The following is a 115,343-nucleotide window of genomic DNA, read 5'->3' on the forward strand; positions in this document are numbered from 1 at the left end:
TCTACACCCTGATTTAATTTTCTACGCATTGGGAACGATTGCCGTTGGTAACGGCCTGTTCAAAGCTAACCCAGCCAGCCTGCTGTCTAAATGCTATCCACCCAAAGATCCTCGTCTGGATGGAGCTTTTACGCTGTTTTACATGTCAATCAACCTCGGCTCGCTGTTCTCACTCGCTCTCGCTCCTGTTATTGCGGAAAAATTTAGTTATGCCGTTACCTACAATATTTGTGGTATTGGTCTGATTATTGCTTTGTTAGTCTATATTTTCTGTCGCAATACGGTACGTAATATTGGTTCTGAACCCGACCATCAACGAATCAACTATAAAAACCTATTCATGGTATTAGCAGGAAGTGTTGCGATGGTTTACGTCTGTGCATGGCTGATGCACAACGTGAAAATAGCCAATATTGTGCTGATTACCCTATCTGCTATCGTGGTATTTATCTTCTTCCGTGAAGCATTAAAGCAGGATAAAGCTGGCCGTAACAAAATGTTTGTTGCTTTCATTTTGATGCTTCAAGCTATTGTGTTCTTCATTCTGTATGCTCAGATGCCAACTTCTCTCAATTTCTTTGCCATCCATAACGTTCACCATCAGTTGCTTGGTTTTGACATTAATCCGGTCAGTTTCCAGGCGCTTAACCCATTCTGGATCGTTGTTGCCAGCCCGATACTCGCCGCCTTATACACTCACTGGGGCGCTAAAGGTAAAGACCTCACAATGCCAGCTAAGTTTGCAGTTGGTATGTTCCTGTGCTCTTTAGGTTTTCTCACTGCCGCCGCTGCCGGTTTGTGGTTTGCAGATGAACAAGGTTTGACCTCCCCTTGGTTTATTGTTCTGGTTTATTTTTTCCAAAGCATCGGTGAATTGATGATCAGCGCATTGGGCCTGGCAATGATTGCGGCCCTTGTTCCTCAGTACCTGATGGGTTTTATTCTGGGAATGTGGTATTTAACTCAAGCAACTTCCTCCTTACTCGGCGGCCATGTCGCAGCCCTTACGGCCGCACCGAAAGGTATTACGGACCCATTGCAAACATTACCAATCTATACCAGCGTATTCGGCAAAATTGGTATTGCTACCTTCATTGTCGCTATCATCATGTCGGTCACCGTGCCGTGGCTGAACCGTATGATGAATGAAAAACAAAAAATATGATTTGATCCAAAATAAAAAACCTCGCCAAAGGAGAAAATACCGATCGTGTGACTTGCTCCCACCACTCAATCACCCGTGATAGTGGGGGCTTCTTCATGACCCCAATTAACCGTCGCTAATCGTTTTCGTTGTAATTCCCCGCACTACAAATGTTATTATTCAATCATTTATTAAATATTAATTTCAGCTTCCAACATGATAATTTACCGCAATCCAGTAATCCATTTGCCCGGCCTTACTTCGATGGTTCTGTGCATCCTGATAATTTGAAAATGTTTATTTAAGTGAGATTTACGGGCGATAAACTAGCCGAAGATCAAGAAATAGATTACATCCAGATTGCGACCGAAGACTACTTTGGTGTAATGCGTATCATTGGCGAGTGTGACATTCGCCACCGCCTCATAATTCATGGAGAAAATGATGAAAACTTTAGATTACTTTGCCCGGTTAAGATCACAACTGGCCGCGTTTACCTTCCTCAATGGCGATGGGCTGACTGTTTCCCGTCTGGGTCTCTCGATTACTCTGTTTTTTAAACAAGGCTACACCCAGGAAAAAACAATATTAAATTACCTTCGAAACCAGTCATGTGGAATCCCTCACCGGCATTTTTGTAATAAGCAAGGAATTCCATCGGTCAGATATATACCCGTTATCTTTCAAGTTGCCTCTTAGTTGGCGGCACTCGCTCACCCCGGTCACAAAGTTAGTTATGTTCCCGGGGATTCTCTCCCTTACCGTCGCGATGCATCTTGAAATCCATAGGGTATAGAGCATCTAGAATTTAGTAGCTTTGAACATGGCAAAAGGGGGGTAACATCGTAAATCTCCAGTATCCTTTAAAGCATCCGCGTCATTGTGTTCAAAAAGCTCAATAGTTTTGAACCCGGCCTTATTCAAGATTTCATAATATGTATCTTTATGCCAATGCGTATCTGAAACCTTAAATATACTTCCATTTGGCAGATCTAAATACACTGGCTTGATTTCTCCATCATTGTATTTTTTATTTAGATCGCCGCTCATAAAAGAGCTGAACTTAATCCCACAAGAATCCGGATTAGTATCCAATACGTAAAAAATACCACCAGGTTTTAATGTTCTATGAACTTCCTTGGCGATTTTTAAAAGATCAGACTTTTTATTGCTACCGATGAACACGTAACAGCATATAGCTGCGTCGAAAGTATTATCATTGAAGTTAAGGACACCAGTTTTGATTTGATGATAAGAGCTATTGCCACGATTGATATTGCTGGCGGCTTTGTCCACCATAGTTTGTGAGATATCTACTCCCGTTACCGTCTTTATGCCTCCAGCAATTAGCCGACGTGACACTTTCCCACCACCACAACCGTAATCAAGAACCGATATGTTTTGCCCCAAGCTCTCCTTAAGGTTCTCAATCAACGGTGTGTACCCAAGTCTCTCTTCCAAATAATCATCATATTGATCGAATAAGTTTGAAACCTCTTCATTCATCCAGTCAGTATTCATTTGTCATCTCATATTCATATATGTGTAGTAATAACCAAAAATTGCTCTTTAAAGCCCTTCGGACTTTTCGCCTGATATCCCCGCCCGCACGGGGCAAGGGTTTGCGGCGGTTTTTGCTAAGAAAAAACATAACTGAGTTAAATAAAAGGTCTAACAGAACCTAAAATAATAAATTGGTTTTTGCAATATCTAAGTCATATTTAACAATATTGCTTTTTCTTTAAATTGATCACTCTCCTCCAGACCCCCATTGTGAAAAAAATTCAATATCAAAATGACACAAATACAACTATGTGTATATGAGTATTATCTATATATTGAGTCCAGTCACAATATTCCTTTTTTTACAGGAGGTTTCTTGTATATATACTCAATCAACTTGAATCCTGCATTTTAAAATTAATTGGGTATATTATCATTCTAAAAATAGTTTTTAAAAATAATAATCATATTCATTGAAAATAACTACTTTATACAGATTAATATACAGTCGCGATAATTACCATAATGATAACCAAAAAGAAAAAAACTCACTGAATGCCATCTGACAATTACCTAAAAACAGCCCAAAAACGAGGCCATAAAACAGTCGAAATAATGTTTTTTATCATTATTCTCTTCGCTCATCACAAAATATTAATCACTTTACTTTCCATAAAACACCATTCAAAACAATTGTAATTATTTCATAACTTTATCATTAACAATGTAATTATTATTTATGTAATTATAATTTTTATTATTGCATTGCCGCAGGAATTTAGAGAAACAATAGATGATAACGTTATGAAATAGTCAACGACCGAATGGTACCGTTTTATCTACCCGTTATTTTCATCCTATTTCAGCACGTTATCAGACACCCTATTTGCTGCCTTCTTTTAATGAACATTAAGAATCTCTTTACGTATTCATGGAGTGCAAGTCAGCATAAATATTTTATTTATTAAATAGTTAAAAGGAATAAACATGAGCACAATCACACCAGAACACCCTGAAATGACACAACAGGCACAAAAAGCTAACCGACTGCATGAAGCGAGTATCCTCAAACGTGCTAATCCTCAATTGCAAAATGCGGTACATCTTGCTTTAACCTCGCCTCACGCCGATCAACAAGGTTATAACAGTAAATTTGGTGGCCGTGCCAGCCAATATGTCGCCCCCGGTGCAGTTGCCTCCATGTTCTCTCCCGCTGCTTATCTGACTGAACTTTACCGTCAGGCACGGGATTTACACGCAGAAAATACCATTTATCATCTGGATAAACGCCGCCCGGATCTAAAATCACTGACGCTCAGCCAGCAAAATATGAATGATGAAGTTTCTACACTTTCTCTATCTAATAAAGTACTGCTGGAAGGGATTAAGACGCTGACTGGGCTAGAAAGCCATACTGATGTGATGAAAGCGCTATCAACCTTTCGCCATTCTGGTTCGACGCCGTATCACGATGCTTATGAAAATATATGCAAAGCTATTCAATTACAGGCTCCGACATTCGACCAATTTAGTCCATCCCCAGAAACAGATATCGCTAAACTGAAATATCAAGCTTCCCTGTTGGGGATGAATATTTCCATCTCGCCAGAACTATTTAATATCCTAACAGAGCAGATTACAGATGACGAAGAAGAGATTAAAAAGTTCTATAAAGAAAACTTTGACAATATTCAGCCCTCTTTAATGGCAACGCTAGAATACCTAAAAAGCTATTATAATTTGACTGATGAGGAAGTTAACCAGTTTATTGACCAACGAAATATTAGGCTAATACATGAGGAAATGAATTCCAAATATGGCAGCCAACAACCCGCTCAATATTATTTGCTCAGACTCAATAAGATTATTCGTTTGTCCCAAGCAACAGGGCTGGCACCAACAACCCTTAAAAATATTATCTCCAGTAGCACCTATCAGGAGATATCTACACCTCCAGAGATAACCCTGGAAGCTGTAATTACCGTATACGATGAACTTAGTGATGGACCGGATATTGACGCAAGAATATTAAAGAAAATCTTTCGCGTTAAATACTATATGCAGCGTTACAATATTGATGCTGAAACTGCATTAATCCTGTGTAATGCACCCATTTCACAAAATTATTATAGCCGTAGTTCCGATCAATTTAGTCGTTTATTTAATACCCCACCATTGAATGGTCAGGATTTTCACGTTTGGGATGAAGAGATTAATTTAAGCCCAAACAATACAAATAGCTGGCAAAAAGAAGTGCTTAAACGGGCTTTTAATGTCGATGATATTTCACTTTATCAATTACTAAAGATGACTCATTGTGATAATGACAATGGAAAAATAATCAATAATTTAACTAATATTTCTTATCTCTATTTAGCCAAATTACTGGCAGATGTTCATCAGTTAACTGTTAATGAACTGAATTTACTGTTGGTTGCCATAGATGAAGGATCAACCAGCTTATCAGGGATAAGTGATGACAATCTGGCTATTCTGATCGATAAACTTTATAGCGTTACCCAATGGTTGCGTACACAGAAATGGAATACGTACCTGCTGTTTATGATGACCACCACCAGCTATAACAAAAACCTGACTCCAGAAATCCAGAACCTGCTAGATGCTGTCTACAATGGTTTGCAAGGCTTTAACAGCGAAAATGAGACAAATCTTCTGTTGAAAATGTCTCCTTATCTCGCCGCCGCTCTGCAATTGCCGTCTGAAAATGCCGCTCACTATGTACTCGCTTGGGCAGATCAACTAAAACCTGGCGCTGGTGTAATGACAGCAACAAAATTCTGGGGATGGTTGCAATCTCAACACAATTCAGAACAATCAACTACTGTAACAGAAGAACAAGCAGTCCAATATTGCCAATGCCTGGCACAACTGGCGCTGATTTATCGCTCCATCGACCTTAGTGAAAACACCTTACGTCTGTTTGTCACACAACCGCAGCTCTTTGACCTTACCGCAGGAACAGCATCGACACACAATGCATTATCACTGGTAAAGCTGACGCATTTTACTAACTGGGTTAACTCTCTAGGTAAAAACGCCTCTTCTGTACTGGCCGAATTTGAAAAGGGAACATTAGAAGCCAAACAGTTGGCTGATGCCATGAGCCTTGATAAAAATCTACTGGAGCAAGCCAGTACCCAAGCACAAGCTAATTTCGCCAACTGGACATCTATCAATACTATCCTGCAATGGGTTAATATCGCGCATCAATTGAACGTTTCTCCGCAGAGCGTTTCAGATCTAGTGAAATTACAGGCTGAAAAATCCACTTATGTTCATTGGGAAAACGTAGCTACGACATTAACCGCAGGACTAGACACCCAAAAGGCCGATGCCCTGCATATTTTTCTGGATGAGTCTCGTAGCGCCGCATTGAGTAAATACTATATCGGTAAAATTGCTAGTCAAAATCCAGCGATTAAAAACCGTGATGATCTATACCAGTATTTATTGATCGATAACCAAGTTTCTGCTGCCATCAAAACCACGCCAATTGCAGAAGCTATCGCCAGCATCCAACTGTATGTCAACCGGGCATTGAAAAAGATGGAAGGTGATGTAGTCACAAGTGTCGTCTGCCATCCGTTCTTTACCGATTGGGATAAATACAATAAACACTACAGCACTTGGGCCAGCATTACTAAGCTCATTTACTACCCTGAGAATTACATCGATCCGACGATACGCATCGGGCGAACAAAAATGATGGATACGTTGCTGCAATCCATCAGCCAGAGTCAATTAAATACCGATACGGTAGAAGATGCCTTTATGTCTTATCTGACATCATTCGAACAGGTGGCTAATCTGGAAATCATTAGCGCCTATCATGACAACATCAATAACAATCAGGGATTAACCTACTTTATCGGACACAGTAAAACAGAAGTGAACCAATATTATTGGCGTAGTGTGGATCACAATAAATTCAGCAATGGTAAGTTTCCTGCTAACGCCTGGAGTGAATGGCACAAAATTGACTGTCCAACAAATCCCTATAAAGACACTATCCGCCCGGTAATTTTCCAATCTCGCCTGTATCTGATCTGGCTAGAGCAGAAGAAAATTGCTAAACAGACAGAAAATAATCATCAAACCGTCGTAAGCCATCACTATGAACTAAAACTGGCGCATATCCGTTATGACAGTACCTGGAATACACCAATAGCCTTAGAAGTACATGACAAAATATCCGCTGTTTTAAAAACATCAGATTTATTAGACCAATTGCAAGAGTACCAAAAGCAATTAGAAGATAAACTGAAAGAACAGCAGGAAGAAGTAGAGCGACTAAAACCAATCCTACCACTGAATCCAGTAAGTCCACCAAAACCTATAGAGCCACTAAAATCATTGCAACTATTGCCACCGCTAATAGAACAACGGAAAAAACAACTGGCGCAATGGGAGAGAGAATTGAATGAACAGGGGCAATCAACGACAGAGATAAGCGTAAGGGAAAAACAACTGGAATTGAACCAGCAGGATATTCAGAAGGAACTGGATCGACTGGAACCAGAGCTAATAAGAAAACAACTAGGGTTCTACTGTGCAAATCACCAAGACAATAAGTTGTTAGTCCTGTTTTATCAAAAACAGGACGCACCGGATAAATACACAACAGATGCGCCAATAAAAGGGCTGCGTATCTCCTCAAACATGTTATTTGAAGATATCAATTCTGACGATGATATAATTCACATTCGTAACCAGTTTGATACCAATATTGAGGGCAATCGCATCATACGGGTTAATAATCGACATGAGATCGCTTCATCAGAGACAACTGATGACGATAATATTTTGGTTATTCACCATGATACAAACGGGGCGCAATATATGCAGTGGGGAGGTTATCGTATTCGCCTTAATACGCTGTTTGCCCGTAAATTAATTAGTCGCGCTACAGCCGGGATCGATACTATCTTAAGTACAGAGACACAGAAATTGCCAGAACCTCAGTTAGGGAAAGGATTTTTTACTCATCTCATTCTTCCTAAATATGATCAAAATGTACATGGCAATGAGCGTTGGTTTAAAATTCATATAAGAAATGATAATGGATTGATGAATTTATACTACAAGGGAGTATTAACTGATACCGAAACTAGCATCACTCTTTTTATCCCTTGGTCTAATACACAATCGCGTGTCGAAATAGCCGTAGAATATAAGAAGAAATTCTATTTGGAACAACAAAGATGGGAAACTGCTTTATTTCATTTTGATGAAATTAATAAGAAATTTGTGTTGATTAATGACGCTGATAATAAGAAAGTCGTGATAAACGATACTGACGCGATCGTCAATAAATATAAAGGCTTTCTTGATGTTTCTATTCTTATCGATCAATACACAGAACCAATGGATTTCAACGGAGCCAATAGCCTCTATTTTTGGGAATTGTTCTACTATGCTCCGATGCTGATTGCTCAACGTTTGTTACACGAGCAAAACTTCGATGAAGCCAACCGTTGGCTGAAATATGTCTGGAACCCAGCCGGCTATATTGAACATGGTCAGATTCAGCACTACCACTGGAATGTTCGCCCGTTGTTGGAAGATACTAGCTGGAACGATGATCCATTAAATTCCGTCGATCCCGATGCTATAGCGCAATATGATCCAATGCACTACAAAGTCGTTACTTTTATGCGCACTCTTGATCTGTTGCTGGACCGTGGAGATTATGCCTATCGTCAGTTAGAACGAGACACACTCAATGAAGCCAAGATGTGGTATATGCAAGCACTGCATCTGTTAGGCGATAAACCTCATCTATCGTTCGGTTCAGAGTGGAGTAAGCCAAGTTTAGGTGACGCGGCCAGAATGGAGAAACAAGAAGAACACGCCCAAGCAATGGTCGCTCTGCGACAAGGTGATGTTAGTCGGCACAACAACCCGACAGATCTTTTCTTGCCACAGGTCAATGAAGTGATGCAAAGCTACTGGCAGAAACTGGAACAACGGCTGTATAACCTGCGCCACAACCTCTCTATTGACGGTCAACCGCTACATCTGCCTATTTACGCTACACCAGCGGATCCAAAAGCGTTACTCAGTGCTGCTATTGCCAACTCACAAGGCGGAAGCAAGTTACCGACGTCATTTATGTCACTGTGGCGTTTCCCACAGATGTTGGAAAACGCACGCGGTATGGTAAGCCAGTTAACACAGTTCGGCTCCACGTTACAAAATATTATCGAACGTCAGGATGCGGAAGCCTTAAACACGCTATTGCAGAATCAAGCGGCAGAATTGATATTGACCAATCTCAGCATACAGGACAAAACCCGAGAAGAACTGGATGCGGAAAAAACCGTACTGGAAAAATCCAAAGCCGGAGCGCAATCACGCTTTGACAGCTACAAAAAGCTATACGATGAAAATATCAATGCGGGTGAAAACCGGGTGATAGCATTGCATGCCTCTGTGGCTGGCCTTAGCACTGCCCTGCAAGCATCGCGTCTGGCAGGCGCTGCCCTTGATCTGGCGCCCAACATTTTCGGCTTCGCTGATGGCGGCAGCCGTTGGGGGGCAATTGCCGAAGCGACAGGTAATGTCATGGAATTTTCCGCGAGTGTTATGAACACCGAAGCGGATAAAATCAGCCAGTCTGAAGCCTATCGCCGTCGCCGTCAGGAGTGGGAAATCCAACGTAACAATGCCGAAGCAGAGATAAAACAAATCGATGCCCAACTTCAATCGTTGGCAGTACGCCGTGAAGCTGCGGTGTTGCAGAAAACCAGCCTGAAAACCCAACAGGAACAGACTCAGGCGCAATTGACTTTCCTACAACGTAAATTCAGTAATCAAGCGTTGTACCACTGGCTACGTGGTCGGCTAGCTGCTATCTACTTCCAATTTTACGATTTGGCCGTAACCCGTTGTCTGATGGCTGAAATGGCTTATCGTTGGGAGACTAATGATACCGCCGCAAGCTTTATCAAACCCGGCGCCTGGCAAGGGACACATGCTGGTCTACTCGCTGGTGAAACCTTGATGTTAAATCTGGCACAAATGGAAGATGCCCATTTGAGATGGGATCAACGCGCTCTGGAAGTAGAACGGACCATTTCACTGGCGCAACTCTATGGAGCACTGCCAGAAAAATCGTTTAATTTGGCAACACGTATTTCTGCCCTGCTAGCAGGTGGTACAACTGAACCCGTTGACGATCATCCCGTTACATTAGAAAACGGCCAACTAGGCGCTAAAATCTCACTGTCTGGTCTGTCACTACATAATGACTACCCAGAAGGCAACGGCGTAGGCAACATTCGACGCATTAAACAGATCAGTGTCACCCTGCCAGCTCTGTTAGGACCGTACCAAGATGTACAAGCCATTCTGTCCTACGGAGGAAGTGAAACCGGATTAGCTGAAGGCTGTAAATCACTGGCGATCTCTCATGGGATCAATGACAGCGGCCAGTTCCAGTTGGATTTTAACAATGGTAAATTTCTGCCGTTTGAAGGGATAGCGATTAACAATACCGGCACATTAACACTCAGTTTCCCGAATGCGACTGGCAAACAGCAGTCCATGTTACAGGCATTGAGCGATATTATTCTGCATATTCGCTACACCATCCGCCAATAACCATCTCAATCAAATAGTAAAAACAGGCTCCTAAACGGGGCCTGAGCCTTTCACGAATATATACCCGTTATCTTTCAAGTTGCCTCTTTGTTGGCTGCACTCGCTCACCCCCTTGCCGTCGCGATGCATCTTGAAATCCATAGGGTATACACCACACTCACAGTCTGCCTTCTTACCTGTCTAACGCTCGTTATAACAGAGATATTTCCTTTTCTCGTGAGTCCGATTGCCTACTATAAAATATCAACCCTCTTCTTTTTCGTAGCATGCAATATGTAACAAATGCAACTATTTCATTTGGTTATTGTTAACCAATTATATTACTTATGATGTAATTATAATTTTTGTTATTGCGTTACAACAGCCATTTAAACAAATAATAACGCTACGAAATAGTTGATAGTTAAATGGTGTTTTTATTTAGCCATTATTTTCAACCTAATTTCAGACTGTTATCAGACGTTACCTGTGTTGACTTTGTTTTGATGAATATAAATAACCTTATTTATATCCACGGTACTCAGGCCAGCATAAATGTTTTATTGACCTAACATTTAAAAGGAATAAACATGAACACACTCAAATCCGAATATCAACAAGCGTTAGGAGCAGGTTTTAATAATCTAACCGATATTTGCCATCTCTCTTTTGACGAACTTCGCAAAAAAGTGAAGGACCAACTCTCATGGTCACAGACCCAGAGCTTATATCTTGAAGCACAGCAGGTGCAAAAGGATAACCTTCTGCATGAAGCCCGTATTCTGAAACGCGCCAATCCTCAATTACAAAGTGCGGTACATCTTGCCCTGACAACACCTCATGCTGACCAACAAGGTTATAATAGCCGATTTGGCAACCGCGCTAGCCAATATGCAGCCCCTGGCGCAATTTCTTCCATGTTTTCTCCCGCGGCTTACCTGGCTGAACTTTATCGTCAGGCACGAAATTTACATGACAAAGATTCTATTTATCATTTGGATAAACGCCGTCCAGATCTAAAATCATTGGTACTCAGCCAGAAAAATATGGATACGGAGATTTCCACACTTTCTCTGTCTAATGACATGTTGCTAGAAGGGATTAAAACTCAGCCTAATTTGGACAGCCACACTAAAGTGATGGAAAAATTATCTACTTTCCGCCTTTCCAGTTCGATGCCATATCACGATGCTTATGAAAGTGTACGTAAGGTTATTCAATTACAAGCTCAGGTATTTGAGCAATTAAGCGTATACCCAGAAACAACACTCTCTCAATTGAAGTATCAAGCTTCCCTGTTAGATATTAATGCTTCCGTTTCACCAAAGTTATTTACTATTCTGACAGAAGAAATTACCGAATCTACTGCTGAAACTCTTTATAAGAATAATTTTGGTGATATTAAACCTTCTCTGATAGAAAAACTGGAATATCTGAAAAGTTATTACAATCTGAGTGATGAAGAGTTTAGCGACTTCCTTAAAATAAGAACTATACTTCTCCCAGAAGAAGAAATAACAATTACTGAGCCTGCATCGCGTACTACTAGTACACAACAAACTATCGAAAAGACTAATTATCGTGCTCTGTTGAAAATTAATAAATTTATTCGTCTATTCAAAGCTATAAACTTATCACCAACGGTATTAAGTGGAATCCTCCACAGTATCAGTCCAGAATTCAACATCAATGAAGAAGTGTTAAAAAAAATCTTCTGTATTAAATACTATATGCAACGTTACGGTATTGATGCTGAAACTGCACTAATACTATGCAAGGCACCAATTTCACAACATAGCAATGACGGCCATCCAAGCCAGTTTGATCGTTTATTTAATTCCCCAAAACTGAATGGTCAGGATTTTTCTACCAATGGCACTCCAGAGATTGATTTAAATCTAAGCAGTACCAACAGCTGGCACAAAACAGTACTTAAACGTGCTTTTAATGTCGATGATATCTCATTAAATCGACTACTAAAGGTTACCTATGGAGACAACACTAAAGAAACAATGGTTAATAATAGAGATAATCTCTCTCATCTCTATCGCACAAAATTACTCGCGGATATCCATCAGCTAACTATTGATGAATTAGGGGTACTACTAGTAGTAGTTGCCATAGATGAAGGAAAAACCGATTTATCTAAGATTACTCATGATAATTTAGCGGTTCTAATTAGCAAACTCTATACTGTAACCAATTGGCTGCGTACACGGAAATGGAGTGTATATCAGTTATTTGTGATGACCACCACCGACTATAACCAAACCCTGACACCAGAAATTCAGAACTTACTGGATACTATATATAACGGCCTGCAAGATTTTGACAAGAAAATACTAAAAGCCAAAGAGGAGCTAAAAAAAGCGGAAGAAAGCCAGCAAAAATCGGAAGAAAATTTAAATAAAGCCAAAAAGAATCTGCAAGAGGCCGAGGAGAATCTGAAAAAAACACTGTCTCATTACATAGCCGCCGCTCTGCAATTGCCATCTGAGAATGTTGCTCTCTCCGTGCTGGCCTGGGCAGATAAGCTAAACTATGGCAAAGCAGACAAAATGACGGCAGACACACTCTGGGACTGGTTGCGGAAAAATCCCTTTGGAACTCAATCATCGGAACCAACAGGAACAACTGCATCAGATAACTCAATTCAACAAGCTGTCCACTATTGCCAATGTCTAGCACAACTAGCACTGATTTACCGTTCTACTGGCCTTAGCGAAAGCACTTTACGTCTGTTTGTGACAAATCCACAACTCTTTGGTCTTACCACAACAGCAACGTCAACACACAATGTATTATCACTGATTATGCTGACGCGTTTTACCGACTGGGTTAACTCACTAGGTGAAAACGCCTCTTCTGTACTGACCGAATTTGAAAAAGGAACATTAACAGCAGAAATATTGGCTAAGGCCATGAATCTTGATGAAAATCTACTGGAGCAAGCCAAGACTCAAGCAAAAGCTGATTTCTCCAACTGGTCATCTATCGACACCATCCGGCAATGGATTAACATCGCACGTCAATTGAATATCTCTCCACAAGGTATTTCTGAACTGGAGCAAGTATTAGACATAGAATCTTCCGCTGACTATACCAAATGGGAAAACGTCGCTTCGATATTAACCTCCGGGCTAGACACCCAAAAAGCCAATGCCCTACATGCATTTCTGGATGAGTCTCGCAGTGCTGCGTTAAGTACATACTATATTTATTCTCATAACCAAAAAGATCGAAAAGAAAGAAAACATACGGTAATTAAAGACCGTGATGATCTATATCAATACCTATTGATCGATAACCAGGTCTCCGCCGCCATCAAAACCACGGAAATTGCGGAAGCTATTGCCAGTATCCAACTGTATATTAACCGCGCATTGAAAAATATGGAGGAAGATACCGACACAAGTGTCACCAGCCGTTCATTCTTTACTAACTGGGATAAATACAACAAACGCTACAGCACCTGGGCCGGCATCGCTAAACTCCTTTACTACCCTGAAAATTACATCGATCCAACACTGCGGATCGGCCAGACAAAAATGATGGATGCGCTACTGCAATCCATCAGCCAGAGTCAATTGAATACCGATACCGTAGAAGATGCCTTTAAATCTTATCTAACGTCATTCGAACAGGTGGCTAATCTGGAAGTAATCAGCGCCTATCATGACAACATTAATAATGACCAAGGATTGACCTATTTTATCGGACGCAGTAAAACAGAAGTGAATCAATATTATTGGCGCAGTGTAGATCACAATAAATTCAGCGAAGGTAAATTCCCCGCTAATGCCTGGAGCGAGTGGCACAAAATTGACTGTCCAATTAACCCCTATGAAGATACTATCCGCCCGGTAATCTACCAATCCCGCCTATATATCACCTGGCTGGAACAGAAGAAGGTAACTAATCGATCAGAAGTAGAAGCTCTATCAAAAGTAGAAGCTCTATCAGAAATAAAAACAGACAAACAAAGAAGCAAAACGACCACAAGCTATTATTATGAACTGAAATTGGCACATATTCGTTATGACGGTACCTGGAATACACCAATTACCTTTGATGTAGATAAAAAAATATCTGATCTAAATCTAGAACCGAATAAAGTGTTAGGACTCTATTGTGCAAGCTATCAAGGCAAAGATAAATTACTGGTCATATTTTATCAAAAACGGCCCGAACAAGCAGATTATAGACAGGCTACCATGCAAGGGTTATATATCTCCTCTAATATGTCACAAGAAGAGATGAAGCCTAATGATTATAAACTTAATATTCATGAACAGCTTGATACCCGTACTGAAACCAATAGTGTTATAAGAGTCAATAACCGCTATGCAGAAAGCTACGAAATCCCTTCATCAGTAAACAGTAATAACGGTTATGATTGGGGTGAAGGCTACCTGAGTATGGTATATGGCGGGAGTATTCTGATTACCCGACCTCAATTAAATGGTTCAAAAATCCAAATCTCACCGAAGTTAAGAATTATTCATAATGGATATGAAGGTCGACAACGTAATCAATGCAATTTGATGAAAAAATACGGTAAGCTTGGTGATAAATTTATTATTTATACCACGCTAGGTATTAACCAAAATAATTTATCAAATAAAAAATTTATCTACCCTGTTTATCAATATGGAGACACCCCCGAAAAAGGGAAACTACTGTTTTATCGGGATAGTGCCACTAACTTTGTAAGAGCCTGGCTCCCTAACCTTCCCTCTGGCTCTCAAGAAATGTCCGTAACCACTGGCGGTAACATTAGTGGTAACTATGGTTATATTGATAATAAACATAGTAACAACAATCCATTCAAAGAATATTTCTATATGGATGACCACGGTGGTATTGACACTGATGTTTCTGGACCAATGTTTATTAATACCGATATTAAGTCTTCAAATGTTAAAGTCATAATAAAGGCTACCGGTATCAAAGAAGAAACGTTTATAGCAAGCAAGGACAACAATGTACCTACTGAGCCACCCCCTAACTTCGAAGAAATGTATTATCAATTTAAAGCTCTCAAAGAAATAGATGTCTCCAAGCTGACATATAATAATAATGAAGCAAGTATTGATGTCACCTTTACAGCATCTGCTGAAGCATTTGAAAGTGGTCAGAAAGAACGTAATCTAGGCGAAGAACATTTCAGTATTCGTATTACCAAAAAGGCAGAAACTGATAATGTCTTATCCCTTCACAGCAATCCAAGCGGGGCACAATATATGCAATGGGGAAACAATAGTACCCGCCTTAATACGCTATTTGCCCGTAAATTAATTAGCCGAGCCAACGCTGGTATTGACACTATTTTAAGCATGGAAACTCAGAATATTCAGGAACCTAAATTAGGAGAAGATTCGCTTGATGCTACAGAACCAATGGATTTCAACGGCGCTAACAGCCTCTATTTCTGGGAACTGTTCTACTATACCCCGATGTTGATTGCTCAGCGTTTGCTGCACGAGCAAAACTTCGATGAGGCTAACCGCTGGCTGAAATATGTCTGGAATCCGGCTGGCTATATTGTCAATGGTCAAATGCAGCATTACCGCTGGAATGTCCGCCCATTACAAGAGGATACTAGTTGGAACGATGATCCACTGGATTCGGTCGATCCTGACGCTGTAGCGCAACACGACCCAATGCACTACAAAGTCGCCACCTTTATGCGCACCCTTGATCTGTTGATCGAACAGGGAGATTACGCCTATCGCCAATTGGAGCGAGACACACTCGCCGAAGCCAAAATGTGGTATATGCAAGCACTGCATCTATTAGGTGATAAACCTCATCTACCACTCAGTTCAACATGGAATGATCCAGAGCTAGAAGAAGCCGCAGATCTTGAAAAACAACAGATACACGCCAAAGCAATAGCAGATTTACGACAAGGCCAGTCTACAGATGGAGGCAACACAGATCTTTTCTTGCCACAAGTCAACGAAGTGATGCTGAGCTATTGGCAGAAACTGGAACAACGGCTGTATAACCTGCGCCATAACCTCTCTATTGATGGTCAACCTTTGCATCTGCCTATTTTCGCAACACCAGCCGATCCAAAAGCGTTACTCAGTGCCGCTGTTGCCAGCTCACAGGGCGGAAGCAATATGCCAACGTCATTTATGTCACTGTGGCGTTTCCCACACATGCTGGAAAACGCCCGCGGCATGGTCAGTCAGCTCACTCAATTCGGCTCCACATTGCAAAATATTATCGAACGTCAGGATGCAGAGGCATTAAACACACTGTTGCAGAATCATGCGGCGGAACTGGTATTGACCAATCTCAGCATACAGGGCAAAACCATTGAAGAGCTGGATGTTGAAAAAACTGTGCTAGAAAAAACACGCGCCGGAGCTCAATCACGTTTTGATAGCTACAGCAAATTCTACAATGAAGACATCAACGCAGGTGAAAAACAGGCAATGGCATTGCGTGCTTCCGTCGCTGGTATCTCTACTGCCCTTCAAGCATCACATCTGGCGGGCGCGGCTCTTGATCTGGCCCCCAACATCTTTGGCTTCGCTGATGGTGGTAGCCATTGGGGTGCGATCGCCCAAGCCACAGGTAATGTCATGGAATTCTCCGCCAGTGTCATGAACACCGAAGCGGATAAAATCAGCCAGTCGGAAGCCTACCGTCGTCGCCGTCAGGAATGGGAAATACAGCGTAATAACGCCGAGACAGAGCTGAAACAAATCGATGCTCAGCTTCAATCACTAGTAGTACGCCGCGAAGCCGCGGTGTTGCAGAAAACCAGCCTGAAAACGCAACAGGAACAAACCCAAGCACAACTGCTGTTCCTACAACATAAGTTCAGCAATCAAGCTTTGTACAACTGGCTGCGTGGTCGGCTGTCCGCCATTTACTTCCAGTTCTATGATTTAACAGTAGCTCGCTGTTTGATGGCTGAAATGGCCTATCGCTGGGAGACTAATGACACCACGGCAAGCTTTATCAAACCCGGTGCCTGGCAAGGAACCCATGCCGGTTTGCTGGCGGGAGAAACCTTAATGCTGAATCTGGCACAAATGGAAGATGCGCATCTGAAACAGGATCAACGCGTACTGGAAGTAGAACGTACCGTTTCACTAGCAAATATCTATAAAGAGAAAAGTCAATTTTCCCTGACTGAGAAAATTGCAGAACTGGTGAAGAATAAATTAGGCACTGCCGGTAGCGGAAATAATGCCCTGAAGTTTGGTACCAAAAGTGCCAAAACTTCTCTGCAAGCGTCTATTTCGTTAGCTGACTTACAAATTTGTCACGATTACCCAGAAGGTAGTGGAGTCGGTAATGTTCGCCGAATTAAACAGATCAGTGTCACCCTGCCAGCACTGTTAGGCCCCTATCAGGATGTGCAAGCGATTCTGTCTTACAGCGGAGATGTCACTGGATTAACTGAAAGTTGCAAATCGTTGGCGGTTTCTCATGGGATGAATGACAGCGGCCAGTTCCAACTGGATTTCAACGATGGAAAATTCCTGCCGTTTGAAGGAATCGACATCGATAAAGGTACGCTGACATTGAGCTTCCCAAATGCAATTGGTGAAGGAAGCAAAGAGGGCAAACAACAAACCATGCTGGAGAGTCTAAGCGACATCATTCTGCATATTCGCTACACCATTCGCCAATAACGATTTCAATTAAGTGCTAAAACAGGCCCCTAAATGGGGCCTGCAAGGAGTCTTTCATGCAAAATTCACAAGATTTTAGTATTACAGAACTATCATTGCCCAAAGGGGGAGGCGCTATCACGGGAATGGGGGAAGCGTTAACCCCCACCGGACCGGATGGTATGGCCGCGCTATCTCTACCATTGCCTATTTCTGCCGGGCGCGGTTATGCCCCGTCACTCGCCTTAAACTACAACAGTGGCGCCGGTAACAGTCCATTTGGTCTGGGTTGGGATTGCAATGTTATGACCATCCGCCGACGCACCCATTTTGGCGTTCCCCATTATAACGAAACCGATACTTTCCTTGGGCCGGAAGGCGAAGTACTGGTAGTAGCGGATCAACTGCGTGATGAATCGACATTACAGGGTATCAACCTAGGCGCTACCTTCACCGTTACCGAATACCGTTCCCGTCTGGAAAGTCATTTCAGCCGATTGGAATATTGGCAGCCCAAGACAACAGACAAAACAGACTTTTGGTTGATATATAGCCCAGATGGACAGATACATCTACTGGGTAAATCATCTCAAGCGCGGATCAGCAACCCGTCAGACATCACACAAACAGCACAATGGTTGCTAGAAGCTTCCGTATCACCACATGGTGAGCAAATTTATTATCAGTACCGAGCCGAAGATAACTTAGATTGTGAAACTAATGAAACTACGCTCCATCCACAGGCCACAGCACAACGTTATTTACACATAGTGTATTACGGCAACCGGACAGCCAGCGAAACGTTACCCGGTCTGGATGGTCGCGGCCCATCACAAACAGACTGGTTGTTCTACCTGGTATTTGATTACGGCGAACGCAGTAACAACCTGAAAATGCCACCAGCATTTACAGCAACGGGTAACTGGCTTTGTCGTCAGGACCGTTTTTCCCGTTATGAATATGGCTTTGGGATTCGTACCCGCCGTTTATGCCGTCAGATACTGATGTATCACTGCCTGCAAGCGCTGGATAATAAGATAAAAGAACACAACGGACCAACGCTGGTTTCACGCCTGATACTCAATTATAACGAAAGCGAAATCGCCAGCACGCTGGCATTTGTTCGTCGAGTGGGACACGAGCAAGACGGTACTGCCGTCACCCTGCCACCATTAGAATTGGCGTATCAGGATTTTTCACCGCAACATAACGCTCACTGGCAGCCGATGGACGTTCTGTCTAATTTCAACTCTATTCAGCGCTGGCAACTAGTTGATCTAAAAGGCGAAGGATTACCGGGCCTGCTATATCAGGATAAAAACGCCTGGTGGTACCGTTCCGCACAGCGCTTGGGTGAAATTGGCTCAGATACCGTCACTTGGGAAAAAATGCAGCCTTTGTCTGTTATCCCTTCCTTGCAAAGTAACGCCTCGCTGGTGGATATCAACGGAGACGGCCAACTTGACTGGGTTATCACCGGACCGGGATTACGGGGATATCATAGTCAACGCCCGGATGGCAGTTGGACACGTTTTACCCCGCTCAACGCTCTGCCGGTGGAATATACTCATCCACGCGCGCAACTCGCCGACTTAATGGGAGCCGGACTCTCTGATTTAGTGCTGATCGGCCCTAACAGTGTGCGTTTATATGCCAATACTCGTGACGGCTTTGCCAAAGGGCAAGATGTGGTGCAATCCGGTGATGTCACGCTGCCAGTACCGGGTGCCGATCCGCGTAAGTTGGTGGCGTTTAGTGATGTATTGGGTTCCGGTCAGACGCATCTGGTTGAAGTGAGCGCAACTAAAGTCACCTGCTGGCCTAATCTGGGGCACGGACGTTTTGGTCAACCCATTACCCTTACCCTACCGGGATTCAGCCAGCCGGAGGCCATATTTAACCCTGCTCAAGTTTATCTGGCCGATCTGGATGGCAGCGGTCCAACTGATCTGATTTATGTTCACACCAACCGTCTGGATATCTTCCTGAATAAAAGCGGCAACGGTTTTGCCGCACCAGTGACATTGCACTTCCCAGAAGGCTTGCGTTTTGATCATACCTGTCAGTTACAAGTGGCCGATGTACAAGGGTTAGGCGTCGCCAGCCTGATACTGAGCGTGCCACATATGGCTCCCCATCACTGGCGTTGTGATCTAACCAGCGCAAAACCGTGGTTACTCAGTGAAATAAATAACAATATGGGGGCCCATCACACCTTGCGTTACCGCAGTTCCACCCAGTTTTGGCTGGATGAAAAATCCGCGGCGTTGGCTGCCGGACAAACACCGGTTTGTTATCTCCCCTTCCCGGTACACACCCTATGGCAAACGGAAACAGAGGATGAAATCAGCGGCAACAAATTAGTCACAACACTACGTTATGCTCGTGGTGCCTGGGATGGGCGTGAGCGGGAATTTCGCGGATTTGGTTATGTAGAGCAGACAGACAGCCATCAACTGGCTCAAGGCAACGCGCCAGAACGCACACCACCCGCACTGACCAAAAACTGGTATGCCACCGGGCTGCCCGTAATAGATAACACATTATCGACAGAGTATTGGCGTGGTGATAATCAGGCTTTTGCCGGTTTTTCACCACGCTTTACGACCTGGCAAGATGGTCAAGATGTTCAGCTAACACCGGAAGATGATAACAGCCAGTATTGGCTAAATCGGGCGTTGAAAGGCCAACTGCTACGTAGTGAACTATACGGGAAGGATGGCAGTACACAGGAGAAAACTCCCTACACGGTCACTGAATTCCGCCCACAAGTACGTCGATTACAGCATACCGATAACCGATATCCGGTGCTGTGGTCATCTGTAGTTGAAAGCCGCAACTATCATTACGAGCGTATCGCCAGCGACCCGCAATGCAGCCAAGATATTACGCTATCCAGTGATCTATTTGGTCAACCGCTAAAACAGGTTTCGGTACAGTATCCACGCCGACAGCAACCGGCAATCAGTCCGTATCCTGATACGCTGCCTGATAAGTTGTTAGCCAACAGCTATGATGACCAGCAACGCCAATTACGGTTCACTTATCAACAGTTCAGTTGGCATCATCTGACTGGTAATGCCGTTCGGGTATTGGGATTACCGGATAGTACCCGCAGTGATATCTTTACTTATGGCGCTGAAAATGTGCCTGCTGATGGTTTAAATCTGGAACTACTGAGCGATAAAAATAGTCTGATTGCGGATAATAAACCGCGTGAATACCTCGGCCAGAAAAAAACCGTTTATACCAATGGGAAAAATGCAACGCCATTGCAAACGCCAACGCGACAAGCGCTGGTTGCCTTTACCGAGACAACGGTATTTAGTCAATCCACACTATCAGCGTTTGATGGGAGTATCCCATCTGCTCAATTATCAACGACGCTGGAACAAGCCGGATACCAACAAACAAATTATCTATTCCCTCGCACTGGAGAAGACAAAATCTGGGTAGCTCATCATGGCTATACCGATTACGGTACAGCTGCACAGTTCTGGCGCCCACAAAAACAGAGCAACACCCAACTCACGGGCAAAATTACACTCACTTGGGATGCAAGCTATTGCGTTGTCACCCAAACCCGAGATGCTGCTGGACTGACAACCTCAACCAGATATGACTGGCGTTTTCTGACTCCTGTACAACTCACGGATATCAATGACAATCAGCACCTTATCACGCTAGATGCACTAGGCCGACCAATCACACTGCGCTTTTGGGGAACTGAAAACGGCAAGATGACCGGTTACTCTTCACCGGAAAAAACATCGTTTTCTCCACCATCCGATGTAGACGCCGCTATTGAGTTAAAAAAACCGCTCCCTGTAGTACAGTGTCAGGTTTACGCACCAGAAAGCTGGATGCCAGTACTAAGTCAGAAAGCCCTCAATAGACTGGCAGAGCAAGACCGGCAAAAGTTATACAACGCCAGAATCATCACCGAAGATGGGCGCATATGTACACTGGCCTATCGCCACTGGGCACAAAGTCAAAAGGCACCCCCTCAACTCATTAGCCTGTTAAACAACGTTCGCCGTTTACCGCCTCACAGCCTCACATTGACTACGGATCGTTATGACCGCGATCCTGAGCAACAGATCCGTCAACAGGTGGTATTTAGCGATGGCTTTGGCCGCTTGCTGCAAGCTGCTGCCCGACATGAGGCAGGCATGGCCTGGCAACGCAATGAAGACGGTTCTCTAATTATAAATGTCCAGCATACTGAGAATCGTTGGGCAGTGACTGGACGAACGGAATATGACAATAAGGGACAACCGATACGCACCTATCAGCCCTATTTCCTCAATGACTGGCGATACATTAGCAATGACAGTGCCCGGCAGGAAAAAGAAGCTTATGCAGATACCCATGTCTATGATCCCGTTGGTCGAGAAATCAAGGTTATCACCGCAAAAGGTTGGTTACGCCGAACCTTGTTCACTCCCTGGTTTACTGTCAATGAGGATGAAAATGACACAGCTGCTGAGGTGAATATGTAACTTGATCAACCCCGCCTGGCTGACAGGCGGGAAACATAGATAGAGGTGAAAGGTGTTGTTCATAATACCGTCAGATACTCAACTTATTATCTGGTTGATCATTGGTTTTATTGCGGCCTGGGGCGGGTTAGTAAGGTACCTCATTGATATGCAAAACAAACAATATAAATGGAGTTGGATCAACGTATTCTGTCAACTCATCATCTCCTGTTTTACCGGTGTACTGGGAGGACTGCTGAGTTTTGAAAGTGGCAGCAGTATCTATATGACTTTTGCGATTGCAGGTTTATTCGGCACAACAGGAAGTACCGGACTGAATTGGCTCTGGCGCCGCCTCGTTATGCATCATCATGATCATGGAAGGAAGCAATAAGGTATGCCCACTGCCACAGCAAACCATCTGTCTCCAGCTAAACTGGGAAATTATCTACTACACTATCGTAAGAAAACTAACATGCAGACAAAAATTGCGATTGCAGAAAGGATTACACACAACAACGAGGTAAATCATGAAAAATATTGATCCCAAACTTTATCAAAAAACCCCTATCGTCAACGTCCAAGACAACCGTGGTTTGACGATCCGTAATATCGATTTTCACCGTACCACCGCAAACGGTGATACCGATACCCGTATTACCCGCCATCAATACAATGCTCACGGGCACCTAAGTCAAAGCATCGATCCGCGCCTATATGAGGTCAGACAAACTAACAGTACGATCAAACCCAATTTTCTTTGGCAGTATGACTTGACCGGTAATCCCCTACGTACAGAGAGCATTGATGCAGGTCGCACTGTCACCTTGAATGATATTGAAGGCCGTCCGCTGCTGACAGTGACTGCAACAGGTGTCATACAAACCCGGCAATATGAAATTTCTTCTCTGCCCGGTCGTCTGTTATCTGTTACCGAACAAATACCAGAGGAAAAAACATCCCGTATCACCGAACGCTTGATTTGGGCTGGCAATAGCGAAGCAGAGAAAAACCATAACCTTGCCGGCCAGTGTGTGCGCCACTATGACACGGCGGGAGTTACCCGGTTGGAGAGTTTATCACTGACCGGTACTGTTTTATCTCAATCCAGCCAACTATTGATCGACACTCAAGAGGCAAACTGGACAGGTGATAACGAAACTGTCTGGCAAAACATGCTGGCTGATGACATCTACACCATCCTGAGCACCTTCGATACCACCGGCGCTTTATTGACTCAGACCGATGCGAAAGGGAACATTCAGAGGCTAGCCTATGATGTGGCCGGGCAGCTAAACGGGAGCGGGTTAACAGTAAAAGGCCAGACGGAACAAGTGATTATTAAATCCCTGACCTATTCCGCTGCCGGACAAAAATTACGCGAGGAACACGGCAATGGTGTTATTACTGAATATAGTTATGAACCGGAAACCCAATGGCTTATCGGTATCAAAACCCGCCGTCCGTCAAACACCAATCCGTTAGACAGCAAAGTGTTGCAAGACCTACGCTATCAATATGACCCGGTCGGCAATGTCATCAGTATCCGTAACGATGCGGAAGCTACCCGCTTTTGGCACAATCAAAAAGTGGTGCCGGAAAACACCTACACTTACGATTCCCTATATCAGCTTACCAGCGCCACCGGGCGCGAGATGGCGAATATAGGTCAACAAAGTCACCAATTTCCCTCCCCCGCTCTACCTTCTGATAACAACACTTATACCAACTATACCCGTACTTATATTTATGACCGTGGCGGCAATCTGACTAAAATCCAGCACAGTTCACCGGCTACGCAAAACAACTACACCACAGATATCACGGTTTCTAACCGGAGCAATCGCTCAGTGCTAAGCACACTGACCGAAGATCCGGCGCAAGTAGATGCTTTGTTTGATGCAGGCGGGCATCAGAACATTTTAACATCAGGACAAAGCCTGAACTGGAATACTCGCGGTGAACTACAACAAGTAACATTGGTGAAACGGGACAAGGGCACCAATGATGATCGGGAGTGGTATCGTTATAGTGGTGATGGGAAAAGGACATTAAAAGTCAACGAACAACGGGCCAGCAACAACGCTCAAATACAGCGAATAACTTATTTGTCGAGCTTAGAACTCCGTTTAACACAAAACAACACGACCACAACCGAAGATTTGCAAATTATCACAGTAGGAGAAGCGGGCCGGGCACAGGTACGAGTATTACATTGGGAGAGTGGCAAGCCTGCGGATATCAGCAATAATCAGCTACGTTATAGCTACGATAATCTTATTGGCTCTAGTCAGCTTGAATTAGACAGCGAAGGACAGATTATCAGTGAGGAAGAGTACTATCCCTATGGTGGCACGGCATTATGGGCAGCAAGGAATCAGACAGAAGCCAGTTATAAAACCATCCGTTATTCAGGCAAAGAGCGGGATGCGACCGGGTTGTATTACTACGGCTATCGGTATTACCAACCGTGGGTAGGACGGTGGTTAAGTGCCGATCCGGCGGGAACAGTAGATGGGCTGAATTTATATCGCATGGTGAGGAATAATCCCATTAAATATCATGATACTGATGGTAGAGCACCTGAAATTAAAGATGTCGAACACACTGTGATATATGGTTTCAGCCATCACCGCGGATCAGAAATGGGGAAGGCATTCGCGGCTAATAAGAATCCTGTTACCATCGATGAGTATAATGCCGGGCTTGGTATCATGGGTGAATTAAGTCTGTCTGATTATTTTAGAATTTCTCAAAATCTTAAAGAAGACAGCCCGCCTAAATTGAATGAGGGAAATATAAGAGCTAACTCACTTAAATATCTGGATGCTATAGGTATAAAGGCGGATTCAGCTACGGATAAAACTAAACAGGAAGCCTATGAACAACAATATGCTTACACTGCGTCATGGAGTTTTCATATGGTAGAAAATAAAGGAAAATTAGATATTCAAAGTAAGATAAAGAGTCTTCTACCCAAAAAGAGTCTCTTTAGCGGATTTTCCGGCAAAGAGCGATACCAGAAATTAGATGCATTTATTTTAAAAAATAGTGATGGTAGCGATTTCACTATTCAAAGGCAGAGAGATATATTAACGAAATTTGCTTCCGCAGGAAATGCAGGAGAACTTGAAAGCACCTTATCAACAGCAGACCAATCATGGCTAAAAAATACTATTGCAACGGCATTCTTTAGACAAACAAGTAAATTAGGTATGGATTGGTTTATAAAACAACTAGCATCACCTGATTTCAGATTTGTTATGGCTGGATATAACGGGGAAAAATTGACTATCGAGCAGCTAAATTCGGATAAACCCTGGAAAACAGGAAAAAGAAGGAAAGAAGGTCCGCATGAATATGCCGAAGCAATAACTTTCTCTGAAATTCGCCACGCCTATAGGAAGGGATACAACAGTAAAATAAACTTTATCCAAAAATAATTAGGGACAAGCCATGAGATAATATTTATCTCATGGCTTGATGACTTTTAACATTCAATATTACATAATTAAAACAATATCTAACCAATTAAAATAACAATACCTTATCTCTCATACTAAAATATCAAATCAGAAATTAATGAATTTAATGGTTCTTTATATTTATTTCTAAGGACATAAGCACAATACCTTACCGATGGTGCTGGACGTGGTTCAAAATTCAGAAATGTTATACCTTTATCAATATGGGCAGAATAGCGCATTTCATTGGGTGTCATTAAACTTATCGCGACACCCGCTTTTACCAGATCCAATCTATTAGTAAAATCAGGGATCGTCAATAACGCTAAATTCTGGTATTCAGGCAGATAATTCAATGGCATAAAATTATCGCATTGTTTTAAAAAGGCACTATTATGCTGAACCAAAGGAAAGCTATATATTATTTCATCAACATGACTCTCTGGTTCTAAAATATCATTGGATACGGCAAGAGACAACTTTTGATAAGCACCATCTATCCTGATGATATCATCATTATCTGGATAACATTCAGTCGTCACATAAACCGTTATATCCCCTTTCATTAAGGAAGAAAATATTGCGTCTTGTCTTGTTAAATCATCAATGAGGAAATTGTTGATTATACAAATATCGCGGTAATGATAACGTTGCACTGCTCTTTTTACGACCGTAGATATCTTATTAACATATTCTCCACTTGTGCCAATAACCAGTTTGTCTCTGTTTGATAATTTATAATTTCTACGACAATTCCAGTTATCCTCAACTTTTTGGATCCTTTCATAACATGGCAACAACTCCTGATATAATGCCTTACCCTCTTCCGTAAGCTTGGTTTTTCCCGGTAATCGCTCAAATAATTGGCAACCTACACGCTGTTCCAGTTGATATACGAGCCTGCTAAGTGGAGAGGGGGTAATGCAAAGCGTATCCGCTGCTAACGTGAATGACTCTTTCTTAGCTGATTCCATAAAATACTTTAGTTGCTTTGAACAAAATATCATCACATACCCTCTTGTTTTCATTCCAGAAATGGAATATTAACCATAGAACATGACAATGATGTTTCTACTTTGCATTATTTTACATTAGGACATGTATTAATTGATATTGGATTTCACTATTTATATTCTTAATGCTTACTAAACACTTAATTAATTATTATAAAATAAAAATAAATTACCAATATATTTAAATAATAATTTTAATGAAACTTTATATTTTGTGATTAAGTGCAAATATATCTCATCATCACTAATATTCTATATTTCAATTAGTTAAATAAACATCGATAATATTTATATTAAATCAATACCAATATACCATTAAATAAAATACACAATTGATATTTACCATAACTTAACTTCTCTGTTTTCTCATTACGCATAAATCATGATGTACACAACAACCGCTTATTCCCTCCAGCTTTGTTCAAAAAACAATTGCAAATTTTGCGGCTGCTTTTTTTGCAACAGCTATTTAAACAAAACAGTGACATAGTGATTATCCTCATCTTTCTATAGAACGGAATCATTCTCTTATTGTATCGATGGTACAGAGAGCACACGGATGTTTCATTTACCTTATGATTTAAAAGGAATAAACATGAACTCATACGTGAAAGAGATACCTGATGCATTGCAAAGCCAGTGTGGTATTCATTGTCTGACCGATATTTGCCTCTATTCTTTTAATGAATTCCGCCAGCAAGTCTCTGATCATCTCTCTTGGTCAGAGACCAACCGCTTATATCGTGATGCACAACAGGAACAAAAAGAGAATCAATTATATGAAGCACGTATTCTCAAACGCGCTAACCCACAGTTACAAAATGCAGTGCACCTCGGTATTACCCTCCCTCATGCTGAATTGCGAAGCTACAATAATGAATTCGGTAGCCGAGCCAGCCAATATGTGGCACCGGGTTCAGTTTCCTCTATGTTCTCCCCCGCGGCTTATTTAACTGAACTCTATCGTGAAGCGCGTAATTTACATGCCAGCGACTCCGTTTATCATCTGGATGAACGCCGCCCAGATCTCCAATCAATGGAGCTCAACCAGAAAAATATGGACACTGAGCTTTCCACGCTTTCTCTGTCCAATGAAATTTTGTTGAAAGGAATTAAAGCTAATAAGTCTAATCTGGACAGCGATACTAAAGTGATGGAAATGTTATCCACTTTCCGTCCTTCCGGTACGATACCTTATCATGACGCTTACGAAAATGTGCGTAAAGCTATCCAATTACAAGATCCTCAACTTGAGCAATTTCAGAAATCACCCGCTGTTACTGAATTAATGCATCAAGCTTCACTATTAGGGATTGATAACTCTATCTCGCCGGAATTGTTTAATATCCTGACGGAAGAGATTACCGAGGCTAATGCAGAGGAAATTTATAAAAAGAATTTTGGCGATATTGACCCTACCTGGTTGGCAATGCCAGAATATCTGAAAAGTTATTATAATTTTAGTGATGAAGAGCTTAGCCAATTCATTCACAAATATCCAGATAATGAACTCAATACTCAGAAAATACATTTACTAAAAATCAATAAAATTATTTTATTATCACGAACCGTAAACCTGCCATTTTTAAAAATAGATGAAATTGTTCCAGAACAGAGTATTAATCCAACGGTATTAGGAAAAATCTTTCTAGTTAAATACTATATGAAGAAATACAACATTGATACTGAAACTGCCTTAATACTATGTAACGCACCTATTTCACAGCATTCCTATCGTAATCAACCTAGCCAATTTGATCTCCTATTTAATACTCCACCACTCAACGGGCAATATTTTGCTGTTGGAAATACCGACATTGACTTAAATCTGAATAGCACCAATAATTGGCACAAAACAGTACTTAAACGTGCTTTTAATGTCGATGATATTTCTCTTTATCGATTGCTCCATATTGCTAATCATGAAAATAAAGATGGAAAAATTGCTAATAATATAAAGAATCTTTCCAATCTTTATATGACTAAACTACTGGCCGATATTCATCAATTAACGATTGATGAACTGTATTTGCTACTGATGACTATCGGTGAAGATAAGAGAGATCTCTATACAATTGATGATGAAAACTTACAGGAACTGATTAACAAACTCGATACACTAAGCAATTGGTTGCATACACAAAAGTGGAGTGTCTATCAGTTATTTTTAATGACCACCACCAACTATGACAAAACGCTAACGCCTGAAATTCGAAACTTACTAAATACGGTCTACAATGGTTTGCAGAATTTTGACAAAGAGAAAACAGATCTTCTGGCTGCCATAGCACCTTATATTGCCGCAACGCTACAATTACCGTCTGAAAATGTCGCACATTCTATTCTTCTCTGGGCTGATAAGATAAAACCAAGCGAAAATAAAATAACGGCAAAAAAATTCTGGAACTGGTTACAAAATAAAGACATTTCAGAATTATCAAAACCACCAGAAATGCAGGAACAAATTATTCAATACTGTCACTGTCTGGCACAATTGACAATGATTTATCGTTCTTCCGGCATTAACGAAAACGCTTTCCGTCTCTTTATCGAAAAGCCAACTATTTTTGGCATTTCTGATGAACCTGATAAAGCGATACCAGCCCATAATGCACCAACATTAATCATCCTAACCCGCTTTGCCAATTGGGTTAATTCCCTAGGTGAAAAAGCCTCCTCTATTCTAACGGCTTTTGAAAATAAAACCTTAACCGCGGAACAATTAGCTAACTCCATGAATATTGATGTTAATTTACTGGAACAAGCCAATATTCAAGCACAAAATTACAACCAAGTTACTAAAGAAAATGCATTCTCCAATTGGCAATCTATCAACATTATTCTGCAATGGGCCAATGTAGCCAGTAATTTGAATATCTCCCCACAAGGTATTTCATCCCTGATAGCATTGGATTATATACAACCGACTCAAAAAACACCGACCTATGCCCAATGGGAAAGCGCAGCTATGGTATTAACTGCCGGGTTAGATCCCCAACAAACTCATACCCTGCACGTATTCCTAGATGAATCTCGCAGTACTGCATTAAGCAATTACTATATTGGCAAGATCGCTAATCGGGCAGCATCAATTAAAAGCCGTGACGATCTATACCAATATTTACTGATTGATAATCAAGTTTCCGCTGCAATAAAAACTACACGTATTGCCGAAGCCATTGCCAGTATCCAATTGTATGTCAACCGGGCGCTGGAAAATGTAGAAACCCACGCCGTTTCTGATGTTATAACCCGTCAATTTTTTATCGATTGGGATAAATATAATAAACGTTACAGCACCTGGGCTGGCGTTTCACAATTAGCCTACTATCCTGAAAATTATATCGATCCGACGATGCGTATCGGGCAAACGAAAATGATGGATACGCTACTACAATCCGTCAGCCAGAGCCAATTAAATGCCGATACAGTAGAAGACGCATTTAAATCTTACCTAACCTCATTTGAACAAGTCGCTAATTTGGAGGTCATTAGTGCGTATCATGACAATGTTAATAATGGCCAAGGGCTAACCTATTTTATCGGACACAGTAAAACAGAAGTTAATCAATATTACTGGCGCAGCGTCGATCACAGTAAATTCAATGATGGTAAATTCGCCGCTAACGCCTGGAGTGAATGGAATAAAATTGACTGCGCAATTAATCCCTACCAAAACACCATCCGCCCAGTTATCTATAAATCCCGCTTATATCTGATTTGGCTGGAACAAAAGGAAACAGCTAAACAAGATAAGGATAATAAAGTCATTACTGACTATTGCTATGAATTAAAATTGGCTCATATTCGTTATGATGGTACCTGGAATACACCAATAGCCTTTGATGTGAATAGCAAAATATCAGCATTAGAACTGACAAAGTCTCAAGCTCCCGGACTCTATTGCGCAGGTTATCAAGGGGAAGATACCTTGCTGGTAATGTTTTATAGAAAAGAAGATGAATTAGATGATTATAAAACTGCGCCAACGCAAGGATTATATATTTTCTCCGATATGTCTTCCAAAGATATGAGCAATGAACAACGCAACTCTTATCGAGATAATAGTTATACACATTTCGATACTAATAGTGTCATAAGAATAAATAACCGATATGCAGAAGATTATGAAATCCCTTCATTGATGAATCATAGCAATAGCCATGATTGGGGGGAATATAATCTCAGCCAAGTATACGGCGGAAGTATAGTTATCAATTACCAAGTTGCATCAAGTGATTTAAAAATCTATCTTTCACCAAAATTAAGAATAATTCATGATGGAAAAGAAGGCCGAGAACGTATTCAGTGTGACCTGATAAAGAAATATGGAAAACTGGGAGATAAATTTATTATTTATACAAATATAAATAAAAACCCGAATCACTCTAAAAATGATAAACTTATCTATCCCGTTTATCAATATCGTAATAATGACAAAGGACGTCTGCTATTTTATAGGAGCAATACAACTGGTACTGTAAGGGCTTGGTTCCCAACAACTAAAGAAGAAATAACCGCAACTACAAGTAGTAACCAAGATTGTATTATCGATACGATTAATAATGCAGATCTATTTAAAGCATATTTCTATATGGAAGATAAAGAGGGCCAGATTGCCACCGATATTAGTGGATCAATAGATATCAACACAGCAATTTCTTCTGAAAAGGTTCAAGTTACAATCAAAGCTGGCAAAGAATACTCTCTTACGGCGAATAAGGATGTCTCCGCTCAACCATCACCTAGCTTTGAAGAAATGTGTTACCAATTTAATATTCTCGAAATAGAAGGTTCTGACTTGAAATTTATTAATAATTTAGCCAATATTGATGTCACATTTACAGCCTTTGCAGAAAATAACCGTAATTTGGGCAAGGAACGTTTCAGTATCCCTGTCACCCGAAAGGTTAAAACCGATAACGCGCTAATTCTTTGCCATGACAAGAATGGCGCTCAATATATGCAATGGGGAGCCTATCACGTTCGCCTTAATACCCTATTTGCTCGCCAATTAGTTGAACGCGCCACAACAGGTATTGATACGATTCTCAGTATGGAAACTCAGAATATTCAGGAACCGATGATGGGAATAGGGGCTTATGTAGAACTCGTTATGGATAAATATGATCCTGATATCCACGGTACTAATAAATCATTTAAGATTATGTATGGTGATATTTTTAAATCAGGCGATTATTTTCCCATTTATCTAGGAACATTAAGCGATACTACACAAACAATTGTAAGATTATTCTTACCTCGCTTCGATGATGCTTATGGAGACAAAAACAATCTCTATGTTTACGCAGTTTATCAAAAAGTGGAAACAAATTTCATTCGATTTGTTAAAAAAGATAATAATGAACCCGCTATATTCGACACTACCTATAAGAACACGACTTTCCCAGGGCTTGTATCAGCCAGAGTAATACCAACTTTCACGGAACCAATGGATTTCAGCGGCGCCAACAGCCTCTATTTCTGGGAGCTGTTCTACTATACCCCAATGCTGGTTGCTCAGCGTTTACTACATGAACAAAACTTTGATGAAGCTAACCGTTGGCTGAAATATGTCTGGAGTCCAGCTGGCTATATTATTCGTGGCCAAATTAAAAACTATCACTGGAATGTGCGCCCGTTACTGGAAAATACCAGTTGGAACAGTGATCCTTTGGATTCCGTCGATCCTGACGCGGTGGCACAGCACGATCCAATGCACTATAAAGTAGCCACCTTTATGCGCACTCTCGATCTACTGATGGCACGCGGCGATCATGCCTATCGCCAACTGGAGCGGGATACGCTGAACGAGGCCAAAATGTGGTATATGCAGGCGCTGCACCTATTAGGTGAGAAACCTTATCTGCCGCTGAGTTCTGCATGGAATGATCCACGTCTGGACAATGCCTCAGACACAACCACACAAAAAGCATATTCCTACGCAATAACCACTCTACGGCAAGGCACGCAAATACCATCATTATCATTGCGCTCCGCTAATACCCTGACCGATCTTTTCCTGCCACAAATCAACGACGTTATGCTGAGCTACTGGAACAAACTGGAACTGCGCCTGTATAACTTGCGTCATAATCTCTCCATCGATGGTCAACCGCTCTATCTGCCGATGTATGCCACAGCGGCCGATCCGAAAGCGTTACTCAGCGCCGCCGTTGCTACGTCTCAGGGAGGAGGCTCGCTTCCACAGCCATTTATGTCACTGTGGCGCTTCCCGCATATGCTAGAAAATGCCCGTAGCATGGTCACTCAACTCACACAGTTCGGTTCCACGTTGCAAAATATTATTGAACGCCAAGATGCTGAGGCCCTAAATGCTCTGCTGCAAAATCAAGCCAAGGAGCTGATATTAACGACGCTAAGCATTCAGGACAAAACCATTGAAGAAATAGATGCTGAAAAAACCGTGCTGGAAAAATCCAAAGCCGGGGCACAATCGCGCTTTAACAACTACAGCAAGTTATACGATGAAGATGTCAACGCCGGTGAACGTCAAGCTCTGGATATGCGAATAGCTTCCCAAAGTATTACCGCCGGATTGAAAGGCTTGCATATGGCTGCTGCCGCACTGGAGATGGTACCTAATATCTACGGCTTTGCGGTCGGGGGAACGCGCTTTGGGGCAATTGCCAATGCCATTGCTATTGGTGGCGGGATCGCCGCAGACGGTCTATTAATTGAAGCGGAGAAAGTCTCTCAATCTGAAATATGGCGCCGTCGCCGTCAAGAGTGGGAAATCCAGCGTAATAATGCCGAAGCAGAGATGAAACAAATCGATGCTCAACTCAAATCGCTAACGGTACGCCGCGAAGCAGCCGTATTACAGAAAACCAGCCTGAAAACCCAACAGGAACAAACTCAAGCACAACTGGCCTTCCTGCAACGAAAATTCAGTAATCAAGCCCTATACAACTGGTTACGTGGTCGGTTAGCTGCCATTTATTTCCAATTTTACGATTTAGTCGTCGCCCGTTGTCTGATGGCAGAACAAGCTTACCGTTGGGAAACTAACGATTCCTCTGCACGCTTTATTAAACCGGGAGCCTGGCAAGGAACCTATGCTGGCCTGCTCGCTGGTGAAACTTTAATGTTAAATCTGGCACAAATGGAAGATGCCCATCTGAAACAAGAGCAACGTGCACTGGAAGTGGAACGCACGGTTTCTCTGGCGCAGGTGTACCAATCCTTAGGGGAAAAAAGCTTTGCTTTGAAAGATAAAATTGAAGCGTTGCTACAAGGAGGTAAAGAGACTGCCGCCGGTAACGACGGCAATCAATTGAAATTAACCAGCAATACGCTATCCGCGACACTAACCCTGCAAGACCTGAAACTCAAAGATGATTACCCAGATGACATGCAATTAGGCAAAACACGCCGCATTAAACAAATTAGTGTCTCCTTACCGGCACTATTGGGACCATATCAAGATGTTCAAGCTGTTCTGTCTTATGGTGGCGACGCCACCGGCTTAGCTAAAGGTTGTAAAGCCTTGGCGCTCTCCCACGGCCTGAATGACAACGGTCAGTTTCAGCTCGATTTCAACGATGGCAAATTCCTACCGTTTGAAGGGATCGATATTAATGACAAGGGGACATTAACGCTAAGTTTCCCCAATGCCACCAGTAAACAAAAAACCATATTACAGATGCTGACCGATATTATTCTGCACATTCGTTACACTATTCTCGAATAACCATCACCTGCAACAGGCCCTAATCAGGGCCTGTCATTAAAAATCATTTTACGTACCACCGTTATTTCAATTACCTCAATAGAAAAATTATCCTTATTATGTAAAAGGACTGAATTCAATTAACATAACAAAGGAAGTAAATGATGAAAAACATTGACCCAAAACTTTATCACCATACGCCTACCGTCAGTGTTCACGATAACCGTGGACTCGCTATCCGTAATATTAGTTTTCACCGCGCTACCGCAGAAACAAATACCGATACCCGTATTACCCGCCATCAATATAATGCCGGCGGATATTTGAACCAAAGCATTGATCCTCGCCTGTATGACGCCAAACAGACTAACAACGCCGTACAACCGAATTTTATCTGGCTGCATAATTTGACCGGCAATATCCTGCGAACAGAGAGCATCGATGCAGGCCGAACAATTACCCTCAACGATATTGAAGGTCGTCCGGTATTAACCATCAACGCAACCGGTGTCCGCCAAAACCACCTTTATGAAGATAACACCCTACCCGGTCGCCTGCTCGCTATCACCGAACAAGCACAGACAGAAGAGAAAACGACCGAGCGCCTTATCTGGGCCGGCAATACGCCGCAGGAAAAAGAACACAACCTTGCTGGTCAGTGTGTCCGCCATTACGATACCGCAGGGCTCACTCAACTCAACAGCCTTGCCCTGACCGGCGCCGTTTTATCACAATCTCAGCAACTGCTCGTCGATAACCAAGATGCCGATTGGACAGGTGAAGACCAAAGCCTCTGGCCGCAAAAACTGAGTAGTGATGTCTATACCACCCAAAATAGAACCGATGCCTCCGGGGCTTTACTTAGCCAAACCGATGCCAAAGGCAACATTCAGCGGCAAGCCTATGATGTGGCCGGGCAGTTAAAAGGTTGTTGGTTAACATTAAAAGGTCAGGCCGAACAAGTGATTATCAAATCGCTGACCTACTCCGCCGCCGGACAAAAATTACGCGAAGAGCACGGTAACGGGGTTATCACCGAATACAGCTATGAACCGGAAACTCAGCGGCTTATCGGCATTACCACTCGCCGTCCATCAGACGCTAAGGTGTTGCAAGACCTACGCTATCAATATGATCCAGTAGGCAATGTGATCAATATCCGTAACGATGCGGAAGCTACCCGCTTTTGGCGTAATCAGAAAGTGGTCCCGGAGAATAGCTATACCTATGATTCTCTGTATCAGCTTATCAGTGCCGCCGGGCGTGAAATGGCCAATATTGGTCAGCAAAATAACCAGCTTCCCTCTCCTGCGCTACCTTCTGACAATAACACCTACACTAACTATACTCGTACCTATAGTTATGACCGTGGCGGCAATTTGACGAAAATTCAGCATAGTTCACCAGCCACGCAAAATAACTACACGACGGATATAACGGTTTCAAATCGCAGCAACCGTGCAATACTCAGCACACAGACCGGAGATCCAACCCAAGTTGATGCCTTATTTGATGCAGGAGGCTATCAAACCAACTTGCTATCCGGTCAAGTTCTAACTTGGACACCACGAGGCGAATTGAAACAAGCCAACAGTGCCGCGGGAAACGAATGGTATCGCTACGATAGCAACGGCATACGACAGCTAAAAGTGAATGAACAACAAACTCAGAATATCCCGCAACAACAAAGGGTAACTTATCTACCGGGGCTGGAAATACGTACAACCCAACATGGCAGCACCACCATAGAATATTTGCAAGTTATCACACTCGGTAAAGCCGGTCGCGCGCAAGTCCGAGTATTGCATTGGGAGAACGGTAAACCAGAAGATATCAACAACAATCAACTTCGTTACAGCTACGATAATCTTATTGGCTCCAGCCAACTTGAATTAGATAGCGACGGGCAAATTATTAGTGAGGAAGAGTATTATCCATTTGGCGGTACAGCGCTGTGGGCAGCAAGGAATCAAATTGAATCTAGCTATAAAACCATTCGCTATTCAGGTAAAGAACGGGATGCTACCGGGCTGTATTATTACGGCTACCGTTATTACCAACCGTGGGCGGGCAGATGGTTAAGTGCAGACCCGGCAGAAACAATTGATGGACTGAATTTATATCGCATGGTGAGAAATAATCCGGTGACACAATTTGATGTTCAGGGATTATCACCAGCCAACAGAACAGAAGAAGCGATAATAAACCAGGGTTCCTTTACAGGAATGGAAGAAGCCGTTTATAAAAAAATGGCAAAATCTCAAACCTTCAAACGTCAAAGGGTTATCGCTGCCCAAACAGAGCAAGAAGCCCATGAATTATTGACCAACAATCCCGGTGTAGATATTAGCCCTATTAAAAACTACACCACAGATAGCTCGCAAATTAATGCCGCGATAAGAGAAAACCGTATTACGCCGGCAGTAGAAAATTTAGATTCCACATTATCTTCCCTACAAAATAGACAAATGCGGATAACTTATCGAGTGATGACCTATGTAGATAATTCCACGCCATCACCTTGGCACTCGCCACAGGAAGGAAATAGTATCAATGTTGGTGATATCGTTTCAGATAACGCTTATTTATCAACATCAGCCCATCGTGGTTTTCTGAGTTTTGTCCACAAAAAAGAAACCAGTGAAACTCGATATGTCAAAATGGCATTTTTAACGAATGCTGGTGTCAATGTCGCCGCCGCATCTAAGTATAATAATGCTAGCGAAGAGCAAGTATTTAAGATGGATTTAGATGATTCGAGGAAAGGCTTCGTTGAAAAATTGAAAATAAGAGCCAGTGGACCACAAGCTGGACAAGCGGAAATATTGCTCCCGAGAGAAACACCATTCGAGGTTATTTCAATGAGGCATCAAGGTAGAGATACCTATGTATTATTACAAGATATTAATCAATCGGCTGCCACTCATAGGAATGTACGTAATACTTATACAGGCAACTTGACGTCATCCAGAGCAAATTGAGTTGGGTAAAATAGCCATTAATTAATATATATCCGTCATCTTTCAAGTTGCCTCTTTGTTGGCTGCACTTACTCACCCCGGTCACATAGTTATCTATGCTCCCGGGGACTCGCTCCCTTGCCGTCGCGATGCATCTTGAAATCTATAGGGTATAGTAATAGAAAATCCCCTGAAAAAATATTTTAGGGGATTTAATGATTTTACCGAAAACCATAAGAAGAAATTTACTTCATAATTTCCTTACTTATTTTAATTACATAAAAAACAATAAATATTCTAGCTATAAAAATAATTAACAAAACCTTCCGCAATCTATCCATTTAATCTATTTCTAAATAATTAAATCAGAAATAAATAAATTCAATGGCTCTTTATATTTATGTCTGAGAGTATAAGCACAATATTTCACTGATGGTGTTGGATACGATTTAAAATTTAAAAAGGTAATACCTTTATGAATATCAGCAGAACAAAGCACTTCATTAGGTGTCATTAAACTTATCGCGATACCTGATCTCACTAAATCCAACCGATGAGTAAAATCAGGAACAGTTAGCAAAGTTAAATTTTGGTACTTAGGTAGACAATTCAGTGGAGTAAAGCCGTCACATTGTTTCAAGAAAGCACTATTATGCTGAGCCAAAGGCAATGTGGATATAATATCATCAGCATGATTTTCCGATCCTAAAATATCATTAGCGATAGCAAGACGCAGCACCTGATAAGTTCCATCTATTCTTATAATATCATCGTTGTCAGGATAATGTTCAGTCGTCACATAGACAGTTATATCTTCTTTCATTAAAGAAGAAAATATTGCCTCTTTTCTTGCTGAATCATCAACCAGAAAATTGTTTTTTATGTAAATATCACGATAATGATAACGTTGCACCGCTCTTTTTATCACTGCCGAAATTTTATTAATATATTCTCCACTTGTCCCAATAATAAGTTTGCCGGCGTTCACTAATCTCCCATTTCTACGATAATGCCAATTATCCTCAACTCGTTGAATTCTCTCATAACACGGCAATAGCTCCTGATATAAGGCCATCCCTTCCTCAGTCAATTTAGTCCTTCCCGGCAATCTTTCAAACAATTGACAGCCCACACGTTGCTCCAATTGATATATGATCCTACTTAGGGGGGAAGGAGTAATACAAAGCGTATCCGCTGCTAAAGTGAATGACTCTCTTTTCGCCGATTCCATAAAATATTTCAAGTGCTTTGAACAAAATAGCATCATATATCCTTCTATTCTAATTAATTGTTCCATCCGAGATAGAATGGAATATTAACAATGAAACATTACAACAACTTTTCTTCTTTGCATTATTTAACATTGAAATATGCATTAACTGAGATTGAGTTTTATCATCTTTATTCTTAGCAGTTATCAAACATTTTTTATTATTGTTGCAAAATAAACGTAATTCACCCTTACATCACAATAATATTTCTAAATAAACACCACATGTTATTATTAAGAAAAAACAGGCAACATCAAAAATTTAATTAAATATTTCAATCGGTTGTAAAAACACTCATAATGTTCAACATAAAATAATCACATATTTAACATCAAGTAAATTACACAATCTATATTCACCATCACTGAACTTCACCCTTCTCGCACAGTTCATTATGTAAACAACAGAGTGCCATTTCCATTCAACGCTTATTAGAAAGTCAGTTGCAAATTTTGCATCTGCTTTTTTTGCAACAGCTATTTAAAGAAAACAGTGAGATAGTGATTCTCCGAGAGATCAAGATTAGGTCTATTTTTCATTCGCAAACTATTATCTCAGCGATTTCTCAAAACCTATCTTTGATTATCCCTTCTTCCGATGGAACGGAATCACTCTCTTATTGATCCATGATGTAAAAGCAACAAGGCTGTTTCATTTACTTTATGATTTAAAAGGAATAAATATGAACGAGTCTGTAAAAGAGATGCCTGATGTATTAAAAAGCCAGTGTGGTTTTCACTGTCTGACAGATATTAGCCACAGTTCTTTTAACGAATTTCATCAGCAAGTCTCTGCTCACCTCTCTTGGTCCGAAGCACACGACTTATATCATGATGCACAACAGGCCCAAAAGGATAATCGGCTATATGAAGCGCGTATTCTCAAACGCGCCAATCCTCAATTACAAAATGCCGTACATCTTGCCATCATCGCCCCTAATGCTGAACTGATAGGCTATAACAGTCAATTTGGCGGCAGAGCCAGTCAATATGTTGCACCGGGTACCGTTTCCTCCATGTTCTCCCCCGCTGCTTATTTGACTGAGCTTTATCGTGAGGCACGCAATTTACACGCAAGTGACTCCGTTTATTATCTGGAGACCCGCCGCCCAGATCTCAAATCAATGGCGCTCAGTCAACAAAATATGGATACAGAACTTTCCACACTCTCTTTGTCCAACGAGCTATTATTGGAAAGTATTAAAACTGAGTCTAAGCTGGATAATTATACAAAAGTGATGGAAATGCTCTCCACTTTCCGTCCTTCCGGCGAAACGCCTTATCACGATGCTTATGAAAATGTGCGTAAAGTTATTCAACTACAAGATCCTGGGCTTGAGCAATTAAATGCATCACCGGCAATTGCCGGGCTAATGCATCAAGCCTCGCTATTGGGTATTAACGCTTCAATCTCACCTGAGCTGTTTAATATTCTGACGGAGGAGGTTACCGAAGGTAATGCTGAGGAACTTTATAAGAAAAATTTTGGTAATATCGAACCGGCCTCACTGGCTATGCCGGAATACCTTAAACGTTATTACAATTTAAGTGATGAAGAACTTAGCCAATTTATTGGTAAAGCCAGTAATTTTGGTCAACAGGAATATAGTAATAACCAGCTCATTACTCCAGTAGTCAACAGTAGTGATGACACGGTCAAGGTATATCGGATTACCCGCGAATATACAACAAATGCTTATCAAGTAGACGTAGAACTCTTTCCCTACGGTGGTGAGAATTACCAGTTAAATTATAAATTCAAAGATTTCTGGAATGCCTCCTATTTATCCATCAAGTTAAATAATAAAAGAGAACTTATTCGAACTGAAGGAGCTCCTCAGGTCAACATAGAATATTCAGAACATATCACATTAAGTACCACTGATATCAGTCAACTTTTTGAAATTGGCCTAACAAGAGTACTTCCTAATACTAATTACGCCTATGCTGCCGCAAAATTTACCGTTGAGGAATATAACCAATACTCTTTCCTGCTAAAACTCAATAAAGCAATTCGCTTATCCCGTGCAACAGAATTGTCACCCACTATTCTGGAAGGCATTGTGCGCAGTGTTAATCCACAACTGGATATCAACACAGAAGTATTAGGTAAAGTTTTTCTGACTAAATATTATATGCAGCGTTATGCTGTTAATGCTGACACTGCCCTAATACTATGCAATGCGCTTATTTCACAACGCTCATATGATAATCAACCTAGCCAATTTGATCGCCTGTTTAATACGCCATTACTGAGCGGCCAATATTTTTCTACCGGAGATGAAGAGATTGATTTAAATCTAGGTAGCACCGGTGATTGGCGCAAAACCATGCTCAAGCGTGCATTTAATATCGATGATGTCTCACTCTACCGCTTGCTTAAAATTACCGACCATAATAATAAAGACGGAAAGATTAAAAATAGCCTAAAGAATCTTTCCAATTTATATATCGGGAAATTACTGGCAGAAATCCATCAATTAACCATTGATGAATTGGATTTATTGCTGGTTGCTGTGGGTGAAGGGGAAACTAATTTATCCGCTATCAGTGATAAACAATTGACTACCTTGATCAGAAAACTCAATACCATTACCGGCTGGTTACAGACACAGAAGTGGAGCGTGTTCCAGTTATTTATCATGACCGCCACCAGCTATAACAAAACGCTCACGCCTGAAATTAAGAATCTGCTAGATGCCGTCTACCATGGTTTACAAGGTTTTGACAAAGACAAAGCAGATTTACTACATGCCATGGCGCCCTATATTGCGGCCACCTTGCAATTATCATCGGAAAATGTCGCCCATTCAGTACTGCTTTGGGCAGATAAGTTACAGCCCGGCGACGGCGCAATGACAGCAGAAAAATTCTGGGACTGGTTGAATACTCAATATACGCCGGGTTCATCGGAAGCAGTAGAAACGCAGGAACATATCGTTCAGTATTGTCAGGCTCTGGCACAATTGGAAATGGTTTACCACTCCACCGGCATCAACGAAAACGCCTTCCGCCTGTTTGTGACAAAACCAGAGATGTTTGGCACGTCAACTGAGGCAATACCTGCACATGATGCCCTTTCATTGATCATGCTGACGCGTTTTGCAGATTGGGTGAACGCTCTAGGTGAAAAAGCCTCCTCGGTATTAGCGGCATTTGAAGCTAACACGTTAACAGCAGAGCAACTGGCTGATGCCATGAATCTTGATGCTAATTTGCTGCTGCAAGCCAGTACTCAAGCACAAAATCATCAACATCTTCCGCCTGTGACGCAAAAAAATGCGTTCTCCTGTTGGACATCTATCGATACTATCCTGCAATGGGTTAATGTCGCACAGCAATTGAATGTCGCCCCACAGGGTGTTTCCGCTTTGGTCGGGCTGGATTATATTCAATCAATGAAAGAGACACCGACCTATGCCCAGTGGGAAAATGCGGCAGGCGTGTTAACCGCCGGATTGAATTCACAACAGGCCAATACATTACACGCTTTTCTGGATGAATCTCGCAGTGCCGCATTAAGTACCTACTATATCCGTCAAGTTGCTAAGGCAGCGGCGGCTATTAAAAGCCGTGATGACTTGTATCAATACTTACTGATTGATAATCAAGTTTCCGCTGCAATCAAAACCACCCGGATCGCCGAAGCCATTGCCAGCATTCAATTGTACGTCAACCGGGCATTGGAAAATGTGGAAGAAAATGCTAATTCAGGGGTTATCAGCCGCCAATTCTTTATCGACTGGGACAAATACAACAAACGCTACAGCACCTGGGCGGGTGTTTCTCAATTAGTTTACTATCCAGAAAACTATATTGATCCGACCATGCGCATCGGACAAACCAAAATGATGGACGCATTACTGCAATCCGTCAGCCAAAGCCAATTAAACGCCGATACGGTCGAAGACGCCTTTATGTCTTATCTGACTTCGTTTGAACAGGTGGCTAATCTTAAAGTTGTTAGTGCATATCACGATAATATTAATAACGATCAAGGGCTAACCTATTTTATCGGCCTCAGTGAAACTGATACCGGTGAATATTATTGGCGCAGTGTCGATCACAGTAAATTCAGCGACGGTAAATTCGCGGCTAACGCCTGGAGCGAGTGGCACAAAATTGATTGTCCAATTAATCCTTACCAAAGCACGATTCGGCCAGTAATGTACAAATCCCGCTTGTATCTGCTCTGGTTGGAACAAAAGGAGATCACCAAACAGACCGGAAATAGTAAAGATGGCTATCAAACCGAGACAGATTATCGTTATGAGCTGAAATTAGCGCATATCCGTTATGACGGCACCTGGAATACGCCAATTACCTTTGATGTCAATGAAAAAATATCCAAACTAGGGCTGGCAAAAAATAAAGCGCCTGGGTTCTATTGTGCCGGTTATCAGGGTGAAGATACGTTGCTGGTGATGTTTTATAATCAACAGGATACACTGGATAGTTATAAAACCGCTGCAATGCAAGGGCTATATATCTTTGCCGATATGGCATCCAAAGATATGACCCCAGAACAGAGCAATGTTTATCGGGATAATAGTTATCAACAATTCGATACTAATAATGTCAGAAGAGTGAATAACCGCTATGCAGAGGATTATGAAATCCCTTCATCGGTAAATAGCAATAACAGTTATGGCAGAGGAGAATATAACCTCAGTATGGTGCATGGTGGAGATATTCCAATTATCCGTTACCAAGCATCATCAAGTGATTTAAAAATCCATATCTCACCTAAGTTAAGAATTACCTATGAAGGAGCTGATGAGCGAACTCGTCATCAATGCAACCTGATAAAAAAATATGGCAAATTGGGTGATAAATTTATTGTCTATACCAATCTGAGTGTCAATACACAATGGACATCAAATAAAAAGTTAATATACCCGGTATATCAATATAGTGGAAACACCACTAATAATAGTCAGGGTAGATTGCTGTTTTATCGGGATAACCAAATTGGTAAAGTAAGTGTCTTTCTTCCTAATTGGGGAAAAAGCCTATATTCAGAAGTTACCAATAGTGATAACGGCTATATTATAGACACTTCTAATCAAGAACCTTTATTTAAGCAATATCTCTATATGGAGGACACGAATAATGGGCTCCGTATTATTGCTACTGATGTCTATAACGCGGAAGAGATCAAAACTGCAATTCCTGCTGCAAAAGTTCAGATAACAGTAAAAGCGGGTAGCAAAGAACAAACTTTTACCGCGGATAAAGATGTCTCCGTTCAGCCATCACCTAGTTTTGATGAAATGTATTATCAATTTAATACCCTCGAAATAGATGGTACTGGTCTGAATTTTAATAATAATTCAGCCAGTATTGATGTCACCTTTACTGCATTGGCGGAGGATGGGCGCAAGTTAGGTTATGAAAGTTTCAGTATTCCTGTCACCCGCAAGGTGAGTACCGATAATGCCCTGACCCTTCACCATAATGAAAATGGTGCGCAATATATGCAATGGCAAGCCTATCGTACTCGCCTGAATACCCTATTTGCCCGCCAGTTGGTTGCACGCGCTACTACCGGAATCGATACAATTCTGAGTATGGAAACTCAGAATATTCAGGAGCCTGTTTTATGGAGTGATAATTTTACTGCAACATTACCAATGTACGACTCAAGTCTTCATGGTAACAGCAAAAATATCACAATTATGTTAGGAAACAGTGAAAAACAATCTGATCAAAAAAATGTCATTTATCAGGGTGAACTAACAGATAAAAATCAATTAATTAATCTCTCTGAAACTTATATATCCGTAAAAGAGCGTAGTAACAATACAAAACCAGTGGATAATAAAGGGAACGATAGCTGGATTTATTTATTTGTAAAATATTCTGCTGATCCAATAAAAATTGGCGAGTTTTGGTTTAAGAATGGTACGAATTTTCAAGGTTATTATCCCAAAGGTAATGAAAAAAACCGTGATCCTATTTTTATAGAAAATCAAAAAACTGAACCGATGGATTTCACCGGCGCTAACAGCCTTTATTTCTGGGAACTGTTCTACTATACCCCGATGCTGGTTGCTCAACGTTTGTTGCATGAACAAAACTTTGACGAAGCTAACCGCTGGCTGAAATATGTCTGGAGCCCATCCGGGTACATTGTCCACGGCCAGATTCAAAACTACCAGTGGAACGTCCGCCCGTTACTGGAAGACACCAGTTGGAACAGTGATCCTTTAGATTCCGTCGATCCTGACGCGGTAGCACAACACGATCCAATGCACTACAAAGTCTCAACCTTTATGCGCACCCTTGATCTGTTGATAGCACGCGGCGATCACGCTTACCGCCAACTGGAGCGAGATACACTTAACGAAGCGAAGATGTGGTATATGCAAGCGCTGCATCTGTTAGGCGATAAACCTTATCTGCCGCTGAGTACCACATGGAGTGATCCACGGCTGGACAGAGCCGCTGATATTACTACCCAAAATGCTCACGCCAGCTCAATAGCCGCTCTGCGGCAGAGTACACCGGCACTTTTAGCATTGCTCAGCGCCAATACCCTGACCGATCTCTTCTTGCCACAAATCAATGAAGTGATGATGAATTACTGGCAGACATTAGCTCAGAGAGTATACAACCTGCGTCATAACCTCTCTATCGACGGTCAGCCGCTCTATCTGTCAATCTATGCCACGCCGGCGGACCCGAAAGCGTTACTCAGCGCGGCGGTTGCCACATCTCAAGGCGGAGGCAATCTACCAGAGCCATTTATGTCCCTGTGGCGTTTCCCGCACATGCTGGAAAATGCACGCAGCATGGTTAGCCAGCTCACCCAGTTCGGCTCCACATTACAAAATATTATCGAACGTCAGGACGCGGAAGCACTCAATGCGTTATTACAAAATCAGGCCGCAGAGCTGATATTGACTAACCTGAGCATTCAGGACAAAACCATTGAAGAATTGGATGCCGAGAAAGCTGTGCTGGAAAAATCCAAAGCAGGGGCACAATCGCGCTTTGATAGCTACAGCAAACTGTATGATGAAAACATCAACGCTGGTGAAAACCAAGCCATGACGCTACGAGCGTCCGCAGCCGGGCTTACCACAGCAGTTCAGGCATCCCGTCTGGCTGGCGCTGCGGCTGATTTAGTGCCTAACATCTTCGGCTTCGCCGGTGGTGGTAGCCGCTGGGGAGCTATCGCTGAGGCAACAGGTTATGTGATGGAATTCTCCGCTAATGTTATGAACACCGAAGCGGATAAAATTAGCCAATCTGAAACCTACCGTCGTCGCCGTCAGGAGTGGGAGATCCAGCGTAATAATGCCGAAGCGGAGCTGAAACAACTCGATGCCCAACTTAAATCGTTGGCAGTACGCCGTGAAGCCGCCGTATTGCAAAAAAACAGCCTGAAAACCCAGCAAGAACAGACCCAATCTCAACTGACCTTCCTGCAACGTAAGTTCAGCAATCAAGCGTTGTACAACTGGCTACGTGGCCGGCTGGCGGCGATTTACTTCCAGTTCTACGATTTGGCTGTCGCACGTTGTTTAATGGCAGAACAGGCTTACCGTTGGGAACTCAATGATGACTCTGCCCGCTTCATTAAACCGGGTGCCTGGCAAGGAACCTATGCCGGCCTGCTTGCTGGTGAAACTTTAATGCTAAGTCTGGCACAAATGGAAGATGCCCATTTGAAACGCGATAAACGTGCACTGGAGGTCGAACGCACAGTGTCGCTGGCCGAAGTTTATGCTGGGTTACCGCAAGATAAAGGCCTATTCTCCCTAACTCAGGAAATCGAGAAGCTGGTGAATGAAGGCTCAGGCAGTGCCGGCAGTGGTAATAATAATTTGGCATTTGGCACCGGCGCGGACACTAAAACCTCTTTGCAGGCATCCATTTCATTAGCTGATTTGAAAATTCGTGAGGATTACCCGGAATCCATTGGCAAAATCCGACGTATCAAACAGATCAGTGTCACCCTGCCCGCGCTGCTAGGACCCTATCAGGATGTGCAGGCAATATTGTCTTACAGCGATAAAGCCGGATTAGCTAACGGTTGTGAAGCGTTGGCAGTTTCTCACGGTATGAATGACAGCGGCCAGTTTCAGCTCGATTTCAACGATGGCAAATTCCTGCCATTCGAAGGTATCGCCATTGATCAAGGCACTCTGACCCTGAGCTTCCCAAATGCATCAACGCCGGGCAAAGGTAAACAAGCCACTATGCTAAAAACCCTGAACGATATCATTTTGCATATTCGCTACACCATTAAATAACCATCCCAACGTACTAAAACAGGCTCCGAATCGGGGCCTGTAAGGAGTTTTCATGCAGAATTCACAGACATTCCGTGTTGCCGAGTTGTCATTACCCAAGGGCGGCGGGGCCATTACCGGTATGGGTGAAGCGTTAACACCCACCGGGCCGGATGGTATGGCTGCCTTATCCCTGCCATTACCCATTTCTGCCGGGCGTGGTTACGCCCCCTCACTCACTCTGAATTACAACAGTGGAACCGGTAACAGCCCGTTTGGTCTCGGTTGGGACTGCAACGTCATGACAATTCGTCGTCGCACCAGTACCGGCGTGCCGAATTACGATGAAACCGATACTTTTCTGGGGCCGGAAGGTGAAGTGTTGGTCGTAGCATTAAATGAGGGAGGTCAAGCTGATATCCGCAATGAATCCTCATTGCAGGGCATCAATTTAGGGGCGACCTTCACCGTTACCGGTTATCGTTCTCGTTTAGAAAGCCACTTTAGCCGGTTGGAATACTGGCAACCCCAAACAACCGGCACAACCGATTTCTGGCTGATATACAGCCCCGACGGACAGGTCCATTTACTGGGCAAAAACCCTCAAGCACGCATCAACAATCCACTAGATGCTACGCAAACAGCACAATATGTTAGCCAAACAGCGCAATATGTTAACCAAACGGCACAATGGCTGTTGGAAGCCTCGGTATCATCCCACGGTGAGCAGATTTATTATCAGTATCGCGCCGAAGATGAAACAGGTTGTGAAACTGACGAGCTCACAGCCCATCCGAACGCAACCGTCCAGCGCTACCTGCAAGCAGTACATTACGGTAACCTGACCGCCAGCGACGTTTTTCCCACACTAAACGGAGATGACCCACTCAAATCTGGCTGGTTGTTCTGTTTAGTATTTGACTACGGTGAGCGCAAAAACAGCTTATCTGACATGCCGCTGTTTAAAGCCACAAGCAACTGGCTTTGCCGCCAAGACCGTTTTTCCCGTTATGAGTATGGTTTTGAATTGCGCACCCGTCGCCTATGCCGCCAAATACTGATGTTTCACCGTCTACAAACCCTGTCTGGTCAAACAAAAGGAGACGATGAACCCGCTTTGGTTTCACGTCTGATACTGGATTATGATGAAAACGCGGTGATCAGCACGCTCGTTTCTGTCCGTCGAATAGGCCATGAGGACAACAACACCGTCACCTCACTGCCACCACTGGAGCTGGCTTATCAGCCTTTTGAGCCAGAACAAAAAGCACTCTGGCAACCAATGGATGTACTGGCAAATTTCAACACCATTCAGCGCTGGCAACTACTTGACCTGAAAGGAGAAGGTGTGCCCGGTATTCTGTATCAGGATAGAAATGGCTGGTGGTATCGATCTGCCCAACGTCAAGCTGGGGAAGAGATGAATGCGGTCACCTGGGGGAAAATGCAACTCCTTCCCATCATGCCAGCTTTGCAGGATAACGCTTCACTGATGGATATTAATGGTGACGGACAACTGGACTGGGTTATCACCGGGCCGGGGCTAAGGGGCTATCACAGCCAACACCCGGATGGTAGCTGGACACGTTTTACACCATTACATGCTCTGCCGATAGAATATTCTCATCCTCGCGCTCAACTTGCCGATTTAATGGGGGCTGGGCTATCCGATTTAGTGCTGATTGGTCCCAAAAGCGTGCGCTTGTATGCTAATAACCGTGATGGTTTTACCGAAGGACGGGAAGTGGTGCAATCCGGTGATATCACCTTGCCGTTACCGGGCGCCGATGCTCGTAAGTTAGTGGCATTTAGCGACGTACTCGGTTCGGGCCAAGCACATCTGGTTGAAGTGAGTGCAACTCAAGTCACCTGCTGGCCAAATTTGGGACATGGCCGCTTTGGTCAGCCAATCACATTGCCGGGATTCAGCCAATCTGCCGCCAATTTTAATCCTGATCGAATTCATCTGGCCGATTTAGATGGCAGCGGTCCTGCCGATTTGATTTATGTTCATGCTGACCATCTGGAGATTTTCAGAAATGAAAGTGGTAACGGTTTTGCAAAACCATTCACACTCCATTTTCCTGACGGCCTGCATTTTGATGATACTTGCCAGTTACAAGTGGCCGATGTACAAGGATTAGGGGCTGTCAGCCTGATCCTGAGCGTACCGCATATGGCGCCACATCATTGGCGCTGCGATCTGACTAACGCGAAACCGTGGTTACTCAGTGAAATGAACAACAATATGGGCGCTCATCACACCCTGCATTACCGTAGCTCTGCCCAATTCTGGCTGGATGAAAAAGCCGCAGCCTTAGCAACCGGACAAACACCGGTCTGTTACCTGCCCTTCCCGGTCCATACCCTTTGGCAAACAGAAACCGAGGATGAAATCAGCGGCAACAAATTAGTGACCACTTTACATTATGCTCACGGCGCTTGGGATGGACATGAGCGGGAATTTCGTGGCTTTGGTTATGTTGAGCAGACAGACAGCCATCAACTGGCTCAAGGTAATGCGCCGGAACGTACACCACCGGCACTCACCAAAAACTGGTATGCCACCGGAATCCCTGAGGTAGACAATACGCTATCCGCCGGGTATTGGCGTGACGATAAGCAAGCTTTCACCGGTTTTACGCCGCGCTTTACTCTCTGGAAAGAGGGCAAAGATGTTCCACTGACACCGGAAGATGACCATAATCGGTACTGGTTAAACCGGGCGCTAAAAGGCCAGCCACTGCGTAGTGAACTTTACGGGCTGGATGGCAGCGCACAGCAACAGATCCCCTATACAGTGACTGAATCCCGTCCACAAGTGCGCCAATTACAAGATGACACTACCGCTTCCCCGGTGCTCTGGGCTTCAGTCGTCGAGAGCCGTAGTTATCACTATGAACGTATTATCAGTGATCCCCTGTGCAATCAGGATATCACGCTGTCCAGTGACCTGTTCGGGCAACCCCTGAAACAGGTTTCAGTGCAATATCCCCGCCGCAATAAACCAACAACCAATCCGTATCCCGATACACTACCGGATACGCTGTTTGCCAGCAGTTATGACGACCAACAACAACTATTGCGATTAACCTGCCAGCAATCCAGTTGGCATCATCTAATCGGCAATGAGCTAAGAGTGTTGGGATTACCGGATGGTACACGCAGTGATGCGTTCACTTACGATGCTCAACATGTGCCTGTTGATGGTTTAAATCTGGAAGCTTTATGTGCTGAAAATAGTCTGATTACCGATGATAAACCACGCGAATACCTCAATCAGCAACGAACATTCTATACTGATGGGAAAATCGATGGAAAAAACCAAGCGCCACTGAAAACACCGACACGACAAGCTTTAATCGCCTTTACCGAAACGGCGGTATTAACGGAATCTCTGTTATCCGCATTTGACGGCGGTATTACAGCAGATGAATTACCGGGAATTCTGACACAGGCCGGGTACCAACAAGAGCCTTATCTGTTCCCACACACTGGCGAAAACAAAGTCTGGGTAGCTCGTCAAGGCTATACCGATTACGGGACGGAAGCACAATTTTGGCGTCCTGTCGCACAACGTAACACCCTGTTAACTGGGAAAACAACCCTGAAATGGGACACCTACTACTGTGTCATCACTCAAACCCAAGACGCTGCTGGTTTGACTGTCTCAGCCAATTATGACTGGCGTTTTCTCACACCTGTGCAACTGACTGATATCAATGATAATGTGCATCTCATAATCTTGGATGCACTAGGACGCCCTGTCACGCAACGTTTCTGGGGAATCGAAAATGGTGTGAAAACAGGTTACTCTTCACCAGAAGAAAAACCATTCTCTCCACCAATCGATGTCAATACCGCCATTAATCTGACCGGGCCACTCCCTGTCGCGCTGTGTCTGGTCTATGCACCAGACAGCTGGATGCCACCATTCAGTCAGAAAACCTTCAACACATTAACGCAGGAAGAGCAGAAAACGCTGCGTGATTTACGGATTATCACGGAAGATTGGCGTATTTGCGCACTAGCTCGCCGCCGTTGGCTACAAAGTCAACAAGCCGACACACCATTGGTTAAACTGTTAACCAACAGCATCGGTTTACCTCCCCATAACCTTACGCTGACCACAGACCGTTATGACCGCGATTCTGAGCAACAAATTCGCCAACAAGTCGCATTCAGTGATGGTTTTGGCCGTTTGTTGCAAGCGTCTGTACGGCATGAGGCAGGCGAAGCCTGGCAGCGCAACCAAGACGGTTCTCTGGTGACCAAAATGGAAGATACCAAAACGCGCTGGGCAGTCACGGGACGCACTGAATATGACAATAAGGGGCAGACGATACGAACTTATCAGCCCTATTTCCTCAACGACTGGCGGTATATCAGCGATGACAGTGCCAAAAAAGAGGCTTATGCGGATACTCATATCTATGATCCTGTTGGACGAGAAATCCGGGTTATCACTGCAAAAGGCTGGCTGCGACAAAGCCAACATTTCCCGTGGTTTACCGTGAGTGAGGATGAAAATGATTTGTCCGCTGACGCTCTCGTGTAATTGAATCAATATTCGCTCGTTTAATATTAACGAGCGGATATAATAAATAAGAAACTGCATTGTGAGTTCTAAATAGAGGAACCGGATATTTTATTGCCTTTTATTTCATAGGTAATAAAATTCAATTTCTGTAAAAATCTGTCATCATGAGAACTAAAAATAACAACTTTCTCTTCTGCAAGAGAAATCAGTAACTCAATTAAAAATGTTATATACCCTATGGATTTCAAGTTGCATCGCGACGGCAAGGGAATGAATCCCCGGGAGCATAGATAACTATGTGACCGGGGTGAGTGAGTGCAGCCAACAAAGAGGCAGCTTGAAAGATGACGGGTATAGAATCTGAATCAAGGCCATTTGTTGGCTCATCAAAAATATAAACATCTGCATCGATAATAAAAGCTGACGTCAATAAAAACTTCTTTTTTACCCCAAGTGACATTTGCCCATACTCAATACCAGAATAATTAGATATACCAAAACCATTTAAATAGTAATCTAATTGATGCTTTAGATTACTTTTCCTATAACGCTGACTTAAATTAATTACATCCATTCCAGTAATAAAATTATAAAAATTAACATTATCCGATATATAAAAGCCATGCCGTTGCAAATTAAATCGGTGCTTCTCTCCCTTTTTTATAAAATTAACTCTTCCTTTTTTAACCTTATTTACGCCAGCAATACTTGAAAGAAAAGTCGTTTTACCCGCCCCATTAATTCCCGCAATACGGTTTAATCCAACACAAAAATTACAATTAACTGCTGAAAAAACAGTCTTACCATTAATAACAACTTCTAACCCAGTAACTTCAAGCATAAATAACCCCTAAAAATAACGTAAAAATAAAATAACACCAACAATAATAATTTTCGTGTATTGCGTTCTCAACAGAGAAATAAAAGAAACAATAATAATTCGAGGCAGAAAAACAGCGACAATTTATTGAATATTAAGTTCATATTACTTTCCCATACACTCTTTTATATATATCACGAGCTATAGATATTTCATCAATAATAGTAGTATAATCTTCAACATTAGAATCTCTTTCAATTATAACACCACTGACATCCGTTTTTGAAAGTGCAAACTCATATAATTCCCACACTTCACTCCATATATCATTAGCATGAGTGTCTATAATCATATCAAATTTATATGCCCCACCAGCCAAATGAATTTCTACAACATGATCTAATGGTAGTTTTAGCAAAAATTCTTTCGGGTCATAATTATGATTTATTGAATTAATATATAAGTTATTAATATCCAACAACATGCCACAATCACTACCTTTAATTATTCTATTTATAAATTCAATTTCTGACAAATCAGACAAAGGCATTTCATAATAATAAGTAATATTTTCAATGATAAACCTATCACTAACTTGTGATTTTATTTTCTTTATTTTTTCTATTATTTTACATGCATTTTCAACTGAGAAGTGTATTGGCATTAAATGCCCAACCTCAATATCTCCATGCCGTGTTGCTGATAAATGATCACTATACCATTTAGGTTTTTTATCATTAACAACTTGCTTTAATTTATTTATATATTCACTATCCAAGCTCTCCTCACTTCCCAATGACATATCAAGACCATGAAATATAATTGGCACTTCGTTACAACATTTTTCTAAATAAGTATCTTCCTTATCCCAAAAAATTTTCTCAGAATGTACTTCAAGAACATCAATATGTTGAATATTTTTATAAATTTCTTTCGAAAAAGATGACTTATAGTTAACACCAATACCAAGCTTTTCATATTTACTCATTGAGAATATCCTTAGCACTAAGAAAGATTAAACCATTTGAATTTAGCATTTTAAGAGAGGATATGAAGGTATCTCTGTCGATATCATAACATTCATTTACCTCATTAAATATATCACTAGCTAATATTACATTCTTACACGATAAAATAATATGACAGATAACATCACCTATTATACATGAGATAATTTCTCTGGATTTGTTTTTCTTATAAAACATAATATTACTTTCTCTTTCCATTAAATTTTCTTTCAAAACACCAGGAAGCTCTCCCTTATGAAGAAGATCTAGTAATACACTAATATTTTTAGTAAATTTTTTCACTCTCACTGTTGGATGAGAAATAACAAATACTTTTTCCAGAGGAGCTATATCAATCTTTGGTGTATAATCTATCCAATTATCATTCGTATTTTGAAGATCAATTATAAGGCTGTTCTTTTCTTTCTCATATAATGCAATTAGTTTTAAATAAGGTTTCATAATTAATATTTATAATATAATATTAGATTGATATTATATTATGTCAAATTTTTATCTAAGAGTTATTATGATCAAATAATGACCATAACTATTTAAAAATAAATAGATTATAAGCCAAAGTGAGAATTTCAAAATTACAACATGAAAAAATTTCATGTTATCTTATCAGTATTGATAAGTGAAATCGCTTGCGGAACTAAATAGCCTCAGATCTTTTTAAAAACAGTCAATTCAAAGGTACGTAGACTAGACTTGCTTTTTGATCGGAAGGTATAAGCGATCAATCCGGCTATCACCTCCAATAGAAAATTTATCAAATTACGATATCTTGAATGTTTCATTTAAGCAATGCGTTTTAACTAAACAAATACTGCCTCAACCAAATAGCGTTTTCTCTGCATTAACGATGAGATACAAGTGATTCGCTATTTAATCACCATCGACATATCAAATTCTAACCACTTGTTTTACCAATAGTTGGCCGATCATACCCACTATCTGATGCCTTAAATTCTATTAATACAATCTCAAAAATTACCAACGCGTTTGCATTTATAACATCTCAACAAATCGCTTTACCCGCCTGTTTAATGATAAGGTCTTTTGGCTGTTACCGTAACTTAAATTATTTTAAAGATTAACACCGCATAAGGAGTTCAAATATGAGCATTTATCATTCTGCAATTGACCAAAAAACACCATCGATCAGTGTATTAGATAATAGGAAGTTAAATGTACGTTCTTTAGAATATCTACGCACTCAAGCTGATGAAAACAGTAATGAATTAATCACTCTCTATGAGTTCAATATGCAAGGATTTCAGGTAAAAAGTACCGATCCTCGTAAGAATAAAAACCAAAGCGGCCCGAATTTCATTCGCGTCTTTAATCTTGCGGGTCAGGCTCTACGTGAAGAAGGGGTTGATGGTGGCCGAACTATCACCCTCAATGATATTGAAGGTCGCCCGGTATTGACCATCAATGCAATCGGTGTCCGCCAAAACCATCGTTACGAAGATAACACCTTACCCGGTCGCTTGCTTGCTATCACCGAACAGACGCAGGAAGAAGAGAAAACCACCGAGCGTCTTATCTGGGCCGGCAATACGCAGCAAGAAAAAGATTACAACCTTGCCGGTCAGTGTGTCCGATATTACGATACCGCAGGACTCACTCAACTCAACAGCCTTTCTCTAACCGGCGTTGTGCTATCACAATCTCAACAACTGCTCGTCGATACCCAAAATGCCGACTGGATAGGTGAAGACCAAAGCCTCTGGCAGCAAAAACTGAGCAGTGATATCTATACCACTGAAAATAGTACTAATGCCACCGGAGCTTTACTTATCCAGACCGATGCCAAAGGCAACATCCAGCGATTGGCCTATGATGTAGCCGGGCAGTTAAAAGGCTGTTGGTTGACACTCAAAGGTCAAGCCGAACAAGTGATTATCAAATCTCTGACTTATTCTGCCGCCGGACAAAAATTACTCGAAGAGCACGGTAACGGGGTTATCACCGAATACAGCTATGAACCAGAAACCCAACGGCTTATTGGTATCACCACCCACCGTCCATCAGACACCAAGGTGTTGCAAGACTTACGTTATCAATATGATCCGGTAGGCAATGTGATCAATATACGCAATGATGCGGAAGCTACCCGCTTTTGGCGCAATCAGAAAGTGGTCCCGGAGAATAACTATACCTACGATTCCTTGTATCAGCTTATCAGTGCCACCGGGCGTGAAATGGCCAATATAGGTCAGCAAAATAACCAACTGCCCTCCCCTACACTACCTTCCGACAACAATACCTACACTAACTATACTCGCGGCTACAGCTATGATCACAGCGGTAATCTGACACAAATTCGGCACAGCTCACCGGCTACCCAAAATAACTACACCACCGCTATCACCATTTCGAATCGCAGCAACCGAGGCGTTCTCAGTACGCTGACAACAGATCCCAATCAAGTGGATACGTTATTTGATGCCGGTGGTCACCAAACCAGTTTATTACCCGGTCAGACGTTGGTCTGGACATCACGAGGAGAGCTAAAGCAGGTCAATAACGGTCCAGGAAATGAATGGTACCGCTACGGCAGCAACGGAATGAGGCAACTGAAAGTGAGTGAACAGCAAACCCAGAATACTACGCAACAACAACGGGTAATCTATTTGCCGGGGCTAGAATTACGCACAACTCAGAACAGCACCACAACAACAGAAGAGTTACACGTCATCACATTAGGTGAAGCAGGTCGCGCACAAGTACGGGTGTTGCACTGGGAGAACAGTAAACCAGAAGGTATCAACAACAATCAGCTACGTTACAGCTACGATAATCTGATCGGTTCCAGCCAGCTTGAACTAGACAATCAAGGGCAGATTATTAGTGAGGAAGAGTATTATCCATTCGGCGGAACAGCGCTGTGGGCAGCAAGCAGCCAAATAGAAGCTAACTATAAAACTATTCGCTATTCAGGCAAAGAGCGGGATGCTACCGGGTTATATTATTACGGTTACCGCTATTATCAACCGTGGTCAGGCAGGTGGTTAAGTGCAGATCCGGCAGGGACAATTGATGGTCTGAATCTATACCGAATGGTGAGAAATAATCCTGTGAGTTTTCAGGATGAAAATGGATTAGCGCCAGAAAGAGGAAAATATACTAAAGAGGTGAATTTCCTTGATGAATTAAAATTTAAATTGGCAGCCAAAAATTCACATGTTGTTAAATGGAATAAAAAAGAAAGCAATTATACAAAAAATAAATCATTGAAAGTGGTTCGGGTCGGTGATTCCGATCCGTCGGGTTATTTACTCGGTCACGAAGAATTGTTAAAGGGTATAGAACAAAGTCAAATAATATATAGTCGACTTGAAGAAAATCCATCCCTTTCAGAAAAATCAAAGACCAATCTTTCTTTGGGATCTGAAATATCCGGTTATATGGCAAGAACGATAAAAGATACGATATCAGAATATGCAGAAGGGCATAAGTATAGAAGTAATCATCCAGATTTTTATGCAGAAACAGATTTCTTTGCTTTAATGGATAAAAGCGAAAAAAATGATTATTCCGGTGAGAGAAAAATTTATGCCGCAATGGAGGTTAAGGTTTATCATGATTTAAAAAATAAACAATCAGAATTACATGTCAACTATGCATTGGCCCATCCCTATACGCAACTTAGTAATGAAGAAAGAGCACTGCTGCAAGAAGCAGAACCCGCTATTGCAACCAATAGAGAATATAATTTCAAAGGCGTTGGCAAATTCCTGACAATGAAAGCAATTAAAAAATCATTGAAAGGGCAGAAGATCAATAGGATATCAACAGATGCTATTAATGTTCGCTCTGCGGCTATCGCTGAGAATTTAGGAATGCGGAGAACTTCATAAATTTGGTAATAGGATTTCAAATAGAAGATAATATTATTTACTGAGTATCGTTCCCCCTGAATGCAAATTCAGGGGGTAATCAATAAACATCTTTGAAAACAAGCCATAAATAAAAGTTTATTTTATGGCTTGTTCCCAGATGCAGATTTTTTTATCCTACCTTTATATTCCAATGTATCAGCTATTATTAAATTCATACAGCCGCCTCTAAAACCAAAATCTAAATAACGTCCTTATTTCGTTCAGAACAGTTAAAACTGCCCCTCCCAATCAACAACTGATGGCTCTATAAAAGGTTCGGTTCCACAACCACTTACACTTGGGGCTCCAGTATTGGTGATGGTCATGATTTTAAAAACGGTCGTCAACTTGCAGCTTAACTCAGGTTAACACCATCTCAATACAGTAGTGGAGGTAAATCGCGCCTAAGGAATATTATAAAATTAGGATGTTGTAACCCGATCACACAAGTGATTAATATTCAACACATACTTAATATATTATTATTTATACCCGTTATCTTTCAAGTTGCCTCTTTGTTGGCTGCACTCACTCACCCCGGTCACATAGTTATCTATGCTCCCGGGGATTCGCTCCCTTGCCGTCGCAATGCATCTTGAAATCCATAGGGTATATAATAAATGAAATTATAAAACAAAAATCTCTTATATATTGTTTTGTTTTTTACATCATATTTCATGTATAAATAAATCCAAACATTTTAAAATTTAAATTTTAAAGAATAAAAACCCATATTTAACTTACAATACAAAATTTAACACAAAAATGATTTCATTAAATCAATACTTGGGTTTTTAGTTATTGCCTCAAATTAATAAATTTATTATTTCTCTTATGTATTCTCACATATGTGGAATACATTAACATTAATCTTTTAACATAATGGAGCAAATCATGGACAAGAAAACAAATAGTACTCCTAGCCCCGCTGCCAAGCAGAAAGCCAAGGTCGTTATCAAACCGAAAAGTGATCGTCCGATTCTGATGGCAGCTCACCTGTAATCCCTCCTAAACAGTCAGCCAGCAAGCTGACTGTTTTTATTTTTGGTAGAGAATACTATGGAAAAAAATAACTACGCTATATTCGGCCATTTGGAAAAAAATGACAGTGGTTTCGTATTCAGCGATAAATATATAACCTTCGACGTTGAAAATCTTTCCGGAAATATCAATGACTGGAATGCGGTACTCAACGCCTGCGACGGGAATACTCCGCTGAAAAACATCCTGGAGAAGCACCCAAAAATTCACGGTGAAGAAGCCACTGAGTTTCTGAATGCTCTGGTGAACAATAAGATTGGTTATATCAATAACTCTGGTGAAGAATTTGTATCCGGTGATGAAGCAATACTGATTCTCGAAGATCTCCAGGCGAACCTGCTTTATTCTATGCTCTATAAGAATAAATTCTGGCAAACGATGCAATCCCCACAGGATGTGCCAGAAAAAGTCTATTACGGTATGGCAATTGAAAACTATCACTTCCTATTCCGTGAAAGCTGGTTTGACTCTCCGGTTCTGAGTTACCTGCCTTCAACGAAGGCCAGGCTCATTATGAATAAGTTTTACGGCGAGGAGTACGGATATGATGAACTTATTCTGAATGCACTAAATCATTTAGGTATTGCAAGGGAAGACATGGCAGAAACCCTGCCGCTTCCTGAGACTCTGTCTCTCTGTGATGCCCTGGCCTACTGGTCAGCAAACGATCCGCTGTTCTTCTTCAGCATCATGGATATCCTCGAAGGAAAAGATATTAAAGTAAACAGCTATATTTTGGCGATGGAAAGCAGCGGAAAAATTCCGCCTGACTTTATTAAGCCAATTAAGGCACACGCAAATATTAATATTGAAGCCGAACATGGAATTCTTACCCGTGAATTCTTTCATGAAATCCCTGTTGTCCGTTACGACCAGATGAAGAGTATGATTGCGAATACCCAACTCTTCGTTGAGCTTTACGATGATTTTCACAGTGCTGTCTGGAATTATTACTCAGACGATAGCAAACCTCTACTTCGTCGCCTGTCAGATATTTAATTTAACGGAGCCCGTCATGCAGACTTCACCCCAACGTTTCATTACTCCACGTTTTCGAGATGGCGTGCAATACGCCCGCCACGGAGAAGAACATTATATTGACTACCGTCAGCAGGGAATGGTGCTTTCTCTCGATAAGAAAGATAATTCACTCGGCAATTTTCTCTCTGATTTGAAAGCTGGAGGGAAAACTCAGGCCGAACTAAAAGCGGCTCATCCAGTATTATCTGACGAAATAGAAGATATTATTGAACAGCTCGACAACCATTATCTTCTGACAGAAAGTCATTATCCAAATATCAGCGGTACCCTGTCAGGCAAACAATTTGCTAATCAGCTTAAACGATATTCACGTGTATGGCATGCGCAGCTGGGTACTTCGGCACTCTATACTGCTATGAGTGAAGGACGAGCTACCCGTTCCCAGCTCATTAGTTTTGCTATCGAATATTATCATATCGTCAAAGCCGCGCCGTTTATCATTGCCTCAGCGATGTCTCATAAATGCCCAGATCCCGTTTTTCAGGGAATAAAACAGCTTTTTCTCGAAGAACACGATCATGAAACTCTGCTGCTGAAAGCACTCTCAGCAGCTGGGATCCCGGAGGAACAGGTTAAGGAAACAACTCCCCTTTCCAGCACGTTTTCCGTTTTCTGTACCCTCGGCACATTCGCGCGTCAGCACCTTCTGAGCTTCATCTCCGCACTATTCTTGTTCGAAGAACCTTATCCAGAATTTAACGATGTCTTCGTAACCACTTGCCAGTCACTCGATCTTCCTGAAAAATTCTGGAAACCAATCATCGACCATTCAGCTATCAATGAGGAAGGTGGTCATCATCTCATCACCGATGAGCTGCTGGAGCATATTTCAGCCATCTCCGCGGAAGAAACTCGCGTCATATTGGTTCACATCATGACGCTGCTGGAAACCATGAAGATATGGGATGCACAGATATGCAGTAGCTATGAATCCACCCTGAACCTACGTATTTTTGTGTAAGAACCGGCCATAGAACAATGGAGTTTAAATCATTATGTCAAATCGGCGCTCCATGCCCCAATTCTTGAAAAAAGGTCAACATGTTCAGGCATCCATTTGATTCCCCGCCTGAATGGGTTCGCTGGCATGAATGGAGACTACATGAAGGAATGTCTATCTCACCATTGACTGATTCTTTTCACCGGCATACTCGATCAGCGCATATCACACGTGCTGTCTCTCACAGGAGTGTCATGTCGTTCTGTTCCCTCTGAATGAAAATTCAGAGGGAACTCTTTCGTTAATTACAACACATCAACCGCATTCAATTCTTTGAAAGCCTGTTCCAGACGGGCAGTCATAGAAACCTGACCGGCACGCAACCATACCCGTGGATCGTAGAATTTCTTATTAGGTTTATCTGCGCCTTCTGGATTGCCTAACTGGCCTTGCAGATAGCCTTCGTTCTTTTTGTAGTAGTTGAGAATACCTTCCCAAGTCGCCCATTGGGTGTCAGTATCGATATTCATTTTAACAACGCCATAACTGACCGCTTCTTTAATCTCTTCCGCGGTAGAACCAGAACCGCCGTGGAAAACAAAATCCAAGCTGTTATGTGGCAGATTGAATTTCTCAGAAACATAGTCTTGAGAGTTACGCAAAATTTTTGGCGTCAGTTTAACGTTACCCGGCTTATAAACACCATGAACGTTACCGAAAGAAGCCGCAATAGTGAAACGTGGGCTGATAGCATTCAGTTTCTCATAAGCATAAGCAACATCTTCCGGTTGAGTGTACAGCGCAGAGCTATCCATATGGCTGTTATCAACGCCATCTTCTTCCCCGCCAGTACAACCCAGCTCGATTTCCAGCGTCATATCGATTTTTGCCATACGAGCCAGATAATGGCCGCAAATCTCAATATTCTCTTCCAGAGATTCTTCTGACAGATCGATCATGTGAGAAGAGAATAAGGGTTTACCCGTCGCTGCGTAATGCTTTTCACCTGCATCTAACAGGCCATCAATCCACGGCAGCAATTTACGCGCGCAGTGGTCAGTATGCAGGATCACAGGAACACCATAATATTCAGCCATCTGATGAACATGGTGAGCACCAGAAATTGAACCCAGAATAGCCGCTTGTTGACCTTCAACTTTCAAACCTTTACCGGCAATAAAAGCTGCGCCGCCGTTGGAGAACTGAATGATCACAGGAGAACGAACTTTGGCAGCGGTTTCCAATACGGCATTGATTGAATCAGTACCTACACAGTTGACCGCAGGCAAAGCAAAGTTGTTTTCTTTAGCTATAGCGAACACTTTTTGAACATCATCACCAGTGATGACACCCGGTTTTACGAAATCAAAAATTTTAGACATGTTACGTGGGTCCTGTTTAGAGCGGGTAGCCAACCAACCGGCCGCTACCCGTCATGACTTAATTACTGTTTTGCACGTTCTTCCAACATCACAACCGCAGGCAGTTTTTTCCCTTCCACGAACTCAAGGAAAGCTCCACCACCCGTAGAAATATAAGAGATTTTGTCAGCAATACCGAACAGGTCGATCGCTGCCAGCGTATCGCCGCCGCCAGCGATAGAGAAAGCATCACTATCAGCAATGGCGCACGCGACAATTTCCGTTCCTTGACGGAAATTAGGGAATTCAAATACACCAACCGGGCCATTCCATAGAATCGTTTTGGCGTTTTTCAGAATATCCGCCAGCCGTTGAGCAGATTCATCCCCCAGATCGAGGATCTGCTCATCATCTTTAATATCGCGGGTAGATTTCAAGGTTGCTTCGGCTGTTTCAGAGAATTCTGTCGCCACACGAACATCGGTTGGCACCGGAATATCACAGCTTATCAGCAATTTCTTCGCTTCCGGGAGCAAGTCGTCTTCATAGAGAGAACGACCGACATTGTGGCCTTCCGCGGCAACAAAGGTATTGGCGATACCACCACCAACAATCAGTTGGTCAGCAATTTTAGACAGAGTATCCAAAACGGTCAGCTTGGTTGAAACTTTAGAACCACCGACGATAGCCACCATTGGACGAGCTGGATTATCTAACGCTTTACCTAATGCCTCTAACTCTGCGGACAACAAAGGACCGGCACAGGCCACAGGAGCAAACTTAGCCACTCCGTGGGTAGAAGCCTGTGCACGATGAGCAGTACCAAATGCATCCATGACATAAATATCACACAGGGAAGCATATTTTTTAGCCAGAGTTTCGTCGTCTTTCTTCTCACCTTTATTAAAGCGAACGTTCTCCAGCACAACCAGTTCACCTTCCGCGACATCCACGCCTTCCAGATACTCTTTTTCCAGTCGAACGGGGGAAGATAATTTCTCTTCTAGATAGTCTACTACTGGTTTCAGCGAGAATTCTTCATTGTATTCGCCTTCAGTAGGGCGGCCAAGGTGAGAAGTGATCATGACTTTGGCACCCTGTTTTAATGCTGTCTCAATGGTCGGTAAGGAAGCACGGATACGCGCATCAGAGGTGACTTTGCCATCTTTTACCGGAACGTTCAGGTCAGCGCGGATCAAAACACGCTTACCCGCCAGATCTAAATCGGTCATCTTAATTACAGACATGGTGAATCCTCTCATTGATTCTCTAAATTATTTAATCTTGAGCCGTGTGCGGATCTATTATGGACCGTCGATCAACAACAGATCATTTGAAACCCATAGCAGCCATTGCTAACGTTGTATCCAACATTCGGTTAGCAAATCCCCACTCATTATCACACCAGACTAATGTCTTAATCAGATGTTGCCCACTGACTCGCGTTTGTGTGCCATCAACAATCGCGCTGTGGGGATCGTGGTTAAAATCCGTTGAGACTAACGGCAATTCGGTATAGTCAACTATACCACGAAATGAAGTAGCTGCTGATTTTTGCATTAATTCGTTGATTTTCTTAACAGTTACTGAAGATTTTACCGTAACACTCAAATCGATAGCTGTAACGTTAATCGTTGGTACACGCACGGAGATAGCTTCAAAACGGTCACAGAACTTTGGAAAAATCCGGGTTATCCCTGCGGCCAGCTTAGTATCCACCGGAATGATAGACTGACTAGCAGCCCGAGTACGCCGTAAATCTTTGTGATAAGCATCAATCACCGGTTGGTCATTCATTGAGGCATGAATGGTTGTCACTGTACCCGATTCAATCTCAAATTCATCATCCAATAATTTAATGATGGGAATAATGCAATTAGTGGTACAGGAAGCATTGGACACAATGCAATCCTCTGCTGTCAGTAAGTGCTGATTCACACCATAAACCACAGTCGCATCTAAATCATTACCCCCCGGATGAGCAAACAGCACTTTTTTGGCGCCACTGGCAAGATGTGCCTCGCCATCAGCTCTGCTGCCATAAATCCCACTGCAATCAAGAACAATATCAATCCCCAGTTCTTGCCAAGGCAACATCGATATATCAGGTTGATGAAACAAGCGAATATTATCATCACCAACCTGCAACACATCATTATTCAGACGCACATCCCAAGCAAAACGGCCGTGACTAGAGTCATATTTCAGCAAGTGAGCAATTCCTTCGGCATCTGCCAGCTCATTAACAGCAATAACCGCAATTTCAGCTCGACGTCCAGACTCATAAAGAGCACGTAAAATACTACGCCCTATTCTGCCGAAACCGTTTATTGCTACCTTAATTGTCATGTTACTCCCTGAATATAGTTATTACTACGCAACCGCTTAGAATAACCGACTCAATCACTCATGTACTGATTGTTTATCACAAAATTATTAAAACCAAGCACAAAAAACCGCTTCAGATAACAAAATGAAACGATTCAGCTATAAATAATGAGGTTACGGGAAAAGGAAATTGATAGCAATAATAATCGAATAGTAATAGTAAAAAGTGATCAACCTACGAAGTGAAAATATCGAACTTTAAGCAGAAAGAAACAATCCCACAGTTATTTACTCACAACTGCGACATTGATCATCAATATCACTTGTTGAAATATTGACATCTAATCTCAATAAGTGGAAACTGGTTGTCGTTTTTTGATGTATTTAAGGAAAAGGAAGTAAATCGTGTCAACCGAGAAAACTTCAGCGTTTGAGGTATTCACTGAGATCACATTGGCGGTATTTCGGCTCAACGCCTTACTGCTCTCTAAAGGGGATCAGCTCGTTGCCCCGTTGGGAATCACGAGTGCGAGATGGCAAGTACTTGGCGCGATTGCGCACGTACCACATCCACTTACCGCGCCTCAGATTGCCGCCGCAATGGGTATCACACGCCAAGGAGTGCAAAAGCAGTTGAATCTCGGGCTGAATTCAGGAATGGTGAAAGCCATCACTAATCCTCGGCATGAACGCTCACCACTCTATCAACTGACCGAGCTGGGTTGGCGTACTTTTGATGCGGCGATATCGCTGGAAGCTGAATGGGTCGGATCACTGGTGCAATCCTCTGATCCTAACGAGCTAAAAGTGACATTAAACACATTGATTAGCTTGGAGACGAAGCTGGAAGAGTCACCGGTGCCAAATACACGACATAGCGCTACGGATTCGTTTGTTAATAACGACAAAGAGTTACCAAACAGTTAAACAAAATATACCCAATGGATTTCAAGATGCATCGCGACGGCAAGGGAGCGAATCCCCGGGAGCATAGGTAACTATGTGACCGGGGTGAGTGAGTGCAGCCAACAAAGAGGCAACTTGAAAGATAACGGGTATACAACGTGGAAACAGCATGTAATTGGTGGAACGCGTTTGTCTCTACGTTGACATATTGTTGCCGTCAAAAGCCGCGTAAATCACGCGACTCGCCTCGGCAGGATAGCAATACAAACATAAATATAAACACATAATTTTCAGGAGATAGAAATGGTCAAGCTAGAAGAAATGGACACCCACGTAACCCTGCGGGAACAGTTATTTTCGAACACCGATGGCTCTATCGTGCTGGTGAACATATTTCATGTCGATCCCTCAATGGCTGACACCCTAATAGAAACCTGGCGGGAAGATGCAGAATATTTCCGGTCTAAGGTAGGACTGATTTCCGCACAATTACATCGCGGAATCGCTGGCAGTGGCACATTCATGAACTACGCCATTTGGGAGAGTCTGGAGCGTTTCCGCGCCGCGTTCACGGACCCTGAATTCAAGGAGAAACTCGCCAAGTATCCTGATGGGATTGTCGGTTCGCCTCACGTATTCCAAAAAGTAGCCGTCCCTGGAATTTGCGTGGCATAAGCCGAGGAAAACCGTCACAAATCCATCTTCAATAACGGCATCGTACAGAAAAAGAGCGCACCCGCTCAACATTTACCTCAGGTGCGCTCATTCATGAATTTACTCATTATTTCAGCAGAGCTTTAGCCTTAGCGACTACATTCTCTACAGTGAAACCAAACGTTTTAAACAGTTGATCAGCAGGTGCTGATTCACCAAATGTATTCATACCAACGATAGCGCCATTCATACCGACATATTTAAACCAGTAATCGGCGATACCCGCTTCGATTGCAACACGTGCAGAAACCGCAGCAGGCAGAACCGCTTCTCGGTATGCAGCATCTTGCTTATCAAAAGCGTCGGTAGACGGCATAGAGACTACGCGCACCTGACGACCTTCCTCAGTCAATTGGTTATAAGCATCCACCGCCAATTCAATTTCCGAACCCGTTGCGATCAAAATCAGTTCTGGCTGCCCCTGACAATCTTTCAGGATGTAAGCCCCTTTCTCAATATTAGCCAACTGCTCAGCAGTACGTTCTTGCTGTGCCAGATTCTGACGAGAGAAAATAAGCGCTGATGGACCAGCTTTACGATCAATAGCGTATTTCCACGCCACCGCAGATTCAACCTGATCACATGGGCGCCATGTGCTCAAATTTGGCGTCACACGCAAACTGGCAAGCTGTTCTACTGGCTGGTGAGTCGGACCATCTTCACCCAAACCAATTGAATCATGGGTATAAACAAAGATGCTGCGAATTTTCATCAATGCCGCCATACGCACTGCGTTACGGGCATATTCAACGAACATCAAGAAGGTTGCACCATAAGGCACAAAACCACCATGCAGAGCGATACCGTTCATAATGGCTGACATGCCAAATTCACGAACGCCATAATGGATGTAGTTACCTGCCTGATCTTCGTTCAACGGCTTAGAACCTGACCACATCGTGAGGTTACTTGGCGCCAAATCAGCAGATCCCCCCATAAATTCAGGCAACACCTTACCAAAAGCTTCCAAGGCATTCTGAGATGCTTTACGGCTGGCAATATTGGCCGGATTTTCTTGCAACTGTTCGATAAATGCTTTTGATTCAGCTTCCCAGTTTGCCGGTAATTCGCCACCGGTACGACGTTTGAATTCAGCGGCTAATTCAGGATACGCTTTTTCATAGGCAGAGAATTTTTCATTCCAAGCGGCTTGTTTCGCATTGCCAGCTTCTTTTGCATCCCACTCAGAATAGATTTCCACTGGAACTTCAAATGCCGGATAATTCCAACCTAGTGCTTCACGAGTCGCAGCAATTTCCGCATCACCCAATGGCGCGCCATGAGAATCATGGGTCCCCGCTTTGGTTGGCGCACCAAAACCGATAATCGTTTTGCACATTAGCAGAGAAGGTTTATCAGCAACTTTACGTGCTTCTTCGATAGCAGCGTTAACTGAATCTGCATTATGACCATCAACACCGCGAATCACATGCCAACCATAAGCCTCAAAACGGCTTGCCGTATCATCCGTAAACCAGCCTTCAACATGACCATCAATGGAAATGCCATTGTCATCATAGAAAGCAACCAACTTGCCTAGCTTTAATGTTCCTGCCAGAGAACAAACTTCATGAGAAATGCCCTCCATCATGCAGCCATCACCCATAAAGACATAAGTATTATGGTCAACGATCTCATGACCAGGACGGTTAAATTGCGCGGCCAGAGTGCGTTCAGCAATCGCAAAACCTACTGCGTTGGCAATCCCCTGCCCTAAAGGACCTGTCGTAGTTTCTACGCCTGGAGTATAGCCATACTCAGGATGGCCTGGAGTTTTAGAGTGTAACTGACGGAAATTTTTCAGATCATCAACTGAAACACCATAACCGGTGAGATGCAACAGGCTATAAATCAGCATAGAACCATGACCGTTAGACAATACAAAACGATCACGATCGACCCAATGTGGATCAGTTGGGTTATGATTCAAATAATCACGCCATAAAACTTCAGCGATATCAGCCATTCCCATAGGCGCACCAGGGTGCCCTGATTTTGCTTTCTGCACAGCATCCATGCTCAGGAAGCGAATAGCATTAGCAAGGGTTTTACGAGTGGTCATTTTCTACTCCAAGTGGGATAAAAACGTTTAGGGGAATAATTTTCTCAGCACAGTGCGCAAACCGCAATCTTTAAAGCCAAATATCAGGAAACTATCTTAATTTCATCTGAACGACAATTCTTTGATTTGCCTTACTGTTCTACAATGAATTTCAGCATCATCAGAGTAATATACCCTATGGATTTCAAGATGCATCGCGACGGCAAGGGAGTAAATCCCCGGGAGCATAGAGAACTATGTGACCGGGGTGAGCGAGCGCAGCCAACAAAGAGGCAACTTGAAAGATAACGGGTATAAACAAACTCATTGTGCATATAAAGGAGTAAATTAATTAAACACAGCTATTAGTTGCAAATCAAGAGATAAAATAACCAATTAAGAGGCGACACATTCTTGATTTATGGCAATTTTCAGCAACTAAATTGATTTTTTATATTGTTCCGAATTATAGGGCAATGTTCTCTTAATAATTTAATTTATCAATAGTGAATACGTAAAAAAAACACCAATCAAAAATCAATATTATTTTAATATCAATAAACAAATAAACAATTTAAAATAAAATAATACTTATAGTTATATTTTTTTATATGATAACATTTTTACCTAAAATAATAAGTAATTTAATTAACAGATATAGATAAAATAAAAAAATATTATTTTTTTGCGAATTAATTATTGCAATCCATTATACAATCAGGTTATTTTAAATAGAACACATAAAATAGACATACAGATGATTACTTAATTAACAGCTAGGGCACTTCCATGTCAAATATCAAAAACAGACCAAATAATATCACTCCGCAATTAATTTACATGTGGGAAAAAAGTAATGAGCCGTGGGGCGCTAAAGATCGCCAATCAAAATTTATATACGCAAATCCTGCTTTTTACCAACTGCTCAATTTGCCTGAAGATTTCGATATTGCAGGGCTTGCAACGGACGAATTACCTTCACCTATTGCCGAATATACAGAAGAATATTGTCGTCAGGATCAAAAAGTGATGCAAACCATGAAAACAGTCACTTCACTTGAGACTCACCTTTTTGGAGGAAATAAAGTCAAACAAACCTATCTCTGTAATAAATACCCACTTTGTGATGAAAATGGGAACTGCATCGGCATCACGTTTCACATGTCCAAAGTCCAAAACTTTTCTACTGCTTACTATCATGAAAAATCATCTCCAGCGGCTTTGGAATTTACACCGCCTAACGACATACTAACCCAAACTGAATGGGAAGTTCTTTTTCTGGCCCTTCGCACACCGGATGAAGAGAGTATCAGCGAAGAATTAATGATAAGCACAGAAGATACCATTCATCATATTCAGTCAATTTATCAAAAATTTAATCTACCGCTGCATATAAAATTAGAAGATTTCTGCAAAGCAAATAAGTTTGACCTATATATTCCAGAAAGATTCGTCACTATTGGCAGCCAAGAGTTGTAAGTTTCTATTAATTCAAATCTAAAACCCAGATATTTTTCTAATAATGATAGGAATTATGTTGTGAGCTATAAAAAATTAACCGTATCGCCTCAAATTATTAATCTAATGGAAACCAGTCATGAACCCTGGGGCATAAAAGATCAAAACTCCCGTTTTGTTTATGAAAACAAGGCAATGGCTATGTTGCGCGATCTTCCCCGTGGTTTTAATGTAGAAGGACGTCTAGACAATGATCTACCTTGGGAAGGAGCCGCTTTTGCAGAACAATTTCAGATCCATGACAGAGCAGTAATGCAAGCAGAACAAAGAATCTGTTCATTAGAAACCCATTTATATGGTAAAGAAAAACTACTTTCCTCCTATTTCTTTGAAAAATTTCCCTTTTATAATGGGGATAATCAATGTGTCGGCGTTATTTTTCATGCCTGGAAAGCCGAAGCCTTTTCTCTGACACGCTTTTTTCATGGTAAACTTCCCGCTTCTATCATGTTCCAGCCACCTTCTGAGCTATTTACTCAACGGGAATGGGATGTCATTTTTCTATTTCTACAGAGATATACCAGTAAACAAATCGGGCGAATACTGAATATCTCTTATCGCACGGTAGAAACGCATATGTTACGGATATACAAGAAAATTGGTATTAACTCTGGTCAACAGTTGGATGAATACTGCCGCCTTAATGATTTTGATCTCTATGTTCCTGAGAGATTTTTAAAACCGGGAAGTAAAATGTTTATATAATGTGGTAAATAAAACAGATGAAAACAGCAAATAACATATCAGCACAAATAATAAACACCATAAAAAATAGCCATGACCCTTGGGGAATTAAAGATAAAAGCACTTGCTTTATTTATGAAAATAAAGCAATGGCTATGCTACAAGATATCCCACTTAATTTAAACGTCGAAGGGCGTTTTGATTGTGAATTACCTTGGGCAGGAGCAATCTTTGAAGAGCAATTTCAACGACATGACAGAACTGTCATGCGTTTGGAAAAAAGTATATCCTCATTAGAGACTCATAGGTTTGGCAAAGAAAAACATCTTTCTTCCTATTTTTTCGAGAAATTCCCATTTTATAATGAAGATAATGAATGTATTGGCATTATTTTTCATGGACGGAAAGCGGAAGCGCTTGCTTTAAAAGAATTTTTCAATGGGAAACTACCGCCTTCCATTATGTTTTGTTCTCCCTCAGAAAAATTTTCCCAACAAGAATGGGAAATTATTTTTCTATTTCTGGCAAAACACAGCAAAAGGGAAATCAGTGAGAGACTCAATATTCCTTATCAATCAGTAAAAGACCAGATAGAAAAAACATATCAAAAACTAAAAATTAACTCTGATTCTCAATTTGAGGAGTACTGCCGTATGAATAATTTTAACCTTTATATACCAGAGAGATTTTTATTCCCTTACTCATAAACATCATCTTTATATTCAAGTTATTATAAGGCGACAATATTATATACCCTATGGATTTCAAGATGCATCGCGGCGGCAAGGGAGAGAATCCCCGGGAGCATAGATAACTATGTGACCGGGGTGAGTGAGTGCAGCCAACAAAGAGGCAACTTGAAAGATGACGGGTATAAAAGCCAACTATAAATATATAAGAAATTTGATTATTACCACGACTCAACCAGATGATATATGGAATAGAATTTCGGGTCGTGGCTTACAAAAAATAAGCAATTTCACTGCATTTATTATGTGAATACAAAATCATTAATAAATTGTATGAAAAACAGAGTGAAAATACTCGTCAGAAATTATTAGTTATTTAAGTTATTAAACCAATAATATTTTTCAAAGAAAATAATAATACTCTTTACATCCAGAAAAAACACCTTCAATATATAGGTCATATTTTGCTATAAAACAATCGATACCATTATTCAGTATTATCTCCGATAGCCAATTCAATTAATCTTCATTGATAATCTGCACCTAATTACTACCAAACAGCAAGACATTGATAATTTATCTATTATCAATGTTTTTCTCACAATTAAAATTTGGAGATTATTCATGGATATTCAAGACTGGCATCCGGCAGATATTATTGCAGCACTGAGAAAACAAGGAACAAATCTTTCAGCCGTTTCCCGAAAAGCCGGATTAGCATCATCGACATTGAGTAATGCATTACATCGCCCGTGGCCAAAGGGAGAAGCATTAATTGCCACTGAATTGGGTTTACATCCATCGGATATTTGGCCATCACGCTATAAACCTGGTAAAGAAAATAAATTCCTAATAAGAATTGCAGAAACAAGCACTATAGAAAGCTGGTAGCGTCTCTATGTCTTATTTCAATGCAATTTCATCATTGTCTATTATCGAGAGATTACTGAATGATATAAGTACAAATGAAAAAGCCCCGGGCAACTACCCAGGGCTTCGGAATCTTTGGCGGTGCGGACGGGACTCGAACCCGCGACCCCCGGCGTGACAGGCCGGTATTCTAACCGACTGAACTACCGCACCGCGCAGTGTTCTGGTTGAGAACGAAGTGAATATTACGAATACAAGATCATTCCGTCAATATTTTTTATAACAAAGTGGCGCACCTGATCAACTTTTCACCCAAAAAGGTAATTTATCTGCAATTTTATATTAGCTTTGTCCAGAATTCATACGCCATAAACAGCTCCCGCCTTTCTTCTCCACTAAATCCAACCTGGATTCATGTGCCGCAAGCTCTTCATCCGTTGCATAAATAACTTTTAATGCCGTTTGAGACCGGGTAATACGCTGTATTTCAGAAACATTCTCACCGCCAGCAACCTCCCCTTCCATTGAAAAGGCAAGAGAAGTCTGCCCGCCTGTCATTATCAAATAGACATCAGACAATATCTCAGCATCAAGTAACGCCCCATGTAAGGTTCGTTTAGAATTGTCTATATCATAACGATCACATAACGCATTAAGGTTATTTCTTTTCCCCGGAAATAACCCTCTTGCAAGTTGTAAGCTATCAGTAATCTTGCAGAAATCCGCAGTTGGCGGAATATCACGATTCAGCTTGCCAAACTCATAATCGATAAAGCCGATATCGAAGGGAGCATTATGGATAATCAATTCAGCGCCGCGAATAAATTCAATAAACTCATCTACAATGTCAGCAAACAGCGGCTTATCCTGCAAAAATTCATCACTGATCCCATGCACTTCAAATGCTTCAGGATCGACCAATCTATCCGGTCGAATGTAGACATGAAAATGGCGACCCGTTAAACGACGGTTAACAAGCTCCACGGCTCCAATTTCAATAATTTTGTGTCCTTCATAGTGAACACCTAATTTATTCATACCAGTCGTTTCGGTATCAAGGACAACTTGTCGTGTAATTACAGTGCTCATAATGCCTTTTTGTGTCAGACTTAGGGTTTTGAATTGAATAAGAAGAGTCTACCAGATATGAGCAAACAGGTAGAAATTTTCACCGATGGATCTTGTCTCGGCAATCCGGGGCCTGGAGGCTACGGTGTGTTATTACGTTATCAACAACACGAAAAAAACCTTAGCGGAGGTTTTTATCGTACAACAAACAACAGAATGGAGCTCATGGCGGCAATTATTGGCCTGGAAACGCTGACTCGCCCTTGCAAAATTGTCTTAACCACCGACAGCCAATATGTGCGTCAAGGCATTACACAATGGATCCATAACTGGAAAAAACGCGGCTGGCGTAAAGCAGATAAATCTCCTGTCAGCAATGTCGATTTATGGCAGCGTCTCGATCAAGCCATTAGCCGCCATGACATTGATTGGCAATGGGTCAAAGGCCACACCGGACATGATGAAAATGAGCGTTGTGATGAACTGGCCCGTGCCGCAGCAAACTCACCAACAGAAACCGACACGGGATATCTCGAAAATAGAGATTAATTACGTTTTCGGTAACATTTTGTTACGCCAACGGCATTGCCCAATTTAGGTTTTAATCGCGTCACTTTTCTCTGACTTAGTGTTAATGGCAGTGTGCGCTTGCGGGCAATAATCAGACTGACACAGCCTAATACAGACAAGTGCCGATTAGAAAAACCTGTTTCATTTCGCCAGGGCAATACTTGAAAGCTGTCACGATATACCACTTCATAATTAAGCAAGCTCAACCAATCAAGTTGGCGCATCATGGAAAACATCCGGCTGCAATAGGGTTGATGACGCCATAATCCCGGAACTAATTTCCCCAAACCAAGCAAACTCAATGAATTAAAACCACTGATAATGAGCCAGCCATCATCAATCATCACCCGGTCAACTTCCCGTAAAAGACGATGGGGATCAGCGCTGTAAGCCAGCATATGACTCAGTAAGCAAGCATCAACAGACTTTTCTTCAAACGGCAGATGGTAAGGATCGCTAATCACCTGCATATTCTTGCCTTCCTTACCTACATTAATCTGATTAAAAATCGGACAAACATTACTGTCAATTTCAGCACTCAAATTACCGACTTTCAACAGATGGAAACCAAATATTTTCGGCCACCAGGGTTGTAATTGGCACTCCAAAGCGGCACGGTAATACTCCCCCCAAGGTAAATCAACCCAAGAAGCCGGGGGATTTATATTCTGTATTGTATGTGCAGATTTCATGGCTTCTTTTCCTTATAACCCGCTGTTAATAAGAGGTATACAATGGAGCTTATCAGCATTCCGGCCCTTTCAGATAATTACATTTGGTTACTTTGTGATGAAAATAGACATGTTGTAATCGTTGATCCGGCAGAGTCACAACCTGTTCTTGATACCTTGGAATCTCGCGGCTGGATACCCGATGCAATTTTACTTACCCATCATCATCACGATCATGTCGGTGGCGTCCCTGGAATTATTGATCAATTCCCTGAGCTACTAGTATACGGCCCAGCAGAAACCCAGAACAAAGGCGCCACCATAATAGTATGTGGCGGTGATAGCATCAATTTCGGTCACTTTTCTTTCCAGATCATCGATGTTCCAGGCCATACTCTGGGGCACATTGCTTTTTATCAAGCGCCTTATCTCTTTTGTGGGGATACCTTGTTCTCTGGTGGTTGTGGACGTCTCTTTGAAGGCACCGCTGAGCAGATGTATACATCTATCGGAAAAATCGCTGAGCTGCCCGATGATACACTGATCTGTTGCGCCCATGAATATACCGTTTCTAATATGAAATTTGCTTATACTGTTTTACCCAATCAGACTATTAGCGAATACCAGCAAAAAGTAATCAGAATGAGGGAAAATAATCAACCAACAACACCAACCACACTACAAACTGAGAAAAAAATCAATATTTTCTTAAAATGTGATGATATTGATTTACAAAGAAATATTGGAATTACACCCAACTCTCAACCGCTTTCCGCCGTTTTCCGTCAACTAAGAAGACAAAAAGATCAATTTTGATTTAGAGAGTTGCTATATCAAACCAAGATAAGTATTATTGGTCGTCTTTTAAGCGACCATAAAAATTAATTATGAAGACAAAAGCGATTCTGTTCGCATCTGTCTTGCTGGTTGGCTGTCAATCAGGGCCTGATTGGTCGACGACAGCCGGACAACGGGCACAGAATTCGTCTTCAACGAGTCTAAAGACAGGCAAGATAGCAACTAATGATACCAATCAGCGTGCTGCCTACTGGGGAGAGGATGATTCTGGCGCTCAGCGTGAGCTGTGGGGATATATCCGTGATGAGTTGAAGATGAAGATCCCTGATAACTACAGGGTACGTGAACAACGAAATTATTACCTGAAAAACAAGAGCTATCTCCACGATGTAACTTTACGGGCTGAACCGTATATGTACTGGATAGTCAGGCAGATCAAGCAACGCGATATGCCGATGGAACTGGTATTAGTACCCATAGTGGAGAGTGCTTTTAACCCGCATGCTACCTCACGCGCTAAGGCCGCTGGTCTGTGGCAGATTATCCCGGATACGGGTCGCAATTACGGTCTTACTCAGGATAAATGGTACGACGCACGCCGAGACGTTGCCGCATCAACAACTGCCGCCCTGAATTTGTTACAACGCCTGAATAAAATGTTCAATGGTGATTGGCTATTGGCTATTGCTGCTTACAACAGCGGCGAAGGCCGTGTTATGCGCGCAATAAAAGAAAACCAAGTAAAAGGCAAGCCAACGGATTTTTGGTCATTATCACTACCAAGGGAGACCTCGCTCTATGTACCTAAAGTTCTGGCACTCAGTGATGTCATCCGTAACAGTGATAAATATGGCATTACGCTGCCAAAATCCAATAATCAGCGGGCGCTTGATCAGGTTGATGTCGGTCAACAAATCACGCTGTCTCAAGCCGCAGAACTGGCGGGCATGTCCCTGACATCAATTAAAGCCTACAACCCCGGGTATAAGCGAGGAGTGACATCGCCGAACGGTCCACATTACATTATGCTGCCAAAGGCGAAAGTTGATCAGTTTAAAAACTCGCTGGCAAATAAAACAATTCTAAGCAATATTCGTCAGGAAGTTGCTAAAAACAACCGCCGATTGAGCAAACAAAACCAATATAAAGTTCGTTCAGGTGATACATTATCCGCTATTGCAAAGCGGTTTAATGTTTCCACCCGTGAATTACAGCGTATGAATAATCTGAGAACCGCCAGATTATTAAAAATTGGGCAAGTATTAAGGGTAAATAATGACAATGCCATTATTTACCGTGTACGCCAAGGCGATTCAATTGCCAGTATTGCTAAACGTCACGGTATCAACATTAAGGATTTAATGAACTGGAACGATGGCATAAAAACAACAGATATCAAGCCAGGAATTGAGTTAATGCTTTATGTCGATGAGTTTTCTGATGAAGCTTAAAATCTTTTCCAGGTGGTATTTTACTGTTGAAATAACCACCACCTCCCCAAGAGGTGGTTTAAGGATGAAAATAATAGATGGCCCTCTTCTGGGGCCATTTTATTTATATCCAGTAGAATAAAGCTGAGATTGCAATATTCATAAAAGCCTCATGATTAATATCTGAATGTTAAACATACTATTACTCAATATTATGATTCCACATTAGACAAAGTTATCACCCGATCTGCACAGGCAATGGTCGACGGACGGTGTGCAATAATTATCCGAGTTATCGATAAAGCTGAAATCGCAGCATTAATAGAAGCTTCATTATCAATATCTAAGTGACTAGTCGCTTCATCCATAAATAAAATATTTGGGCGACGATAAAGGGCCCTGGCAATCAATAAATGCTGTTTCTGTCCACCGGACAAACTCCCACCTAACTCACTTAACATTGTTTCATACTTCATAGGTAATTTAAGAATATCTTGATGGATATTGCTCAATATGGCACATTTCTCAACCCATGTTTCGTCTTTATTATCATCGAAACCAGAAATATTTTCGGAAATACTACCAGAAAAAAGTTTATCTTCCTGTAAAACACAGGCAATATGCTTACGATAATTATTTAACCCAATATCCATGATATTGATATTATTAAAAAGAATCTCACCGTGAGCGGGTTCTATTAATCCTGCCATTAATTTCATCAATGTCGTTTTGCCAATGCCAGAAGGACCAACAATAGCAACACTCTCACCAGGTTCGAAACAAAGATTGAGATTATTAATAATTGGCTTACCATATTCATCATATCGAAAAGTTAAATTCTTGACCTCCAAAGATGATGCCTTTTCTGGTGCCACAATACGACGTGATTCTTTTTGCTCTTCTGTTTTAGATAAAGCAATATCGGAAATACGCTCATTATGTAACGACAACATTCTGAATTGCAAAGCAATGTTAATTAGATTAGCTGTCCTATCTGCAAATAACCCCCGATATGCATTAAATGCGACAAACATTCCTACGGTCATACTCTCATTAATCACTTGATTAGTCGCCAATCCAAGAACAGTAATTTGTTCTAAAGTAACGATTAACGCATTGACTTCAGCAAAAATCATATCAAACTTATTAAGACGAATTTGAGAGTTGCTTGCTTCTATATTGAGATTTAACCATTGTTGTGAACGATGTCTGATAAGACCTAATACTTTCAATGTAGTAATCCCATATAATGTCTCCATTAAATGAGAATTTGACCGAGCATTTTTTACAATTTGTTCATGGGAAGCCTGTTGATAATATTCATATAGAGGAAGATATCACGGGAAAAATATCTTAAACTAACTGTGCCTGAGGATTCAAACAACAAGCCTCAGCAAAAACTCTGATAATACCCCAGGCACTTTATTATTAAACAAATCTTAGATCACAGTACAGTATCTTTTACACATTGAATAAAAGGTTTTACCTCTTCACTTCTTTTTTTATCTAAAGGTTTTTTTGTTTCATCGGAAACATCAAACCTTCCTTTAAATTTTCCATCTACATTCGCCGTTTTCTTATCTGACTTTCCAACAACACTAATTGTGTATGAATGCCCTTTGGGAAGTAAATCCGTACATTTACTCAAGGCACCTTTTTCATTGGTATGAATTTCATTATTAACATCATTTACTGATGTTTCTGCAAAAGAAAACGGGATATAAGCCAAACCAAGCAATAAAGCATATGATAGAAATTTCATCTCTTTTCCTTATTTACTAAATTGACATAACAATTAACAATACTAACTAACACTAACCAACTAATCTTCTTTAAACTCCAGTATATCTCCAGGTTGACACTCCAAATATTGACATATAGCATTTAAAGTGGAAAATCTAATTCCCTTAATCTTTCCTTTCTTTAATAAAGACAGATTCTGCTCGATAATTCCTATTAATAACGCGAGATCTTTAGATTTAACCTTCCTCTTTGCCATCATTACATCTAGAGTCATATGAATTGACACAGTGTACCCCTATATAATACTCTGATTTTCAGCGTATATATCACAGGCTTGATAAAGAATACGAGAAATTATGGCCAAGCAAGCCGACATAAAAAAATCGACAAAATGGCCGGTAGTCAAACTTATTGATATAAAATACCCCCCCTGTGACTCATTCATCGTTAGCCATAAAGTTAGCAAAGGCTCACATAGAATATCTAACATACTCCAACCAATCACTCCCCAACCAGCAAATCCTAAATACCTTGCTGTTTTCTTTGAAAAGTAATCCCTTTGGCTATAACTTCTAAACAGTTGATGTAAAGCCCACAAACTAAATATTAATGATGACAACACGGTACTTGTTATGAGAATTCCACCGGTAAGCTGCCACCAACTGAAAGAATATATATCAAAATTAGGTAATATTCTCTCCGTGAGAGAAAACCCAAGTCCGTACTTCTCCAGGATCAATTCTGGTTTCAACCAACTAAAAATGTTAATTATAATAGCCACCGTGATGACTAACAGAGAAAATTTAGACATGACTAAGCTAAGATTGGCCATTCGATCCAATTTTGAAGAGTCTGTCATACTAACCCCCATCATCAAGCATGATCACACTATAGCCAAAAATTACCGCAAAACAATACTTCCTTATCGCAAAACGATAATAATTTTATGCCTTGGATTAGAATAATTAGGTAACAAATTGTTTTTCAAGCATCTTTTTAAAAAGAAAAATGAACAGATAAGGTAGATGAACATTTTTTCCTATAAGCAAAGATAATTTTTACATTCAAAAACCTTTATTAATAGGATGACTCCATGATATAAAAATAAAAAAATATATTTCACCCGGTATATGGATTCATTGTCTGGAATAAACTCCCATAAGGATAAACTCTAAAACAATAAATATATCTGTCATAAATAAAAAGATGATTTTAATACTTAATTACGCAGGAAAAACATAATTTCAGATACAAACAGCAGTTATATAAACTCTTTGTTATAAATTACCATCAGATTAATTTCATATACTTTACCCAACATAGATAATTACAATAAAATTAATAACAATTGTAAAAATACAAATGATTCCATTTATAAATTTATAAAAAATACAATTACTTAGACATAAACACAACGAAAAAACGAATTAATACACTATAATAATAAACAAGATGAAGATACATTATGTTGAATACAACTTATCGGGTTCAATTTCCAAACTTCTTTTATTGCGAACTGATAAGAATAGAAAATTGTATAATATTATAAATGGCTAGCAAATTTCATCCAAAAATCAAAGATATTCACGAATAAAATAAAAACTCTATCACTATACCTAAGGACTACGACTATGAAAACCTCATCAACAATGCGAACCCCAGTCAAACTACCACCAATGCCATCGGAAAGCAAAGTCTCAAAAACATATAAATCAGCAGACATGGCGCGCTCCTATCTAGAGGGAGATAATCTTATTTTTACTGACAATGACGGTTTTGATCGAGCCCTCCAAGATGGTTTTTTCCTCCTGAAAGCACCACCATATATGGATTTTGAACACGGTGATCGATTTGCACACCACTTCTTTGAACCCACCGCAGAAGGTGACCTTCGACCCTATACGGGATTCAAATCATGCACTTTTTCCAATGGTTACGAAGGTTATTTCGACAGAGAACATGATCAATGGGAACATTTCCGCCTCGAACGGAAACACTGGAACCTTATGCCGTCAGAGGTCTCAACACTGGGTCACCATATGGCACATGTCGGCATATGTATACTACGTTCTGTGTTAGCTTATGTTGGTATTCCTCGTCGTGATTGGGAACTCGTCACCAATGGTATTTCCGAAGGGTTAGAAAACCAGATGTTATCGTTTAACCATTTCCGATCAGAGAAAGCCACCCGAGGTTCTAAATTTCATCGGGATTCAGGATGGGTAACCGTCCTAAGATCGACTGAACGTGGTCTACTGGCTTACATAAATGATGAGCTTTTGGCTATTGATCCTGTTCCGGGATACCTGATCATTAATTTTGGTAGTTCGCTCGAAGTGCTGACTGAAAATTTAATGCCAAATGTTCGAGCCAATGTGCATGGCGTTGTTCGTACCGAACGCAATGGGCAACGCGATAGAATGTCGTATGTCATGTTTTTAGTCAGCAATCTGGCTGGAAATATCTACAAATATGGTCCCAACGGCCCAATCAAAGTTCAATCCGTCAAAGAATTTACTATCCAAGAAATGAATCGGACATACGATGATGATAATGACGCTTTGTAGATATTTTCTGCATAATAAATCGAGGTCATAACACAGATTTAGTTGACAGATACCTTTATATCGGTATCTGTCAGGTTAAATCGACATATGAACCTCGATCCCTCTCAGACTCACCAAATCGTCAGACATATGAGAATGGATTTCTGATAGTCAAGCTGTCTTCCAACAATAATGGTATTCAATCTGAAATATCGTGTGACTGCTATAAAAACAATCTTGCCGAAAAAGAAGAGGTCAATGGGGTTACATGGGGTTTGAGGACCTACATTTACTCGAAATAATTTAATAATAATTGCTATTGCCGGAATTAAACTTTCTAGAATTTTGTTTTTTATTCACTGGGTTACCACGATAGTAAAAGGATAAAACCGTATCATGACGTAGATTTACGATTTATTAAAATAACCACAATTATGGTTAAAAAAATACCTATAAATGTTGTAAAAAAAACGATGCTTATGGAAGAAAAATAAAATATTGTGGAACCTATCAAAGGGCCAATAAACATGGAAAGACCAACAGAAATTGACGTTAAGCCGAATATTTTAGCCGAGTTATCATTAGTTGCAAATTTCTGCATATAAATGGTAACAATAATATTATTCATAGACGATCCTACTCCTATTATTACCATTGCTAAAAATATAAAAAATAAATTGATTTTATCAGAAAATAAATCATTAAATTGATTTGTTATTCCTATTAAAAGATACCCCGTCCCCCACAAAAAGAATGAAAACAATATAATATTTAAAGATATGTTAATCTTATATTTTCCAAATACTAAACCAATTAAAACACCTGAAACACCAGAAAGACACATGGCAAAACTATAATGACTTCCATTTAATCCCTGCTCCATAAAGCTAAGCGCTATTAAGCTATCTGATAGATAGCCAAAACAAGTCAAAGTAGAAATAACAATAAATGAAAAAAATATTTTATTATCTTTGATTATATTGAAGTAGTTAGTTAGTGATATCTTGTTTTTCTTGCGATTAACATTAATCAATGGTTCTGAAACAAAAATATATAAGATTGCTGAAATAAAATAAAGCATTGATATTAAAATAAGAGTCTGTTTTATTGAATAATAGATAAGAATAAAACCTAAAAATAACGGGGCCGCCATTTTGTATATTTGAAATAAAACCTGCCAATAACTAAATTTTTTTTCAAATTGGTTAGTTGATATGCTTTTTAATATTATAAAATTAGAAGGTCCCAAGAATAAACGAAGGATGTTTTTAATAAAAGAATAAAGAATATATATATTAACGTCATCAATATTGTATTGAAATGTGGTAATAACACCGCAAAGTAACGAAATGATAACAATGCACTTTTTTGGTTTTATATTTTCATCTACAAATGACGAAACATAGGGCGTTAGAAATAGTAACGATGCAGCATATGAAATTGTATATAAAGATGAGTATATCGCTCCACCATTCCAATGATATGTGATTAGCGTGAATGATATTATCATCTCCAAATACAAGGTGAAAGAATTTCCTGATGAGGCTAATATTAATTTTCGAAATTCTTTGTCCATTATTTTTCTCCAACTAAAATAGATTTAGTAAATATAGTGCTTACAGTATTTACGTTTTTTTCAGTATTTCCTCTTGAATAATATCTACTGTTAATTTAATGACTGCATCTTTAGTTAAGGTGTCAGTATCAATAATTTTCCAAGTGTCATCATAAAACGTCTGGTATTGATTAAGAACATGTTTTTGATATTCTATGAAATCATATTTCTCATTTATCTCTAATTTTCCAGACTCACTAGGCTTTAATATTTTTTTCCTTTTTTCAGCAGTACCTGGAGGAACATCAAGATATATAACCATGTCTGGCTTTGTGTTTATAGATAGAACCGAGTTACTTAATTTTACTAATTCCGTGGATTTAAGTAAGAACCTTGCTAAATATTTATAATACCAACTATCACATATAATAACTTTACCTTGCAATAAACAAGGTTGAATAATTAAACTATCCAAAACAGCAAACCATGATGCTATCAATAGAATCCAATGCCGGTCACCAAGTTCACCCAATGGAGCTGAAATGTCATAATCCCAAAGGACATCTCGTATTTTTCCCATGTGATACATACTATACCCAGATGGTAGTAAAGGATAATTCTTATCTAAAAAAACAATATTATTATCATCTAGAGATAAAATATCATAAACTTCCCGTGAAATTGTTGATTTACCTGCACCATCATTTCCTTCAAAAGCTATAAATAAACCGCGTTTAATCATTTCTTTTTTCCCCGTAGTACGCTTCAGTATCAAGTGAATTTCTACCACTACCGATAATAAATGGTTTGAATCCATATTTTTTATATAACTTATGCATCTCAGCATATGTTTTATAAATATCTTCAAAAATAGGTCTAGGGTGATTTTGATATTCAGAACCATGATCGGGATGAAAGACTGCTACTGCTGGAACTATGCCATTTTTTGAAAAAAATTCCATCCCTTGTACTAAATCATTTAAAGGTTCTAATCCTGCTACAAACCCAACATAAACATTACCTTCACCTAACTCTGAAACAGCAGCCAGGTATGCTTCTAACAGATTATTTCTCCCGTAGTCTTGTGATTTACCAGGGCATATCTGTTCAAATAATTTAGGATTAAATATTTCTAAACTAATAGCCCAGCTATCAACAAACTCAGAAATCCCCTTTATTTTATTTAGATCTCTAGGGGGCATTGATATTAGATGACTGTTAAGGTCGTTTTTTTCACAAAAAGGTTTTAGAGAAATTAATAATTGTTTGTGCATTTCAAAACCAACATCATAATTACGAGTTGTACCACCATTAATGAGTATTCTTTTATATCTATTAATGTTGTTAGCCTCTATTATGTTCATAACTTCAATTACTTTTGATGGTCTAATAGACTTTTTATGATCTGATAAACTATTTCTAGCTTCACCTAATGAACAAAATTTACACTGACGGCCATCATTAAAATAATAACAATGCCCCGGAGAGAAAAAACCCAAAGTTGTGTCACCATACACCGTGACGTATTCTTCTACTCTACTGCCATCTGAAAGTTCTATACCATATATGTCTGGTTTAATGGGAAATATAACCTTAAACAAAATGTTGTCGGCTTTTATGTAAAAATTTCCATTTTCATGTATTAAATCATAATCAGAATTCTCATTATAGTTGCAGGCAATAATTGTACCATCTTCTAAAATAATTTCTTGAGGTACGGAATGTGTTGTTTCTAACTTAGAGCTATCACCTGTTCCATACGCCCTTCTTTTAGGAATAAAATTCCTTTTATTGTACTCATATATCACGTTTTTATCATATTTTAATCCAGAACATAATACTCTAATTTTTAATTCTATAGTGTTCATTTTTTTATATCCTCAGTAATTTTAATATTGTATCCCCTGCACTTTTAGAAGAAACAGCTATGATTGCTTTTTTCTCAAAAAATAAAGAATCTATAGGTGATAAAATATTATAACTATTTCCATCACGAGTCATTATGTATCCCCCTGACTCCTCAAGGATTAGTTTAGCTGCTGCTATATCTACACAACGTTCGTGACCCATAAGTGATAAATCTAAGAATGCATGCAGAACGCCACTAGCGATCAGGCATATATCTAAACTTGAACAAGATGAGATTCTTACTTTATTTGCTTCATTAATAATTTTATTCTGAACCTCTGTATACTGATTATTTTTCGCCCTATGAAATGATACTCTCAAATCGTTTAATTGAAATGAGGGGCCTGTATATATTCTCTTGCTGGTATATATGCTTTGTATATAAGAACCTTCTCCCAATGATGCTTTATATATAATGTCTCTTGGAATATCATATACCCAGCCCATAATGTATCTATCATTCTTGTAAACAGCTATTGATGTAGTATAGGCAGGATAACCCATAAGCAAGTTATGAGTACCGTCAATAGGATCAATTAGTAAGTAAACCTCATCTTTAATATTTACAGATTGTGATTCAGAATCGTCTTCTGAAATAATGGTGACCTTGAGTTCTGATTTATCCAAGTGCTCGTAAATTATATTATTTAAAATGATATCTATTTCTACTGTTTCGCCATAGTATTTGTTATTATATCCGATATGAATAGTGGAAAGCTTGGCAAGCCATATTCTACGAATCTCTTCTCTGAGTTTGTGAAGGTGTATTTCTAAATACTTACTAACTTCATTATTGAATACATATCTCATGTGACATGATCTCCCAAATAGATGAGTTTTTTATGCCAATCTTCGGCTGTTAAATATGCTATTGTCTTTTTTACATCAAATAATCTGCCTGCATAAATTGCATAATCTGACGATGAAAATGCCCCTAATGTTTTTGGTGAAAACGATACTTTATATATTTTCGATTTGTACCCAACTAAATTTACAAGCATCTTGTAAGCTAATTGAATGCTTCCTCCTGTGTAAGATTTATCAATTATCAGCCAACTTTCGTTTTCTTTCCCTTTGAATTTTGGGTACATTTCATTGAATAATTTTCTTTTATGCAGTAAACCACTATCATTTTCACGATGTATTTCACAGAAATATATATTTTTGTCTAGTGTTTTTGCATGATAAGATAACGCAAGTGGGATTCCTCCCGAAATAATAAATAATTTGTTTTTAGCTATCGTAAAAACCTTATCCCACACATAATGATCTTGGTAAATGTTTTCTATGTTTAATGTGGGGCAAGTTTCCAATGAAAATAAATTAATATTTTTACTGTATTCGTAACGAAACTCGTCATATAAGTCAATTGTTTTTTGTGGCGCATCCTTTAATTTCACTGATTTATCAAGCCCTCTTGAATATATTAATTCTAATTTATTTTTCATTCCTTTGTTTATTATTGTCGATAGGATGTTTTCTTTATTCTTTTTCAACTCGCATAGCTCATTACCATATAAGGCTAATTCTGGATCTAAACCATATCCATTTACTAAGTTACCCATATTAGAAGTAAGTTTATTCATATTTAAATAATCAACTAGTTCATTCCAAATATGTATTATTTCAGTGCTTGATAATCTTGATATGGGTGATGACAAATTACTTAAGTCCATTAGCATTTCTTCTGCATCACGTAGATGAAATATTGTTTCTTGTAATTGGCATCCATTATTTATTTGGTTAAAATATTCTTGAAAATTATTGGTTTTGGTTCCCTTTAATGTTCTCCAGCAGTGGTGCTTACTTATAATCTTTATTCTTTCCATTGTATTTCCCATACGCATTACTTATGCTAATGCCCCTAGTCTTTCGAATTCCGATAGGTAAAAATTAGCATTTTCATTAGTTATTCCAATTTTTTTCAATTCTGAAACAACTTCAAACTCTGTTTTTTCATTATCTATTACTAACCAAACCTTATATGCATCTGAATTAATTTCACATAATGCTTTTTTTGCGAAAAGTATTAATTTCCCATCTTTGCACAAGACTCTATACCATAAATTTTTTATTATTGGTTTGTTATTTTTATCTGATAATAAAATGTCGGATGTATTAGCTATCCTTTTTTTCGTAAAAGATACATTGTAACTGAAAATATCTTTTCCTTGACAATAGTCTAAAGTTAACTGCCACATTTTAGCAACTGAGTTTATGTAATCAATTGTTGAAATATCATTGATTACATTAAATTTTGAACAAATCATCAAATATATAGATGTTATTGGATGGTCTTTTCCAAACACCTTCATTGCATTTTGATAACGCCACTTTATTAAGGTGGATGTGTTTTCACTTGAAGCCAAAATATAATCCATTGCTGAATTAACTGTTCGTTCAAAGTTGAATGCTGCTGATATTAGGTCGTTATTTAAAATATTTCCAATCCCATCGGAAAAGCACTTTTCGCCAAAGTTTTTTGCTTTGGTCTTAAGTATTTCACATAATTTAGTTTTATTTATGTCTCCTTTTAATTTGCTAAAATTATTTGATTTTATAATCGATTCCCCTGTTAATATCCTATGAGATAAATGCAATTTATACCAATCGGAATTTTGGCTTCCACTGTTGATTGTCTTCATGATTTCTTTTATCTCTTTTAAAGAGATGATTGTCACTTCTAACATTCCTATATCGGACGGTATAAATATCTCTTCGCATTCTACTTCCAGCTCTCCTTCCAATATAACATAGACATCATAATCAGATTTTGGTGTTGCAAACCCTTCAATGACTGAGCCTGATAAGTAGCAAGTATACAATTCAGTATCATTAAATTTTTTATTTATTATTACTGTTATTTCCCTTTTTACCTTAATAATGTCCATGTTTTACCTTTTATCTTATAAATGAAAGGATAAATAAAGGAATAAAGGTTATGATATACCTTTATTCCTTTCCATATTAATTAGGGGATGAATTCATTAAACCATTATCATAATTTAATGTTTCATCATTAGTTAGTGGTCTAAATGCTTGCGCTGTTATCATATTCACTTTATCCTCCTCTAGGATTTTTTTTAATAAATACACCGGGTTAAAATTTAATCCAGCCTTGTAATATTAACAGCTTTTATTATTTCAGTTATGTAATAGTTAATATATTTGTGAATTCCATCACAACTAAAAATATAATTCATTGAAAAATAGTAAATTATTTGTTGATTTTTGTGATAAAAATTGTATCAAGCTTGATATGCTTTCCAATAGGTTTATTTGACATAATCATTTGAATTTACTGTCATTATTTTTTCGATCATGCATTCAATGCGGTGATCATCATATAAAATTCTGTCATTTATTAGAAAATTCTTGATGATCAAAGTTGACGTGAAATACCTATTTGATCAGCAGACCTCACCTTAGATTGAAACGACTAAATCGTAAGACTTTAGGCTACTCAAAATCAGTAGGAATGCATGATAGGGTCATCGGCACAATATCCCCATCGTACATTCGATGGGGATATTGATGAATTATTGTGTCCAGAGGGATTTAGTAAATTTTCAGTTACAACCAGAATAACCAAGCAAACAAAGAGATGATCGCGATGCAGGCAATATTCAGCACCATACCCACTCTGACCATTTCAGTTTGTTTAATATGACCGGAGCTGAAAACAATCGCATTAGGTGGTGTGGCAACCGGCAACATAAAGGCACAGGATGCCCCGAAACCGATAATTAGCGTCAGCGTCATTATCGGCATACCCAACGCTTCCGCAACGGTTGCGAATATCGGTACTAACAAAGCGGCGCTAGCTGTATTACTGGTAAATTCAGTCAGGAAGATAATAAATGCCGCGACCGCAACAATAATCACAAACCAGTGACTTGCGCCAAAAGTAGCGGCCATACCATTTGCCATGATTTCACTAGCACCTGAGTTTTTCAAAATAGCGCTTAAAGTCAGACCACCGCCAAACAGTATCAACACACCCCACTCGGTGTTATTTTGAATCTGGGACCAACTCGCCACCCCCGTTATACCAATCAGAACGGCAGCACTGATAGCAATAATGGTATCCAGATCTTTCACTCCCCCTAAGGCAGAACTGATAACCGTGCTAAAGATCCAGCAGAATACAGTTAATAGGAAGATCAGCATGGTCATCAAACGCTTGCCAGTCCAATCCTGTTTTTCCAGCTTCATGTTGAATTTATGATTCAAATTCGGGCGCAGCATCAGATACATAATACCCACCATCATTGGCATCAAAATAACAACCAGAGGAATGCCCAATTTCATCCAACTGAAGAAATCGATACCCAGTTGAGCCGCAGCAATTGCGTTTGGCGGGCTTCCTACCAAAGTACCTAAACCACCGATACTTGCACTATAAGCGACACCTAACAACACAAATACAAACGTATGACGCTCAGAACGTACATCCAAATTGGACAAAATACCCAATACTAATGGCAGCATCATCGCGGCAGTCGCAGTGTTACTGATCCACATGGAAAGACCAGCCGTTACACCAAACAACAGCATCACTGCTACAGACAAGCGTCCACGGGCAATCATCAGCAGACGATTAGCAATCAGCCTGTCCAGCCCCTGTATGTGAAGTGCAGTTGCCAGAGCAAAGCCACCAAAAAACAGGAAGATGATGGGATTAGCAAAAGATTTCAGCGCATCTCCCGTATTCATCAATCCCATACCAACTGCCAGAATTGGAATACATAATGCAGTAATTGTGACGTGAATAGCTTCGGTAAGCCACAGCACACCAACAAATACCATTAATGCTAAACCCGCATTGGCTTTTTCACCAAACGGCAATGTATTCAGTAAAATAAATAGTAATACAACATCAGCAGCCAGAATAATTAAGCCTTTTTTATTAGAAAAATTTGGCCTTATAGCTGCGGTTAAAGATTGAGAAGCATCCATGGTGACTCCATTAGCGCCGGTGATATCTGATCCACCATTGCTACAATTGTTAAAAAAATACAAGGCGTGTGAATATAAGGAGTCTTCTCCAGGAAGCAAATGCAGTTCTTTGAATTTTGCGATCTAAAGCGCGAGAACTAACCAATTAAATCATAACAGACGGTATTTTATACAAATTTTTGTATTTATATCACATTATTACATCTTTCCAGGTATAGAAAAGCGCTACGTTTTATGTAAATTGTCGGGCATAAAAACAGATGAACTCTCCCCTTCCCAAGCTACCGACAAACTAATTTTTTCTCATTTTTCACTGATAACTCTATGAGGAGAAAGTTTTACTATTTGAATAAGTGAAAATTTCTATAATCCCTCGCTTTCAGATGGCACGAAAACAATAGTTCACATGATTTAACCTGAACGAGTCAGATCCACGGAGTAAATTTTCCCACATTCCATCCAAAGTATTTCATATTGAAATATTCCATTAATAACACAATCAACAAAGAAAATTTTACACAATATAAAATATTAGCATATTGAAGATATTTACCCTCTGTAGAATCATCCGCACCAAATAGGCGCCCCAAAACTCATAAATATAATTATCCATTGTGTTATAAAAGTGATAACTTTACATGGAAGTTTTTACAGTTTTACAGTTTTACAGTTTTACAGTTTTACAGTTTTACAGTTTTACAGTTTTACAGTTTTACAGTTTTACAGTTTTACAGTTTTACAGTTTTACAGTTCAATCATGATGGGTGAAATTATGAAAGATAACACTAACACGATGAGTTTCTCTGTAAACAAAGATCTGGATGTTCATTCAAAAAGCTTTGATGCTTTCATATCGTACATGGAAAACAGCAACGATTTTTGGATCATAAAAGACAGCGAATCTCGATTTGTCTATGCCAATGATATTATGATCTATTATAGTGGCCTTCCTAAAGGTTTTAATATAGAAGGGAGGCTTGATAGTGAATGTCCAGCACCGTGGTCTGAATTTGAAGATATTATACAAGCTAATGATAAAAACGTAATGGCGAATCAAAAAACCATTCCGGTACTAAACACCTTTACTTATGGCGGGAGAGAAAAAATGATCCAGCCGTTTCTAGTCGATATTACCCCTTTAATGAAGGATGGAAAATGTATTGGGGTTGTAGGACACGGTAGAAAACTTGAAATTTATTCCATGTATCATTTTGAAAACAACAGACATCCTGACTTATTAACTTTTGGCACACCAACTGATTTATTTACCGACAGAGAGTTCGATATAGTATTTTTTGCGTTGCAATCGCTAAGCGCTAAAGACATAGCGAGAAAATTAGGTATCACATATAGAACGGTACAAAGCAGGTTACAATTTATTTACCAAAAAATAGGGATAAATTCATTAAGCCAGTTAAAAGAATATTGCAGGGGTAAGGGGTACGATAATTATGCTCCTACCCGATTTATTAACCCTAATCCCTATATACCTCTGGCATAACGATGAACCATACCGTTATTGTCACTATTCCATTAGGGTTCTGTCTAACAGAACCTTATGCTCCAACCAAAACTCGCTTAACAACGCGAAAAACAGTTTTGTGGGATACCTCACATGGACGTTATCACAGTTTTACAGCTCAATCATGATAGGTGAAATTATGAAAGATAACACGATGAGTTTCTCTGTAAACAAAGATCTGGATGTTCATTCAAAAAGCTTTGATGCTTTCATATCATATATGGAAAATAGCAATGATTTTTGGGTTATAAAAGACAACGAACATCGATTCGTCTATGCCAATGATACAATGATTTATTACAGCGGTCTTCCTAAAGGTTTTAATATAGAAGGGAGGCTTGATGGTGAGTGTCCAGCACCGTGGTCTGAGTTTGAAAATATTATACAAGCTAGTTGTGATGTTGTAATGACGAATCAAAAAACCATTCCAGTATTAAACACCTTGACTTATGGTGGGAAACAAAAAATGATCCAACCATTTCTGACCAATGTTACACCGCTAATGAAGGATGGAGAATGCATTGGCATTGTTGGACACGGTAAAAAACTTGAAATTTATTCCATGTATCATTTTGAAAACAACAGGCATCCAGAGTCATTAACTTTTGGCACACCAACTGATTTATTTACCGACAGAGAGTTCGATATAGTATTTTTTGCGTTGCAATCGCTAAGCGCTAAAGATATAGCGAGAAAATTAGGTATCACATATAGAACGGTACAAAGCAGGTTACAATTTATTTACCAAAAAATAGGGATAAATTCATTAAGCCAGTTAAAAGAATATTGCAGGGGTAAGGGGTACGATAATTATGCTCCTACCCGATTTATTAACCCTAATCCCTATATACCTCTGGCATAACAATGCACAATATTGCTGTCGTCACTATGCCATTAGGGTTCTGTCTAACAGAACCCTATGCTCCGACCAAAACTCGCTTAACAGTGCGGAAAGTAGTTTTGTGGGATACCTCACATGGACGTTATCACAGTTTTACAGTTCAATCATAATGGGGAAATTATGAAAGATAACACGATGAGTTTCTCTGTAAACAAAGATCTGGATGTTCATTCAAAGAGCTTTGATGCATTCATATCATACATGGAAAACAGCAACGATTTCTGGATTATAAAAGATAGCGAATCTCGATTCGTTTACGCTAATGATGTTACACATTATTACTGCAACCTACCCAAAGGTTTTAATATGGAAGGTAGGCTTGATAGTGAATGTCCAGGACCGTGGGTCGAGTTTGTAGATATTATACAAGCCAATGATAAAAACGTAATGACGAGTCAAAAGACCATTCCAGTATTAAACACTTTCATCTATGGCGGGAGACAAAAAATAATCCAACCACTTCTAGTCAATATTACCCCTCTAATGAAGGATGGAAAATGTATTGGGGTTGTGGGACACGGTAGAAAACTTCAAATTTATTCCATGTATCATTTTGAAAACAACAAGCATCCGGACTCATTAACTTTTGGCACACCAACTGATTTATTTACCGACAGAGAGTTCGATATCGTATTTTTTGCGTTGCAATCGCTAAGCGCTAAAGACATAGCTAGAAAATTAGGTATCACATATAGAACGGTACAAAGCAGGTTACAATTTATCTATCAGAAAATAGGGATAAATTCATTAAACCAGTTAAAAGAATATTGCAGGGGTAAGGGGTATGATAATTACGCTCCTACCCGATTTATTAACCCTAATCCCTATATACCTCTGGCATAACGATGAACCACATCATTATTATCACTATGCCATCAGGGTTCCTCCTAAGAACCCTATTTCCCGTCCAAAACCCGCTTAACCGCGCGAAGGACGGATTTGTGGGATACCCCACATGCAAGTTATTACAGTTTAATCATGATAGGTGAAATTATGAAAGATAATACGATGAGTTTCTCTGTAAACAAAGATCTGGATGTTCATTCAAAAAGCTTTGATGCTTTCATATCGTACATGGAAAACAGCAACGATTTTTGGGCTATAAAAGACAACAAACATCGATTCGTCTATGCCAATGATACTATGATTTATTACAGTGGTCTTCCTAAGGGGTTTAATATTGAAGGGAGGCTTGTTAGTGAGTGTCCAGCTCCGTGGTCTGAGCTTGAAGATATTGTACATGCTAGTGATGGCAATGTAATGACGAGTCAAAAGACCATTCCGGTACTAAACACCTTCACTTATGGCGGGAGAGAAAAAATAATCCAACCATTTTTGGTCAATGTTACACCGCTAATGAAGAATGGAGAATGTATTGGGGTTGTAGGACACGGTAAAAAACTTCAAATTTATTCCATGTATCATTTTGAAAACAACAGGCATCCTGAATCATTATCATTTGGCAACCCAACTGAGATTTTTACAGATAGAGAGTTCGATATCGTATTTTTTGCGTTGCAATCGCTAAGCGCTAAAGATATAGCAAGAAAATTAGGTATCACATATAGAACGGTACAAAGCAGGCTACATGTCATTTACCAGAAAATAGGGATAAATTCATTAAGCCAGTTAAAAGAATATTGCCGGGGCAAAGGGTATGATAACTATGCTCCTACCCGATTTATTAACCCTAACCCTTTTATACCTCTGGCATAACAATGCATAACATTGCTGTCATCACTATGCCATTAAGGTTCTGTTTAACAGAACCTTATGCTCTGACCAAAACTCGCTTAACAACGCGAAAAGCAGTTTTGTGGAATACCTCACATGGACGTTATCGCGGTTTTACAGTTCAATCATAATGGGTGAAGTTATGAAAGATAACACGATGAGTTTCTCCATAAACAAAGATCTGGATGTTCATTCAGAAAACTTTGATGCTTTCATATCATATATGAAAAACAGTAACGATGTTTGGGTTATAAAAGACAACGAATCTCGATTCATCTATGCCAATGATACTATGATTTATTACAGCGGTCTTCCTAAAGGTTTTAATATAGAAGGGAGGCTTGATGGTGAGTGTCCAGCACCGTGGTCTGAATTTGAAAATATTATACAAGCTAATGATAACAATGTAATGACGAGTCAAAAGACCATTCGGGTACTACACACCTTCACTTATGTCAGAAGAGAAAAAATAATCCAACCATTTCTGGTCAATGTTACTCCTCTAATGAAGGATGGAAAATGCATTGGGATTGTATCGCACGGTAAAAAACTTCAAATTTATTCCATGTATCATTTTGAAAACAACATTCATCCAGAGTCATTAACTTTTGGCAAACCAACCGATTTATTTACCGACAGAGAGTTCGATATCGTATTTTTTGCGTTGCAATCGCTAAGCGCTAAAGATATAGCGAGAAAATTAGGTATCACATATAGAACGGTACAAAGCAGGTTACAATTTATTTACCAAAAAATAGGGATAAATTCATTAAGCCAGTTAAAAGAATATTGCAGGGGTAAGGGGTATGATAATTACGCCCCTACCCGATTTATTAACCCTAATCCCTATATAACTCTGGAATAATGATGAACCATACCGTTATTGTCACTATTCCATTAAGGTTCTGCCTGGCAGAACCCTATTCGCCTCCCAAAAAAGTTTACCCGATTTTGGAATACTACTCCTATCTGGCGATCCGTGAAATCAACAGAAATTATGAAAAATATCAAGGAGTGACGTTAATAACGCTATTTTAATCATACCTGAAGCTTTTCACAAGACACAAGAAAAGCTTCAGGCATTTAATCTCTTCTCATTGAATTTTTTCGAGAAGTTTATTTTAATTCATTTTGAATATCTGCTTGGCCATATTTCGAAAGGCTCACAATTTAAAGCGGTAGCAATGAGCTTCTCACCTTTAGGCCACGGACGATGCAAAGCATTTGATAAAGTGGATGATGCAAGCCCTGCATCTCTTGAAACAGCAGATAACGACGTTCCCCGTTTTTTAAGCCCTGCAATAATATCAGCCGGGTGCCAGTCGTTTTTTACAATCATTCCTTATTCTCCTCTCAGTTTGGTTATTCAAGGTGCTATATTCATACTCTCTTCAAATTAATATTTTTATATTGCTACAGCTTTTTCCCTGAGTCCGCACTGGTGCGGAATACTAAAAACAACCACACTAAGACGTAAAACCCCGCTAAGTGCAGCCAAATATTCTCCGAACAGGAAAATGTTATATCTAACGATTAAACGGTCATAAATAAAATTTAATTGTTAAGCAATGTTCTTTTATGGATATTGGAATATTCAGAAAGTTTAGTTATTTTGGGAAATATTGGAAGACGCATTAAATACATTAATAAATGTCCTAAAAAAGCGCTTCAATTACGAGGAATGACGACAATTAAATACTTTATGGTCATCGAAAAATTGCTTGTGCAACGGCAAATCAGCCAGTCGATAATTATCGACTGGCTGAATGACCGTTAACGTGCTTCATTCTGTGCCGTCAGTCTGTCCTTAATGCGATAAAACCACCGCCCTCCCAATAATGCCACCACAAGTTCAAGGGAAGCTATTGCAGCTAGGGTTAGGATAAACAAGGTTTTGCCCGCGCCAACTAATATCCATCCGCCTATTGCCGGAAATCCAAATATCCCCACAAAGTAGGCGACAACGAACCAAGTGAGGGCAGCATGACGATTCTCAAGCGCAGAGTCGTTTACTGCCCATGTTTGAATAACGGGATACACCAATCCATAGCCTATCCCCGTTAACATGGCCGCCACAATCTGGAACATAGGGTGAACCGGTACGCCTAGCAAAGCCAAAATACCTATGATCAAAAATAACATCAGCGCGATGACTAACGGGATACGGGGCATCGTCGATAAACGTCGGGCTAACAAAAGCCGCGACACAACCACGGTCGCTGCATGTACAGCAAAGAATGTACTTGCATTTGCTTGAGTCCCTTCGACAAGCGAACTCTGGAACGACATCATTCCGGAGAATACACCGCCTCCCAGACCCACCATCACAATGGGACGGATCGCACTACTGGCAGCAATCTTGGTTATTTTTCTCACCCAAGGTCTCAGTGATAACTCCCGTTGACCATGCGGTTCCCTGACCCCAAAGGTCGCCAGAAGTAGTGAGGCGAGGATGCCAATGACGCCAACAAAGAGAAATGTTACTCGGATGGGCACTCCTGCTTGTTCAACCGCCGCGGCAAGGAGGATGGGACTGCCGCAAATCCCAGCCATTTGAAATGCGCTGAAGCGAGTAAACCAGTGACCCCTGTCAACGTCAGTGACACGCTCCGACAATGCCATAGGCCCACTGATATAGAACATTCCCCAACCGAGTCCAATCAAGAACGCTGCGATACGCGGAATGTAACCCAATTCACCGCTGAAACCGCCTAAAAGAAAATAACCACAAGACATCGCCAGCGCCGCTAGGGCTGCAAGGCGCGATGCTTCCAGTTGCCCAGCAAACCATCCAACCAAAGGAACGCCAATCAAGGTGCCGATCAAGGCCACGCTAAGGGTCGTCCCAGTGTCAATGTCACTCCCCCCTTGTGACCGAAAATACGCGGAAATAAGAAAGGTGGCGCCATATCCCCCCGCAGTGAACAGGGTTCCGAACAGGAGAAAAAGTGCCGACATTGTTCTCATCAGTCAAACTCCATCTTAATTATTACAGGACGCCGAATGGCTTTGGCGCCATCGATCTCAGTTTATTCACCGCTTTTTCCAGACGGAGACAAACATACCGTATCTCGTCCTCATTATTAAATCTTCCTAGTCCGAAACGCACACTGGCTTGAGCCTGTGCATCACTGACTCCTATTGCTTTCAGTACATGTGACGGCGCCCTGTTAGCGGATGTGCATGCAGACCCAGAGGACAATGCAACCTCGGAAAGCTCCAGCAAAAGCGAGTCAGCATCCAAGCCGTTGAAAGAGACATTTAGCAGACCGGGAAGGCATTCGATAAGATGACCATTTATCCGAACGTCAGCCACATTCTCGATAATATACGACCGAAGTAAATCCCTTAAATAACGTAACCTCATCGACTCATCAGGCAAGTTTTTAACAGACAGTTCAACGGCGCGCCCAAATCCTACTATCCCCGGAACATTAAGGGTTCCAGAGCGTAAGCCTCGCTCATGTCCCCCTCCAACAATGAGAGGAGCGAGTGTTATATTCTTATTGCGTGAATCGATATAAAGTGCACCAACCCCCTTTGGTCCATATATTTTGTGCGCGGAAAATGAGGCAAGACTTATATTCATGCGCTGTACATCAAATTTTATTTTGCCGAGCGCTTGCGTGGCGTCGGTATGAAGAGGAATGTCATGTTCCTTACAGATCGCGCCTATCTCTTCAATTTTTTGTATTGAACCAATCTCGTTGTTAGCGGCCATAATCGAAACGAGATAGGTATCATCCCTTATTGCACGAGATATTGAATCTGGGGATACGATGCCGTCGCTTTGCGGCGGTAAGTAGGTCACCTCCGTTCCCATTGCTTCGAGCCTACCGCAACAATCAAGAACAGCTTTATGCTCAATTGTCGATGTGATGACATGCCCCCTTTTGCCCCGATGTTGAAGGCCCGCGATTGCAAGATTGTTCGACTCGGTGGAACCCGACGTGAATATAATATCGGAATGACTCGTCGCATTTATCGATGTTGATATCACTTTTCTTGCATTATCAACAGCTTCCATAGCTTTCCACCCAAATGCATGGTGATTACTGGCAGCATTTCCATAAGCGCAGGTAAAATAGGGCATCATAGTTTGAAGCACGTCGGGATCTAATGGCGTTGTAGCATTGTTATCCAAATATATCGGCCGGGTTAAGTTGTACATAAATTTTTCCCCCTTAACAAACAAAGATGAAATTATTTTTTTATTATCTTGACTATATCTATATCTGCTAGGCAGTAACTACATCGCCTTTACTCACCTCCCCCTGTTCATTAACAAGATTAAGACGAATGGCGGTTGAAACACCGAGCATATGGCTGAGTTGTAGCCCACGCACATATGCCAAAGCTCTCGACCAAGCGCAGTCCTCAAAGAACACCTCCAGAATAGCGTCTGAGCCTTTGTGATCACCGGCAGCTTTCTCAAAGTACTCCTTCGTAATTGCTGCACAAGTGAGTTTCTGAGTCGGCTCTTCGTAAGCAGCATCTGATGTCGGTGGTTTACCGTCAGCGAGGTTTTTGGACACCATCCGCCGTGTGATGATTTCGGGTATTTCTCCAGAAGCTAAGATGTGGACAAGGTGCTGCCTGGCTGAATCTTCGTGAATAACACGTATTTCACTGAGCGGAATCTGATATTTTTCTGCTACGGGCAAAAAGATATTCCTGATCGAGGCGTGGAGATGACTCAAGCGGGGGTTCCGTTTTTGAGAATTAGTGAGGTTATTTATCAGGAACTGGAGGCGGAATATCCCATGATGATCGAATGCCACGGATATCCTCGGTAATTGACCACATTCATCTTGGCTTCGTTTGGCGAACATCAGAGCAGCCTCAAAGGCTTTCAACTGAGCCTCGATAACTATCTCGCTATCCTTATTGAGATAAACTCGTGAATTCCCTGCCAGTATGCTTACGTTAGTTTCTCGCTGATTCATTTTCATCAATATCCTTTTCCATGATGGATCGTATGTATAAGGATGCCCGAAGCATCCATTAATTTTTGGAGCAAAGGGAGTTCTTAAAGAGTGATTGATATAACGTATGGAAGATAAGGAGATCTTTATAATTTCACGTACGCTGAATACCGTTTTCTCTTGCGATCTCGGTTATAAAACAAGTATGTCTGATATTAGGCAAGGGTATAATTCCCATAAAAGAAGTTGGATAAAGGTTAGCGTATCTTTTTTATCAAAAAATAGATCTTCGTCTTGTTTAAACATTTTTTCTTTTTGACCTTGCAGTCGAGGCTCTGAGCCCGGCCATCGGACATCATTTAGCTCTCAGCTTACCGGGTAATTCTGTCACACCAATACAAGGCTCTAGTTGCCAAGTATGGATATGTCCGAACTGTTGTTGAGACAGCTAACTAAAATCCGTTATATCAAGGTAAATCTTCTCAGCAACATTAAAGGGGGGATTCTCGCTATTAAGCCATCGGCGAAAAGTTTCATATGTGAAAACATGGCTGCACCGACCGACTGCCTCAGGAAAACTCAAAAATTGACGTTGTAGAAGTTATCAGGCTATTACCCTTATGAAGGAGGGTTTTAGCCTTTCATTTGGAAGAATAAAATTATTTCAGGTTTGTCATGCTCAAACATCAACCTATTACACACAGCTCAACTTAATTTTTTCTCTTCGAATCACAGCTAGCTCTCCGCTCAACAAACATATTTAAAAATCCATCAGTTATCCTCTTACTATCCGAATAAATCAGCATGGCTACCAACTCGATACAAGATCAATTCAGTGTCCGTACGTCGATAAATCAGTAGTAAATCCGGTGCTCCATGACATTCCAAATAACCAATATAGTTACCATTCAGGCGGTGTTCTTTATACTTCGGTGGTAATGGCTGGCCGGTTTGCAAAAGCGCAAGGGTTTTCATAATGATTTCTTGCGCTTTTTTATTGTTGACGTACTTTTTGGCATCCCTTTTAAATCGGCTCTGATAAACGAAAATCAACACTGTTACCAGCCTAAATCACTTTTTAATTCATCAAGCGTGTTGGCACGGTGAACACCTATCCCGTTCTCTAGATCATGAATTGCCTGTAACGTCTCTCTATTCGGTTGCAGCAACCCATCCGGTAGCCGACCTTCTGCGGCTAATCGATTAATAACCATACGTATAACGGTAGATAAATCGAGCCCAAGTGCTTTGGCATTTGCCATTGCCGCCGCTTTGCAGGCTGGTGACACCCTGGCTCTGACAACAGTATCAGTCATAGTAAATGCTCCCCTGTGTGTTTGATTAGAACACCGTAGCCTTTTTGTAGCCACACGTCAAAAGATTATAAATATGACTTGGTAGCCAATTATCTGAGGAGGGTTTTACCCCTCCTGTTTAATTCTAATACTTAATTAATTATCGATTAAGCCTGACCTTTTACTTCTTTCAAGCCATAGAAAGGAGCGCGATTACCCAAAGCTTCTTCAATACGGATTAACTGGTTATATTTAGCAACGCGATCAGAACGGCTCATAGAACCGGTTTTGATTTGACCTGCGGCAGTACCTACGGCCAGATCAGCAATAGTCGCATCTTCTGTTTCACCAGAACGATGAGAAATTACCGCCGTGTAACCTGCGTCTTTTGCCATTTTAATCGCGGCCAGTGTTTCTGTCAGAGAACCAATCTGGTTGAATTTAATCAAAATGGAGTTAGCAATGCCTTTCTCAATACCTTCTTTCAGGATCTTAGTATTGGTAACAAACAGGTCGTCGCCAACCAATTGGATTTTCTCGCCCAATACTTTTGTCTGGTAAGCAAAACCTTCCCAGTCAGATTCATTCAACCCATCTTCGATAGAAACAATCGGGTACTTTCTGGTCAAATCTTCTAAGTAATGAGTGAACTCTTGAGAAGTGAAAGTCTTACCTTCACCTTTCAGTTCATAGTTACCCGTTTCTGGGTTGTAGAATTCAGAAGCGGCACAATCCATAGCCAAAGTGACATCTTTGCCCAGAACATAACCCGCTTGTTCTACCGCTTCTTTAATAGCAGCCAGCGCTGCCGCGTTAGATTCCAAGTTAGGCGCATAGCCCCCTTCGTCACCAACCGCAGTACTCATGCCTTTTGCTTTCAGAACTTTAGCCAAGTTATGGAAAACTTCAGAACCGATACGAACCGCCTCTTTCAGCGTTTTTGCTCCAATCGGTTGAATCATAAATTCCTGGATATCAACGTTGTTATCCGCGTGCTCACCACCATTGATGATGTTCATCATCGGCAACGGCATAGAGAATTTACCCGGAGTGCCATTCAATTCAGCAATGTGCTCGTACAACGGCATGCCTTTCGCTGCTGCTGCGGCTTTAGCGTTAGCCAGAGAAACCGCCAGAATCGCATTAGCACCGAATTGAGATTTATTTTCAGTACCATCCAGATCGATCATGATCCTGTCGATGTTAGCCTGATCTTTAGCATCCTGACCAATAACTGCCTGTGCAATCGAGCCATTTACTGCATCAACAGCTTTCAGTACACCTTTACCCATAAAACGGGATTTGTCACCGTCACGCAGTTCCAACGCTTCACGGGAACCGGTAGATGCACCAGAGGGTGCAGCCGCTAAACCCACAAACCCTCCTTCCAGATGCACTTCTGCTTCTACGGTTGGGTTACCACGGGAGTCAATGATTTCACGACCGATCACTTTAACGATTTTGGACATTAGGTTTTCCTCAGTACAAGTTACATTTCAGGTAAGTGACGGAACACGTCATACCGCCACTCACTGCACATCTTATTTGAGCTGGCCTTTCTGATATTTACCGGCTGCTTTAATAAAACCAGTAAATAATGGATGGCCATCACGAGGAGTGGAAGTAAATTCTGGGTGGAACTGACAAGCCACGAACCAAGGATGCTCTGGAATCTCAATAATTTCTACGAGCTTATTGTCCATTGAACGACCCGCTACCCGCAGACCCGCATCTTCAATACGTTTCAACAGTAAGTTATTCACTTCATAACGATGCCGATGACGCTCAACAATCGTATCTGCCCCATACAAGGTGCGCACTAAACTCTCTTTTGTCAGGTGGCATGGCTGACCACCCACACGCATCGTTCCACCAAGATCACTCTCTTCGCTACGCACTTCTAAATTACCGTCTTCATCACGCCATTCGGTGATCAGACCAACAACCGGAAACCGGCAATCAGGTTCAAATTCTGTTGAGCTGGCTTTTTCCAAACCCGCAACATGACGAGAAAACTCAATCAATGCTACCTGCATGCCGAGACAGATCCCCAGATAAGGAATTTTGTTCTCACGCGCATAACGGGCTGTCATGATTTTGCCTTCCACACCACGACCACCAAAACCACCAGGCACCAGAATCGCATCCAACCCCTTCAATAATTCAACGCCACGGGTTTCAACATCCTGGGAATCAATCAGTTTGATATTCACCGTTAGACGATTTTTCAATCCACCGTGCTTCAATGCCTCAATCACGGATTTGTACGCATCAGGCAGTTCAACGTATTTACCCACCATCCCAATAGTGACTTCACCGGAAGGGTTAGCTTCTTCGTAAATGACTTGTTCCCATTCTGACAAATTTGCTTCCGGGCAATCGAGGCTGAATCGTTTACAAATATAATCATCTAAGCCTTGAGATTTCAATAGCCCTGGGATTTTATAAATGGAATCAACGTCTTTTAGGGAGATAACCGCTTTCTCCGGCACATTACAGAAAAGAGCAATTTTTGCTCGCTCATTAGCCGGAATGACGCGATCTGAACGACAAATCAGAATATCCGGTTGAATACCGATAGAAAGCAGCTCTTTTACCGAATGCTGAGTCGGTTTGGTTTTGACTTCGCCAGCCGCTGCCAGATAAGGCACCAGTGTCAGATGCAGATATAAAGTGTGTTCACGACCAACTTCTACTGCCATTTGACGAATGGCTTCAAGGAATGGCAACGATTCGATATCACCGACAGTACCACCAACTTCCACCAGCACCACATCATGACCTTCACCACCACTGATGATGCGATCCTTAATTTCATTGGTGATGTGAGGAATAACTTGAACAGTCGCCCCCAGATAGTCGCCACGGCGCTCTTTACGCAAAACTTCGGAATAAACCCGACCCGTCGTAAAGTTATTGCGGCGAGTCATTTTAGTACGGATGAAACGCTCATAGTGACCTAAATCGAGATCAGTTTCAGCTCCATCTTCGGTAACGAAAACCTCCCCGTGTTGAATTGGGCTCATCGTACCTGGATCGACATTGATGTACGGGTCCAGTTTCATAATAGTGACATTGAGTCCACGGGCTTCGAGTATAGCCGCCAAAGAGGCTGCGGCAATGCCTTTACCCAGAGAGGATACGACCCCGCCGGTCACAAAAATATAATTAGTTTTCATGCTGAACCTGAAAGTTTAGGTTTAAAAGATGATGGATATAACCAGGACGGGAAAGCAGTATACCCGAACCTTAAATTCGCTACAAATAATCTGCACGAAAATAAGGTATTTTCCCCCTCCACAGCATTTTCAATGTAGACATGTGTACAGACACAAACTTCATTTTTCATGAAGCCAATCGTTATTGCCTCTTCTCAATTTCGAATGAATTTATTGCCTTAATTGATTAAAAAACAGTATGATTGCTTCCACAGTGATCGTTTCGTCTGAATTGCACACAGATAAAAGACCCAATATAGGTAACAGTAGCTTATGAGTTAAGGAGCAATGCCATGATTAAACTCACTCAGGAACAATTCGATAAAATTATAGATCTAGAGGACAATACTTATATTGAAAAAATCAGGCAATGCATTTTGTCAGAACATGCCGACTTGGTTGTGCATGAGGATGAAAAAAATTTACATAAGCGACTGAAAGAGGCGTATCGGTATTTAATCAGCGAGCTGGGCTTTAAAGATAAAAAACTGGTTAGATCATACCTTTATTTAACTGCATTTAATCTTAATTTCCATAGTGTACCAGAAATCAAAAATGCCCTTGAAGCAGGGGAAAACCCGGAACAACAATACAAAGATATCCTGAGGATAATAGATAACTTGTTGAAAAGGAGAAAGTAATATGCCTTTACCTCTGGTAGTTCCGGTAGCCCTGACTGCTGCCGAATATGCGGCATCAGCCCTTGCGGGCATATTGGTTGGCGTTGGTGTTGGCCTCGACGTTACAGAAATGACAAAAGACAAGGATGATGAAAAAGAGCAAGCAGAAACCCGAACGGACGCGATCAGTACAACAAGGGAAAAATGCAAGGCGTGTCCAGCCATTGAGAAAGTAAGTCCCAGCTGGGAAAGCACCAGCTCATACTCGCAGGTGACCCTTGATTATCAAATCCAGATAGCCAAAACCGTTTACAAACCGGATGCAAAACTCATACAGGTATGGGAATGTCTGGGAGTCAGCTTCGATGGCTGGCGACCAAAAGCATGCCTGTTTCTGGAATCCAAAGCTAAATATGATCAGTTTTTTAGGAAGGGAGAACCGATAGAATGGTGGACGGGAGATGAACCCATGAAAGATCAAGGAAGGCGACAGCAAGACGTATGTACCTTATTGAACAACATTCCACGCTCTCACTGGCATTTTATGGGCCCTGTAAGCGCAGCTTACTATTCAAAAAGATTTTCTAGGTATCCCAATATTAAAGTATTTCATACCCCTTTACTTAGATAGTTCGAGACAATAAATGACTATTTTATCACTAGAAATAGAGTTGTATTTTGACTGGAAAGAATCGTTGACTCCCCAAATAGCCCTCACTGATTTGTATAAGATAACACAACAGACTGACCAATTCTTCGGGCATCATAAAACCTGGTATTTGACTGGGTATACTCGTAATGAAGCATTAAAACATCCTGTTTTTGAAAAACAGCATCCGACAGAAAAAGCGGTTCAAGAGTTTGAAAAAAGCTATAAAAAAAATTTCCCTTTTATAGGAAAAAGTATTTGGGATGGTGAAGATGACGATCTCTCCTGCTCCCTATTTTATGAGAACTATCGTAGTGACAGGCTAGGACAAACTGAGATAACAATAGATCTCAATATTGACGAAAAGGAGTTTCAATTTTCACGATTGATTGATTTTATTACCTTTTTGGTTTTCAGCCGTAATACCCCCTATATTATGGTGGAAACTAACGGCTATACATTGAAACGAAATCAGGTATTCCCCGACAGGTTAAGTGCCGGCTGGATGATTTATTTACCCTCCATTATAGATCCCTCATTGTTACCAATGGCAGATGAAATCTTGCCTATTGCAAATGATAAAGAGCAATTGGGGACATTAATCATCACCAAAAAAGGCATTTTTGACGGCGAAAATCAGGGCGATATTGATAAAGCCAATGATGTTGAAATTCAGTTGGTAAATCTGGGATTACTGCCATTAATTACTGAGGTTTAACGGCGACCAGATAATTTTCTATCCTTCATCATTCCTTTGATATCTTTTCGTGAATTAGCGCCGCTTTCTGTTTCCGCTTTTCTCGCGTTGATAACAGCCCTCTTGGGCTGTTTGCCATCCCTTTCCGGTTACTGTTTCTTAACCTGTTGCCACATTTGTTCCATTTCTTCCAATGTCGCGGCTTCCAAGGTGTGGCCTTGGTTCAGGATCAGCTTTTCTACTTCTCTAAATCGGTTGTCAAACTTATTGCATGCTTTTTGCAACGCAATTTCCGGTTTGTATCCGAGATGGCGAGATAAGTTCACAACAGCAAACAATAAATCACCAATCTCCTCTTCCAAATGCTGCTGATCAACAACCGCCTGATAAGCTTCATCCATTACTTCGTCGATCTCTTCATAAACTTTGTCCAGCACTGGCCCCAAGGTATCCCAGTCAAAACCAACCGCAGCACAACGTTTCTGTATTTTATACGCTTTCATCAATGCCGGCAGACTTGCCGGAATGTCATCAAGGACCGAATGCAGATCTTTTTGCGCTCTTTCCTGCACCTTACGTTTTTCCCAACCACTGATAGCCACGTCACCGCTGATATCCTGCTGCTGACCGAAAATATGTGGGTGGCGGCGCTCCAGTTTATCGCTAATCGCATGGCAAATATCATCAAAATCAAACAACTGTTGCTCTTTGCCCATTTCAGCATAGAACACCACCTGAAATAACAGATCGCCTAGTTCTTCTTTTAGATCAGAAAAATCACCACGTTCAATGGCATCAATGACTTCATAAGTCTCTTCTAATGTATAAGGTGCGATAGTTTTGAACGTTTGTTGTTTGTCCCAAGGACACCCCTGTTGAGGATGGCGCAATTGCGCCATAATCTCTAATAACCGTTTTATACCCGTCATCTTTCAAGTTGTCTCTTTGTTGGCTGCACTCGCTCACCCCGGTCACATAGTTCGCGATGCTCCCGGGGATTCACTCCCTTGCCGTCGCGATGCATCTTGAAATCCATTGGGTATATAGCAGATGATTTCATTTTTTATCCAAATTTTCCTGCGGTTAGTTGCCATGAAGGCGTTTGGCTTCAATAACATCCGGTAACTGATTGGTTTTCGCCAAGATCCGTCCCAGTACTTGCAGGTTATAAATCTCAATATTCATATCGATGGTAGCAATCTGCTGTTTTACATCACTGCGGCTACTCACCCCAAGCACGTTCACCTTTTCATTCGCCAGGATCGTGGTGATATCACGTAATAATCCACTGCGATCATTCGCAACCACACGCACAATCAGTGAGTAACCGCTGGAGTAACTCTCTCCCCAAACCGCATCTACGACCCTTTCCGGCGCATTTTCCTGCAATTCAGCCAGTTGTTCACAATCAACCCAGTGGATGGAGATACCCCGACCACGAGTGATAAAGCCGACAATCTCATCTCCAGGAATTGGCTGGCAGCAACGGGCAATGTGATGCATCAAGTTACCCACACCTTCTACCACAATCCGCCCATCGTCTTTAGTAGAACTACGCTGTGGATGTGATTTATTTTCTAAATTGCGAAGCGCTTCCCGATCTGCATCCTCTGCGGTGGTTTTCTTGAGTTTGCTTTGTAAGAAATTGACCAACTGGTTAATACGGATATCACCCACCCCAATTCCCGCCAGTACTTCATCAAGTGTATGGACGTTATAACGAGCAATGAGCAACTTTTCCGCCTCTTTTAGGCTGATATCCAAGTGTTCCAGTTCGTTATCCAGCATCTGACGACCTGCGATAATGTTTTTATCCCGATCCTGTTTGCGGAACCAGTTATGGATTTTCGCCCGACCACGGCTTGTGGTGACATAGCCCAAGTTTGGATTTAACCAATCACGACTTGGGTTCGGATGTTTCTGGGTGATGATTTCAATCTGATCGCCCATTTGCAATTGATAGCTGAATGGCACAATGCGACCACTGATTTTCGCCCCAATACAACGATGCCCCACATCGCTGTGAATATGGTAAGCAAAATCCAGCGGCGTAGAACCGGTAGGTAGATCAATAACATCGCCTTTCGGTGTAAATACATATACCCGATCATCAAACACCTGACTGCGGACTTCATCCAGCATCTCACCAGAATCAGCCATCTCTTCTTGCCATGTGATAAGTTTACGCAGCCATGCAATACGCCCCTCATATCCGGCACGACTACCCGCCACTGCCCCCTCTTTATATTTCCAGTGGGCGGCGATTCCCAATTCTGCATCTTCATGCATCTGACGGGTACGGATCTGGATTTCCAATGTCTTACCACCCGGCCCAAGCACTACGGTATGAATAGATTGGTAGCCATTAGGCTTCGGGTTAGCCACATAATCATCGAATTCATCCGGCAAATGACGGTAGTGAGTATGTACTATCCCCAGTGCCGCGTAACAATCCTGCAAACGTTCAACCACAATCCGCACAGCCCGAACATCAAACAGCTCATCAAATGTCAGTGATTTTTTCTGCATTTTGCGCCAGATGCTGTAGATATGTTTAGGACGCCCATATATCTCAGTAGTGACGCCCTCCTTGAGCATATGCTTACGTAATGTATTAACAAAGTGGTCAATATACTGCTCACGATCAATGCGACGCTCATGCAGCAATTTCGCAATTTTTTTATATTCATCAGGATGGAGATAACGGAAGCAGTAATCCTCAAGTTCCCATTTAAGTTGACCAATGCCTAATCGGTTAGCGAGCGGCGCATAAATGTTGGAACACTCTTTCGCAGCCAATACACGCTCATCTTCAGTCGCCTCTTTAACTTCCCGCAAATGGGCAATCCGCTCTGCCAATTTGATAATGACACAGCGAAAATCTTCCACCATTGCCAATAGCATCCGGCGAACATTATCAACCTGTACGGAACAAATTGAATCGTTATGAGTGGCTTTCAACTGACGAATAGCATCCATTTCCATAACGCCTTTCACCAGATTGGTAATTCCACTACCAAACGCCTCAGTGACCGTTTGATCGTCAAGTAATTTGGCATCCATCAATGGGAACAGCAACGCCGCACGCATACTGTCATTATCCATACTCAGCGTGGAGAGGATCTCAACCATCTCTACACCACGCCATAACAGAAGTTCTGAATCAGGATGATTTTGCGCTTTTTCGTGACAATAACGCCAGGTTTTGGCTAATTTCTCACCCAATTGAAGATTCGCTATATTTAAACTCGCGATCCACCTGTTTACTGCAAACTCTCCCGCAGGGGTTAAATGAGCACTTCTTACCGCAACCATAATCTCTCCCGACGACTTCATAGCTTTCATCTAGCCATGACCTAACGGCTAAATAGCACCATTGACTCCAAATGGCTTGTATGTGGAAACATGTCCAGCATCCGCACACTGATAATATGATAGCCAGCCTCAAGCAGAATCTTACTGTCCCGTGCCAATGTTGTTGGATTACAAGAGACGTAGACCACTTTTTCAGGGGCCAGCTTGACAATGTGTGACATGACTATTGTCGCACCAGCACGCGCCGGATCTAATAAGACTTTATTAAACCCCAACTTTGCCCAAGGTTGATGACGTATGTCAGCTTCCAAATTTTCATGGCAGAAGGATATGTTATCCAAATTATTTAATCTGGCATTATATTGCCCATTAGCTACCAGTGTGGCAACCCCTTCGACGCCAACCACCGACTGCACTATTTGACCAATAGGTAAAGTGAAATTCCCCATTCCACAGAACAGATCAAGCACGTTGTCATTCGGTTGTAAATCGAGCCACTCTATCGCCTGAGCAACCATTTGTTGATTCACCTGATCGTTAACCTGAATAAAATCTCTTGGACTGAAAACCAGTTTCAGTCCACCTACCTGATACCAGGGTTCCGGCGGTTCATTCAGCGACTCAAGTGAAGTTTCATCCGCCGCCAGATAGACCGCGACATTATGTTGCACGGAAAATGTGCATAGTTTCTCTTTATCTTCCCATTTCAAGGGATCAAGATGGCGCAATATCATCAATGGCCCATTATCTGCCAGCACCAATTCCACATGACCTAATCGCTTGACCGCTTTCAAATTACTCAGACACTGAGCCAATGGTTGCAATAACTGTTCCAATTCAGGTCGCAAAACAGGGCATTCTTTTATAGCAATTAACTCATTGGATTGATTTTGACGAAATCCCATCACCAGGCGGCGCTGTTTTACTTGATAGTGTAAACCAAGCCTTGCCCGGCGCCGATAACCATATTCAGGACCCAGAATCACCGGCTTAGCAGAAACCGTTACACCAGTTTCCCGTCTAATCAGATGTTCCAGAACGCTGGCTTTACTCTCACGTTGTAAATCCGATGCAACATGTTGTTGCTGACAACCGCCACATACTCCAAAATGCGGACAACGGGGATTCACACGATATGGACTGTCAGATAGACGCTTAACCAACTTTGCTTTGGCAAATTGGCGTTTCTCTTCCGTTAGTTGTACCTGTGCCTGTTCACCGGGCAATAATCCGGTGACAAAAATAGTTTTACCCTGATGGCGAGCTACGCCCTGCCCCTGAGCATCCAGATTATCAGCAGTGACTGTAATGATATGCCGATTTACTGTTCGGCGATTGGGGGAATAAAATTGCACCATGATTCTTACGGACTATGAATTATTAAGTTCTTATTTTCCCATAATGGACGATTATGACCAAATATAGCTTACGCATCCGCATGATGAGCCTGATCCTAGTTCCAATTTTACTGGTTGGCATGTTTTTCAGTATCTCATTCCTCTGTTATCACTATCGTGAACTGAAAAACCAAATTGTTCGATCCGGGATCAGTATTATTGAACCCCTTTCTATCGCCAGTGAAATCGGCATCAATCTGCATAACCGTGAACGTGTCAATTCACTGATAACCCGGCTTCACCGCAGAAATTCTGAGATAGTTCGGGCGATTGCCATTTTTAACGATGATAATCAGCTATTTGATATCTCAAACTATAAATACAATTCAGCTCAACTACAGATCTCGCCAGATATGCCTCTGCCAACCACCTTGACAAAAATGGAGGTTAAAAACAGTATTATTCTACGTATGCCCATTATTTCAGAACACCATCTGTCTCAGAATCATCAGAATTCTGATGTCCCATCTTTACATCCGATTGGTTATATCGCTATTGATCTTGATTTACGATCAGCTCACTTACAGCAATATAAAGAAATCGTTATTTTTATATTACTATTACTGATTTGCCTTGGTTGGGCATCACTGTTTGCCTACCATTTGGTTCGTAAGATCACAAAGCCTATCAGCGATATGGTCAGTACTGTCGATAGAATTCGCCAAGGACAATTAAACAGCCGTGTCAGTGGGAAATATTTTGGTGAATTAGATACGCTGAAAAATGGCATCAATGCAATGGCCAAATCGCTCTCCAGCTATAAAGAAGAGATGCAAAACGATATCGATCAAGCAACATCGGATCTACGGGAAACAATGGAGCAATTCGAAATTCAGAACGTTGAGCTGGCAATAGCGAAAAAACGCGCGCAGGAAGCGGCCAGAATAAAAACGGAATTTCTGGCAAATATGTCTCATGAATTACGTACTCCACTCAATGGCGTAATTGGCTTTACCCGCCAAACACTGAAAACACCTTTAACAATACAGCAAACTGAATATCTGTATATTATCGAGCGCTCCGCTAATCATCTACTGAATATTATCAATGATATATTGGATTTTTCGCGGCTTGAAGCGGATAAATTGGTATTGGAAAACGTTCCATTCCTTTTACAGGATATGATTGATGAGATCATGGTGTTACTGACACTCAGCGCCAAAAGTAAGAATATTCAGCTAACTCACCATATTGATCCCCAAATACCGAATCTGGTTGTAGGTGACCCTATGCGCCTCCAGCAAATACTCACCAATATCATCGGTAATGCAATTAAATTCACGGACCAAGGTTCTGTGGAGATAAAGATCAATCTGCTACAACAGCAACACCATAAAATCAATTTAGAGATTATTGTCAGCGATACAGGCATCGGTATCAGCCCTGAGCAGCAACCTCATCTATTTCAGGCTTTTCACCAAGCAGATGCCAGTATTTCTCGCCGTTACGGCGGTACCGGCCTCGGTCTGGTCATTACAAGGAAACTGATCCAAGAAATGGGCGGAAATATCAGCTTTACCAGCGAGCCAGAAAAAGGTTCTGTTTTCCGTTTTGATTTATGGCTAGGAAAAGACGATTTCATTCTAACCGGCTCAGTTGCACCACAAAAGACGCTTGTCCATCCCCCACGTTTACCGATGACCGTCATGGCCGTCGACGATAATCCAGCCAACCTCAAACTAATAGGTTCATTACTGGAAGAAACCGTAGAAAAAACAGTGCTATGTAACAATGGAGAAGAAGCTTTGCAGTCAGCAACTTCTCACCATTTTGATGTCATTCTGATGGATATTCATATGCCAGGTATGGATGGCATCTGTACTTCTGACCGCATCCACCAGCTACCGCAACACCGCAGTACACCGATCATTGCGGTTACAGCCTATACTTGCCGACCAAAGAGCGATACAGACCAATCTCCATTTGAGGATTTCCTGACCAAACCTCTCGATGAAGATCGTCTGAGAGCAGTGTTAAGTCGCTATGTCAAAACGCCAAAATCACAACATATTAACTGGCCATTAGCATTACAACAGGCAATAGGAAAAGAACAGTTGGCTATAGATATGTTGCAAATGTTGGCAGATTTACTGCCAACGATTAAAACAATCACAGAAAAAGTTTTGTCAGGGGAAACAGCGGAAGATTATCAGCAACAGATCCATAAACTACACGGTAGCTGCTGTTATAGCGGCGTGCCACAACTTAAAGCTCTCTGCCAATTAATTGAACAACAATTACAACAAGGCGTTCAATTAACCGATATAGAACCTGAATTGTTGGAACTGACAGATGAAATTGATCATGTCCTTACCGCCGCAAAAAAAATATTGAGTCGCGGCGAGAATATACCCTATGGATTTCAAGATGCATCGCGACGGCAAAGGAGCGAATCCCCGGGAGCATAGATAACTATGTGACCGGGGTGAGCGAGGGCAGCCAACAAAGAGGCAACTTGAAAGATAACGGGTATATCAATTGCACACAATAAACTTACGATACTCTTCATAAGCATAATTATCTGTCATGCCACTGATGTAATCCTGAATAAGACGGGCACGATAATAGAATTCCATCAGGTCTTTTTCAGATTCATCAGTGGCAACAATTTTCTCCACGGCTTCACCATAAGCCAGACGATGTTTGGTAGAAAGTTTGTGTAGCAATCGAGTTTCCATAAAATAATCCTTGTGGAAATTGTTCTGGTTCAGTTCCACAAAATCCTGACGGGATATCTTTAATAACGGATAATAAAAATCCAATAACCCATTAATAACTCGGTATCCCTGTAACTCCAATTCTTCAATTTCTGGATGATTAAACACTCTCTTACAAGCAATACTCTTCAACGTCTTAAGTAATCGATGCTCTTCACTGCTATCTTCAAGTAGAGCTTGATTAAACGAGCCCTCAAAAATAGCCGGCAGATGATCAATAAAACGACGAGCCGTGTAAGGCACAAGTTTACCGGTAATATAAACCCGCAAATACATAAAAAATTGATCCTGCTGGCTTCGACGTAATTCGTTACCGTGAGTTCCCTTGTACGCCTTTCTGACCGTTAAGTCGAATAGATCCCCGGCCCGATGACCGCCATTTTCTTGCCACTCCTCTTCCAAATATCCCATCAGTGTATCGACGCTGAAAATCGTTTTTTCAACAGCATCATCCAAATCAGCAATGCAATAAGAGATATCATCTGCTGCTTCCATAATATAAGTCAGTGGGAAGCGACAGAACTCACCCATTTTAAGCTCACGACGTAATTCGCGAACAAAATGCTCCTCCGACCAATAAAAACCTGGCTTTTTCATCAAATAATTAAATTGATTTGGTGTTTCTTCAAGACGAAAAGCAGGGCAAGTATATTTTAGAATACAACCAACCTGGGCATAAGTCAGATTGAGTTTTAATAAGCTATGCACCATACGGATAGCCTGAGCATTCCCTTCAAACTGACATAAATCTTTACGCAACTGGCGACGAAAGAGATCTTTTTTCACATCACCACATAAACGCAATTCGAAGATTTCGCATCGATCTTCTCGCTTAATATTTTCCAAGGAAAAATTAAGATCGAGCTTTTTGGCAAACCAATCTTTAATTGCCGCTTCACCAAAATGACCAAATGGTGGATTACCAATATCATGCATTAAACAAGCCATTTCAATCAAACTTTCAAATGATAATAGCCGTTTATCCAACCCGTAATCAGCCAGCAAATTACGCGTTTTCAATTCATTAATAATCGTTTTCGAAATATAGCGCCCAACCTGTTGCACTTCCAATGAATGCGTTAAGCGACTGCGGACAGCGGCATTATTTTCCAGCGGAAAAACCTGTGTTTTTTGCTGTAAACGACGAATAGCCGCTGAATTCATAATCCGCCCACGATCGCTTTCAAACTGGCGAATAACCTGCTCTTCATCATTAGGATCAATATGATACTGACGGTATTTACGCTGATAGTTAAGCTTCTGACTAAAGTCTATCCCGGACATTTATCCCCCCGACTTGTGAGATAGCACAGTTTTACACTACAGATTATCTGATTGTTCCGTATTAGATGTTAAACTCAAACACGGAATGATTTTATATGATTAATTAATCAACAGCGAGTATGACATCATGAAAGTAGGCGTGATAGGTGCTATGGAGCAAGAAGTGACGTTACTGCGTGATCAAATTGAAGATCGCCAAACATTGTCACGAGGTGGCTGCGAAATCTATACCGGTAAGCTCAACGGCGTGGAGATCGCACTGTTAAAATCCGGTATTGGTAAAGTTTCTGCTGCAATTGGTACAACTTTACTGCTTGAACATTGTCAGCCTGATGTAATTATTAACACCGGATCAGCGGGTGGCCTTGATCCAAAACTGCAAATCGGTGATATCGTGATATCCCGCGAAGTTCGCTATCATGATGCTGATGTTACCGCTTTTGGTTATGAGCCCGGCCAGATGGCGCAATGCCCCCCAGCTTTCGTGGCGGATGACCAGCTAATTGATCTGGCAGAAAAATGTATTCATTCACTAAATCTGAACGCAGTACGTGGGCTGATTTGCAGTGGTGATGCATTTATTAATGGTGCGGAACCACTAGCGCGTATCCGGGAAACTTTCCCACAAGTGACGGCGGTAGAAATGGAAGCCGCAGCAATAGGGCATGTCTGCCATCAATACAACACCCCATTTGTAGTGGTACGTGCTATCTCTGATGTGGCGGATAAAGAATCTCATATCAGCTTTGATGAATTTCTTGCCGTGGCAGCTCGCCAATCTACATTAATGGTCAACGCAATGCTGACAACTCTGAATAAAGACAAATAATATATTACTGACACGCCCTGATGAATATTTTCGGGCGTGTTTGCGGGCGACATATTTAATGTTTTAAAGAGCACCCTTCAATGAAATGGATAAAAAGCACGGGTTCAATTGGATTATCGCTTTTACTGTTTCTCAGTAGTTTCAGCCATTCTCTGTATGCAGCTCCCTTACGGGTAATCAGTTTATCTCCGTCAACCACAGAATTAGCCTATGCCGCCGGGCTAGGTGACAATCTGATCGCAGCCAGCGCGTATTCTGATTATCCCCCTCAGGCCCGTAAACTTGAGCAAGTAGCTAACTGGCAAGGCATCAATCTGGAACGCATTATTACCCTTAAACCTGAGCTGATTCTGGCATGGCGTGGCGGTAATCCCCAACGTCCACTGGAACAACTTGCTGCTTTTGGCATTAAAATCTTTTATTCCGATCCCATAACCACCGAACAGATAGCGCAGGATTTAGAACGACTCGCTGAATATAGTCCTCACCCAGAACAAGCAAAAAAATCCGCGACTGAACTTCGTCAACGATTTGCCAATTTGCAACAAAAATATGCCACTACAACTCCCAAACCGGCCTTTTTACAATTCGGCACTTATCCTCTGTTTACCGCTTCCGGCCATACATTGCAAAGTGAAGTGCTTTCAATCTGTGGCGGCAAAAATATTTTTGCCAACAGCCCCGTCCCCTGGCCCCAAGTCAGTCGTGAACAAATACTCACGAGGAAACCTGAGATAATTGTTATCAGTGGTGGACAGGAACAAGTCAAACTAATTGAAAATTTCTGGCATCCACAATTGCATGCCAAAGTGATTACATTACATGAAGATTGGTTCCATCGCGCAGGGCCACGCATCATTCTGGCAGCCGAACAGCTATGCCAGCAATTGAATGACAAAGATTATTGATAAAGCAAAATCGTTTAATAGGATTGCAAGAGGACTCCCGAAAATGGGTCATAATATTCAGACCCATTACGGGAAATCGCCTGGAATCAGATACTGAAAGAAGAACCACAACCACAAGTTGTCTTAGCATTAGGGTTCGTGACGATAAAACGTGAACCTTCCAGACCTTCGGTATAATCAACACAACCGCCAACCAAATACTGTAGGCTCATCGGATCAACAACCAACTCCACACCTTGTTTCTCAATGGTCATATCACCTTCATTCATTTGATCATCAAAGGTAAAACCATACTGAAAGCCACTGCATCCACCACCGGTGATATAAACCCGTAAACGCAAGTTTGGGTTTTCTTCATCCGAAACCAAAATTTTCACTTTGTTAGCTGCGGCATCCGTAAACTGCAAAGGTAATACGATATCATCGCTCATCATTTTTACTCCAGACTGGAACTCGGCAAAAATATTCAGAAGACAACAAAAATTTGCCGATCATTAATAACTCGAATTATCCAATACCTGATTAGTTCGTTCAAGTATTGTCATTTTGACAACACACTAACCGCTAAAAAATTATCACACATTTGTTTACCATCGCGGCTACCTTAGCGACAAACGCTGGCTTTTTACGATAGCTTCAAAGAGCAGTAAACCGTCACGTGTAGTTAAACCCTCCGTCAATCAA

General features: G+C 41.1%; 73 protein-coding genes, 1 tRNA gene and 3 pseudogenes (1 of these 77 only partly in view). 38 read left to right on the plus strand and 39 right to left on the minus strand.

The features are described 5' to 3' along the window. A protein-coding gene (gene dtpB / locus LG003_RS04170; protein ID WP_112876799.1) for a dipeptide/tripeptide permease DtpB crosses the window boundary here: on the plus strand, positions 1-1,165 show its 3' portion. The gene continues 305 nt to the left of window position 1, outside the view; 1,165 of the gene's 1,470 nt are visible here — the last part of the coding sequence; its start codon lies beyond the left edge, outside the window; its stop codon occupies positions 1,163-1,165. A 420-nt stretch (positions 1,166-1,585) separates the two neighbouring features. After that, positions 1,586-1,843 (plus strand): hypothetical protein, encoded by a 258-nt coding sequence (locus tag LG003_RS04175; RefSeq protein ID WP_262980278.1) that lies wholly within the window; start codon positions 1,586-1,588, stop codon positions 1,841-1,843. 102 nt (positions 1,844-1,945) lie between these two features. On the opposite strand, the gene LG003_RS04180 is transcribed toward LG003_RS04175, so the two are convergent. Beyond that, positions 1,946-2,665 carry a class I SAM-dependent methyltransferase gene (locus LG003_RS04180; RefSeq protein WP_112895501.1) on the minus strand — a complete coding sequence of 240 codons (720 nt, stop codon included), beginning with the start codon at positions 2,663-2,665 and terminating at the stop codon, positions 1,946-1,948. A 969-nt stretch (positions 2,666-3,634) separates the two neighbouring features. Here LG003_RS04180 and LG003_RS04185 point away from each other — a divergent pair. The 5 genes from LG003_RS04185 (at position 3,635) to LG003_RS04205 (ending at position 25,810) form a co-directional block, all read left to right on the plus strand. After that, positions 3,635-10,270 carry a Tc toxin subunit A-related protein gene (locus LG003_RS04185; protein WP_262980226.1) on the plus strand — a complete coding sequence of 2,212 codons (6,636 nt, stop codon included), beginning with the start codon at positions 3,635-3,637 and terminating at the stop codon, positions 10,268-10,270. Between the two features lie 569 nt (positions 10,271-10,839). Further along, positions 10,840-17,907 (plus strand): Tc toxin subunit A-related protein, encoded by a 7,068-nt coding sequence (locus tag LG003_RS04190; RefSeq protein ID WP_112876803.1) that lies wholly within the window; start codon positions 10,840-10,842, stop codon positions 17,905-17,907. 56 nt (positions 17,908-17,963) lie between these two features. Further along, on the plus strand, positions 17,964-22,388 hold the full coding sequence (locus LG003_RS04195; RefSeq protein WP_262980227.1) for a SpvB/TcaC N-terminal domain-containing protein: 4,425 nt from the start codon (positions 17,964-17,966) through the stop codon (positions 22,386-22,388). A gap of 52 nt (positions 22,389-22,440) precedes the next feature. Continuing rightward, positions 22,441-22,761: a phage holin family protein gene (locus LG003_RS04200; RefSeq protein WP_112876805.1), complete on the plus strand. Its 321-nt coding sequence runs from the start codon at positions 22,441-22,443 to the stop codon at positions 22,759-22,761. A gap of 136 nt (positions 22,762-22,897) precedes the next feature. Further along, on the plus strand, positions 22,898-25,810 hold the full coding sequence (locus tag LG003_RS04205) for an RHS repeat protein (RefSeq protein WP_262980228.1): 2,913 nt from the start codon (positions 22,898-22,900) through the stop codon (positions 25,808-25,810). Positions 25,811-25,926: 116 nt separating this feature from the next. Here the strand turns inward: LG003_RS04205 and LG003_RS04210 are convergent, their stop codons facing one another. Continuing rightward, entirely contained in the window at positions 25,927-26,838 is a 912-nt protein-coding gene (locus tag LG003_RS04210; RefSeq protein ID WP_262980229.1) for a helix-turn-helix domain-containing protein, read from the minus strand. Positions 26,839-27,439: 601 nt separating this feature from the next. On the opposite strand from LG003_RS04210, the gene LG003_RS04215 reads away from it, so the two are divergent. Next, the gene (locus LG003_RS04215) at positions 27,440-34,558 is read left to right on the plus strand and encodes a Tc toxin subunit A-related protein (RefSeq protein ID WP_262980230.1); all 7,119 of its coding nucleotides are present in this window, start codon (positions 27,440-27,442) and stop codon (positions 34,556-34,558) included. Between the two features lie 143 nt (positions 34,559-34,701). Then, positions 34,702-37,518, plus strand: a complete 2,817-nt coding sequence (locus LG003_RS04220) for an RHS repeat protein (protein ID WP_262980274.1) — start codon at positions 34,702-34,704, stop codon at positions 37,516-37,518. A gap of 331 nt (positions 37,519-37,849) precedes the next feature. Here the strand turns inward: LG003_RS04220 and LG003_RS04225 are convergent, their stop codons facing one another. Then, complete coding sequence (locus LG003_RS04225) at positions 37,850-38,794, minus strand: LysR family transcriptional regulator (RefSeq protein ID WP_315903371.1); 945 nt, start codon at positions 38,792-38,794, stop codon at positions 37,850-37,852. Positions 38,795-39,450: 656 nt separating this feature from the next. Here LG003_RS04225 and LG003_RS04230 point away from each other — a divergent pair. Further along, a complete protein-coding gene (locus LG003_RS04230; protein WP_262980231.1) occupies positions 39,451-47,028 on the plus strand; it encodes a Tc toxin subunit A-related protein in 7,578 nt (2,525 codons plus the stop codon). 52 nt (positions 47,029-47,080) lie between these two features. Continuing rightward, positions 47,081-51,565 carry a SpvB/TcaC N-terminal domain-containing protein gene (locus LG003_RS04235; RefSeq protein WP_262980232.1) on the plus strand — a complete coding sequence of 1,495 codons (4,485 nt, stop codon included), beginning with the start codon at positions 47,081-47,083 and terminating at the stop codon, positions 51,563-51,565. A gap of 226 nt (positions 51,566-51,791) precedes the next feature. Here the strand turns inward: LG003_RS04235 and LG003_RS04240 are convergent, their stop codons facing one another. The 3 genes from LG003_RS04240 to LG003_RS04250 form a co-directional block, all read right to left on the minus strand. Then, positions 51,792-52,388: an ATP-binding cassette domain-containing protein gene (locus LG003_RS04240; RefSeq protein WP_112876813.1), complete on the minus strand. Its 597-nt coding sequence runs from the start codon at positions 52,386-52,388 to the stop codon at positions 51,792-51,794. Positions 52,389-52,527: 139 nt separating this feature from the next. Further along, a complete protein-coding gene (locus LG003_RS04245) occupies positions 52,528-53,355 on the minus strand; it encodes a DUF692 domain-containing protein (protein WP_112876814.1) in 828 nt (275 codons plus the stop codon). Next, positions 53,348-53,836: a hypothetical protein gene (locus LG003_RS04250; RefSeq protein ID WP_262980233.1), complete on the minus strand. Its 489-nt coding sequence runs from the start codon at positions 53,834-53,836 to the stop codon at positions 53,348-53,350. Before LG003_RS04250 ends, LG003_RS04245 begins: the two co-directional genes overlap by 8 nt. Positions 53,837-54,498: 662 nt before the next feature. On the opposite strand from LG003_RS04250, the gene LG003_RS04255 reads away from it, so the two are divergent. The 4 genes and pseudogenes from LG003_RS04255 (at position 54,499) to LG003_RS04265 (ending at position 60,310) form a co-directional block, all read left to right on the plus strand. Beyond that, positions 54,499-57,246 (plus strand): RHS repeat protein, encoded by a 2,748-nt coding sequence (locus LG003_RS04255; RefSeq protein WP_262980234.1) that lies wholly within the window; start codon positions 54,499-54,501, stop codon positions 57,244-57,246. Positions 57,247-57,545: 299 nt separating this feature from the next. Beyond that, a pseudogene (locus LG003_RS23345) lies at positions 57,546-57,695 on the plus strand (transposase); the annotation flags it as partial. A gap of 631 nt (positions 57,696-58,326) precedes the next feature. After that, positions 58,327-59,307: a hypothetical protein gene (locus tag LG003_RS04260; protein WP_262980235.1), complete on the plus strand. Its 981-nt coding sequence runs from the start codon at positions 58,327-58,329 to the stop codon at positions 59,305-59,307. Between the two features lie 16 nt (positions 59,308-59,323). Further along, the gene (locus LG003_RS04265) at positions 59,324-60,310 is read left to right on the plus strand and encodes a thiaminase II/PqqC family protein (protein ID WP_262980236.1); all 987 of its coding nucleotides are present in this window, start codon (positions 59,324-59,326) and stop codon (positions 60,308-60,310) included. A gap of 284 nt (positions 60,311-60,594) precedes the next feature. Here the strand turns inward: LG003_RS04265 and fbaA are convergent, their stop codons facing one another. From fbaA to epd, 3 genes are all read right to left on the minus strand, one after another. Continuing rightward, positions 60,595-61,671, minus strand: coding sequence for a class II fructose-bisphosphate aldolase (fbaA, locus tag LG003_RS04270; protein ID WP_112876820.1), 1,077 nt, complete (start codon positions 61,669-61,671; stop codon positions 60,595-60,597). A gap of 62 nt (positions 61,672-61,733) precedes the next feature. Then, positions 61,734-62,897: a phosphoglycerate kinase gene (pgk, locus tag LG003_RS04275; protein WP_262980237.1), complete on the minus strand. Its 1,164-nt coding sequence runs from the start codon at positions 62,895-62,897 to the stop codon at positions 61,734-61,736. 82 nt (positions 62,898-62,979) lie between these two features. Then, the gene (gene epd / locus LG003_RS04280; protein WP_112876822.1) at positions 62,980-63,999 is read right to left on the minus strand and encodes an erythrose-4-phosphate dehydrogenase; all 1,020 of its coding nucleotides are present in this window, start codon (positions 63,997-63,999) and stop codon (positions 62,980-62,982) included. Between the two features lie 384 nt (positions 64,000-64,383). On the opposite strand from epd, the gene LG003_RS04285 reads away from it, so the two are divergent. Beyond that, positions 64,384-64,905 carry a MarR family winged helix-turn-helix transcriptional regulator gene (locus LG003_RS04285; protein ID WP_262980238.1) on the plus strand — a complete coding sequence of 174 codons (522 nt, stop codon included), beginning with the start codon at positions 64,384-64,386 and terminating at the stop codon, positions 64,903-64,905. A 282-nt stretch (positions 64,906-65,187) separates the two neighbouring features. After that, entirely contained in the window at positions 65,188-65,559 is a 372-nt protein-coding gene (locus LG003_RS04290) for an antibiotic biosynthesis monooxygenase family protein (protein WP_112876824.1), read from the plus strand. A gap of 106 nt (positions 65,560-65,665) precedes the next feature. Here LG003_RS04290 and tkt read toward each other — a convergent pair whose 3' ends face one another. After that, positions 65,666-67,660 carry a transketolase gene (gene tkt / locus LG003_RS04295; protein ID WP_262980239.1) on the minus strand — a complete coding sequence of 665 codons (1,995 nt, stop codon included), beginning with the start codon at positions 67,658-67,660 and terminating at the stop codon, positions 65,666-65,668. A gap of 768 nt (positions 67,661-68,428) precedes the next feature. Here tkt and LG003_RS04300 point away from each other — a divergent pair. The 4 genes from LG003_RS04300 to LG003_RS04315 all read left to right on the plus strand — a co-directional run bounded on the left by LG003_RS04300 (position 68,429) and on the right by LG003_RS04315 (position 71,421). Continuing rightward, positions 68,429-69,118, plus strand: a complete 690-nt coding sequence (locus LG003_RS04300; RefSeq protein ID WP_112896482.1) for a PAS domain-containing protein — start codon at positions 68,429-68,431, stop codon at positions 69,116-69,118. Positions 69,119-69,178: 60 nt separating this feature from the next. Beyond that, a complete protein-coding gene (locus tag LG003_RS04305) occupies positions 69,179-69,862 on the plus strand; it encodes a helix-turn-helix transcriptional regulator (protein WP_112876827.1) in 684 nt (227 codons plus the stop codon). A gap of 17 nt (positions 69,863-69,879) precedes the next feature. After that, positions 69,880-70,548: a helix-turn-helix transcriptional regulator gene (locus LG003_RS04310; RefSeq protein WP_262980240.1), complete on the plus strand. Its 669-nt coding sequence runs from the start codon at positions 69,880-69,882 to the stop codon at positions 70,546-70,548. 606 nt (positions 70,549-71,154) lie between these two features. Then, positions 71,155-71,421: a helix-turn-helix domain-containing protein gene (locus LG003_RS04315; RefSeq protein ID WP_011145309.1), complete on the plus strand. Its 267-nt coding sequence runs from the start codon at positions 71,155-71,157 to the stop codon at positions 71,419-71,421. Between the two features lie 115 nt (positions 71,422-71,536). Here the strand turns inward: LG003_RS04315 and LG003_RS04320 are convergent. Both LG003_RS04320 and dnaQ read right to left on the minus strand, forming a co-directional pair. Then, positions 71,537-71,613: transfer RNA gene (locus LG003_RS04320), tRNA-Asp, on the minus strand. A 129-nt stretch (positions 71,614-71,742) separates the two neighbouring features. Beyond that, positions 71,743-72,489 (minus strand): DNA polymerase III subunit epsilon, encoded by a 747-nt coding sequence (gene dnaQ, locus LG003_RS04325; protein WP_112876829.1) that lies wholly within the window; start codon positions 72,487-72,489, stop codon positions 71,743-71,745. A gap of 57 nt (positions 72,490-72,546) precedes the next feature. On the opposite strand from dnaQ, the gene rnhA reads away from it, so the two are divergent. Further along, positions 72,547-73,017 carry a ribonuclease HI gene (gene rnhA / locus LG003_RS04330; protein WP_262980275.1) on the plus strand — a complete coding sequence of 157 codons (471 nt, stop codon included), beginning with the start codon at positions 72,547-72,549 and terminating at the stop codon, positions 73,015-73,017. Here rnhA and LG003_RS04335 read toward each other — a convergent pair. Further along, positions 73,014-73,730, minus strand: coding sequence for a class I SAM-dependent methyltransferase (locus LG003_RS04335; protein ID WP_262980241.1), 717 nt, complete (start codon positions 73,728-73,730; stop codon positions 73,014-73,016). The two genes, rnhA and LG003_RS04335, sit on opposite strands and share 4 nt — an antisense overlap. A gap of 42 nt (positions 73,731-73,772) precedes the next feature. Here LG003_RS04335 and gloB point away from each other — a divergent pair, with 42 nt between their 5' ends. Then, positions 73,773-74,525, plus strand: coding sequence for a hydroxyacylglutathione hydrolase (gene gloB, locus LG003_RS04340; protein WP_112876832.1), 753 nt, complete (start codon positions 73,773-73,775; stop codon positions 74,523-74,525). Between the two features lie 71 nt (positions 74,526-74,596). After that, positions 74,597-75,958 carry a murein transglycosylase D gene (gene mltD, locus LG003_RS04345; RefSeq protein WP_262980242.1) on the plus strand — a complete coding sequence of 454 codons (1,362 nt, stop codon included), beginning with the start codon at positions 74,597-74,599 and terminating at the stop codon, positions 75,956-75,958. A gap of 191 nt (positions 75,959-76,149) precedes the next feature. Here mltD and LG003_RS04350 read toward each other — a convergent pair whose 3' ends face one another. The 6 genes and pseudogenes from LG003_RS04350 to LG003_RS04375 all read right to left on the minus strand — a co-directional run bounded on the left by LG003_RS04350 (position 76,150) and on the right by LG003_RS04375 (position 79,403). Next, on the minus strand, positions 76,150-76,971 hold the full coding sequence (locus LG003_RS04350) for an ATP-binding cassette domain-containing protein (RefSeq protein WP_315903372.1): 822 nt from the start codon (positions 76,969-76,971) through the stop codon (positions 76,150-76,152). Next, positions 76,948-77,241, minus strand: a pseudogene (locus LG003_RS04355) (ABC transporter transmembrane domain-containing protein); the annotation flags it as partial. The gene LG003_RS04350 and the pseudogene LG003_RS04355, both read right to left, overlap by 24 nt. A 140-nt stretch (positions 77,242-77,381) precedes the next feature. Then, entirely contained in the window at positions 77,382-77,699 is a 318-nt protein-coding gene (locus LG003_RS04360) for a hypothetical protein (RefSeq protein WP_192880992.1), read from the minus strand. A gap of 60 nt (positions 77,700-77,759) precedes the next feature. Further along, a complete protein-coding gene (locus tag LG003_RS04365) occupies positions 77,760-77,966 on the minus strand; it encodes a helix-turn-helix domain-containing protein (protein ID WP_262980243.1) in 207 nt (68 codons plus the stop codon). Positions 77,967-77,975: 9 nt separating this feature from the next. Next, the gene (locus LG003_RS04370) at positions 77,976-78,539 is read right to left on the minus strand and encodes a DUF2975 domain-containing protein (protein ID WP_262980244.1); all 564 of its coding nucleotides are present in this window, start codon (positions 78,537-78,539) and stop codon (positions 77,976-77,978) included. Between the two features lie 684 nt (positions 78,540-79,223). After that, positions 79,224-79,403 (minus strand): hypothetical protein, encoded by a 180-nt coding sequence (locus LG003_RS04375; RefSeq protein ID WP_262980245.1) that lies wholly within the window; start codon positions 79,401-79,403, stop codon positions 79,224-79,226. A 283-nt stretch (positions 79,404-79,686) separates the two neighbouring features. Here LG003_RS04375 and LG003_RS04380 point away from each other — a divergent pair, with 283 nt between their 5' ends. Continuing rightward, positions 79,687-80,247, plus strand: coding sequence for a 2OG-Fe(II) oxygenase family protein (locus tag LG003_RS04380; protein ID WP_262980246.1), 561 nt, complete (start codon positions 79,687-79,689; stop codon positions 80,245-80,247). Positions 80,248-80,620: 373 nt separating this feature from the next. Here LG003_RS04380 and LG003_RS04385 read toward each other — a convergent pair whose 3' ends face one another. The 6 genes from LG003_RS04385 to LG003_RS04410 are packed head-to-tail and all read right to left on the minus strand — an operon-like array spanning position 80,621 to position 86,580. Next, the gene (locus tag LG003_RS04385; protein ID WP_262980247.1) at positions 80,621-81,802 is read right to left on the minus strand and encodes an MFS transporter; all 1,182 of its coding nucleotides are present in this window, start codon (positions 81,800-81,802) and stop codon (positions 80,621-80,623) included. A gap of 49 nt (positions 81,803-81,851) precedes the next feature. Beyond that, positions 81,852-82,523 carry a dTMP kinase gene (locus tag LG003_RS04390; protein ID WP_262980248.1) on the minus strand — a complete coding sequence of 224 codons (672 nt, stop codon included), beginning with the start codon at positions 82,521-82,523 and terminating at the stop codon, positions 81,852-81,854. Then, positions 82,516-83,649, minus strand: coding sequence for a radical SAM protein (locus LG003_RS04395; protein WP_262980249.1), 1,134 nt, complete (start codon positions 83,647-83,649; stop codon positions 82,516-82,518). The genes LG003_RS04390 and LG003_RS04395 overlap by 8 nt, the downstream gene beginning before the upstream one ends. A gap of 4 nt (positions 83,650-83,653) precedes the next feature. Then, positions 83,654-84,499, minus strand: a complete 846-nt coding sequence (locus tag LG003_RS04400; protein WP_262980250.1) for an inositol monophosphatase family protein — start codon at positions 84,497-84,499, stop codon at positions 83,654-83,656. After that, the gene (locus tag LG003_RS04405; protein ID WP_262980251.1) at positions 84,496-85,518 is read right to left on the minus strand and encodes a hypothetical protein; all 1,023 of its coding nucleotides are present in this window, start codon (positions 85,516-85,518) and stop codon (positions 84,496-84,498) included. Before LG003_RS04405 ends, LG003_RS04400 begins: the two co-directional genes overlap by 4 nt. Before the next feature lie 21 nt (positions 85,519-85,539). Beyond that, positions 85,540-86,580: a hypothetical protein gene (locus LG003_RS04410; RefSeq protein ID WP_262980252.1), complete on the minus strand. Its 1,041-nt coding sequence runs from the start codon at positions 86,578-86,580 to the stop codon at positions 85,540-85,542. 536 nt (positions 86,581-87,116) lie between these two features. Between LG003_RS04410 and LG003_RS04415 the strand changes: the two are divergent. Then, positions 87,117-87,224: pseudogene (locus LG003_RS04415) on the plus strand (IS1 family transposase); the annotation flags it as partial. Between the two features lie 38 nt (positions 87,225-87,262). On the opposite strand, the gene LG003_RS04420 reads toward LG003_RS04415, so the two are convergent. Beyond that, entirely contained in the window at positions 87,263-88,648 is a 1,386-nt protein-coding gene (locus LG003_RS04420; protein ID WP_112876839.1) for a DASS family sodium-coupled anion symporter, read from the minus strand. A 772-nt stretch (positions 88,649-89,420) separates the two neighbouring features. Here LG003_RS04420 and LG003_RS04425 point away from each other — a divergent pair. The 6 genes from LG003_RS04425 (at position 89,421) to LG003_RS04450 (ending at position 93,843) form a co-directional block, all read left to right on the plus strand. Next, positions 89,421-90,149, plus strand: coding sequence for a helix-turn-helix transcriptional regulator (locus LG003_RS04425; RefSeq protein WP_262980253.1), 729 nt, complete (start codon positions 89,421-89,423; stop codon positions 90,147-90,149). 160 nt (positions 90,150-90,309) lie between these two features. After that, positions 90,310-91,032, plus strand: coding sequence for a helix-turn-helix transcriptional regulator (locus tag LG003_RS04430; protein WP_262980254.1), 723 nt, complete (start codon positions 90,310-90,312; stop codon positions 91,030-91,032). 159 nt (positions 91,033-91,191) lie between these two features. Then, positions 91,192-91,914, plus strand: a complete 723-nt coding sequence (locus LG003_RS04435; RefSeq protein WP_262980255.1) for a helix-turn-helix transcriptional regulator — start codon at positions 91,192-91,194, stop codon at positions 91,912-91,914. Between the two features lie 150 nt (positions 91,915-92,064). Continuing rightward, complete coding sequence (locus LG003_RS04440) at positions 92,065-92,787, plus strand: helix-turn-helix transcriptional regulator (protein ID WP_262980256.1); 723 nt, start codon at positions 92,065-92,067, stop codon at positions 92,785-92,787. A 160-nt stretch (positions 92,788-92,947) separates the two neighbouring features. Next, positions 92,948-93,670, plus strand: a complete 723-nt coding sequence (locus LG003_RS04445; protein WP_262980257.1) for a helix-turn-helix transcriptional regulator — start codon at positions 92,948-92,950, stop codon at positions 93,668-93,670. Beyond that, positions 93,670-93,843 carry a hypothetical protein gene (locus LG003_RS04450; protein WP_262980258.1) on the plus strand — a complete coding sequence of 58 codons (174 nt, stop codon included), beginning with the start codon at positions 93,670-93,672 and terminating at the stop codon, positions 93,841-93,843. Before LG003_RS04445 ends, LG003_RS04450 begins: the two co-directional genes overlap by 1 nt. Before the next feature lie 88 nt (positions 93,844-93,931). On the opposite strand, the gene LG003_RS04455 is transcribed toward LG003_RS04450, so the two are convergent. From LG003_RS04455 to pyrG, 8 genes are all read right to left on the minus strand, one after another. Beyond that, entirely contained in the window at positions 93,932-94,144 is a 213-nt protein-coding gene (locus LG003_RS04455) for a helix-turn-helix domain-containing protein (RefSeq protein WP_262980259.1), read from the minus strand. A gap of 434 nt (positions 94,145-94,578) precedes the next feature. Beyond that, positions 94,579-95,772 (minus strand): MFS transporter, encoded by a 1,194-nt coding sequence (locus LG003_RS04460; protein WP_262980260.1) that lies wholly within the window; start codon positions 95,770-95,772, stop codon positions 94,579-94,581. A gap of 22 nt (positions 95,773-95,794) precedes the next feature. After that, on the minus strand, positions 95,795-96,976 hold the full coding sequence (locus tag LG003_RS04465) for a cysteine desulfurase family protein (RefSeq protein WP_112876845.1): 1,182 nt from the start codon (positions 96,974-96,976) through the stop codon (positions 95,795-95,797). 67 nt (positions 96,977-97,043) lie between these two features. Continuing rightward, on the minus strand, positions 97,044-97,751 hold the full coding sequence (locus LG003_RS04470) for a hypothetical protein (RefSeq protein WP_112876870.1): 708 nt from the start codon (positions 97,749-97,751) through the stop codon (positions 97,044-97,046). Positions 97,752-98,516: 765 nt separating this feature from the next. Next, on the minus strand, positions 98,517-98,786 hold the full coding sequence (locus LG003_RS04480; RefSeq protein ID WP_112876846.1) for a type II toxin-antitoxin system RelE/ParE family toxin: 270 nt from the start codon (positions 98,784-98,786) through the stop codon (positions 98,517-98,519). Between the two features lie 2 nt (positions 98,787-98,788). After that, positions 98,789-99,046 carry a type II toxin-antitoxin system RelB/DinJ family antitoxin gene (locus LG003_RS04485; RefSeq protein WP_262980261.1) on the minus strand — a complete coding sequence of 86 codons (258 nt, stop codon included), beginning with the start codon at positions 99,044-99,046 and terminating at the stop codon, positions 98,789-98,791. Between the two features lie 146 nt (positions 99,047-99,192). After that, positions 99,193-100,494 carry a phosphopyruvate hydratase gene (gene eno, locus LG003_RS04490; RefSeq protein WP_112876847.1) on the minus strand — a complete coding sequence of 434 codons (1,302 nt, stop codon included), beginning with the start codon at positions 100,492-100,494 and terminating at the stop codon, positions 99,193-99,195. Between the two features lie 72 nt (positions 100,495-100,566). After that, complete coding sequence (pyrG, locus tag LG003_RS04495; protein ID WP_112876848.1) at positions 100,567-102,204, minus strand: glutamine hydrolyzing CTP synthase; 1,638 nt, start codon at positions 102,202-102,204, stop codon at positions 100,567-100,569. Between the two features lie 332 nt (positions 102,205-102,536). Between pyrG and LG003_RS04500 the strand changes: the two genes are divergently transcribed. Genes LG003_RS04500 through LG003_RS04510 form a run of 3 tightly spaced genes read left to right on the plus strand, consistent with a single transcriptional unit; the run spans position 102,537 to position 104,230 of the window. Next, entirely contained in the window at positions 102,537-102,884 is a 348-nt protein-coding gene (locus LG003_RS04500) for a hypothetical protein (RefSeq protein WP_262980262.1), read from the plus strand. A 1-nt stretch (position 102,885) separates the two neighbouring features. Continuing rightward, complete coding sequence (locus tag LG003_RS04505) at positions 102,886-103,494, plus strand: restriction endonuclease fold toxin 5 domain-containing protein (RefSeq protein ID WP_262980263.1); 609 nt, start codon at positions 102,886-102,888, stop codon at positions 103,492-103,494. Positions 103,495-103,507: 13 nt separating this feature from the next. Continuing rightward, positions 103,508-104,230 (plus strand): immunity 52 family protein, encoded by a 723-nt coding sequence (locus LG003_RS04510; RefSeq protein WP_262980264.1) that lies wholly within the window; start codon positions 103,508-103,510, stop codon positions 104,228-104,230. A gap of 128 nt (positions 104,231-104,358) precedes the next feature. Here LG003_RS04510 and mazG read toward each other — a convergent pair whose 3' ends face one another. From mazG to rlmD, 3 genes are all read right to left on the minus strand, one after another. Then, complete coding sequence (gene mazG / locus LG003_RS04515) at positions 104,359-105,138, minus strand: nucleoside triphosphate pyrophosphohydrolase (RefSeq protein ID WP_112876853.1); 780 nt, start codon at positions 105,136-105,138, stop codon at positions 104,359-104,361. Positions 105,139-105,292: 154 nt separating this feature from the next. Further along, positions 105,293-107,524, minus strand: coding sequence for a GTP diphosphokinase (gene relA, locus LG003_RS04520; protein ID WP_112876854.1), 2,232 nt, complete (start codon positions 107,522-107,524; stop codon positions 105,293-105,295). 41 nt (positions 107,525-107,565) lie between these two features. Beyond that, complete coding sequence (rlmD, locus tag LG003_RS04525) at positions 107,566-108,882, minus strand: 23S rRNA (uracil(1939)-C(5))-methyltransferase RlmD (protein WP_262980265.1); 1,317 nt, start codon at positions 108,880-108,882, stop codon at positions 107,566-107,568. Positions 108,883-108,935: 53 nt separating this feature from the next. Here rlmD and LG003_RS04530 point away from each other — a divergent pair, with 53 nt between their 5' ends. Beyond that, complete coding sequence (locus LG003_RS04530; RefSeq protein ID WP_262980266.1) at positions 108,936-111,329, plus strand: ATP-binding protein; 2,394 nt, start codon at positions 108,936-108,938, stop codon at positions 111,327-111,329. Positions 111,330-111,395: 66 nt separating this feature from the next. On the opposite strand, the gene dgt is transcribed toward LG003_RS04530, so the two are convergent. Next, positions 111,396-112,922, minus strand: a complete 1,527-nt coding sequence (dgt, locus tag LG003_RS04535; RefSeq protein ID WP_262980267.1) for a dGTPase — start codon at positions 112,920-112,922, stop codon at positions 111,396-111,398. A 127-nt stretch (positions 112,923-113,049) separates the two neighbouring features. Here dgt and mtnN point away from each other — a divergent pair, with 127 nt between their 5' ends. Together mtnN and btuF are read left to right on the plus strand one after the other, a co-directional pair. Continuing rightward, positions 113,050-113,751, plus strand: a complete 702-nt coding sequence (gene mtnN, locus LG003_RS04540; protein WP_112876857.1) for a 5'-methylthioadenosine/S-adenosylhomocysteine nucleosidase — start codon at positions 113,050-113,052, stop codon at positions 113,749-113,751. 80 nt (positions 113,752-113,831) lie between these two features. After that, complete coding sequence (gene btuF, locus LG003_RS04545) at positions 113,832-114,659, plus strand: vitamin B12 ABC transporter substrate-binding protein BtuF (RefSeq protein ID WP_112876858.1); 828 nt, start codon at positions 113,832-113,834, stop codon at positions 114,657-114,659. Positions 114,660-114,745: 86 nt separating this feature from the next. Here btuF and erpA read toward each other — a convergent pair whose 3' ends face one another. Beyond that, positions 114,746-115,090, minus strand: coding sequence for an iron-sulfur cluster insertion protein ErpA (gene erpA / locus LG003_RS04550; RefSeq protein ID WP_112876871.1), 345 nt, complete (start codon positions 115,088-115,090; stop codon positions 114,746-114,748). Positions 115,091-115,343 lie beyond the last annotated feature (253 nt).

Origin of the sequence: Photorhabdus kleinii (genome assembly GCF_025384885.1) — a bacterium.
Taxonomy (GTDB): domain Bacteria; phylum Pseudomonadota; class Gammaproteobacteria; order Enterobacterales; family Enterobacteriaceae; genus Photorhabdus; species Photorhabdus kayaii.

Bases quoted from the DNA above. Each gene is read 5' to 3' on its own strand.
- LG003_RS04530 (WP_262980266.1), top strand. From the start codon at position 108,936: ATGACCAAATATAGCTTACGCATCCGCATGATGAGCCTGATCCTAGTT.
- LG003_RS04430 (WP_262980254.1), top strand. From the start codon at position 90,310: ATGAAAGATAACACGATGAGTTTCTCTGTAAACAAAGATCTGGATGTT.
- LG003_RS04335 (WP_262980241.1), bottom strand. From the start codon at position 73,730: ATGAAATCTGCACATACAATACAGAATATAAATCCCCCGGCTTCTTGG.
- LG003_RS04400 (WP_262980250.1), bottom strand. From the start codon at position 84,499: ATGAGATATGTATTCAATAATGAAGTTAGTAAGTATTTAGAAATACAC.
- LG003_RS04405 (WP_262980251.1), bottom strand. From the start codon at position 85,518: ATGGAAAGAATAAAGATTATAAGTAAGCACCACTGCTGGAGAACATTA.
- LG003_RS04485 (WP_262980261.1), bottom strand. From the start codon at position 99,046: ATGACTGATACTGTTGTCAGAGCCAGGGTGTCACCAGCCTGCAAAGCG.
- LG003_RS04350 (WP_315903372.1), bottom strand. From the start codon at position 76,971: ATGTTTGTCGCATTTAATGCATATCGGGGGTTATTTGCAGATAGGACA.
- LG003_RS04195 (WP_262980227.1), top strand. From the start codon at position 17,964: ATGCAAAATTCACAAGATTTTAGTATTACAGAACTATCATTGCCCAAA.
- eno (WP_112876847.1), bottom strand. From the start codon at position 100,494: ATGTCCAAAATCGTTAAAGTGATCGGTCGTGAAATCATTGACTCCCGT.
- LG003_RS04455 (WP_262980259.1), bottom strand. From the start codon at position 94,144: ATGATTGTAAAAAACGACTGGCACCCGGCTGATATTATTGCAGGGCTT.
- mltD (WP_262980242.1), top strand. From the start codon at position 74,597: ATGAAGACAAAAGCGATTCTGTTCGCATCTGTCTTGCTGGTTGGCTGT.
- LG003_RS04245 (WP_112876814.1), bottom strand. From the start codon at position 53,355: ATGAGTAAATATGAAAAGCTTGGTATTGGTGTTAACTATAAGTCATCT.
- rnhA (WP_262980275.1), top strand. From the start codon at position 72,547: ATGAGCAAACAGGTAGAAATTTTCACCGATGGATCTTGTCTCGGCAAT.
- gloB (WP_112876832.1), top strand. From the start codon at position 73,773: ATGGAGCTTATCAGCATTCCGGCCCTTTCAGATAATTACATTTGGTTA.
- LG003_RS04370 (WP_262980244.1), bottom strand. From the start codon at position 78,539: ATGACAGACTCTTCAAAATTGGATCGAATGGCCAATCTTAGCTTAGTC.
- LG003_RS04425 (WP_262980253.1), top strand. From the start codon at position 89,421: ATGAAAGATAACACTAACACGATGAGTTTCTCTGTAAACAAAGATCTG.
- LG003_RS04390 (WP_262980248.1), bottom strand. From the start codon at position 82,523: ATGATTAAACGCGGTTTATTTATAGCTTTTGAAGGAAATGATGGTGCA.
- LG003_RS04315 (WP_011145309.1), top strand. From the start codon at position 71,155: ATGGATATTCAAGACTGGCATCCGGCAGATATTATTGCAGCACTGAGA.
- LG003_RS04215 (WP_262980230.1), top strand. From the start codon at position 27,440: ATGAACTCATACGTGAAAGAGATACCTGATGCATTGCAAAGCCAGTGT.
- LG003_RS04230 (WP_262980231.1), top strand. From the start codon at position 39,451: ATGAACGAGTCTGTAAAAGAGATGCCTGATGTATTAAAAAGCCAGTGT.
- LG003_RS04205 (WP_262980228.1), top strand. From the start codon at position 22,898: ATGAAAAATATTGATCCCAAACTTTATCAAAAAACCCCTATCGTCAAC.
- LG003_RS04440 (WP_262980256.1), top strand. From the start codon at position 92,065: ATGAAAGATAATACGATGAGTTTCTCTGTAAACAAAGATCTGGATGTT.
- LG003_RS04255 (WP_262980234.1), top strand. From the start codon at position 54,499: ATGAGCATTTATCATTCTGCAATTGACCAAAAAACACCATCGATCAGT.
- LG003_RS04375 (WP_262980245.1), bottom strand. From the start codon at position 79,403: ATGTCTGCTGATTTATATGTTTTTGAGACTTTGCTTTCCGATGGCATT.
- LG003_RS04250 (WP_262980233.1), bottom strand. From the start codon at position 53,836: ATGAAACCTTATTTAAAACTAATTGCATTATATGAGAAAGAAAAGAAC.
- mtnN (WP_112876857.1), top strand. From the start codon at position 113,050: ATGAAAGTAGGCGTGATAGGTGCTATGGAGCAAGAAGTGACGTTACTG.
- LG003_RS04460 (WP_262980260.1), bottom strand. From the start codon at position 95,772: ATGAGAACAATGTCGGCACTTTTTCTCCTGTTCGGAACCCTGTTCACT.
- LG003_RS04500 (WP_262980262.1), top strand. From the start codon at position 102,537: ATGATTAAACTCACTCAGGAACAATTCGATAAAATTATAGATCTAGAG.
- erpA (WP_112876871.1), bottom strand. From the start codon at position 115,090: ATGAGCGATGATATCGTATTACCTTTGCAGTTTACGGATGCCGCAGCT.
- LG003_RS04360 (WP_192880992.1), bottom strand. From the start codon at position 77,699: ATGAAATTTCTATCATATGCTTTATTGCTTGGTTTGGCTTATATCCCG.
- pgk (WP_262980237.1), bottom strand. From the start codon at position 62,897: ATGTCTGTAATTAAGATGACCGATTTAGATCTGGCGGGTAAGCGTGTT.
- LG003_RS04385 (WP_262980247.1), bottom strand. From the start codon at position 81,802: ATGGACAAAGAATTTCGAAAATTAATATTAGCCTCATCAGGAAATTCT.
- LG003_RS04235 (WP_262980232.1), top strand. From the start codon at position 47,081: ATGCAGAATTCACAGACATTCCGTGTTGCCGAGTTGTCATTACCCAAG.
- LG003_RS04300 (WP_112896482.1), top strand. From the start codon at position 68,429: ATGTCAAATATCAAAAACAGACCAAATAATATCACTCCGCAATTAATT.
- fbaA (WP_112876820.1), bottom strand. From the start codon at position 61,671: ATGTCTAAAATTTTTGATTTCGTAAAACCGGGTGTCATCACTGGTGAT.
- btuF (WP_112876858.1), top strand. From the start codon at position 113,832: ATGAAATGGATAAAAAGCACGGGTTCAATTGGATTATCGCTTTTACTG.
- LG003_RS04220 (WP_262980274.1), top strand. From the start codon at position 34,702: ATGAAAAACATTGACCCAAAACTTTATCACCATACGCCTACCGTCAGT.
- pyrG (WP_112876848.1), bottom strand. From the start codon at position 102,204: ATGAAAACTAATTATATTTTTGTGACCGGCGGGGTCGTATCCTCTCTG.
- LG003_RS04510 (WP_262980264.1), top strand. From the start codon at position 103,508: ATGACTATTTTATCACTAGAAATAGAGTTGTATTTTGACTGGAAAGAA.
- LG003_RS04420 (WP_112876839.1), bottom strand. From the start codon at position 88,648: ATGGATGCTTCTCAATCTTTAACCGCAGCTATAAGGCCAAATTTTTCT.
- LG003_RS04465 (WP_112876845.1), bottom strand. From the start codon at position 96,976: ATGTACAACTTAACCCGGCCGATATATTTGGATAACAATGCTACAACG.
- LG003_RS04190 (WP_112876803.1), top strand. From the start codon at position 10,840: ATGAACACACTCAAATCCGAATATCAACAAGCGTTAGGAGCAGGTTTT.
- tkt (WP_262980239.1), bottom strand. From the start codon at position 67,660: ATGACCACTCGTAAAACCCTTGCTAATGCTATTCGCTTCCTGAGCATG.
- LG003_RS04435 (WP_262980255.1), top strand. From the start codon at position 91,192: ATGAAAGATAACACGATGAGTTTCTCTGTAAACAAAGATCTGGATGTT.
- LG003_RS04505 (WP_262980263.1), top strand. From the start codon at position 102,886: ATGCCTTTACCTCTGGTAGTTCCGGTAGCCCTGACTGCTGCCGAATAT.
- LG003_RS04380 (WP_262980246.1), top strand. From the start codon at position 79,687: ATGCCGTCAGAGGTCTCAACACTGGGTCACCATATGGCACATGTCGGC.
- mazG (WP_112876853.1), bottom strand. From the start codon at position 105,138: ATGACGGGTATAAAACGGTTATTAGAGATTATGGCGCAATTGCGCCAT.
- LG003_RS04290 (WP_112876824.1), top strand. From the start codon at position 65,188: ATGGTCAAGCTAGAAGAAATGGACACCCACGTAACCCTGCGGGAACAG.
- LG003_RS04310 (WP_262980240.1), top strand. From the start codon at position 69,880: ATGAAAACAGCAAATAACATATCAGCACAAATAATAAACACCATAAAA.
- LG003_RS04240 (WP_112876813.1), bottom strand. From the start codon at position 52,388: ATGCTTGAAGTTACTGGGTTAGAAGTTGTTATTAATGGTAAGACTGTT.
- LG003_RS04180 (WP_112895501.1), bottom strand. From the start codon at position 2,665: ATGAATACTGACTGGATGAATGAAGAGGTTTCAAACTTATTCGATCAA.
- dgt (WP_262980267.1), bottom strand. From the start codon at position 112,922: ATGTCCGGGATAGACTTTAGTCAGAAGCTTAACTATCAGCGTAAATAC.
- LG003_RS04445 (WP_262980257.1), top strand. From the start codon at position 92,948: ATGAAAGATAACACGATGAGTTTCTCCATAAACAAAGATCTGGATGTT.
- LG003_RS04395 (WP_262980249.1), bottom strand. From the start codon at position 83,649: ATGAACACTATAGAATTAAAAATTAGAGTATTATGTTCTGGATTAAAA.
- LG003_RS04260 (WP_262980235.1), top strand. From the start codon at position 58,327: ATGGAAAAAAATAACTACGCTATATTCGGCCATTTGGAAAAAAATGAC.
- rlmD (WP_262980265.1), bottom strand. From the start codon at position 108,882: ATGGTGCAATTTTATTCCCCCAATCGCCGAACAGTAAATCGGCATATC.
- LG003_RS04265 (WP_262980236.1), top strand. From the start codon at position 59,324: ATGCAGACTTCACCCCAACGTTTCATTACTCCACGTTTTCGAGATGGC.
- LG003_RS04225 (WP_315903371.1), bottom strand. From the start codon at position 38,794: ATGGAACAATTAATTAGAATAGAAGGATATATGATGCTATTTTGTTCA.
- LG003_RS04210 (WP_262980229.1), bottom strand. From the start codon at position 26,838: ATGATATTTTGTTCAAAGCAACTAAAGTATTTTATGGAATCAGCTAAG.
- relA (WP_112876854.1), bottom strand. From the start codon at position 107,524: ATGGTTGCGGTAAGAAGTGCTCATTTAACCCCTGCGGGAGAGTTTGCA.
- LG003_RS04470 (WP_112876870.1), bottom strand. From the start codon at position 97,751: ATGAATCAGCGAGAAACTAACGTAAGCATACTGGCAGGGAATTCACGA.
- dnaQ (WP_112876829.1), bottom strand. From the start codon at position 72,489: ATGAGCACTGTAATTACACGACAAGTTGTCCTTGATACCGAAACGACT.
- LG003_RS04185 (WP_262980226.1), top strand. From the start codon at position 3,635: ATGAGCACAATCACACCAGAACACCCTGAAATGACACAACAGGCACAA.
- LG003_RS04175 (WP_262980278.1), top strand. From the start codon at position 1,586: ATGATGAAAACTTTAGATTACTTTGCCCGGTTAAGATCACAACTGGCC.
- LG003_RS04450 (WP_262980258.1), top strand. From the start codon at position 93,670: ATGATGAACCATACCGTTATTGTCACTATTCCATTAAGGTTCTGCCTG.
- epd (WP_112876822.1), bottom strand. From the start codon at position 63,999: ATGACAATTAAGGTAGCAATAAACGGTTTCGGCAGAATAGGGCGTAGT.
- LG003_RS04410 (WP_262980252.1), bottom strand. From the start codon at position 86,580: ATGGACATTATTAAGGTAAAAAGGGAAATAACAGTAATAATAAATAAA.